This is a genomic window from Lysinibacillus sphaericus OT4b.31 (genome assembly GCF_000392615.1).
GTDB lineage: Bacteria > Bacillota > Bacilli > Bacillales_A > Planococcaceae > Lysinibacillus > Lysinibacillus sphaericus_B.
On sequence record NZ_KB933398.1, the window covers coordinates 1,032,090 to 1,147,432 of the forward strand.

Annotated in this window: 111 protein-coding genes and 1 riboswitch (2 of these 112 cut by a window edge); of the genes, 92 read left to right on the top strand and 19 right to left on the bottom strand. The window is 38.2% G+C overall.

Annotation, left to right across the window (positions count from 1 at the left end; translation table 11 throughout):
• A protein-coding gene (locus tag H131_RS04695; RefSeq protein ID WP_010857919.1) for a transglycosylase domain-containing protein crosses the window boundary here: on the bottom strand, nucleotides 1-244 show its 5' portion. The gene continues 1,817 nt to the left of window position 1, outside the view; 244 of the gene's 2,061 nt are visible here — the first part of the coding sequence; the start codon lies at nucleotides 242-244; its stop codon lies off the left edge, out of view.
• 312 nt (nucleotides 245-556) lie between these two features.
• Between H131_RS04695 and speB the strand changes: the two genes are divergently transcribed.
• Nucleotides 557-1,429, top strand: coding sequence for an agmatinase (speB, locus tag H131_RS04700; RefSeq protein WP_010857920.1), 873 nt, complete (start codon nucleotides 557-559; stop codon nucleotides 1,427-1,429).
• Nucleotides 1,430-1,477: 48 nt separating this feature from the next.
• Here the strand turns inward: speB and H131_RS25220 are convergent, their stop codons facing one another.
• Genes H131_RS25220 through H131_RS22995 form a run of 3 tightly spaced genes read right to left on the bottom strand, consistent with a single transcriptional unit; the run spans nucleotide 1,478 to nucleotide 3,412 of the window.
• Complete coding sequence (locus H131_RS25220; protein ID WP_329600443.1) at nucleotides 1,478-1,867, bottom strand: site-specific integrase; 390 nt, start codon at nucleotides 1,865-1,867, stop codon at nucleotides 1,478-1,480.
• A complete protein-coding gene (locus H131_RS04705) occupies nucleotides 1,864-2,661 on the bottom strand; it encodes a tyrosine-type recombinase/integrase (protein WP_230491822.1) in 798 nt (265 codons plus the stop codon). Before H131_RS04705 ends, H131_RS25220 begins: the two co-directional genes overlap by 4 nt.
• A gap of 58 nt (nucleotides 2,662-2,719) precedes the next feature.
• Nucleotides 2,720-3,412, bottom strand: coding sequence for a helix-turn-helix domain-containing protein (locus tag H131_RS22995; protein WP_010857921.1), 693 nt, complete (start codon nucleotides 3,410-3,412; stop codon nucleotides 2,720-2,722).
• A gap of 153 nt (nucleotides 3,413-3,565) precedes the next feature.
• On the opposite strand from H131_RS22995, the gene H131_RS04715 reads away from it, so the two are divergent.
• From H131_RS04715 to H131_RS25230, 8 genes are all read left to right on the top strand, one after another.
• Nucleotides 3,566-3,838, top strand: coding sequence for a hypothetical protein (locus tag H131_RS04715; RefSeq protein WP_010857922.1), 273 nt, complete (start codon nucleotides 3,566-3,568; stop codon nucleotides 3,836-3,838).
• A 72-nt stretch (nucleotides 3,839-3,910) separates the two neighbouring features.
• On the top strand, nucleotides 3,911-6,205 hold the full coding sequence (locus H131_RS04720) for a phage/plasmid primase, P4 family (RefSeq protein ID WP_010857923.1): 2,295 nt from the start codon (nucleotides 3,911-3,913) through the stop codon (nucleotides 6,203-6,205).
• Nucleotides 6,206-6,451: 246 nt separating this feature from the next.
• The gene (locus tag H131_RS04725) at nucleotides 6,452-7,027 is read left to right on the top strand and encodes a YozE family protein (protein WP_010857924.1); all 576 of its coding nucleotides are present in this window, start codon (nucleotides 6,452-6,454) and stop codon (nucleotides 7,025-7,027) included.
• 20 nt (nucleotides 7,028-7,047) lie between these two features.
• Nucleotides 7,048-7,677, top strand: coding sequence for a hypothetical protein (locus H131_RS04730; protein ID WP_010857925.1), 630 nt, complete (start codon nucleotides 7,048-7,050; stop codon nucleotides 7,675-7,677).
• 429 nt (nucleotides 7,678-8,106) lie between these two features.
• Nucleotides 8,107-8,688, top strand: coding sequence for a hypothetical protein (locus H131_RS04735; protein WP_010857926.1), 582 nt, complete (start codon nucleotides 8,107-8,109; stop codon nucleotides 8,686-8,688).
• A 2-nt stretch (nucleotides 8,689-8,690) separates the two neighbouring features.
• Complete coding sequence (locus H131_RS04740) at nucleotides 8,691-9,107, top strand: hypothetical protein (RefSeq protein WP_010857927.1); 417 nt, start codon at nucleotides 8,691-8,693, stop codon at nucleotides 9,105-9,107.
• Between the two features lie 12 nt (nucleotides 9,108-9,119).
• Entirely contained in the window at nucleotides 9,120-9,596 is a 477-nt protein-coding gene (locus H131_RS25225; protein WP_010857928.1) for a hypothetical protein, read from the top strand.
• 29 nt (nucleotides 9,597-9,625) lie between these two features.
• Entirely contained in the window at nucleotides 9,626-10,252 is a 627-nt protein-coding gene (locus H131_RS25230) for a hypothetical protein (RefSeq protein WP_230491823.1), read from the top strand.
• A gap of 190 nt (nucleotides 10,253-10,442) precedes the next feature.
• Here H131_RS25230 and H131_RS04750 read toward each other — a convergent pair whose 3' ends face one another.
• From H131_RS04750 to H131_RS04770, 5 genes are all read right to left on the bottom strand, one after another.
• Nucleotides 10,443-10,760, bottom strand: a complete 318-nt coding sequence (locus H131_RS04750) for a hypothetical protein (protein ID WP_010857930.1) — start codon at nucleotides 10,758-10,760, stop codon at nucleotides 10,443-10,445.
• A 171-nt stretch (nucleotides 10,761-10,931) separates the two neighbouring features.
• The gene (locus tag H131_RS04755; RefSeq protein ID WP_010857931.1) at nucleotides 10,932-11,519 is read right to left on the bottom strand and encodes a hypothetical protein; all 588 of its coding nucleotides are present in this window, start codon (nucleotides 11,517-11,519) and stop codon (nucleotides 10,932-10,934) included.
• Between the two features lie 13 nt (nucleotides 11,520-11,532).
• Nucleotides 11,533-11,901 (bottom strand): RNase A-like domain-containing protein, encoded by a 369-nt coding sequence (locus H131_RS04760; protein WP_010857932.1) that lies wholly within the window; start codon nucleotides 11,899-11,901, stop codon nucleotides 11,533-11,535.
• Between the two features lie 68 nt (nucleotides 11,902-11,969).
• Entirely contained in the window at nucleotides 11,970-13,100 is a 1,131-nt protein-coding gene (locus tag H131_RS04765) for an RNase A-like domain-containing protein (RefSeq protein ID WP_036129828.1), read from the bottom strand.
• 556 nt (nucleotides 13,101-13,656) lie between these two features.
• Nucleotides 13,657-13,869 carry a helix-turn-helix domain-containing protein gene (locus H131_RS04770; protein WP_010857934.1) on the bottom strand — a complete coding sequence of 71 codons (213 nt, stop codon included), beginning with the start codon at nucleotides 13,867-13,869 and terminating at the stop codon, nucleotides 13,657-13,659.
• 217 nt (nucleotides 13,870-14,086) lie between these two features.
• Here H131_RS04770 and H131_RS04775 point away from each other — a divergent pair, with 217 nt between their 5' ends.
• From H131_RS04775 to H131_RS04790, 4 genes are all read left to right on the top strand, one after another.
• Nucleotides 14,087-14,533: a hypothetical protein gene (locus tag H131_RS04775; protein ID WP_010857935.1), complete on the top strand. Its 447-nt coding sequence runs from the start codon at nucleotides 14,087-14,089 to the stop codon at nucleotides 14,531-14,533.
• A 103-nt stretch (nucleotides 14,534-14,636) separates the two neighbouring features.
• Nucleotides 14,637-15,005: a hypothetical protein gene (locus H131_RS04780; protein WP_010857936.1), complete on the top strand. Its 369-nt coding sequence runs from the start codon at nucleotides 14,637-14,639 to the stop codon at nucleotides 15,003-15,005.
• Nucleotides 15,006-15,194: 189 nt separating this feature from the next.
• Nucleotides 15,195-16,013 carry a hypothetical protein gene (locus tag H131_RS04785; protein ID WP_010857937.1) on the top strand — a complete coding sequence of 273 codons (819 nt, stop codon included), beginning with the start codon at nucleotides 15,195-15,197 and terminating at the stop codon, nucleotides 16,011-16,013.
• 147 nt (nucleotides 16,014-16,160) lie between these two features.
• Nucleotides 16,161-16,577, top strand: a complete 417-nt coding sequence (locus H131_RS04790) for a hypothetical protein (RefSeq protein WP_010857938.1) — start codon at nucleotides 16,161-16,163, stop codon at nucleotides 16,575-16,577.
• A gap of 472 nt (nucleotides 16,578-17,049) precedes the next feature.
• On the opposite strand, the gene H131_RS04795 is transcribed toward H131_RS04790, so the two are convergent.
• Nucleotides 17,050-17,238 (bottom strand): RidA family protein, encoded by a 189-nt coding sequence (locus tag H131_RS04795; RefSeq protein ID WP_010857939.1) that lies wholly within the window; start codon nucleotides 17,236-17,238, stop codon nucleotides 17,050-17,052.
• A gap of 11 nt (nucleotides 17,239-17,249) precedes the next feature.
• The gene (locus tag H131_RS04800) at nucleotides 17,250-18,191 is read right to left on the bottom strand and encodes a threonine ammonia-lyase (RefSeq protein WP_010857940.1); all 942 of its coding nucleotides are present in this window, start codon (nucleotides 18,189-18,191) and stop codon (nucleotides 17,250-17,252) included.
• 329 nt (nucleotides 18,192-18,520) lie between these two features.
• Here H131_RS04800 and H131_RS04805 point away from each other — a divergent pair, with 329 nt between their 5' ends.
• The 19 genes from H131_RS04805 to H131_RS23435 all read left to right on the top strand — a co-directional run bounded on the left by H131_RS04805 (nucleotide 18,521) and on the right by H131_RS23435 (nucleotide 44,110).
• On the top strand, nucleotides 18,521-18,952 hold the full coding sequence (locus tag H131_RS04805) for a YwiB family protein (RefSeq protein WP_010857941.1): 432 nt from the start codon (nucleotides 18,521-18,523) through the stop codon (nucleotides 18,950-18,952).
• Nucleotides 18,952-20,619 carry an arginine--tRNA ligase gene (gene argS / locus H131_RS04810; protein WP_010857942.1) on the top strand — a complete coding sequence of 556 codons (1,668 nt, stop codon included), beginning with the start codon at nucleotides 18,952-18,954 and terminating at the stop codon, nucleotides 20,617-20,619. The genes H131_RS04805 and argS overlap by 1 nt, the downstream gene beginning before the upstream one ends.
• 249 nt (nucleotides 20,620-20,868) lie before the next feature.
• Nucleotides 20,869-21,258: a MerR family transcriptional regulator gene (locus H131_RS04815; protein ID WP_010857943.1), complete on the top strand. Its 390-nt coding sequence runs from the start codon at nucleotides 20,869-20,871 to the stop codon at nucleotides 21,256-21,258.
• Complete coding sequence (locus H131_RS04820; protein WP_010857944.1) at nucleotides 21,251-22,753, top strand: class I adenylate-forming enzyme family protein; 1,503 nt, start codon at nucleotides 21,251-21,253, stop codon at nucleotides 22,751-22,753. Before H131_RS04815 ends, H131_RS04820 begins: the two co-directional genes overlap by 8 nt.
• A 2-nt stretch (nucleotides 22,754-22,755) precedes the next feature.
• Nucleotides 22,756-24,423 carry an acyl-CoA dehydrogenase family protein gene (locus tag H131_RS04825; RefSeq protein ID WP_036131080.1) on the top strand — a complete coding sequence of 556 codons (1,668 nt, stop codon included), beginning with the start codon at nucleotides 22,756-22,758 and terminating at the stop codon, nucleotides 24,421-24,423.
• Between the two features lie 87 nt (nucleotides 24,424-24,510).
• A riboswitch (cobalamin riboswitch) is annotated at nucleotides 24,511-24,694 on the top strand.
• A gap of 234 nt (nucleotides 24,695-24,928) precedes the next feature.
• Nucleotides 24,929-25,891, top strand: a complete 963-nt coding sequence (locus tag H131_RS04830) for a helical backbone metal receptor (RefSeq protein ID WP_010857946.1) — start codon at nucleotides 24,929-24,931, stop codon at nucleotides 25,889-25,891.
• A complete protein-coding gene (locus tag H131_RS04835) occupies nucleotides 25,888-26,889 on the top strand; it encodes a FecCD family ABC transporter permease (protein WP_010857947.1) in 1,002 nt (333 codons plus the stop codon). The genes H131_RS04830 and H131_RS04835 overlap by 4 nt, the downstream gene beginning before the upstream one ends.
• Nucleotides 26,886-28,352 (top strand): adenosylcobinamide amidohydrolase, encoded by a 1,467-nt coding sequence (locus tag H131_RS04840; RefSeq protein ID WP_010857948.1) that lies wholly within the window; start codon nucleotides 26,886-26,888, stop codon nucleotides 28,350-28,352. Before H131_RS04835 ends, H131_RS04840 begins: the two co-directional genes overlap by 4 nt.
• Nucleotides 28,353-28,357: 5 nt before the next feature.
• Complete coding sequence (locus H131_RS04845) at nucleotides 28,358-28,921, top strand: cob(I)yrinic acid a,c-diamide adenosyltransferase (protein ID WP_010857949.1); 564 nt, start codon at nucleotides 28,358-28,360, stop codon at nucleotides 28,919-28,921.
• A 299-nt stretch (nucleotides 28,922-29,220) separates the two neighbouring features.
• On the top strand, nucleotides 29,221-31,434 hold the full coding sequence (locus H131_RS04850; RefSeq protein ID WP_010857950.1) for a heterodisulfide reductase-related iron-sulfur binding cluster: 2,214 nt from the start codon (nucleotides 29,221-29,223) through the stop codon (nucleotides 31,432-31,434).
• Nucleotides 31,435-31,667: 233 nt separating this feature from the next.
• Nucleotides 31,668-32,873: an acetyl-CoA C-acetyltransferase gene (locus H131_RS04855; protein WP_010857951.1), complete on the top strand. Its 1,206-nt coding sequence runs from the start codon at nucleotides 31,668-31,670 to the stop codon at nucleotides 32,871-32,873.
• Nucleotides 32,873-33,724 (top strand): 3-hydroxybutyryl-CoA dehydrogenase, encoded by an 852-nt coding sequence (locus H131_RS04860; protein WP_010857952.1) that lies wholly within the window; start codon nucleotides 32,873-32,875, stop codon nucleotides 33,722-33,724. Before H131_RS04855 ends, H131_RS04860 begins: the two co-directional genes overlap by 1 nt.
• Nucleotides 33,725-33,793: 69 nt before the next feature.
• Entirely contained in the window at nucleotides 33,794-34,927 is a 1,134-nt protein-coding gene (locus tag H131_RS04865) for an acyl-CoA dehydrogenase (RefSeq protein ID WP_010857953.1), read from the top strand.
• 101 nt (nucleotides 34,928-35,028) lie between these two features.
• The gene (locus H131_RS04870; protein ID WP_010857954.1) at nucleotides 35,029-36,165 is read left to right on the top strand and encodes an acyl-CoA dehydrogenase; all 1,137 of its coding nucleotides are present in this window, start codon (nucleotides 35,029-35,031) and stop codon (nucleotides 36,163-36,165) included.
• A gap of 3 nt (nucleotides 36,166-36,168) precedes the next feature.
• Nucleotides 36,169-36,801 (top strand): TetR/AcrR family transcriptional regulator, encoded by a 633-nt coding sequence (locus H131_RS04875; protein WP_010857955.1) that lies wholly within the window; start codon nucleotides 36,169-36,171, stop codon nucleotides 36,799-36,801.
• Nucleotides 36,802-37,002: 201 nt separating this feature from the next.
• Nucleotides 37,003-40,251 carry a fused isobutyryl-CoA mutase/GTPase IcmF gene (gene icmF, locus H131_RS04880; RefSeq protein ID WP_010857956.1) on the top strand — a complete coding sequence of 1,083 codons (3,249 nt, stop codon included), beginning with the start codon at nucleotides 37,003-37,005 and terminating at the stop codon, nucleotides 40,249-40,251.
• A gap of 689 nt (nucleotides 40,252-40,940) precedes the next feature.
• A complete protein-coding gene (gene rpoE, locus H131_RS04885) occupies nucleotides 40,941-41,468 on the top strand; it encodes a DNA-directed RNA polymerase subunit delta (protein WP_051112178.1) in 528 nt (175 codons plus the stop codon).
• Between the two features lie 619 nt (nucleotides 41,469-42,087).
• Nucleotides 42,088-43,680, top strand: a complete 1,593-nt coding sequence (locus H131_RS04890; RefSeq protein WP_010857959.1) for a CTP synthase — start codon at nucleotides 42,088-42,090, stop codon at nucleotides 43,678-43,680.
• 178 nt (nucleotides 43,681-43,858) lie between these two features.
• Nucleotides 43,859-44,110 carry a transposase gene (locus H131_RS23435; RefSeq protein ID WP_080647621.1) on the top strand — a complete coding sequence of 84 codons (252 nt, stop codon included), beginning with the start codon at nucleotides 43,859-43,861 and terminating at the stop codon, nucleotides 44,108-44,110.
• A gap of 245 nt (nucleotides 44,111-44,355) precedes the next feature.
• Here the strand turns inward: H131_RS23435 and H131_RS04895 are convergent, their stop codons facing one another.
• Nucleotides 44,356-44,886, bottom strand: coding sequence for a DUF2529 family protein (locus H131_RS04895; RefSeq protein ID WP_010857962.1), 531 nt, complete (start codon nucleotides 44,884-44,886; stop codon nucleotides 44,356-44,358).
• 162 nt (nucleotides 44,887-45,048) lie between these two features.
• On the opposite strand from H131_RS04895, the gene H131_RS04900 reads away from it, so the two are divergent.
• The 49 genes from H131_RS04900 to H131_RS05140 all read left to right on the top strand — a co-directional run bounded on the left by H131_RS04900 (nucleotide 45,049) and on the right by H131_RS05140 (nucleotide 92,876).
• The gene (locus H131_RS04900) at nucleotides 45,049-45,423 is read left to right on the top strand and encodes a response regulator (RefSeq protein ID WP_010857963.1); all 375 of its coding nucleotides are present in this window, start codon (nucleotides 45,049-45,051) and stop codon (nucleotides 45,421-45,423) included.
• 400 nt (nucleotides 45,424-45,823) lie between these two features.
• A complete protein-coding gene (locus tag H131_RS04905) occupies nucleotides 45,824-46,678 on the top strand; it encodes a class II fructose-bisphosphate aldolase (RefSeq protein WP_010857964.1) in 855 nt (284 codons plus the stop codon).
• Between the two features lie 151 nt (nucleotides 46,679-46,829).
• Entirely contained in the window at nucleotides 46,830-47,480 is a 651-nt protein-coding gene (gene fsa, locus H131_RS04910; RefSeq protein ID WP_010857965.1) for a fructose-6-phosphate aldolase, read from the top strand.
• A gap of 60 nt (nucleotides 47,481-47,540) precedes the next feature.
• Nucleotides 47,541-48,827 (top strand): UDP-N-acetylglucosamine 1-carboxyvinyltransferase, encoded by a 1,287-nt coding sequence (locus tag H131_RS04915; RefSeq protein ID WP_010857966.1) that lies wholly within the window; start codon nucleotides 47,541-47,543, stop codon nucleotides 48,825-48,827.
• Between the two features lie 95 nt (nucleotides 48,828-48,922).
• Nucleotides 48,923-49,879 (top strand): class II fructose-bisphosphatase, encoded by a 957-nt coding sequence (gene glpX / locus H131_RS04920; protein ID WP_010857967.1) that lies wholly within the window; start codon nucleotides 48,923-48,925, stop codon nucleotides 49,877-49,879.
• Between the two features lie 334 nt (nucleotides 49,880-50,213).
• Complete coding sequence (gene rho / locus H131_RS04925; RefSeq protein ID WP_010857968.1) at nucleotides 50,214-51,497, top strand: transcription termination factor Rho; 1,284 nt, start codon at nucleotides 50,214-50,216, stop codon at nucleotides 51,495-51,497.
• Nucleotides 51,498-51,625: 128 nt separating this feature from the next.
• Nucleotides 51,626-53,524 carry an AraC family transcriptional regulator gene (locus tag H131_RS04930; protein ID WP_010857969.1) on the top strand — a complete coding sequence of 633 codons (1,899 nt, stop codon included), beginning with the start codon at nucleotides 51,626-51,628 and terminating at the stop codon, nucleotides 53,522-53,524.
• Nucleotides 53,525-53,904: 380 nt separating this feature from the next.
• Nucleotides 53,905-55,629, top strand: coding sequence for an ABC transporter ATP-binding protein (locus H131_RS04935; RefSeq protein ID WP_010857970.1), 1,725 nt, complete (start codon nucleotides 53,905-53,907; stop codon nucleotides 55,627-55,629).
• Between the two features lie 113 nt (nucleotides 55,630-55,742).
• Nucleotides 55,743-56,537 carry an ABC transporter ATP-binding protein gene (locus H131_RS04940; protein WP_010857971.1) on the top strand — a complete coding sequence of 265 codons (795 nt, stop codon included), beginning with the start codon at nucleotides 55,743-55,745 and terminating at the stop codon, nucleotides 56,535-56,537.
• 233 nt (nucleotides 56,538-56,770) lie between these two features.
• Entirely contained in the window at nucleotides 56,771-57,826 is a 1,056-nt protein-coding gene (locus tag H131_RS04945) for a FecCD family ABC transporter permease (protein ID WP_010857972.1), read from the top strand.
• Entirely contained in the window at nucleotides 57,823-58,860 is a 1,038-nt protein-coding gene (locus tag H131_RS04950) for a FecCD family ABC transporter permease (protein WP_010857973.1), read from the top strand. Before H131_RS04945 ends, H131_RS04950 begins: the two co-directional genes overlap by 4 nt.
• A gap of 69 nt (nucleotides 58,861-58,929) precedes the next feature.
• Complete coding sequence (locus H131_RS04955) at nucleotides 58,930-59,895, top strand: ABC transporter substrate-binding protein (protein WP_010857974.1); 966 nt, start codon at nucleotides 58,930-58,932, stop codon at nucleotides 59,893-59,895.
• 61 nt (nucleotides 59,896-59,956) lie between these two features.
• On the top strand, nucleotides 59,957-61,006 hold the full coding sequence (locus H131_RS04960; protein WP_010857975.1) for an NAD(P)/FAD-dependent oxidoreductase: 1,050 nt from the start codon (nucleotides 59,957-59,959) through the stop codon (nucleotides 61,004-61,006).
• Between the two features lie 175 nt (nucleotides 61,007-61,181).
• The gene (gene rpmE, locus H131_RS04965) at nucleotides 61,182-61,385 is read left to right on the top strand and encodes a 50S ribosomal protein L31 (protein WP_010857976.1); all 204 of its coding nucleotides are present in this window, start codon (nucleotides 61,182-61,184) and stop codon (nucleotides 61,383-61,385) included.
• 320 nt (nucleotides 61,386-61,705) lie between these two features.
• Nucleotides 61,706-62,278: a thymidine kinase gene (locus H131_RS04970; protein WP_010857977.1), complete on the top strand. Its 573-nt coding sequence runs from the start codon at nucleotides 61,706-61,708 to the stop codon at nucleotides 62,276-62,278.
• Nucleotides 62,279-62,692: 414 nt separating this feature from the next.
• Complete coding sequence (prfA, locus tag H131_RS04975; protein ID WP_010857978.1) at nucleotides 62,693-63,769, top strand: peptide chain release factor 1; 1,077 nt, start codon at nucleotides 62,693-62,695, stop codon at nucleotides 63,767-63,769.
• Nucleotides 63,759-64,616 (top strand): peptide chain release factor N(5)-glutamine methyltransferase, encoded by an 858-nt coding sequence (prmC, locus tag H131_RS04980; protein ID WP_010857979.1) that lies wholly within the window; start codon nucleotides 63,759-63,761, stop codon nucleotides 64,614-64,616. Before prfA ends, prmC begins: the two co-directional genes overlap by 11 nt.
• Nucleotides 64,617-64,660: 44 nt before the next feature.
• Entirely contained in the window at nucleotides 64,661-65,242 is a 582-nt protein-coding gene (locus tag H131_RS04985; protein WP_010857980.1) for a stage II sporulation protein R, read from the top strand.
• Between the two features lie 101 nt (nucleotides 65,243-65,343).
• Nucleotides 65,344-66,378, top strand: a complete 1,035-nt coding sequence (locus H131_RS04990; RefSeq protein ID WP_010857981.1) for an L-threonylcarbamoyladenylate synthase — start codon at nucleotides 65,344-65,346, stop codon at nucleotides 66,376-66,378.
• A gap of 147 nt (nucleotides 66,379-66,525) precedes the next feature.
• Nucleotides 66,526-67,023, top strand: a complete 498-nt coding sequence (locus tag H131_RS04995; RefSeq protein ID WP_010857982.1) for a manganese efflux pump MntP — start codon at nucleotides 66,526-66,528, stop codon at nucleotides 67,021-67,023.
• A gap of 25 nt (nucleotides 67,024-67,048) precedes the next feature.
• On the top strand, nucleotides 67,049-67,489 hold the full coding sequence (locus H131_RS05000) for a low molecular weight protein arginine phosphatase (protein ID WP_010857983.1): 441 nt from the start codon (nucleotides 67,049-67,051) through the stop codon (nucleotides 67,487-67,489).
• Between the two features lie 8 nt (nucleotides 67,490-67,497).
• Nucleotides 67,498-68,781, top strand: coding sequence for a methyl-accepting chemotaxis protein (locus H131_RS05005; RefSeq protein ID WP_010857984.1), 1,284 nt, complete (start codon nucleotides 67,498-67,500; stop codon nucleotides 68,779-68,781).
• A gap of 363 nt (nucleotides 68,782-69,144) precedes the next feature.
• Nucleotides 69,145-69,582 (top strand): ribose 5-phosphate isomerase B, encoded by a 438-nt coding sequence (gene rpiB / locus H131_RS05010; RefSeq protein WP_010857985.1) that lies wholly within the window; start codon nucleotides 69,145-69,147, stop codon nucleotides 69,580-69,582.
• 111 nt (nucleotides 69,583-69,693) lie between these two features.
• Complete coding sequence (locus tag H131_RS05015; protein ID WP_010857986.1) at nucleotides 69,694-70,236, top strand: TIGR01440 family protein; 543 nt, start codon at nucleotides 69,694-69,696, stop codon at nucleotides 70,234-70,236.
• A gap of 47 nt (nucleotides 70,237-70,283) precedes the next feature.
• The gene (gene glyA, locus H131_RS05020; protein WP_010857987.1) at nucleotides 70,284-71,525 is read left to right on the top strand and encodes a serine hydroxymethyltransferase; all 1,242 of its coding nucleotides are present in this window, start codon (nucleotides 70,284-70,286) and stop codon (nucleotides 71,523-71,525) included.
• A 290-nt stretch (nucleotides 71,526-71,815) separates the two neighbouring features.
• Nucleotides 71,816-73,975: a bifunctional diguanylate cyclase/phosphodiesterase gene (locus tag H131_RS05025; RefSeq protein ID WP_010857988.1), complete on the top strand. Its 2,160-nt coding sequence runs from the start codon at nucleotides 71,816-71,818 to the stop codon at nucleotides 73,973-73,975.
• A 267-nt stretch (nucleotides 73,976-74,242) separates the two neighbouring features.
• Nucleotides 74,243-74,872: a uracil phosphoribosyltransferase gene (gene upp, locus H131_RS05030; RefSeq protein ID WP_010857989.1), complete on the top strand. Its 630-nt coding sequence runs from the start codon at nucleotides 74,243-74,245 to the stop codon at nucleotides 74,870-74,872.
• A 163-nt stretch (nucleotides 74,873-75,035) separates the two neighbouring features.
• A complete protein-coding gene (gene wecB / locus H131_RS05035) occupies nucleotides 75,036-76,157 on the top strand; it encodes a non-hydrolyzing UDP-N-acetylglucosamine 2-epimerase (RefSeq protein ID WP_010857990.1) in 1,122 nt (373 codons plus the stop codon).
• A 538-nt stretch (nucleotides 76,158-76,695) separates the two neighbouring features.
• Entirely contained in the window at nucleotides 76,696-77,067 is a 372-nt protein-coding gene (locus H131_RS05040; RefSeq protein ID WP_010857991.1) for an ATP synthase subunit I, read from the top strand.
• Nucleotides 77,068-77,101: 34 nt separating this feature from the next.
• Nucleotides 77,102-77,815 carry a F0F1 ATP synthase subunit A gene (atpB, locus tag H131_RS05045; RefSeq protein WP_010857992.1) on the top strand — a complete coding sequence of 238 codons (714 nt, stop codon included), beginning with the start codon at nucleotides 77,102-77,104 and terminating at the stop codon, nucleotides 77,813-77,815.
• Nucleotides 77,816-77,878: 63 nt separating this feature from the next.
• Entirely contained in the window at nucleotides 77,879-78,091 is a 213-nt protein-coding gene (gene atpE, locus H131_RS05050; protein WP_010857993.1) for a F0F1 ATP synthase subunit C, read from the top strand.
• A 173-nt stretch (nucleotides 78,092-78,264) separates the two neighbouring features.
• On the top strand, nucleotides 78,265-78,783 hold the full coding sequence (gene atpF, locus H131_RS05055) for a F0F1 ATP synthase subunit B (RefSeq protein WP_010857994.1): 519 nt from the start codon (nucleotides 78,265-78,267) through the stop codon (nucleotides 78,781-78,783).
• On the top strand, nucleotides 78,780-79,316 hold the full coding sequence (locus H131_RS05060; protein ID WP_010857995.1) for a F0F1 ATP synthase subunit delta: 537 nt from the start codon (nucleotides 78,780-78,782) through the stop codon (nucleotides 79,314-79,316). The genes atpF and H131_RS05060 overlap by 4 nt, the downstream gene beginning before the upstream one ends.
• A 28-nt stretch (nucleotides 79,317-79,344) precedes the next feature.
• Nucleotides 79,345-80,853 (top strand): F0F1 ATP synthase subunit alpha, encoded by a 1,509-nt coding sequence (gene atpA / locus H131_RS05065; RefSeq protein ID WP_010857996.1) that lies wholly within the window; start codon nucleotides 79,345-79,347, stop codon nucleotides 80,851-80,853.
• 47 nt (nucleotides 80,854-80,900) lie between these two features.
• Nucleotides 80,901-81,758, top strand: coding sequence for an ATP synthase F1 subunit gamma (gene atpG / locus H131_RS05070; protein WP_010857997.1), 858 nt, complete (start codon nucleotides 80,901-80,903; stop codon nucleotides 81,756-81,758).
• Between the two features lie 49 nt (nucleotides 81,759-81,807).
• The gene (atpD, locus tag H131_RS05075) at nucleotides 81,808-83,223 is read left to right on the top strand and encodes a F0F1 ATP synthase subunit beta (RefSeq protein WP_010857998.1); all 1,416 of its coding nucleotides are present in this window, start codon (nucleotides 81,808-81,810) and stop codon (nucleotides 83,221-83,223) included.
• A gap of 24 nt (nucleotides 83,224-83,247) precedes the next feature.
• Nucleotides 83,248-83,655, top strand: a complete 408-nt coding sequence (locus H131_RS05080) for a F0F1 ATP synthase subunit epsilon (protein ID WP_010857999.1) — start codon at nucleotides 83,248-83,250, stop codon at nucleotides 83,653-83,655.
• Between the two features lie 58 nt (nucleotides 83,656-83,713).
• A complete protein-coding gene (locus tag H131_RS05085) occupies nucleotides 83,714-83,953 on the top strand; it encodes a DUF1146 family protein (RefSeq protein WP_010858000.1) in 240 nt (79 codons plus the stop codon).
• 403 nt (nucleotides 83,954-84,356) lie between these two features.
• The gene (gene murA / locus H131_RS05090; RefSeq protein ID WP_010858001.1) at nucleotides 84,357-85,670 is read left to right on the top strand and encodes a UDP-N-acetylglucosamine 1-carboxyvinyltransferase; all 1,314 of its coding nucleotides are present in this window, start codon (nucleotides 84,357-84,359) and stop codon (nucleotides 85,668-85,670) included.
• Between the two features lie 169 nt (nucleotides 85,671-85,839).
• Nucleotides 85,840-86,781 (top strand): stage II sporulation protein D, encoded by a 942-nt coding sequence (spoIID, locus tag H131_RS05095; protein WP_010858002.1) that lies wholly within the window; start codon nucleotides 85,840-85,842, stop codon nucleotides 86,779-86,781.
• 37 nt (nucleotides 86,782-86,818) lie between these two features.
• Entirely contained in the window at nucleotides 86,819-87,472 is a 654-nt protein-coding gene (locus tag H131_RS05100; protein WP_010858003.1) for a M23 family metallopeptidase, read from the top strand.
• A gap of 363 nt (nucleotides 87,473-87,835) precedes the next feature.
• Nucleotides 87,836-88,096 carry a sporulation transcriptional regulator SpoIIID gene (locus H131_RS05105; protein ID WP_010858004.1) on the top strand — a complete coding sequence of 87 codons (261 nt, stop codon included), beginning with the start codon at nucleotides 87,836-87,838 and terminating at the stop codon, nucleotides 88,094-88,096.
• A gap of 168 nt (nucleotides 88,097-88,264) precedes the next feature.
• Nucleotides 88,265-89,260 carry a rod shape-determining protein gene (gene mreB, locus H131_RS05110; RefSeq protein WP_010858005.1) on the top strand — a complete coding sequence of 332 codons (996 nt, stop codon included), beginning with the start codon at nucleotides 88,265-88,267 and terminating at the stop codon, nucleotides 89,258-89,260.
• 21 nt (nucleotides 89,261-89,281) lie between these two features.
• On the top strand, nucleotides 89,282-90,115 hold the full coding sequence (locus H131_RS05115) for a flagellar hook-basal body protein (protein ID WP_010858006.1): 834 nt from the start codon (nucleotides 89,282-89,284) through the stop codon (nucleotides 90,113-90,115).
• A 24-nt stretch (nucleotides 90,116-90,139) separates the two neighbouring features.
• Complete coding sequence (locus H131_RS05120; RefSeq protein ID WP_010858007.1) at nucleotides 90,140-90,979, top strand: flagellar hook-basal body protein; 840 nt, start codon at nucleotides 90,140-90,142, stop codon at nucleotides 90,977-90,979.
• Nucleotides 90,980-91,026: 47 nt separating this feature from the next.
• Complete coding sequence (locus H131_RS05125) at nucleotides 91,027-91,311, top strand: DNA-directed RNA polymerase subunit beta (RefSeq protein WP_010858008.1); 285 nt, start codon at nucleotides 91,027-91,029, stop codon at nucleotides 91,309-91,311.
• 59 nt (nucleotides 91,312-91,370) lie between these two features.
• Nucleotides 91,371-91,814 (top strand): 3-hydroxyacyl-ACP dehydratase FabZ, encoded by a 444-nt coding sequence (gene fabZ, locus H131_RS05130; RefSeq protein ID WP_010858009.1) that lies wholly within the window; start codon nucleotides 91,371-91,373, stop codon nucleotides 91,812-91,814.
• 156 nt (nucleotides 91,815-91,970) lie between these two features.
• Entirely contained in the window at nucleotides 91,971-92,354 is a 384-nt protein-coding gene (locus tag H131_RS05135; RefSeq protein WP_010858010.1) for a hypothetical protein, read from the top strand.
• Nucleotides 92,355-92,465: 111 nt separating this feature from the next.
• Nucleotides 92,466-92,876 (top strand): hypothetical protein, encoded by a 411-nt coding sequence (locus H131_RS05140; protein ID WP_010858011.1) that lies wholly within the window; start codon nucleotides 92,466-92,468, stop codon nucleotides 92,874-92,876.
• 207 nt (nucleotides 92,877-93,083) lie between these two features.
• On the opposite strand, the gene H131_RS23440 is transcribed toward H131_RS05140, so the two are convergent.
• Together H131_RS23440 and H131_RS05150 are read right to left on the bottom strand one after the other, a co-directional pair.
• Entirely contained in the window at nucleotides 93,084-94,058 is a 975-nt protein-coding gene (locus H131_RS23440) for a nuclease-related domain-containing protein (protein ID WP_010858012.1), read from the bottom strand.
• A gap of 104 nt (nucleotides 94,059-94,162) precedes the next feature.
• The gene (locus tag H131_RS05150) at nucleotides 94,163-94,588 is read right to left on the bottom strand and encodes a YwpF family protein (protein WP_010858013.1); all 426 of its coding nucleotides are present in this window, start codon (nucleotides 94,586-94,588) and stop codon (nucleotides 94,163-94,165) included.
• Nucleotides 94,589-94,894: 306 nt separating this feature from the next.
• On the opposite strand from H131_RS05150, the gene H131_RS05155 reads away from it, so the two are divergent.
• Nucleotides 94,895-95,317: a single-stranded DNA-binding protein gene (locus H131_RS05155; protein WP_010858014.1), complete on the top strand. Its 423-nt coding sequence runs from the start codon at nucleotides 94,895-94,897 to the stop codon at nucleotides 95,315-95,317.
• 261 nt (nucleotides 95,318-95,578) lie between these two features.
• On the opposite strand, the gene H131_RS05160 is transcribed toward H131_RS05155, so the two are convergent.
• Nucleotides 95,579-98,353, bottom strand: coding sequence for a DEAD/DEAH box helicase (locus H131_RS05160; RefSeq protein ID WP_080647622.1), 2,775 nt, complete (start codon nucleotides 98,351-98,353; stop codon nucleotides 95,579-95,581).
• Complete coding sequence (locus H131_RS05165; protein ID WP_010858016.1) at nucleotides 98,350-99,924, bottom strand: hypothetical protein; 1,575 nt, start codon at nucleotides 99,922-99,924, stop codon at nucleotides 98,350-98,352. Before H131_RS05165 ends, H131_RS05160 begins: the two co-directional genes overlap by 4 nt.
• 216 nt (nucleotides 99,925-100,140) lie before the next feature.
• Here H131_RS05165 and H131_RS05170 point away from each other — a divergent pair, with 216 nt between their 5' ends.
• The 8 genes from H131_RS05170 to H131_RS05200 all read left to right on the top strand — a co-directional run bounded on the left by H131_RS05170 (nucleotide 100,141) and on the right by H131_RS05200 (nucleotide 110,019).
• The gene (locus H131_RS05170) at nucleotides 100,141-100,614 is read left to right on the top strand and encodes a hypothetical protein (protein WP_010858017.1); all 474 of its coding nucleotides are present in this window, start codon (nucleotides 100,141-100,143) and stop codon (nucleotides 100,612-100,614) included.
• A gap of 205 nt (nucleotides 100,615-100,819) precedes the next feature.
• Nucleotides 100,820-101,668, top strand: coding sequence for a flagellin N-terminal helical domain-containing protein (locus H131_RS05175; RefSeq protein WP_010858018.1), 849 nt, complete (start codon nucleotides 100,820-100,822; stop codon nucleotides 101,666-101,668).
• A 330-nt stretch (nucleotides 101,669-101,998) separates the two neighbouring features.
• The gene (locus H131_RS26045; RefSeq protein ID WP_080647623.1) at nucleotides 101,999-102,226 is read left to right on the top strand and encodes a nuclease-related domain-containing protein; all 228 of its coding nucleotides are present in this window, start codon (nucleotides 101,999-102,001) and stop codon (nucleotides 102,224-102,226) included.
• Nucleotides 102,162-102,809, top strand: coding sequence for a hypothetical protein (locus H131_RS05180; protein WP_010858019.1), 648 nt, complete (start codon nucleotides 102,162-102,164; stop codon nucleotides 102,807-102,809). Before H131_RS26045 ends, H131_RS05180 begins: the two co-directional genes overlap by 65 nt.
• Before the next feature lie 298 nt (nucleotides 102,810-103,107).
• Entirely contained in the window at nucleotides 103,108-104,379 is a 1,272-nt protein-coding gene (locus tag H131_RS05185) for a nucleotide sugar dehydrogenase (protein WP_010858020.1), read from the top strand.
• Nucleotides 104,376-105,092 carry a WecB/TagA/CpsF family glycosyltransferase gene (locus tag H131_RS05190; RefSeq protein WP_010858021.1) on the top strand — a complete coding sequence of 239 codons (717 nt, stop codon included), beginning with the start codon at nucleotides 104,376-104,378 and terminating at the stop codon, nucleotides 105,090-105,092. The genes H131_RS05185 and H131_RS05190 overlap by 4 nt, the downstream gene beginning before the upstream one ends.
• Before the next feature lie 540 nt (nucleotides 105,093-105,632).
• Complete coding sequence (locus H131_RS05195; RefSeq protein ID WP_010858022.1) at nucleotides 105,633-109,328, top strand: S-layer homology domain-containing protein; 3,696 nt, start codon at nucleotides 105,633-105,635, stop codon at nucleotides 109,326-109,328.
• Nucleotides 109,329-109,788: 460 nt separating this feature from the next.
• On the top strand, nucleotides 109,789-110,019 hold the full coding sequence (locus H131_RS05200; RefSeq protein WP_036129839.1) for a hypothetical protein: 231 nt from the start codon (nucleotides 109,789-109,791) through the stop codon (nucleotides 110,017-110,019).
• Between the two features lie 1,076 nt (nucleotides 110,020-111,095).
• Here the strand turns inward: H131_RS05200 and H131_RS05205 are convergent.
• Nucleotides 111,096-112,199, bottom strand: coding sequence for a hypothetical protein (locus tag H131_RS05205; protein WP_010858024.1), 1,104 nt, complete (start codon nucleotides 112,197-112,199; stop codon nucleotides 111,096-111,098).
• Nucleotides 112,200-112,289: 90 nt separating this feature from the next.
• Between H131_RS05205 and H131_RS05210 the strand changes: the two genes are divergently transcribed.
• Nucleotides 112,290-112,790 carry a DUF1643 domain-containing protein gene (locus H131_RS05210; RefSeq protein ID WP_268891038.1) on the top strand — a complete coding sequence of 167 codons (501 nt, stop codon included), beginning with the start codon at nucleotides 112,290-112,292 and terminating at the stop codon, nucleotides 112,788-112,790.
• Nucleotides 112,791-112,904: 114 nt separating this feature from the next.
• Here the strand turns inward: H131_RS05210 and H131_RS05215 are convergent, their stop codons facing one another.
• Nucleotides 112,905-113,132, bottom strand: coding sequence for a hypothetical protein (locus H131_RS05215; protein ID WP_010858026.1), 228 nt, complete (start codon nucleotides 113,130-113,132; stop codon nucleotides 112,905-112,907).
• 170 nt (nucleotides 113,133-113,302) lie between these two features.
• Here H131_RS05215 and H131_RS05220 point away from each other — a divergent pair, with 170 nt between their 5' ends.
• Nucleotides 113,303-114,307: an acyltransferase family protein gene (locus tag H131_RS05220; protein WP_010858027.1), complete on the top strand. Its 1,005-nt coding sequence runs from the start codon at nucleotides 113,303-113,305 to the stop codon at nucleotides 114,305-114,307.
• A gap of 182 nt (nucleotides 114,308-114,489) precedes the next feature.
• Here the strand turns inward: H131_RS05220 and H131_RS05225 are convergent, their stop codons facing one another.
• On the bottom strand, nucleotides 114,490-115,343 hold the 3' portion of the coding sequence (locus H131_RS05225; protein ID WP_010858028.1) for an alginate O-acetyltransferase AlgX-related protein. The gene runs 328 nt beyond the window's last position; 854 of the gene's 1,182 nt are visible here — the last part of the coding sequence; its start codon lies beyond the right edge, outside the window; the stop codon is at nucleotides 114,490-114,492.

Consider the following 115,343-nt stretch of genomic DNA (forward strand, 5'->3'; position numbering starts at 1 on the left):
TCTCATCAAGATCGACCCAATAGCGACGCTCATTTTTAAAGTGATCCCCAATCTGGTTGTCGTTTTCGTCTAAAAATATTGAAGCTTTTGGTACGGTTAATGGCGGTGCACCAGCCACTTGCACATAGACGCGTAACGCTATGAATGCTACTACAATTGCAGATGCAAAGGCGACAAAAAGTGTAAATGCTTTGCGTGTACGTTTCACACGCTTTTGCTTACGTTGATAACTTTTTCTTTTCATCTGACTTCACCTCGTTTTCTCACAACTTAGCTTTAGTATGTGTCTGAACATTCTTATTTAATCGAAATTATAAGCAAAAACTATTGCACTTTATTCAAAAACATCTATACTTTTTTTGTACTGTTTGAAATGATAGCATTCGACAAAAGTATCACACTTTGTAGATTTTACTCGAATTTTGCTAGTCGTTCCAATAAAGTATACGAGGATGCGGGTATTGAGGTTTCATTACAAACCTGTAAGTCCATAAGTGAAGTTACGATAGTAGTGAATTTCAAAAAGTTAAGTTCAGATATTAATGGAGGGCTAGAAATGAGATTTGATGAAGCTTATTCTGGAAATGTTTTTATAAAAAGTCATCCGACGTATGAGGATGCGCAGGCGGTTATTTATGGCATGCCGATGGATTGGACAGTTAGTTATCGCCCGGGCTCTCGCTTTGGCCCACAACGTATTCGTGAAGTATCCATTGGTCTGGAAGAATACAGTCCATATTTAGACCGGGAATTAGATGAAGTCAAGTATTTTGATGCAGGAGATATTCCACTACCATTTGGGAATGCACAACGTTCACTAGATGAAATTGAAAAATTCATAGTGAAATTATTAGAAGATGGCAAAATTCCTGTCGGCATGGGTGGCGAGCATTTAGTGTCATGGCCGGTGATGAAGGCCGTTTCTGCAAAATACCAAGATTTAGCGATCATTCACTTTGATGCGCATACAGATTTACGTGTTGAATATGAGGGAGAACCACTTTCTCACTCGACACCGATACGCAAAATTGCAGAGCATATCGGGCCAAAAAATGTGTATTCATTTGGTATTCGTTCAGGCATGAAGGAAGAATTTGATTGGGCAAAAGTAAACGGAATGCACATTTCGAAGTTTGAAGTGCTAGAGCCATTAAAAGAAGTATTACCAACACTAGCAGGCCGTAATGTATACGTTACAATTGATATAGATGTGCTAGATCCAGCGCATGCACCAGGTACGGGGACAGTGGATTGTGGCGGTATTACATCAAAAGAATTACTAGCGTCGATACATGCCATTGCAGCAAGTGGTGTGAATGTAGTAGGATTTGACCTAGTTGAAGTTGCCCCAATCTATGATTCGTCTGAAATGACAGCGAACACAGCCTCGAAATTGTTGAGAGAAATGATTCTAGGTTGGGTGAAATAGATAGCGAAGTAGAAAGTCAGTAATAACAAGGGTTGAAGTGGGGGAGTGCTAAGAGCTAGCCCCACTTTTAGCCCCACTTTGTAGTAACGTCTCGCTAAAGACATTTACAGTCTTATCTTCGAGCTCCTTTAGAATATGACCATAAACAGTGTGGACCATTTCAGGAGTATTCCCTAAACGTTCGGCAATAGCTTTTACTGGTATACCATTGTTTAAGAGTATTGTGGCATGTGTATGCCGTAAACCGTGAACAGTTGTTTTTAATAATCCAGCAAGAGAGATCATACGGTTAAAGTTAGCGTTTACCCCTGTTGGTGCTAGTGGCTTACAGGAACCGATTGATAAAAATATAAATGTAAACGATTCAAGCTTTTGACCATATTTGAATAAAATCGGTTTCAGAGCCTTTTTATAAGCTTCTAATTGTGCAATAACTATTTCTCAACTTTTATCGTTCGCTCGCTATTTTTGGTCTTTGTGGAGCCCACACCGTGTGTTCCGCGATGCCTAATAATTTCGATTGAACGATTTTTAAAATCAATGTTCTTCCACTGAAGCCCTAGCGCTTCACCTTTACGCATACCTGTATAAGCGAGTAAATGAAAAAGTGTGGAATGTGTAATATCCTCATTTTCTTCCACAAAGTTTAAAAATAGACTTAGTTGATCAGGTGATAAATAGTTATCCTCACTTATACCTTCTCTTTTAGTGGGTAAAGCAGCTCCGGTAAGTTTATTCCGTATTAGAATTTCTTCTTCAATAGCAGCGTTGATTGCTGTTCTCATAATCACATGAAATGAACGTATTGTGGAGGGCTTGTATTTGCCTTCTAACTTATTCAAAAAGTATTTTTGATAGATAACTTTATCTAGTTTCTTTAATTTCACCGATCCTATAAGCGGTTTTAATTGAAGGCGAATGAATGATTCGCGTTGGATTACAGTAGCAGGCTTCCACTTTTTATGGTTGGTTTCGTACCAAATATCTAGCCATTGGCCAACAGTTAAGTTATCATTTTCAATATACTTTGTTTCACCACGCAGCGTTTGAGCCTTCACTTCGAATAAGGCTTTTATTGCTGCTTTTTCTGTTTTAAAGCCACTTTTTTTCTTCTCTTTCCGTTTACCTGTTAAGCCATCGTAATACTTGTGGCGGAACATCCACAATTTTTCACCTTTGTTATTGAGATAAGAATAGACTTCTTTTTCTTTTGTTGATTTAACTAATTCCAATTTAATTACATTCCCTTCATCGCTTTTGGTGAGCATGTGTGTAGGGATGAAATATAAATTATTTATCGAAAGTTAATTTCAAAATTTGTAACGCCTTTTGCTTTTCTTCATCGGTTAATATTTTACCATTAATTGTAATCTCTTGAGCCGAATTAAAAAAAGTTTCGAGATCTGTTTGTGATTGATTCGATACCTTTACAGGATACCCGCTTTTTTCTAGCGTGCTTTTAATTTCTTCTATTGGTATTTCTTCAAGATTACCAAAACCACCGAAATTTTTATTTAGTTCCCTACTTAAATCAAGACCATTTTCCAACGCTTCTAAAGCTCCGATATAATTTTGGGTTTCTTTAATTGCTTCATTTAATCTCTGAATTGCTAAATTAGTATTATCAGAAATTTTTTCCCCATACTTTCTATCTTCCTCGCTTAAATCACTTCTAGTTAACCCAACAGCAATTTGCGCAGAGTGTATGTTGTGTTTCATTTTTTCCTCTTGTAAAGAGAGTAATTGAGCTCTTAAATTTTCCATTCTGTCAGTTTTTCCGGTGTATCCGGCTTTTTCCATTAAATATAAATGTGGAAGATTAAAAACCTTTGCTAGCTTTTTAATAATTTCTGGGGAAGCTTTTCTATCGCCCAATTCAATTTGTGATAAATATGTTTGGGATAATCCGATTTCGTCGGCTAATTGTTTTAAAGTAAGTTTCTTTTCCTTCCTTTTTTTACGTATAAATTCCCCTATATTCATTAAATTGCACTCCTTTCATTAATAAGAGTATATATTTATTTAACGCAATTTGCAAAAAAAAGTATATAAAAATATTGCAAATTGCGTTAAGTGGTGTATAATTCAAATTAGTTACGCAATTTGCGTTATTATTATTCAGGAAGGAGAGGTTAGATGATTCCGGCAAACCTTGAATTGGTTATTGATGAAAGATTATATCGTGACCAACTAGAAAAGCGTGCAAATGAAATCGCAGATGAAGCATTGTTATTAGTCGATGTAAAAGGCCTAGCTAAAAAGCTATCAATGAGTGAGCGTTTTATAGAGGAAGAATTCTTACGTGATCCACGCATTAATTTACATGAAGTTAAGAAAAACAGAAAACGTTGGTACTTTTATAAACCAACAATAGAGGCAATTACGGAAATTTTACGTACAGAATGGTAAAAAAAATAAAATGCTTTTGGTGAGCGTGTACAGGAATAAACAACGATGTCATAGCAACAAGGCGGTGAAAAAGTGGCAATAAAAGAGAAAGAACAAATATTACTGGTTGAAGAGGAGTACATACCACAGGAATTAAAACAGCGTAGACAATTTGTTCTGTGGAAGGCAGTACTCAATAAGGAAACTCAAAATTTCGATAAGCTTCCTTTTCAATCAAATGGTTCTCCGGCAGATTCTACAGATTTAGCAACCTGGGGAGATTTTCAAACCATCATGCAAGTGTATAACGAAGGTGACTACAAAGGTGGTCAATATGATGGCATTGGATTTGTGCTCTCAGATGCAGATAAATACGCTTGTATTGATATAGATGGATTAGAGAACACTGACAATTTAGATGCATTAGCAAGTGAAATAACATCAATGTCATATGCAGAAATTTCTCCATCAGGTAAAGGAATTCATGTGTGGGTGGAATATAAACATGACAAGACAAAGCATAAAAATAAAGATGCTAAGTCTGGTTATGAAATTTATGATCAAAAAAGATATATAACAATCACAGGACAAGCACTCAACAATTTACCTATTAATAAAGGTGGTCCACAATTAGACTCTTTTCTTGATAAGGTGCTCAAACGTGAAAAGCCCGCTAATCCACAAATAAATAAAGGACAGACAGGTAAGGCAACACTTCCAGAAGGTGAAATTATTAAACACGCATTAGCTAGTAAGAAAAGCGAGCGCTTTATGAAATTTATGTTTGGGGGTTGGGAACAATCATATAGTTCTCAATCAGAAGCAGATATGGCGTTCGCAAATGATTTGGTTTTTTGGTGCAACTGTGATTTTCAAATGTGCGATTCTATTTTTCGTAAATCTAGCTTGATGCGAGAAAAATATGACCGTCCACGAAACGGAGTTACTTATGGTATCGAATTATTAAATAAAGCAATAGAAGAATGTGAAAATACTTTTACTTTAGAAGAAAAACCCCAGAAACAATTTGAATGGTTTTCGAAAAATGCTAATAATACTACAACCTTTTTACATCATTTATTAGGAAAAAAAGTAATAGGGGAATATTCAATCGTTCGTTATCCAAATATTCATGGAGATCTTTATTATTACCATAAAAAACGTGGCATATATGAGCCTGATCCAAGCGGACGAGCGATAAAAGGCGTAATTAGGCATTATGATGAAACGCTGAAAAACAATCAAATCAATGAAGTTCTACGTTATATAGAAGAAACTTGTTCAATAGTGAAGGAAGTAAATTCGGATTATATTGTAGTAGGCAATGGATTAATTAATTTCAAAGAAAAAACATTAGAACCATTCACACCAAAATATTTTGTGCTTCAAAAAGTAGCCACAAATTATAATCCAGCAGCTTATAACGAATTTATAGAAAACACTTTAACTAAAGTGACCGAGAATCATTTACCAAGTATTGAAAATATAAAAGAAATGTTTGCTTGCATTCTCTATCCAGGTATTTTAGTGCCGAAGCTTTGGTATTTGTATGGGAAATCTGCTAGCAATGGGAAAAGTTCTTTAATCAATATGATTTATCAAACATTCGATTCTGAAGGTGGTAACATCTCCGCTATAAGTCCGCATAAGTTATCAACTAACAATTTTTCGAGTGCTGCTATCTACGGAAAACTGAGTAATATCGTTGATGATAATCCTGATTTTCAAATAGAAGATAGTGGAGATCTCAAAACAATAATTACTGGCGGATTAGTACAAATTGAAAGAAAAGGTAAGGACTCCACAACTGTACGAATTACGACTACTATGATAGTCGCTTCTAATCATCTTCCTAGGTTTGCCGAGCAAGGGAACGCGATAAATCGAAGATTGTGGATTTTACCTTTCAATCATAATTTTTCAAAAGATGCAGATTGTTTATCAGACATAGAAACGCAAAGGGAAATTTCATCACAATCTGCTAGAGAATATGTGTTGAAATTGGCAATAGATACTTTGTTTAAATTGCTAAACAACAATAATCCAGATAAATTAACACCAAATGAGAAGTGTCAAGAAATACTAGATGCCTTTGTTGAACAAAACGATCCGTGGTTAGATTATTTCGCGAATTTTAGTATTAGTTATTTTGAAGAAAACACTGGAGAAAATGTTATCAAAGATTATCAAGTTTGGTGTAAAGATAACATGCTTACACCGTTGACAAATAGTAGATTCAAAGAATTAGTTTCAACTCGCTTAAATATGGAATGGAAAGATAAACGGGTTACTATTAACGGTGTTTCTAAAGTCAAAAAGGGATTCAAATTAAAAGCGCAACAAGAATCGCAACAAAAAGAAACATTTTTTAAACTCGCAAACCCTTGATAAATAAGGTTTTTCGGTATTTCGGGATAAACTTGTTGCGTGTTGCGGAAAGAAATTTGTCTATTCATAGGGTGTGTGAAGAGTAGCGTTATATAGCAATAGAACATACACCCTTATTATTTTTATATTTTTTAAGCAACAAATAATAAATAATAGGTAAACCCTTGATAATACTGATTTTCTTCCGCAACATTTCCGCAACAAAAACGCAACGTGTTGCGACAAAGTGAAAAAGGAGTTAAGCCAATGACATTTAAAAAATGGATCCTACAATATATTAACGAAGATTCGCCAATCGGGGATTTAGCAAGAGACAACAATGAAGATCCGAAGTTCCCAGATAGCAATTCATATGACGAATTGTACAGTTATTTACTTTCACAAAATGCGAGTTACTTATGTTTACAGTCATTTGAAAAATCATGGCAATTTTTTAAATCACAGCATTCAATTGTGGAGGGGAAACAGCACATGAGATTAGAAAAATTTGAAATAGAAGTACTAGAAAGCTATTGGACAAACTTTAAAGAAAATAAAAAACGTGTGCAACATCGTGAATTGGAACTATCACAATCAGGTGAAAATCCCGCTGAAGATGCTTTTATACAAAGATATACAACTATCACGAAAGCCATTGAGCAAATCTACAGTGAGCTAGACGAAGATTTAAAAACTATCGTCGATATGCGGTATTGGAACCGTAGTGGCATGAGTGAAGACTGGTTAATTATCGCGGATTGTCTGTATATGTCCAGAAGCAAAGTGTTAAAGAAACGTAAATGGTTGATTGAAAAAACAGCCGAAAGTATTTATTGGGTATAGTTGAAAGGATGGTGTACCGCATGAACAGTACCACTATTTCAGAAGAATTTGGCGAACAGTTAGCAATCGTTACAGCTGGTACACCATACGAGATAGGAGAAAATAATGAGAACTTCTTCACTGAGTTAGAACATCGTATCAGAAGAGTAATGTATTCATTGTGGATGGATGGCCAAGCGCAGAAATTAGCTAACTACCTACAAAAGAAACAAGCAGCACACATGGCCGAGCTGTACGAATTTAGTTACGGTGTGCCGATGTACGATAATGATTACTCGCTTTCAAGTAAAACAGAAACGCTCGCGCTTATGATTATCGATGAGAAGAAAGCATATGCAAAGCGCATACAACGCATACGGCTTCAATACGAGCGCTTCAAAAAGATATGCAATCAATTGAATGACCAAGACCAAACAACACTCAAAAGTTATTTTGAACATAATCAGAAGGTGGACTACGAGCTATTACGCACTACAATTCAGCGCAATTTAAAACTACTAGAGCAAGTCTATAAAGATGCAGAAGCAGAGAAGGATAATGAATTTCCTTTATACCATGTGGAGGTAGATGCTGAAGAGCAACATGAAGAAGATGAACGTAAAAGGCAAAATATTTATAAGCAGCTGATGAACGGATTAGACAACCTATAAGGAGTGGACCAAATAATGAAAGAAATTAGATGTCCTAAGTGTAATAAAATGTTAGGTGAAGCAGAAGGTAATTTCAAACTGGTGAACAATGATTGCGACATCAGGATCCAATGCGTGAAGTGTAAAACAAAAACAAATATCAAACTTGAGAGACTCTAGAAGTCCATGACTACACAGCGATGTGTAAGTTGTGGGCTTTTTATTTTTGAAAGGGGTGATTAAGATGTGACTCTGTGATGCCCCCCGGGTCATAAGGTTTGAAAATATTTTTTCATCCAGGGACCGGGGAGGGCCTTAACTCTCCAAATTTTTATTGCTATTTACGCGCGTATAGGGGGGAGGGGTAAATTTCCTCCATCTCGATGTGAAAATACAGTACAAAGCAAATAGAGCGTTTTAAGCGCTATTCCCTTGAGAGGAGGTGAAAACATGCAGCATAAGTTCAGTAAAAGCATACAAGCACTAACGAAAATCCAATCTCAAAACGACCGTAGCAAATTTGTGCGTGATTTAGAAATTAATAGAGATCGTTTAAAAATAGCGGAATCGTCATTGAAAAACGCGAAAGATCGTTGGGACTTTGAATCAATCCACCAAGATATTTTGGATTTAAAATGGTCTATCCAGCAAGCAGAAAACTTAATTGCTACACCAGGTTATATGAGCAGAATAGAAAAGTTTACAGTTGAAGAAGCAGAAACGGTTGTACAGCAGTTTAACGAGGAAATGAAGGCAGTTGTTAAGCAGTACGACGCTTCGATGGCTCGATTAAATAAGGTAGTACTAAAAGATGTGGAAGAATTACAAACAATTGCAAACGAACTGAAAATGTTAGAAAAGCAACGTTTGGACGTGGTTTTATTACGAAATTATTTACCTAAAAAACAACAAATGGAATTAATGCCATTCCCATTATTCCAAGTAACGAAATCGAATTTAGTTCGAGTAACAGCTGGTGAACAGGTTCAATCGATTATCAATCTTTTAAAAGAAATGGAGGTGTCTAAGTAAGTATGGAACGACTAAATTCGTATCAAAAACGCATTGCCATGTATGAGCAGCGTACACCAAAAATCAAATATGTAGCAGAGTGCAAAGCGTTAAAAGAAGAAACGCAACCGTTGTTCGATGCTTATGAAGCACCTACATTTAATCAGAAGAAATTTTTGAATTTCGATGGTCGAACTATGGCGCGTATTCAAGAAAAACACGAGCGTTTTAACCGCATCAAACCATTAACGATGGAATACACATTCCATTACAACTGTGAGCACGAAACGGAAGACGAGCGACTAAAAATTGTCCATGACTTCTTCCGACGCAAAATTAATGAAATCTATAGAGCTGAAGCCGAACTATTTAAAAAGTTAGGCGGACAGCTCAAAGAAAATGAAGATTATTCAATAACAATTACAAAAATTATTTTATAGGGGGATTTACTAATGGTAATTAAATTTAACAGGAAAGCTGAACCAATGGCGAATTATAACGAAAAACGTTCACAGTATGTGAATGCAATCAAAGAAGAAAAATCATTTGAATCACAAGAACAAGCGTGGAGTGAAATGCAAAATGCTTTAGTAAATGACTTACAAAGCGTTATCAAAGATGAAGTGAGTCGTTCACAGGTATACGGGGAAACTCCAGCAAGTAATATTTTAAATTCGGCGGAACGCAAATTCTTCAATACACTTACAACGGACGTTGGAACAAAAGATGAAGTATTATTACCTGAAACAACAATTGACCGTATTTTTGAGGATCTAACAACAGACCATCCTTTATTAAATGCTCTAGGAATTCGTACAACAGGAATTAAAACAAAAATCATTCAATCAGACACGACCGGAACAGCTGTGTGGGGTAAAGTGTTTGGTGAAATTAAAGGTCAATTGGATGTTCTATTCAAGAAGACCTGACACAAGGAAAATTAACAGCATTCGTTGTGGTGCCAAAGGACATTGAATCTTATGGTCCTGTATGGGTAGAGGCTTTTGTTCGAACTCAAATCGTTGAAACGTTCAATCTAGCTTTAGAGCAAGGCTTCTTACGTGGTGCTGGTCCTGAAGTAGATGAACCAATCGGTTTAATAAAAGATTTAAGTGGTGGTAATGCTCCTGGTACGGGTTACTCGGATAAAACATCCACAGGTACGTTAACGCTTGCAAATTCAACGACAATCGTTAATGAGCTTAGCAGCGTGATTAAACAGCTAGCAGTGAAGGAAAACGGTAAAAAAGTAAAAGTTAAAGGTAAAGTGTACGTTATCGCAAATCCAGTGGACGCTATCGAAATCGAAACGCGTTGCACAGTACTAACACAGGACGGTAAATATGTACAAGCCATTCCGTTTGATGTGAAAGTGCTGGAATCAGAGTTCATGAATGATGGGGAGCTATTATTCTTTGTGGAAGGTCGTAACGATGCATTCATTGGTGGCGGAATAAATGTTAAAAAATTTGATCAAACACTTGCTTTAGAAGATTGCAACCTTTATGTAGCGAAACAATTTGCATTTGGTAAAGCACGCGACAATAAAGCTGCTCTTCTATATACACTTTCAACAGGAGAATAATATAGTACATTTTAAAACACTTACTTCGGGGATGGGATCATTCAGAAATCACATTTGAAGAATTTACAGAATGGTATTATGACTACGGATCGTTTGATTGGTTTGTACATTACGATTCAACAATGACATAATAAGTAAAAAGATGACCAAGATAGCTTAATTGCCGTCTTGGTCATTTTCTAATTCATGATTAAAAATTTTTATAACCTTCATCACTGTCTGGGTCATAATATCGAAAATCTTTTATTCCGTGTTTTTCCTGTAAGTATTCTTTTACTATTTCTATATCTTTACCGAAAGTAGGAAATGGAAAGCTTCCAAATCTAATTATATGGGATTCTTCTTCAGATATAGAAGCGTATAGTATTTCTTTTTCATCGTAGTGGAAATCGACATTCCACCCTCTATAACAAATCAAATAAGTTCCGTCGTCTCTTAGTCCGCATTTATCTTCATAAGGAACGATGTTAACATTACATAATTTATCATTTATTAAAAATGAATCCATGTTGCCTTACTCCTGTATAAATTTTATTTATACATTGCATTTTGATGGGAATTTTTGATTAAGTACATAATTATTTTAATCCAGAGATTGAACCGCCGTATACGGAACCGTAAGTACGGTAGTGGGAGAGGTCAGCAGCCAAAATTAACGGCTAGCTTCATACTTGAATAGTTATGATAATTTCTCCATAACTTCTTGAATAAAAGAATCTCTATATTCAGATTCAAAAATAGAAACACCTTTTTTATTCGAAATTTGCAGTATTTTTCCAATCTTTGTTTCATCACTCTCTTTAAAGGCCTTTTCAATATATTGCAAATCCTGCTTGAAATGTTGAATAAATGTATCCCCTTCTCTTTGAATATCGATAGCAATAAAATCAAAAGATAAAAATGTTTTCGTTGGAATAATAATTGTATCAAAAATATAATTTAGAGCTTTCAAAGGAACATAAGAAATGTCTTCTTTATATTCATATTTCTCGATAATAGGTAAAACTTCATTCACTAGTCTTTGTATTTCTTTAACATCACATACTTGGGTATATTCTAAGTCATTGACATTAATAATATCTTGTATTTTATCATATTGTTTTTTAGCCAACAGTTGTTTAAGATATAGGATTTCTTCTTTGAATTTTAAGCGTTCTTTTCTAGATAGTTTCCTATGATCAATAACCGCATCTTCAAGTTGTTCCCATTCAATCAGTGGGTAAAAATGAGCTTGTAAAAAATACTTAGTTTCATCAAGGTTTTCCATTCAGATAACTCCCTTATTCATTGTATTCTATTAACGGCGCCGTGAAGATAATGTAAAATCCTTCTTCGGAAATTCCTGATTTCTCCAAAATAATATAACTTTTTGTTAGATCTGTATACTTTTGTTTTGTGCGTTGTGAAATGCCATAGCCAATCGGATATTGATGGCTAGAGTCTAATCTAATGCGTCTACGGGAATCACTGGAGTCTTCCCATAACCATTGAGCAATTTCTTCACTATGCATATTCAATATTTCATTGACAATTTCAATAGCCATATCTCTGTTATAAAAGCAAGTAATATCATTAAATGAAATTCTTATTTTTTTCTCTAGTTCTTCTTTGGGTAAATCATAAAACATTATTTCTCTATTTGATATCATTCTTTCAACTCCTTTAAAATGTATAAAAACTATGTTAATAAACAATAAACAAAACTTCAATATTTTGTTTATTTAACCAATGGATATGCTGTTTTCACGATAAAGCCATATTCATTACTAGCATTTTTCTCTAATACTACTAAACCTGTATTAAGTTTGTCAGATCTCTCATATGAATTCTTTTTATTATTATATTTAAATCCATACCCTAAAGGGCTATTTGATTTGTGGGTACCGGAAGCATAGTCACGTGTAGTATTACTTTTTAACCAAGAAGCAATCTTATCAGCATCTTTTACTAAAACAGTATTAATAAATTCATTCATTACTTTATTACTTGAAAATTTACTAGCACCTTTTTTGGCTTTGGTTTTAGATCGATTTTGTAATGCTTCATCTGTAATTTCTAGATGCGTTGTTTTTGTGTGTCCAGAGAGACCTTTACCCTCAGATGCGTTAACAAGTTTTCTCGTATCATCTATATCTATTTTTCGGATTTTTGCAGCAGATGTTTTAACTAAAGCATCCGTTAATTTTTTTGCAGTAGATTTATTTAAACTATATTTGTCTATAATTACATCCGCAAATTTTTTCAACTTGCTGACACTTGGTCCAGGAACTAAGTCAACTAAAGCCAATGCTATATCTGCAACCTTTGATTTAGGGTCTACTATTGTCTTATAGACATTATAAATGTCTTTTGCAGTACCGACCCCGGGAATAAAATCAGTTACAATATCAAAAACAGTTCCTGCAATATCCAAATATTTATTATTGGAAGATTTAGCCGCAAATAGTTGTCTTGAGTCACCCGAAATTTCAACGGTATCTAACGATGCTATTCTCACGCCGTCCATGCTATTAGTAGAATAGAGATTGTTAAGTGTTGTACTACCAATACTAGATGAATCAACATTATAAAAAATTTGATAACCAGTATCAGATCTAATGGTAGTTGAATTGTTAGAACTTGAATTAGATTTTATGTTAGTAACGTGTGACCTTACAGCATCTTCTAGTGCAGATTTTTTTGATTCAGTTATAACTCGTTTAGGAATGTGTTTACTACCTTTAGATGAATTACTAGTGCTTGAGTTTGATATTTTTTTTGCGGCCATTTTACTTAAGCCTTTTGTTAGTTTAGAACTGTTTGTGACATATGTACTAATTTGTTTAGAACCGGGAATACTTCGAACCATATACAAAACCACCTATAATTTATGTTTTCTGCATTTTTTTTGCAATAATTAGTATATGTTACCAAAGTTGTATTGGCAATTCATTTTTAGGTGTGTAATTTTGTATATTAAGTAAATTTATTCTCACTAGGAACAAATATTAAACACCAAGAATATTATTTTTTTTGCGAAAATATGGAATAATACGATAATTAGAAGGGTTATTAAGAGGTTTAAAGTAACTTATTGAGGATATTGAAAATTTTTCAATTATATTTATAATAAAATCCATTTAACTTTTAAATAAATGACCACTCCATGATGGATGGCAATAATAGTTAATTTGCTAGTAAAGTCCCACCGCAGTGTCCTACCGTTGAAATGCTGAAATCCATTGTAGGAGTAAGTATGACCCTATAAATTCTGAATCTTAATCATTTATTCTTTTAATCTTTTAAAACATGCTCTTAATAATTAATATATATATAATTTAGCAGCTGCAGAAATGTGGTTGCTTTTTATATTGGCCAAAAGAAAAACACTTTCAGCTGCATGATCAGCCGAGAGTGTTTTTCGTTTATTCTTTATTCGATTTTACATGAGAGATTATATCCTCTACCTCGCACTTTAAGTAATCGCATAATTTGTCTACCACACTCATGGAGATATTTTCTCCTTTTGCCAGCTTAGCCATTGTTGCTGGAGACAATTGAAGGTCCTTTTTTATTTGTTCTCTTGTTACTTCTTTATCGATAAGTGTCTTAAAAAACGGTTTGTAATCAAATGACATGACATAATCCCCTTTCTATATACATTATAAACTAAAAGTTCATAAAGTTAAACTTTTTATTCATAAATAGTTGACTTAATATTCATTAAGTTGTATTGTAAGTTCATGAAGTTGAACTTTAAGTTTATATAGTGTTTCGAAAGACCATCAAAGGTTAGTCGGTGAATGGACAAGAAATAGCCGACATGCTGTAACAAAGGAAAGGGGGAGATGAACCATGCGTAAACAAGCAACAAAATACATTAACGAGATTTGTCCAGAGTGTCATCCACAGTCTTTTGATAAAACACTCGCTAAATTTGCTGGCGAGGTAGAAGAGATCACAATCATTGTGGACAGCAACACAAAAGAATTTACAAACGAGTATCTTTATGAGTGCTGCAAATGCGGTGCGAAAGTGTGGGTAGACGAGCAGTGGATTAAGAATAATTCAGTAGATGAATCGCAAGTAGAACAATCGAAAACTATCCAGCAACGCAATGAGTACATCCACAATAAAATGATGCAGCTTGACCAGGTGAAAGACGCTCACAAGCATACACATCGTTTAACACGCATTATGAAATACCACAAGTTATTAACTGATGTGGAAGTAACTATTATGCGCCAGCGTTTGCAAATGGCATTTAAAGGCGTTCCATTGAAAGGAAGTGTGAGCACATGAAAGTGACAGCTAAAGAATGGTGCGTCATGTCTGACCACAATAAACAATTACTTTTAAATGCAGTATCAAACAAATAAAACATATATAGAGGGGAAATGATGACATGCAACAACAAACACAACACATATTAGAAAAAGTGGTACTAGAAAATAGCAACAATTTTTATAGTTTATCTGCACAGATGATTCAATTAGAGGTTGTACAACAGGCAGTAGCACATTTAATGGATAGAATTGATGAGATTGTTCATAAAGGTTGGGACAAAGACCGAGGAATGGCGTATTGTGCAATCAATGAAATAAAAGATACATTACGTTTAATTGATATGGCATTCTTTCCGTTATTCAAAGAAATGTCAGAAGAAATCAATACCATTAACATTCATGCACAAGAATTGTATGACACAGTAATCGAAGGCACAGAGCAAACGAGTAAGGTTACTACTGGTGAAGCAGAAATACAAAGCGTTTGAGTTTATTTAAAATGTACCAAAAAATGATTGTAGTTACTCTTTCACTTCATTTAGTAACTACGATAAATTAATCGAGGTAGAAGTGCCTGTGAAACAGTAGGTACTTCTTTTATCGAAAATATTCATAGATTATAATGTAGTTACCAAGTTAATGTATCTAGTACCTACATACAAGAAAGGATGATATGAGTGTTTTGTGTCATTCAAAAAATACAGAAGAAGAAACCAAACGAATATGGTGCTCATAAAGAATTAAAAGTACAAGTTAATAACTGGAGAGTAGGGGATGACAAACCACAAATTCACTACTCATATACCTATAGTGATGAACGTTTTGAAAGACCGATTAGGGATGCTTATAAAATTAGTATTCATCATAGCTATAGAGAAGAAGGTAAGGTTAAAAAGAAACAGTGGGCTATATGTACTGTGGATTATTATGATCTAGCTGAGTCCTGGTATGGTGATTCTATCGTAAGTAAAACTTTGAAAAAAAAGCTTGCTGATATGGAAATAGATGAAGATACTTTTCATGAAATCATTGGTACTAAAATAGATCCATTAGTTGAACAAATAGAAGCAGAGTTCCAGCAGTCAGAAGAATACAAGACTAGACAAAAATATGATGAAATCACGACCTTATATGCTACACACAAAGCGCAATTTGAATCGGAGTACGGAGCCAATACATATAATTACTGCTACGATGTTTTTGGAGAGTTACGCAATCCAGAATACCTAGAGAAACTAAAAGTGGATAAAAAAGCGCGTGACGAATATATAAATCAAAGTAAACAAGAAAGTTATAAACGATTTGAAGAACAGTTTAATAATAACAGTGGGAGTAGTTACTCAACTGTTGCATCTAGTAACTACAGCGAGGACGAAAAGAAGTTGCTACATGAAATCTATAGAATGGCATCTAAAAAGTTTCATCCAGATGTGTCAGGTGATGATGGTAGCAAAATGAAAATCTTAACTAAATTTAAAGAACAATGGGGATTGTAATAACTGAGCACTTGCTACGGCAGGTGTTTTTTTATTGTGGATTAGGAAGAATATGCAGCGTAAGCTAGCGTTATTTTTTATGTCTAAAGTTGCAGGAAATCCTTTCCTTTTGTCGAATTAAGTAAGTGAAAGGTAGGAGATAGTTTTATGAATATTGATAAAGGTTGGAGAAGTAGTGTTCAAGCAGAGTTATTACGTAGAGCACAAGAAGATAATATGAAATCAGTAGAAGTAGTGAAGGAATTGGTAGAAGCACAATTTAAAGATTTTGCTCAACCAATAGAAGAACTAACTGATATTATTGCAGATAATGATCAAATCAGATATAAAGCTTATGATAGAGCTTTAGATGTTAATTACGCATCTGATGTTATTACATTCTATAGAGTTAAGTTTTCATCAAATGGTGAACAAAAAGAAAGAAAATTTTTTGCAGAAATCAGCACTAATGACGATGGGATTTTTGTAGTGTATGATAATGATCGAGAAGAATATATAAATGAAGCTTATATTGAGAGAATATTAAAAGAAGCCTTTTTTATTGGTATTTCTTTAAGAGTATAATGTCATCAACTTTCATAACGTAAATTTGTAATATTCAACAAGATCTAAGCAATGCACTGTGCCAAACAGTGCTTTATTTATGTAAGTAAGTTATTCGTATAATTGACCAACAAAAAAGATTGAAGCAATTAGCCCCAATCTAGATATGTCATTCATACAAACATGCCCACCAAAGCGTTAATAATTAGCCCCAAATTCAGCCCCAATTAGCCCCATTCTAAAGAGTTTTAATGCAGTATTTTGCAGAATAGATAAATGTGAATAATTCTGTAAACGTTGATATATCAGTGTTTAGATATCTATTTGTGTTGTAACGTGCATCCACTCCATTTTAGGTTGGGTGAAATAAAGTAGCAGTAATGACTATAAAATTCAGCGACGAAAGCGAAGCAATAGTCGCAAACAGATAATATAAAAGGGTATTCCATATTTAGTAAAATGGAACACCCTTTTATTTATATTTATAGTTCTGCTACAGCCTCTTTAGCACAGCCTCCATTTTTTGAAGAGCCAATATCGTTTCAGCTTGAATACCATCTGTAGCAGGCTTGCCAGTAACTGGATCCGCTGAAGTTTGACCAGAAATATATAAATGACCGTTACTAATGGTTCCTGGCGTATAATGCCCTGTAGGTTCTTTATCTAAAAATATGAGCTTCATTTAACTACCTCCTACAACGTCTGTAATTGATTTAAGCCGACATTGCCACCTGTAATAAGGAAGCAAATATTGTCTTTTTTGGCAATTGGCAAAATACCCTGAAGAGCAGCCCCAATACCTATGGAGGAGGATGGTTCTGCCATAAACTTTCCTTCTAATAGCAAGGTTTTCATTCCTTTATATATAAAATCTTCATCTACACTAACAACGCTATCAACAAGTTTTTGAACAATGGGGAAATTTCGCTCACCAGGTTGTAAAGGTAAGAGAGCATCTGCCAACGATTTTTGTTCTTCTAAAAGTAACCTTTCGCCGGCCTTTAAGCTCTTTGCGTAGCGTGAAACGCCAGCAGGTTCAACCCCGATAACTTTGATGTGTGGTGCTAAAGACTTTATAGCTGTTAAAATGCCACTAATTAGTCCACCACCACCAATTGGAACAACGATCGTATTGACATGAGGCAACTGTGCTAAGATTTCTAACCCTAACGTTCCTTGTCCCGCCATAATATCATAGTCATCATATGGGTGAATGACAGCGTATCCATGTTCCAAACTTAGTTTTTCTGTTATTGCATGTCTTTCGGTAAGCTTACATTGCACAACATCTGCTCCAAGTGCACGTATACCTTCAACTTTAATGATTGGTGCTGTATCTGGTAAAACAATTGTAGCTTGAATATTTAATAACTTTGCTGCGTAAGCAACACCTTTACCGTGGTTACCGGAGGAAGCGGCAACGACACCTTGTCGTAATTGTTCAATTGGCATCGAAAGCATTTTATGGAGGGCACCACGTATTTTGAATGAATTAGTTTTTTGCATATTCTCTGCTTTTACATAAACGTTACAACCTAAAATATCGTCGAGTCCATACAAACGTACAACTGGTGTTTCAAAAATATAAGGTGCAATTTTTATTTGGGCAGCTTGAATCTTTTCAAGTGTTAACATATAGCAACCCTCGCCTCATTAGTAGATTGAATGTTCTGAATTAATAGTTTAACTGTATTCTTTAAGGGAATACCTGTCAATAACTTTAGTGGATAACTACGTAACAAATCAGTGATCAGTCCAAAGTTAATAAAGGGAAGGCGTGTGCTGGAAATCACATAATGCAAAAATGCACATATGAAGTAGCTTCTATGTTTATTGCGCATGACAAAACTTTTATCTTTTTCTGCCAAACAATGAAACATCCCTTACTTCTATCTTGAAAAAAAGGTGGCATTCATCCTATAATAAAAAGGTTATAGTAAAAAGAATAAAAGGGAGCGTCCATGATGGTGAACGAAGCAAAATCGCAGGTGAACATTAAGCTCATTTCTACGATTCGTCCGATTGATGGTGAGTCCGAAACATTTGAAATGTGGTTGAATGGGCAATTATTTGAAAAAGCAGATAGTCTGTATTTGAAATATGAAGAAGTGCAGGAAGAGAAAACAATCCGCACGACGATGAAGCTAGGTAAGGAACGGGCACTTATTATGCGTGCTGGAGCAGTAAAAATGCGCTTACCACTCAATACTGTTGAACAACAAATAGGACATTATGAAAGTGAATTCGGTTCGATGCCACTCATGACTAGAACGAAAAACATGGCGTTTACAAGACAAGCAGTAAGCGGAGATTTCTATGTGCAGTACGACTTATTAATGGGTGGGCAATCCGTCGGCAATTATACATTAGACATTACATTTACGGAGGTAAAATGATGAACGCAGTAGAACAAGTACAACAAGCCATTAAAGCGGCGATTGCACAGGCTGTAGAAAAAGCAGGCTTAGTCGAAGCTGGCACAGAATTAAATATTCACCTTGAAACACCAAAGGATAAGGCAAACGGTGACTATGCAACAAACATCGCGATGCAATTAACAAAACTAGCAAAAAAACCACCTCGTGCAATTGCAGAAGCGATTTTGGAAAACCTTGAAATAGCAGGGACGGATATCGAGAAAATAGAAATTGCAGGTCCTGGTTTCATGAACATTACTATTCGTAAAGATTTCTTAGCAGGTGTCGTAACGGCGGTACTAGAGCAAGGGGCTAACTATGGTCGTTCGAATGCTGGTGCAGGCGAGAAAGTTCAAGTAGAATTCGTATCAGCAAATCCGACGGGTGATCTTCACTTAGGTCATGCGCGTGGTGCATCTGTTGGGGATTCATTATGTAATGTACTAGATATGGCAGGCTACGCGGTATCTCGTGAATATTACATTAATGATGCCGGGAATCAAATTAATAACTTAGCTTACTCATTAGAAGCACGTTATAAACAAGCTTTAGGTATGGATGCTGACATGCCAGAGGATGGCTACCACGGTCAAGATATCATTGACATCGCTGGTAAACTGGCGAAGGAGCATGGCGACACGATTTTAGCAAATCCTGATGAACAACGTTTTGCTTTCTTCCGTCAACACGGTTTAGCATTAGAGTTAGACAAATTAAAAACGGACCTTGCGAATTTCCGTGTAAACTTTGACGTATGGTATTCTGAAACTTCATTATATGAAAACGGCAAAATTGAAGTAGCGTTAGATAAATTAAAAGGAAATGGTCATGTTTTTGAAGAAGAGGGTGCTACTTGGTTCCGTTCGACAACATTTGGCGATGACAAAGATCGAGTATTGATTAAAAACGATGGTTCTTTCACATACCTGACACCTGATATCGCATACCATGAAGATAAGATTGTGCGTGGTTTCGATAAGCTAATTAACATTTGGGGAGCAGACCATCATGGGTATATTCCACGTATGAAAGCGGCTATTCAAGCACTAGGCTATGATCGCGATACACTGGAAGTAGAAGTTATTCAAATGGTTCAGCTTTACAAAAACGGTGAGAAATTCAAAATGTCAAAACGTACAGGGAATGCAGTGACAATGCGTGAGCTTGTAGAAGAAGTCGGTTTGGATGCAGTGCGTTACTTCTTCGTGAAAACTGCAGGGGATTCTCATATGGACTTTGACCTTGACCTTGCTGTATCACAATCTAACGAAAATCCAGTGTACTATGCGCAATACGCACATGCACGTATTTCTTCCATTTTACGTTCTGCAAGTGAACAAGGCTTTGCTGCTTCAACAGACAATCTTAACTTGTTAACTGCTGAAAAAGAAATTGATTTATTGAAAAAAGTGGGTGACTTCCCGAAAGTAGTGGCTGATGCGGCTAAGCACCGTACCCCACACCGCGTCGCAAACTATATTCAAGAAACAGCAGCAGCGTTCCACAGTTTCTATAATGCTGAAAAAGTACTAGATGCTTCAAATAAACAACTAACAGAAGCTCGTTTAGCGCTTATAACAGCAGTGCGTACGACAATTGCAAATGCTCTACGTCTAATTGGTGTATCAGCGCCAGAAAAAATGTAACTATAATTTTTAGCCCTCGGCACATTAGTGTGTCGGGGGCTTTTTGCATATAAGTGGATGGTCGATACGGATAAAGTTGCGGAAGTGACGGATAAAACAGTGAAAGTGATGGATAGAACGGCCGGAATATCCGAAATGACTTATTCGTCTGCTTAAAGTAATGTTTTTTCTAAATATTACAAAAATGTTGTTGAAGTTTACGTTAACGTCAATGATATACTGAGGGTAATTGTGAAGGGGGGATTGGATGTGAAGACGATACAAGAGGTGGCAAAGGAGTTTCACGTTTCAACACGCACCATTCGTTATTATGAAGAGCTTGGATTGCTAAATCCGGATCGTTCCAATACCAATCAGCGAACCTTTTCAAAAAAGGAAATGGCAAAACTAAAGCTCATTTTCCGTGGAAAGCGTTATGGCTTTTCATTGGAAGAAATAAAGGAGATGGTGTTGCTTTTTGATTTTGACCGGACAGGTATTCAGCAATTACAACGAACAGTCGTATATGGAGAACAAAAAATGCAAGAGATTGATGATAAAATAGCTGAGCTTCAGCAAATGAAAAGGGAATTACAGCAATTGCATGGCATGTTTAATGAAAAATTAACTACTCTAAAGGGAGAGATGCACGATGAATAGTTCGACTTTGTTAGCACGGAATGCCCGAAAGTATGCAAAAAATGAAGCGGTTATTTGTCACGGACGAAGAGTGACATATCGTGAATTAGATGAGCAAGCGACACAACTTGGTCATGTTTTATTGCAACAAGGCGTAAGACAAGGCGATAAAGTAATAATTTTCATGCCGAATGTAGTAGAGTTTGTCGTCAGTTATTTTGCCATTCAACGTATTGGAGCAATTGTTGTACCTGTCAATGCGAAATTTACCTTGCCTGAGGTCGAATATGTCGCGCAACATGCGGAAGCAAAGGCGATAATTGTCCATGACGCAATTTTTACATCCGTCGAAAACATGACACGGATTCCTATTAAAATTAAAACAGGTCAAGTAATGGCTGGCTGGTTGAACTATGAAGCACTTATCCAAAATGCAAGTAAACAAACCATTGATTGCCAGCTCAATGAAGACGATGCATCGACAATTTTATATACTTCCGGTACAACAGGTAAACCTAAAGGCGTGCTCTTTAGCTACCGAAATATTTTAACAGTAGCGCAAATGATTGCTGTGGAAATGGAAGTAAAGCCGGAAAGCCGCATACTACTGATGATGCCATTAACCCATTCAGCGCCACTACACTTATTTTTAATGGCTGGTGTGCTTGTAGGGTCAACAAATGTTCTGACACCAATTTTTACGCCAGATTTATTTATCGATGCGATTGAACAGGAAAAAGCGACGCACTTTTTTGGAGCGCCAGTGGCCTATTTATTAACAGCACAACTACCAAGATTGAAATCAGCCGATTTATCTTCGATGAAGTGGTGGGTTTATGGGGGTGCTCCGCTATCTCAACAAGAAGTAAGTTTCATAGAAAAAGCATTCCGAACAGATAATTTAACTTGTGTTTACGGCTTAACAGAGGCTGGGCCAAGTGGTTCATTATTGTTCGGAAAGGAACATGTGTTGAAGGCAGGGAGTATTGGTCAGCGTGCGCCACTCGGTACAGAATTACGCATTATTAACGACAAAGGCGAGGATGTGGCTGTTGGGGAAGTAGGCGAAATTGTATTATTGGGTGAGGGAAATATGATGGGTTATTACAAGGATGAAGTGGCCACACAGGCTACATTCATAGACGGCTGGCTGAAAACAGGAGATTTAGCTCGTTTTGATGAGGATGGCTATATTTGGGTAGTTGATCGCAAGAAGGACGTTATCATATCCGGTGGTGTGAATATCTACCCGAAAGAAATTGAGGATTGTTGCTTAAGCTACGAAGGTATCTTTGAGGTTGCTGTTATCGGTGTTCCCCATCCGCAGTGGGGCGAAACTGCAAAGGCGATTTATGCCTCGAAGGTAGAAATTAATGAGGAAACACTCATTGCTTATTTGGAAGAACATCTAGCAAAATATAAAATTCCACGTCTTTTCGAACGTGTGGAAGCACTCCCACGAAATGCATCAGGTAAGATATTAAAGCAATCTTTGAAGGGACAAGAGGTGAGATAATGATGAAGGTTTTACAACAGGAAGAGACTAAGACTTCAAATTTTTTCACAGAAAATGATACGTTGCAAAAGGTATTAGAGATGATGCTAGATGAAGAGTTCTTAGAGTTTGCAAAGCGTGAACTAACAGATTTTGGTGAGCTTTGTGCTGGTGAAATTGATGTAAGAGCAAAGCATACCGACAGAGCAGGCGAACCTCGACTACAAAGATATAACGCATATGGTGACGAAGTATCAGAAATATGGGTTAATGACGGCTATAAAAGAACAATCGAAGAAACGTATAACACAGGTATAGTAGGGTATGTGCATAAGGAGATTCCACAACTAGGTAGGAAAGGTAATTATGTGTATAGCTTTGCGCAGGGTTATTTACTGTCTCATGCAGAGCCCGGTTTCTATTGTCCAGTAACTTTAACGATGGCTACAGCGTATTTACTCGACCATTATGCGAGCGATGAAGTGAAGTCACGTTTTTTACCACATGTTTGCGCGACAGGTAATACGCCGCTTTATGAGGGAGCCACATTTTTAACTGAGCGACAGGGGGGCTCTGATGTTGGAGCAAACGTTGTCAATGCAGTACTGGATGGGAATGAATATCGATTATACGGTGAGAAATACTTTGCATCGAATGCAGGGATGTGTGGCGTTGCAATGGTATTAGCACGTATGGAGGATGCACCAAAAGGATCCAAAGGTTTAACGCTCTTTGCCGTACCTTGGCATCAAGAGGATGGTTCCATCAATAATCTTCGGATTCGACGTTTGAAGGATAAGCTAGGTGTCAAGGCGGTACCATCAGGGGAAGTTGAGTTCGATGGGGCACTTGCATATGTCGTTGGTGAGCCAAATAAAGGGATTTATTATATGTTGGAAGCGCTTAATTTGTCTAGAATTTGCAATGCTGTTGCCTCGATTGGTATTATGCGCCGAGGGTATTTAGAAGCGAAGCATTATGTAACAAATCGCCATGCATTCGGGCAGCCGTTAACACAATATCCTATGATTAAAGATACATTAGGGAAATTTGCAGCAAAGTTACATGTAGAGGTTGCAACTGTCTTTGATGTCATTCAATTGTACGATAAGGTAACAAGTGGTCAGGGCAATGAGCAGGACATCATTATGAATCGTTTGAACATCGCAATCATGAAAAAAGAAACAGCTGAGCAAGCCGTGCATTATGCAAGTGAAGCGATTGAACTACATGGTGGAAATGGCTATATTGAAGATTTTGTAACGCCTCGTTTACTGAGAGATGCGCAAGTACTCACAGTGTGGGAAGGGACAGCCAATATTTTAGCATTAGAGCTTATTCGCTTAGTGGATAAGTTTCAGGCACATGAATTGTTTGTTCAAGCCATGCAAGAGCGATTGGCGAAGTTAACTGCTAGTCCATTGCTTCAAATTGTAGCTGAGCAACTTGAAAAGTTAGTAGTGACATTACAAACCTTCAGCCACTTAGATACAGCAATGAAAACATTTGAGGCAAAAAAAGTGGTAGAGAAAATGGCACATTTATATGAAAGCGTCGTAGCAGTAGAATGGGCAGAAAAATTTGGTGGCAAATATGAAATGCTCGCAGACATCTATTTAGAGGACACATGGGCATTGCGTGAAATCGGTGCCCCTATGAAAACTGTGCAGTATTTTGCGGAAATCATCTAGCTATAGTGAGCCGTCTCAAAGTCATTGAGACGGCTTTATCTGTGTAAGGTTTATCGTTATATCATTCTATTTTCATGTATAATGAAAACAACTGAATATTATAAAGGTTCTTTACTAAGTAAAGTGAAAAGGGAAATCGGTGTAATTCCGACGCGGTCCCGCCACTGTAAGTGTGAGTTTTTTCAATCTACGCCACTGAACATCTTTCGGGAAGGCATGAAAAAACGAATAGCACACGAGCCAGGAGACCTGCCTTTATAGAGCAACACGATACAGCCTACGAGGATAGGGTGGTGGAATTTTGCGTATGTATTTATGTGCAAACACGCCCCTCATCTTTTGTGATGAGGGGTGTTTTCAGTTTTATAAGGTTGTTTCGATAAATTAAAGATTGTGGGCGATAAATTCTCAAAGTGGGGCGATAAAATGCAAAAGTTTATCGATAAATCAAAAAAACAGAGCGATAAAATATGCGCACAGACAGGTTAATTAGGGAGGATTTACAGTGAAAAAGTATTGGAAAATAGGATTGTCAGCATTTCTAGCAATGGGCTTACTTGCGGCATGTAATAGCAAGGACACGAAAAACGACAATCCTGCATCAGAGCAACAGGCAACCCCGCAAGTAGAAGAAGCAACATTCCCGCTTACGATGACAGATGTTACTGGTAATGATATTACACTAGAAGCACCACCAGAGAGAATTATATCGCTGATACCAAGTAATACGGAAATTTTATTTGGACTTGGTTTAAATGATGAAATTGTTGGTGTCAATGATTATGATGATTTTCCAGCAGAGGCGGCTGACAAAGAGAAAGTAGGCAGTACGGAGTTTAATATTGAACAAATTATTGCACTTTCACCAGATATCGTTTTTGCGCATGAGTCAGGGATTGCGTCTCTAAAAGGTGCAATAGAGCAACTAGAAGCAGCTGATGTCAAGGTATATGTTGTAGCAAACGCAGATAACTTTAATGAGACATATACCACAATTGAGCAATTAGGGCGTGCAACTGGGAAATCATCAGAAGCTGAAAAAATGATAGCAAATATGAAAACAAAAACTGAAGAAGTGCAAGCGAAATTGAAGGACGTGGAGTCAAAGAAAGTCTTTGTAGAGACATCTGATGAACCAGAAATTTATACACCTGGTAAGAATACATTTATGCAGGAAATGCTAGACATGATCCATGCAGAAAATATAGCGGCTGATACGAGTGACTGGTACAAAATTGATGCTGAACAAATCATTGCAAAAAATCCAGATGTCATTGTGGTGACATATAATTATGTACCAGATATTTTAACGAAAATTCCCCAACGTGCTGGATTTGATACAATTACTGCCGTGAAAAATAATGCGATTGTGCAAGTAGATGAAAATATGACAAGTCGTCAGGGTCCACGTTTAGCTGATGGTCTTGAAGAATTAGCTAAAGCCATCTACCCAGAGGCTTTCGAGTGAGTAGAATAATTTTTGCCTATGTCACAGCGATTACGCTTCTAATCATTAGCATTTGGTGTGGTGTATCGATAGGCTCGGTTCACATTCCACTAGAAGTATTGTGGAATAAGGCGGCAAATGAAACAGCTGCCAATATTTTGTGGAAAATTCGCATGCCACGTGTCATGTTGGCAGGACTTGTAGGGGCGTCCCTTGCGATTGCAGGGGCAGCATTTCAAGGTTTATTGAAAAATCCTCTAGCAGATCCATATACATTGGGTGTTTCGTCTGGAGCGTCTGTAGGGGCAGTTATGACGTTGTTTTTTGGTATTTCTATTCCAGTTGTTGGCCTATACACATTGCCAACTTTTAGTATGATTGGTGCGGTGTTAACAATGGTAGCTGTTATGAGCTTTGCTAGGTTAGTTGACCGGTCACTAAAAATGGAAACACTCATTTTAACGGGCGTTATTTTTAGTTCGTTTTTAGGTTCTCTTATTTCGTTAATGATTGCTTTAACTGGTGAGGAGTTACGACAAATTATCGGCTGGCTACTTGGTTCGGTATCCATGCGTGGATGGCCATATGTGCAAATGATTGCACCGTTTGTTGTGATTGGCTCGACGATGCTTTGGACGCAAAGAAGAGAGTTAAATGTTCTTTTGTATGGAGAAGAGCGCGCGAAGCATTTAGGGGTTAATGTGAAACGTAGTAAATATTTGATTTTAGCTGGCGGCTCTATGCTGACGGGAGCAGCGGTTGCGGTTTCTGGAACAATTGGGTTTGTTGGTTTAGTGGTACCGCATATGACACGGATGATTTGGGGTTCAGATCACCGTCATCTATTGCCATTATCTTTTTTAAATGGAGCTACATTGCTTATTATTTGTGATTTAGTGTCACGTACGATTATCGTGCCACGTGAGTTGCCAATTGGTGTTATTACTGCGTTTATTGGCGCACCTGTTTTTTCGTATATTTTCTATAAGCAACGAAGAAGCAAGGGGGTACGCGTATGATTATTGTTGAACATTTATCAGGTGGCTATGAAAGCGTACCGATTGTCAAAGATGTAAGCTTTACAGTTGAAAAGGGGAAGATACTCGGCATTTTAGGACCAAATGGTAGTGGCAAATCGACGTTGCTGAAGGTAATCAGTGGCATCTTACCAGCAACTTCAGGCACTATTCAAATAGACGGAAAAGATATGAATTCATATAACGCCCGAGCATTGGCGAAGAAGATGGCAGTACTACCACAGCTACATGCCAATGCATTTTCAAATACAGTGCGTGAGGCAGTGTCACTTGGACGTTATCCCCATCAAACAGGATTCTTTTCGAGCTGGTCAGTGGTAGATGAGCAAGCTGTTCAATACGCGATGGAGCAAACAGGTGTCACACGTTACGAACATACCCCGATGGAAATTTTATCGGGTGGTGAGCAACAACGTGTATTTGTAGCACAGGCTTTAGCACAAACAGCGGAAATTTTACTGCTGGATGAGCCGACGAATCATTTAGATATCGCCCATCAACGACAAATTTTAGATATGGTACGAAAAGAAGCACTTGAATGTGGTTTAACGGTTATTATGGTATTGCATGACATGAATTTAGCCTCGCTTTATTGTGATGAATTATTGCTCATGGAGAGTGGGCGTATGCGTGCATTTGGTGCGCCACATGAAGTATTGATTGCCTCAAAAATCGAAGAAGTATATCAAGCGAGAGTCACGACTTACGCACATCCTGAAATTCCGAAACCCCAAATTACGATGATGCCAGCAGCGAGCGAGCATCAGCAACGAGCTGTTATCGTAAAAGAAGATTTCAAGGTAACAACAGCTTATATTCAATTAAAATCAAATATTCCTTTAAAAACAGTGTCCTCAGCAGTACATAATCCGGGTATTGGGTGGTATGACTGCCTGTTAAATCGTTCCGTTCAGGGTAATTATGACATTCATGATGTGAAGCAGGAGGTCGCTGAATTTTTACAAAGAGAACACTTTTCGTCGACAAGTACGGTGGTAATGCTAACAGCTGTTTCAACAGAGCTCGTCGCACTTCGTGAATATAAGGCTTCCTTCGGTAGTGTATTTGTCGTCGTCACTGCAGGTGTTGGCAATGCTGTGGATGTGTCACGTACGCATGAAAGACAAGATGAACCATATATTGGTACTATTAACACGTGGGTTGTGATTAATGGGTGTTTATCGGAAGAGGCATTTTTCCAAGCGATGATGACTGCCAATGAGGCGAAAACAAAAGCATTACAGTCAGAAAATATTCGTGATGAGCGCTCGAATACAGTTGCGACCGGCACCGCGACAGATAGCTTACTGATTGCCGCAACACAAAATGGTGAGGAAATGTCTTATGGTGGTCCGATTACAAAGGTAGGCAAGATTATAGGTAAAGGTGTTTTTGAGACGACGGTGCAGGCAATTCAAAATTATAATATGAAGTATAGGAGCTGAGTTGAATGAAACTTTACACAAAAACAGGCGATACAGGTAAAACAAGTCTGATCGGTGGACGTGTCGATAAAGATAGCTTACGTGTAGAAACATATGGTGCAATTGATGAACTAAATTCATTTATCGGTAAGGCAGTAAGTGAATTAGATCGTGAATTATTCAAAGACATTTTAGTGGATTTAGAAACGATTCAGCAAGAACTTTTCGATGCAGGTGGTGATCTTGCAAATGTCATGAAGGAACGTCATTATAAACTTGCAGAAGAACCGATTGTAGTATTGGAGGGGCGTATTGATGCATTATCTGATGAAGCGCCGCCACTAGAACGCTTTATTTTGCCAGGTGGAGCACCAGCAGCAGCAACACTACACATTGCGCGTACAGTTGCACGCCGAGCAGAGCGTCAAATGGTAACGCTGATGAAAGAAATCCAGGATGTACCAACAATTGTACAAAAATATTTAAATCGCTTATCTGATTATTTATTTGCGGCTGCACGTGTTGTCAATGCACGCTTAAACGTAGCAGACATTGAGTATATTCGAAGTGGAAAAGTATTTAAAAAATAGCGAATCACCTACATCTAGGCATAATTGATTCAGAATTTTGACTTGTACGTAGGCTTGCCTGAGTGCTTTCGCTACTCTATATATTTGCTACAGGGCCACCTTGAAAATTTCAGGGTGGCTTTTTTTCTTGTGAAGTGTAAGAATATAAAATTATCAGAAATATTTTTGATTTGTGTTGACTGAATGCTCACTCATTTATTAGAATATGAATATAGTAACAAAATAGCGTACATTTACGCATGAACTAGCAAATTTAACACAAAGAGAGAAATTACGACAAGCTAAGGGGGGGACCAACCATGAATCCATTACTAATTGCAAACATTGTCTTAACAGTCGTGGTTGTGCTTTATGCAGTAGGATTATTTTTCTATCTGTTAAAAACACGCTACAAGTTTGTACAACTGGGGAAAAAGGTTGAGTTTGATGAAAGTGTTCAAGAACGTATTCGTTATTTAATGGTCAATGTATTTGGTCAAAATAAGCTATTAAAAGATCCGAAAAGTGGTTTAATTCACGTCATGTTCTTTTATGGTTTCTTGATGGTACAGTTAGGTGCTGTTGATTTAATTTGGAAGGGATTAGCACCAAATTCCCATTTACCACTAGGGATTTTCTATGGTGTATTTACATTCTTCCAGGAGTTAGTAGTGTTAATGATTTTGGTAGCGGTAGTGTGGGCGTTTTATCGTCGCTACGTTGAAAAGCTAGTGCGTCTAAAACGCGGTTGGAAAAATGGTTTAGTATTAATCTTCATTGGTGGTTTAATGGTATCAACATTATTTGCAAATGGTATGGGCTTAATCTGGCATGGCGAAGGCTTAACTTATACGGAACCTGTAGCATCAGCAATCGCAGCTATCTTTGGCTTTTTACCAGCATCTGTAGCAGCAGGTGTTTTCTATGTCATGTGGTGGGCACATTTATTAATCCTATTAACATTCTTAATTTATGTACCACAATCGAAGCACTTCCACTTAATTGTGAGTCCAATTAATGTGTATATGAACCGTTTAGATCGTACGGGAACGTTAACACCAATTGACTTCGAGGCACTTGAAGAAGCGGGTGAAAATGCGGACAGTGAAGATGATATTCCAGCCATAGGTGTTGGACGTATTCAAGACTTTACGCAAAAGCAGATGCTCGATTTATATTCTTGTGTAGAATGTGGTCGTTGTACAAATATGTGTCCGGCAACAGGAACAGGAAAGATGCTGTCACCAATGGACTTAATCGTCAAGCTTCGTGATCATTTAACATTTACAGGGGCGGTTGTCACAAAGCAAAAACCGTGGGTGCCATATCAATTCTTTGCTAATACAAAGGGGAATCAGCTAGCAATGGCTGCTGGTGCTGAGGGCGCAATCATGGAAGACATTTATAGTCCTTCTTTAATAGGTGAAGTAATTACTGAAGAAGAGATTTGGGCATGTACAACTTGCCGTAACTGTGAAGACCAATGTCCAGTAATGAACGAGCATGTCGATAAAATTATTGACCTTCGTCGTTATCTAACGATGACTGAAGGAAAAGTAAATCCAGATGCACAGCGCGCGATGACAAACATCGAACGTCAAGGTAATCCTTGGGGGCTAAACCGTAAAGAAAAAGAAAATTGGCGTGACCTTGATTCAACTATCAATATCCCGACGGTGAAAGAACTGAAAAAATCGGGCGAGGACATGGAGTATCTATTGTGGGTAGGGTCTATGGGTGCATTTGATAACCGTTCACAAAAAATTGCTTTAGCCTTCTGCCGTCTATTAAATGAGGCTGGAGTGAAGTTTGCGATATTAGGAAATAAAGAGAAAAACTCAGGAGATACACCACGTCGTCTAGGGAATGAGTTTTTATTCCAAGAGTTAGCGACAGCCAATATCGATGAGTTCGAGAAAAATGATGTGAAGAAAATTGTTACGATTGACCCGCATGCATACAATATCTTCAAAAATGAATACCAAGATTTCGGCTGGAAAGGTGAAGTCTATCACCATACAGAGCTACTAAATCAATTGATAGAAGAAAATCGTCTAGCCATGAATTATGAAGTCGATGAGACAATTGTCTTCCATGATTCTTGTTACTTAGGTCGCTATAATGATGTGTATGATGCACCACGCGAGATTCTTCGAGGTATTCCAGGCGTTAAGCTTGTGGAAATGGAACGTAATCGCGAAACGGCAATGTGCTGTGGTGCAGGTGGCGGTTTAATGTGGATGGAAGAGCATGTTGGAAATCGTATTAATGTAGCAAGAACAGAGCAAGCTTTAGCAACAAATGCATCGGTGATTTCTTCTGGCTGTCCGTACTGTTTAACAATGCTAGAGGATGGAACAAAGGCAAAAGAAGTTGAAGATACAATTAGTACGTTCGATGTAGCAGAGTTATTGGAGCGTTCTGTATTCGGTGAGAAAGTGAAAGTTGTTGAAGCGCCAACTGAAGGAGTATCAGAAGAGATGTTAGAAGAGGTAGTCGCTTCAGTGGATACTATGGAAATTGACGAGAAATAACTACTTGCTAAGAAAATAGCTGATTATTGCAGAAATATTTTGGTTATCTGAAAAATATAAATTGCACAACAATTAATTGTTTTGTAGAATAAGATTAATGGAAATGGGAGTTAGTTAAGGACTCCCATTTTTCATCGAGAAGAATCGAGCGAGCGTTCAGTCAACAACGGGGTTTGGGAAAAGACACTAATCGATACCTTCATCGAGAACGTAAAACAAAAGGGGTGTTTTACTTGAATAGAGCGGTAATTTTAGCAGGAGCAAGAACGGCATTTGGTAAATTTGGAGGAGCACTATCATCACTCAACGCAAGTGATCTGGGAGCAATTGCAGTTAAAGGGGCACTAGAGAAGGCGAGTATTATGCCAAATGAAGTGGATGAAGTAATTTTAGGCACAGTCCTACAAGGTGGTCAGGGACAAATACCATCAAGACAGGCTGCACTAAAAGCAGGTTTACCAACTTCGGTGAAAACAGAAACGATTAATAAAGTTTGTGCGTCAGGGATGCGCGCAGTAACGTTAGCAGATCAGCTAATTCGGTTAGGGGACGAAGAAGTCATTATCGCTGGCGGTATGGAGTCTATGTCAAATGCACCGTACTATTTAATGAAGGGTCGCACAGGTTTACGCATGGGCGATTCCACCATGATAGACGGCATGCTATATGATGGTTTAACATGTGCCTTTAATCAGGCAAGACCGCATATGGGAAGCTATGGCAATACGACAGCGACTACGTTTTCGTTAAGTCGCGAGGAACAGGATACTTGGTCCGTACGCAGCCATGAACGTGCACTAGGGGCAATAGAAAAAGGCTACTTTGCACAGGAAATTGTACCAGTAGAAATACCACAGCGTAAGGGTGATCCGCTTCTAGTGAGTATAGACGAGGCACCAAGAGCTGGAACATCGATGGAAGCGCTTGCTAAGTTAAAGCCGGCCTTTGATAAGGACGGCACGATTACAGCGGGTAACGCACCTGGAGTAAATGATGGAGCATGTGCACTTGTAGTAATGAGTGAGGAGCGTGCAGTACGTGAAGGCAGAGAGCCACTTGCCATTATCATCGGCCATGAGGAACTCGCGATGGAGCCTGAAAACTTCCCGCAAACACCAGGACTTGTTATCAATAAACTTCTTAAAAAGACGGGGAAAACAATAGCTGACATTGATCTAATCGAAATTAATGAAGCCTTCGCTGCTGTAGCTCTTGTCAGCACTCTGCTTGCGGAACTTGATGCAGAGAAGGTCAATGTCAACGGTGGAGCAGTGGCACTAGGACATCCAATCGGAGCTTCCGGAGCACGCATTATTTTAACACTCGCACATGAATTACAACGCCGAGGTGGCGGAATTGGTATTGCTGCCATTTGCTCTGGGGGAGGGCAAGGCGATGCAATCATGATTGAGGTACCAACTACAGGGGGACATGAATGATGGGAATTCAAAAGGTTATGGTCATTGGCGCTGGTCAAATGGGTTCAGGGATTGCACAGGTTTGTGCTCAAGCTGGCTATGAAGTCAAACTAAATGACATGAAGCAAGAATTTTTTGAGCGTGGATTAGCGGTAATTACAAAAAATTTAGCGCGTGATGTGGAAAAAGATCGTAAAACAGAAGATGAGAAAACAGCAATTCTAGGTCGTATTACTATGTCACTAGATTTACAGGATGCGAGTGATGTAGATATTATTATCGAGGCGGCTGTGGAAAACATGGAAGTGAAGCAATCCATCTTCCGCCAATTAGATACTATTGCACCCGCACATGCTATTTTAGCAACGAATACATCATCTCTACCAATTACCGAAATTGCAGCAGTAACTAACCGTCCAGAGCAAGTCATTGGTATGCACTTTATGAATCCAGTACCTGTTATGAAGCTTGTTGAAATCATCAGAGGTTTAGCAACAACTGATGAGGTTTACAAAGCTGTTGAAGATATGACAGTGAAATTAGCAAAAATACCAGTGGAAGTAAATGACTTCCCAGGCTTTATTTCGAATCGTATTTTACTCCCAATGATTAATGAGGCAATCTATGCATTGTATGAAGGTGTTGCATCGAAAGAAGCTATTGATGATGTCATGAAGCTTGGGATGAATCATCCAATGGGGCCACTAACATTAGCGGACTTTATCGGTCTGGATACATGCTTGTCAATCATGGAGATTTTACATGAGGGCTTAGGGGATAGTAAATACAGACCTTGTCCATTGTTACGTAAATATGTGGCAGCAGGATGGCTGGGCAAGAAATCAGGAAGAGGCTTTTACGTTTACGAATAATCCTATGGGGATGGGATTATTCAACAAAAATGTAATGCTACGTGACAACATAGAGGGGTGACATTATAGATGCATTTACAATTTACAGATGAACAGATCATGATGCGTGATATGGTGCGAGATTTCGCGCAAGAAAAGATTGCACCGTGGGTAGATCGTATGGAGGCAGGGGAGTTTCCACGAGAGCTACTTGTGCAAATGGGTGAGCTTGGTTTAATGGGCATTACAACACCAGAAGAACTAGGTGGCTCTGCGATGGATTTTACATCTTACATACTAGCCATTAATGAATTATCTAAGGTTAGTGCAGTGATGGGTGTTATTTTATCGGTGCATACCTCAGTTGGTACAAACCCTATAATTTATTTTGGTAATGATGAACAAAAGCAACGTTATGTCCCAAAACTAGCTTCGGGAGAATATTTAGGCGCATTTTGTTTAACAGAGCCAAGCGCAGGTTCAGATGCAGGTTCATTGCAATCAAAAGCGGTGCGTGATGGTGATGAGTATGTTATTAACGGATCAAAGGTGTTTATTACAAACGGTGGTGAGGCAGATGTCTATATCGTTTTTGCATCTACCAATCAAGCCGACAAGACGCGAGGAATTTCAGCGTTTATTGTCGAAAAAGGAACGCCGGGCTTAGTGATAGGTAAGGATGAGCACAAAATGGGCTTACATGGCTCACGCACAGTACAACTGACATTCGATAACTGTCGCATACCAGCTACAAATCTTCTTGGGGAAGAAGGAGAAGGCTTTAAAATTGCGATGGCAAATTTAGATGTGGGTCGAATTGGCATTGCAGCTCAAGCCTTAGGTATTGCTGAAGCAGCACTTGAAGCAGCAACAGCTTATGCGAAAGAACGTGTCCAATTTGGTAAACCAATTTCAGCACAGCAAGGAGTTGGCTTCAAGCTAGCAGACATGGCGACTGCGGTTGAAGCGGCAAAATTGCTTGTCTATCGTGCGGCAGATTTACGGGCCAAAGGCTTACCGTGCGGAGCGGAAGCCTCGATGGCTAAACTTTTCGCTTCTCGTACAGCGGTGCAAACTGCGATTGAAGCTGTACAAATTTTCGGTGGTTATGGCTACACAGAGGATTATCCAGTAGAGCGATATTTCCGTGATGCCAAAGTGACAGAAATCTATGAGGGTACAAGTGAAATCCAAAAGTTGGTTATTAGTAAACAGTTAATTTGATGCAATAAAAGTCTCCATCTCAATAAGTGAAGAGATTGGTGTATCTACGAAATCAAATGACGTCAACGTGAAATTCATTCATATAAAAGGGGAAATGGACCATGAACTTTCAATTAACAGAAGAACACGAACAATTACGTGAAATGATTCGAGACTTTGCTATTAACGAAGTAGCACCAACTGCAGCGGAGCGCGACGAAAATGAAGCTTTTGACCGTACAATTTTCGAAAAAATGGCTGAACTAGGATTAACAGGTATTCCTTGGCCAGAAGAGTATGGTGGTGCAGGCTTTGATTATCTTGCCTATGTAATTGCTGTAGAAGAACTATCACGTGTATGTGCTTCAACAGGGGTAACATTATCGGCACATACTTCACTTGCAGGATGGCCATTATACAAATTCGGAACGGAAGAACAGAAACAAAAGTATCTTCGTCCTATGGCAGAAGGTAAACATATTGGTGCATATGGCTTAACAGAGCCAGCTTCAGGTTCAGATGCAGGCGGTATGAAAACATATGCCAAACGTGACGGCGATGATTATATTTTAAATGGTTCGAAGATTTTCATCACGAATGGTGGTGTAGCAGATACCTATATTGTATTTGCTGTAACAGACCCAGAAGCGAAAAACAGCACATCTGCTTTTATTGTTGAAGCAGGTTTTGAGGGCTTCTCAGTTGGTAAAAAAGAGAAAAAGCTAGGAATTCGTTCATCGCCAACGACTGAAATTATTTTTGACAACTGCCGTGTACCAAAAGAAAATTTGCTTGGTGCAGAGGGGGAAGGCTTTAAAATTGCGATGACTACACTGGATGGGGGACGTAACGGTATTGCGGCTCAAGCTGTAGGAATTGCTCAAGGTGCGTTAGATGCAGCTGTAGAATATGCAAAAGAGCGTGTGCAATTTGGCAAGCCAATTACTGCAAATCAAGGTGTGTCTTTTAAATTAGCGGATATGGCTACACAAATTGAAGCATCAAGACTTCTTACATACCAAGCTGCTTGGTTAGAGTCAAATAGTCTACCATATGGTAAGGCTTCTGCAATGGCGAAATTAATGGCTGGTGACACAGCAATGAGTGTAACGACTGAGGCAGTGCAGGTTTTCGGTGGCTACGGTTATACAAAAGATTATCCGGTAGAACGTTTCATGCGTGATGCGAAAATTACACAAATTTACGAAGGTACGCAGGAGATCCAACGTCTGGTGATTTCGCGTATGTTGACAAAGTAATTTATGACAGAAAAAAGTAAAAGGCCCCAAGTACAGTCAACTGTGAAAGATGAAAATCTGATCGCTATTCGCCGAGAGCAAATGATTCAAGGTGCTATTAAATTATTTAAAGAAAAAGGTTTTCATCGTGCCACGACGAGAGAAATTGCGAAAGCTGCGGGCTTTAGTATCGGTACATTATATGAATATATTCGTACGAAAGAAGATGTACTATACCTTGTATGTGACAGTATTTATCATCACGCAATGGAGCGACTAGCAAGTTTCGAAATTAAGGCAGGTACTATCGAAGAATTAAGAGAAATGATTCGTGAGTATTTCTTGCAAATTGATAGTATGGTCGATGAATTGACGATTATGTATCAAGAAACGAAATCCTTGTCGAGGGAAGCGCAGCGCTATGTATTCAGTAAGGAATTCGAAATGGTTGCCACTTTTGAGCGACTATTAAAACGCTGTGTAGAGACAGGTGAAATTTCAATGACTGACAAGCAAATTCATTTGGCTGCGAATAACTTAGTCGTTCAAGGCCAAAGTTGGGCGTTTCGTAAATGGGCGCTCCATCGTCAACATACACTTGATGAGTATATTGATATGCAGACAACATTATTCATATCAGGCATTAAGGGGTTCTAATCAGTTTAAGGGGTAATCGGTAATTGCATAGATGGATATTGCAATTACCGATTTTTATTTGAGGCAGTATGATGGTTCGTTTATATGTTTCGTATAAAGAGGTGAGTGTTTGCCACAAAACTCAACTTCGCCGCTAGCTTATAATGCGGTTCATACGTTAAGAAAGAGATTTACTAAGGGGAGAAAGTGGGGGTTTCATATATGGCAAAGGTAGAAGTATACCGTCCAAAAAATCACGTGCGTTTTGTAACAGCATCCAGTCTTTTTGATGGGCATGATGCTTCAGTCAATATTATGCGACGTATTTTGCAATCTAGTGGTGTGGAAGTAATTCACTTAGGACATAACCGCTCTGTTGAAGAAGTCGTGAATGCGGCTATTCAAGAGGATGCACAAGGCATTGCTGTATCCTCATATCAAGGCGGCCATATGGAATACTTTAAATATATGTATGATTTACTGCGTGAAAAAGGAGCGCCTCATATTAAAATTTATGGTGGCGGTGGTGGTGTTATTTTACCACGTGAAATTAAAGAGCTACATTCATATGGTATTTCTGGCATTTTCTCGCCAGAAGATGGGCGAGTGCTTGGTCTACAAGGGATGATCAACGAGCAAATTAAAGGGACAGATTTCTCAACGGCGACAGGAGACTACGATGAAAAGCTAGAAATCTTAACAACAGAAACACCAGAATTGCTGGCAAATTTAATTACTGCGGCAGAATCGAACGATGATGCCGAAACGAAAGCTATGTTAGTAGAAGCGCGCAAACGTTCGAAAGGGACGCCAATTTTAGGGATTACAGGAACGGGTGGTGCAGGGAAATCTTCATTAACGGATGAGCTTATTCGCCGCTTCCTGAAGGAATTCCCAGATAAACGTGTGGCTATTCTTTCCGTTGATCCGACAAAGCAAAAAACAGGTGGGGCATTACTTGGAGACCGTATTCGTATGAATGCCATTTTCAATAATCGTGTGTATATGCGAAGCTTGGCGACACGAGGCTCACGTACAGAATTGACCGCTTCCATTGGTGATGTCTTAGATGTTGTACGTGTTGCAGGTTATGATTTAATCATCGTGGAAACGAGTGGGATTGGTCAGGGTGATGCGGAAATTACAAAGTACACGGATCTATCCATGTATGTTATGACAAGTGAGTTTGGGGCACCAACACAGCTTGAAAAGATTGACATGATTGATTTTGCGGATGTAATTGCTATCAATAAATTTGAACGTAAAGGCTCAGAAGATGCGTTACGTCAAGTGCAAAAACAGCTTCAACGATCTCGTGAGCTTTGGGAAGAACCAATTGATAGCATGCCTGTATATGGTACAATTGCCAGTCAGTTTAATGATAAAGGAACAAATACTTTATTTGCAGTATTAGTGAACATTATTAATAATAAAACAGGTAGCAATTGGGAAACAAGTTATGAACAATTTGCGAAAACGCAAAAGCAGGATGTCATTATTCCAAACGATCGTCGTTATTATTTACGTGAAATTACTGATACAGTGCGAGGCTATCATAAAAAAACAGAGCAACAGGTAGCATTTGCACGTCGTTTATTCCAACTTGAGGGTGCCATTGCTACAGTCAAGGAAAAGGCGCCAGATGACGCACTAGTTGCATCACTTACGTCTTTAGCGGAAGGTGTCCGTGATGAATTATCAGCTGAATCCAAGCGTATTCTAGAAAATTGGCAGACTTTAAAAGAAGCGTATGCTGGTGATGTATTTGTAACCAAAGTTCGTGATAAAGAAATTCGGACGATTTTAACGACAACAAGTCTTTCTGGTACAAAAATACCAAAGGTCGTTATACCGAAGTTCGTTGATTACGGTGAAATTTTACGCTGGGTCTATGGAGAAAATGTACCAGGTGAATTCCCGTATACTGCAGGAGTGTTCCAATTTAAACGTGAAGGTGAAGATCCGAAACGACAATTTGCTGGAGAGGGCACACCGGAACGGACAAATAAACGCTTTCACTATTTATCGAAAGACGATGACGCAAAACGTTTATCCACGGCCTTTGACTCCGTAACATTATACGGTGAGGATCCTGATTATCGTCCGGATATTTACGGTAAGGTCGGAGAGTCAGGTGTGTCAATTTGTACGTTAGAAGATATGAAGAAGCTCTATGCAGGCTTTGACCTTTGCGCGCCATCAACTTCAGTATCGATGACAATTAATGGACCTGCCCCAATTATTTTAGCAATGTTTATGAATACAGCAATTGATCAGCAGGTGAGGCTGCGTGAGGAAGCATTAAATCGTACATTAACAGTTGAAGAGTTCACGGAGACACGTGAAAAAACATTGCAGGTCGTACGAGGGACAGTGCAGGCAGATATTTTAAAAGAAGACCAAGGGCAAAATACTTGTATTTTCTCAACTGAATTTGCACTGCGCATGATGGGGGATATCCAGCAATACTTTATCGACCAAAAAGTGCGTAATTATTACTCAGTATCTATCTCGGGCTATCACATTGCAGAAGCTGGAGCGAATCCAATCTCACAGCTAGCATTTACACTAGCAAATGGCTTTACGTATGTTGAATACTATTTAAGCCGTGGTATGAATATTGATGATTTTGCGCCAAATCTATCGTTCTTTTTCTCCAATGGGCTAGATCCAGAATATACAGTGATTGGCCGTGTTGCTCGTCGTATTTGGGCAGTCGTTATGCGTGATAAATATGGTGCTAACGAGCGTGCGCAAAAGCTGAAATACCATGTTCAAACATCTGGTCGAAGCTTGCATGCACAGGAGATTGACTTTAATGATATTCGTACTACATTGCAAGCATTAATGGCACTACAAGATAACTGTAATTCACTCCATACAAATGCTTACGATGAAGCGATTACAACACCAACAGAAGAATCAGTACGTCGTGCAATGGCAATTCAAATGATCATTACCAAAGAGCATGGATTAGCGAAGAATGAAAACCCATTACAAGGTGCATTTATCGTTGAAGAATTAACTGATTTGGTAGAAGAATCTGTGTTAGAAGAATTTGATCGTATTAATGATCGTGGTGGTGTGTTAGGTGCAATGGAAACGCAATATCAACGTGGTAAGATTCAAGAAGAATCCATGCACTATGAAATGCTAAAACATTCGGGTGAATTACCAATTATCGGCGTAAACACATACTTAAATCCAAACCCACCGGCAGATGACGCCATTGACAATATGGAAATTGCGCGTGCTTCAACGGAAGAAAAAGAAACACAAATACGAAACCTACAAGCCTTCTGGCAGCAGCATACAGGAGACGCAGAGGCGGCTATTGCTCGTTTACAAGAAGTTGCTGTGAACAACGGTAATATTTTTGAAGAACTAATGGAAACTGTACAAGTAGCAAGCTTAGGACAAATTACAAAAGCATTATATGAAGTAGGCGGACAGTTCCGTCGTAATATGTAGAAAGTAAGCGTGCGATAATCGCTTTCTATTTACAAATTATTCTATTTTATGCGGAATGCTGCTGTAGTTTTAAGTGTCTAGTCTTTCGATTAGGCACTTCTTTTCATTTTCGCTATAATAGAATGACAAAGGGGGCGCAGTAGAGGATGAAATCAGTTATTCACTACATTATCATTTTAGCTTTAGTGTTAGGAGTCATTTTCCTGTATAATAAGCAAATTGGCGCTATTCCTTTACTATTATTGTCTGTTTATTTGTTTTACTTTGGTTTTAAAATAATACGTGATATAAAAAACAGTAATTGAAGCTAGCAAAGAGACTAAAACTTTGTATATAATGGGTATTATGCTTATGATATAGAAAGTTACTTTTGTGCGGCCTTTTTTAGGTGCGCTCGGAAAATCAATTTCGCCTTGGCGTAATTGCGTCCGGATTTTGAATTGTACTTAGGCCTACGCGATGCAGGTCAGTTAGCCATTTGCGCAAAATGCGACGAAGTTAGGCCAACATAGACTCCTTTCAAAATCTGTGACATCCGCCGGAGGCTTTATCTACATTTAGCTAATGGTAGGAAAAAACTTGCATTCACCTCACCGCCTATAGAGGTGAGCGTTTTCTGATGAATGAAGATAGAGCACCATTTAATTTTTAATACATCCGTATGTGATGAGGGAAAGGACGTGCGCGAATTGAATTTTCGTGAAATGACAAAAGAACAATTAGCAGAAGAATCGTTAATTAACTTAACTTATGCAATTTTAACTGAAAAGCGTGCCTCAGTGTCATTTAATGACCTGCTAACAATTATTAAAGAGCTTACTGGCTTTAGTGATGCTGATATTAAATCACGCTTGCTACAATTTTACACTGATATGAATGTGGATGGTCGCTTCTTATACAACCAAGAATCAGGTTGGGGTTTACGTGAATGGTTTAAGGTCGAACAAATTGAAGAAGAAACAGCTCCATCTGTTAAAACTCATAAGAAAAAATCAAAGGCTACTCTTGATGAAGACGATGACATTGAAGAAGATTTAGATGAAGAAGACATCGACTTCGATGAAGATTATGAAGAATTTGTTGAAGAAGAAATCGATGAAGAAAAAGAAGAAATTGAATTTGAGGATGAAGAAGAAATCGAAGAAATCGATGAAGAAATCGACGAAGACTTCATCGACGAAGACGAAGTAGATGAAGAGGAAGAGGAAGAAGCGTAATTCGTAATTTTCTCTTTGAATTTTCTTACTTTTGTACAAGTAGTAAAAAATCTTGACTTCTTTCACGGTTCCGTTTAATCTTTTACTTGGGCTCCTTAAAAGAGGAGAAAGACCGTGTATGCAATACGCTCCCCCTGCAAACCTATGCAGGAGGAGCGTTTTTTTGTTTTTACCTTTTTCAGTTATTTCTTTGATGAATATAGGCAATAGATGAATATAATTGTTGTTAACTATTTATTATGTATAATAATCGGTAACTGAATAGAGCTTAATTCCCTGGTGAAAGCCTTTTGAATTTAATTTTGATGGTTATTGACCCCAGGTGAGTTTGGATAAAGGAAAGTATAAAAAGAGATAGAAACGATTACAGCTTCGAATCGACTACATTATATTTTTATGTAGGCATTCTCGGCTTTTCTTATTTTAAGGTATAAGCAAATATAAATTATTTAATCGATGTTAAGGCATTCACGCTAATCGTTAGAGGTCGCATCAAGCCCTCCAAAAAGTGAAGCATCAGCGGCACATCTTTCCCTGTACTATAGAGTTAGGTACAAAAGGGCGTGAATGCACTTTTCTTATTAGCAATTTCTAGAACAATATAAGGAGGAATTTTTTCATGACTAAGTATATTTTTGTAACAGGTGGGGTAGTGTCTTCGCTTGGTAAAGGAATTGTTGCAGCATCTTTAGGACGTTTACTTAAAAACCGTGGGTTGGAAGTAACAATACAAAAATTCGACCCATATATCAATATTGATCCAGGTACGATGAGTCCTTATCAACACGGCGAGGTATTTGTAACAGATGATGGTGCTGAAGCTGACTTAGACTTAGGTCACTATGAACGTTTCATCGACATTAATTTGGGGAAACATTCAACAGTAACTTCAGGTCGTGTCTATCAATCTGTTTTACAAAAAGAACGTCGTGGTGATTACAATGGTGGAACAGTACAAGTAATTCCTCATATTACGAATGAAATCAAAGAACGCATTCAACGTGCAGGCCGCGAAACAAATGCTGATGTTGTTATTACAGAAGTAGGCGGTACAGTAGGTGATATTGAGTCTCTACCATTCCTTGAAGCAATTCGTCAAATGAAAACGAATCTAGGACATAACAATGTCATGTATGTTCACTGTACGCTTATTCCTTACATTAAAGCAGCTGGTGAATTGAAAACTAAGCCAACTCAGCACTCTGTAAAAGAATTGCGCTCTTTAGGAATCCAACCAAATATTATTGTTGTGCGTACAGAGCAAGAAGTACCACAAGACATGAAAGAAAAATTAGCATTATTCTGTGACGTACAGCCACATGAAATAATTGAATCTCGTGATGCGGAACATTTATATGAAGTTCCTTTAAATCTTCATGCGCAAGACATCGATGATATCGTGCTTGATCATTTTGGAATTGAAGCGCCAGAAGCGGATATGGAAGAATGGCGTGATCTTGTAGCGAAAGTGAAAAGCTTACCAAACAGAAGAAAAATCGCATTAGTAGGTAAGTATGTAGAACTACAAGATGCTTACATTTCTGTTGTAGAAGCATTAAAGCATGCAGGCTATGCATTTAATTCAGATATCGATATTGATTGGATCAATGCAGAACATGTAGAAGCTGATAATGTAGCGACACTATTAAAAGAAGCAGATGCTATATTAGTACCAGGTGGCTTTGGTGATCGCGGGGTAGAAGGTAAAATTTTAGCAACGCAATATGCACGTGAAAATAATGTTCCATTCTTAGGGATTTGCTTAGGGATGCAACTAGCAACAGTAGAATTTGCACGTAACGTACTTGGTTTACAAGGTGCGCATTCTACAGAGCTTGATGCAGCAACACAGTATCCGATAATTGACTTCTTACCGGATCAAAACGATAACGTAGACCTTGGTGGTACATTACGTTTAGGCTTGTATCCATGTAAATTACAAGCTGGTTCAAAGGCAAGCACTGCCTATGGAAAAGAACTTGTGTATGAACGCCACCGTCACCGCTATGAATTTAACAATGAATACCGTGAAGCGATGGAAGCAGCAGGTCTAGTATTCTCAGGTGCAAGCCCAGATGGCAAACTAGTGGAAATTATCGAATTACCAGAGAACAATTTCTTTGTAGCTTGTCAATTCCATCCAGAATTAGTATCGCGTCCAAACAGACCACAACCATTATTCCGTGATTTTATCGGTGCAACATTTAAATAAAAACCACAAGGAGTTGACTCAAATAATTTTTGAGTCAACTCTTTTCTTTATCAAAACGAAGTACAGTATAAAATAACAGAAGTCTCTATATGAACCCGTTGATTTCCGCTACGTCGGACGCTTTTCGGGGCATAATACAGTCTCCTCGACGCTATGCTCCTGTGGGGCCTTTTCGCTCATGCTATTTTTTCAGAAGTCACCGCCTGTGCCCCAATCAACTAGAGTAACCTATTCAATGACAACGAAAGAAGATAGAAGACAGTATAAATCCAATCCACTTCGATGCGCAAGTTGTCCGTTATTGACTCCATGTACGACAAGTAAGGATTATCGAAAAATCTTTGAACGTCCTATTTGGGCGCTTCATGTGGAAGAAGCCGATCATTTACATTATCAAAGTGACATGAAACAAATCTATGCGTCGAAATGAAACGATTGTACGTGTATTTGTAGATACGAAAGAAGAGCATGGTATGTGTTGGACAGTCTTACGAGGGATTAAAAAATATTTAAAAGAAAAAAGACTGGAAACAAACTCAATTTTTTGAGTTTGTTTCCAGTCTGAAACTCCCATGTGAAGGGAGCTTTTCACGTTTAGAGCTTTAGTGTGATTTGTCCTACCATAGTGGGCAGTAAACTTAATTTGCAAGTATTCATCACCCTCGAACTAAGCACTTATAGTTCTTCTTCATTGAGTCCGAGCATTTCATCATATGCGATCTTTACAGCCTCATAGATAAAAAGAGCGGCAATTGCATGTGGAACAACAATGCGTTCACCCAAGTCGTTAGGTAGTAAGCCACCACGCATACGGGTAGAGATATATGTATACGCTAAATCCGCTAACGGATTATCAGAATTAGCTACTTCACTAGCTACTGCTGCAAATGGAATAAAACTATTATTTAATTTTTGTGCTAATGCTAAGGCATCCCGATCCTGTGCACTACGCGTAAAGATACACACACGATCAACTTCACTCACTACAGTATTATCAGTCCATGGTAACAGCTTAGAAAATTGTTCCACACCTTGGCGTGCATTTAATTCGACAACTTGCATTTCACCAAAGCAAGCAAAATAAACATGGCCTACCCCGATACCTGCTTGTGCAAGTAATCTTGCTGTTTCTTCGATAGCTTCTTCTTCGCTTTGTGTTATTCTTTGAAGAAGTCCACTTAGTTGAGTCGTTAGAATTTTTGACATGGTTCCACCTCATTCAATATTATATGTTTGAAATAAGTATAAAGCAAAAGCAATAGCAGATAATTTATAATACTAGAAGGTATTAAGATTTTAAAGGAGAATTATACATATTATAGGATGCTTTTGTACAAGCATAATAATTCAAAAAGGGCGGAATGAAATGTGAAACGATTACTAATTGTCGATGATCAGCAAGGCATTCGTTTGCTTTTAAATGAAGTGTTAAAGAAGGAAGGTTACATTACATATTTAGCAGCGAATGGTGTGGAAGCACTACGTTATGCAGAAGAAGAAGAAATAGATTGTGTATTACTAGACATGAAGATCCCTGGAATGGATGGCATTGAAATATTAAAGCATTTAAAAGAGAAATGGCCACAAACCCCGGTCTTTATGATGACTGCTTATGGTGAACTAGACGTTGTTCAGGAAGCTCTGGAATTAGGGGCTATTCGTTACTTTACAAAACCTTTTGATATTTTTGAAGTACGTGATGAGGTCAATAAAACATTAAAAGGTCAAACCAACAGGCAGTGATAAACATTGCCTGTTTTTCACTGCTGTTAAATAGCATAGACATAGAACTTCGATGTTACCGCTGCGAATATCACTTCACTTTCTTGTTGAAAAAAATTGCACCTGCTGCTTCGTGTGCACTTCGCTTTCGGTCCAGAAAACATGGGCGCTGTCGCTACGTTGTCACTTCGCTTTCGCGCAGAAAATAGAGAACGCTGAAAATACTTTTCATTTTGTACCTGCTGCTTCGTGTGCACTTCGCTTTCGGTCCAGAAAACATGGGCGCTGTCGCTACGTTGTCACTTCGCTTTTGCGCAGAAAATAGAGAACGCTGAAAATACTTTTCAGCGTTCTCTATTTTTGCTATGATTGAATAGCACATTTATGTATAAAGAATAGTCCTATAAGGAGGATTTTTACTATGGCATTGGTATCTATGAAAGAGATGTTAATTAAGGCGAAGGCAGAAGGTTATGCAGTTGGTCAATTCAACATCAACAACCTTGAATGGACGCAAGCAATTTTACAAGCAGCAGAAGAAGAGAAATCACCGGTAATCCTAGGCGTATCTGAAGGTGCGGGTAAATATATGGGCGGCTTTATCGCCGTAGTTCAAATGGTACAAGGCTTAATGGAATCATACGGTATAACTGTTCCAGTAGCTATTCATCTTGATCACGGCTCAAGTTTTGATAAATGTAAAGAAGCGATTGATGCAGGTTTCACTTCTGTTATGATTGATGCTTCACATCACTCATTTGAAGAAAACATCGACATCACTTCAAAAGTGGTTGAATACGCTCACGCTAAAAGAGTATCTGTCGAAGCGGAACTTGGAACAGTTGGTGGCGACGAAGATGGTGTAATCGGTGGTATCATGTATGCTGATCCTGAAGAATGCCGTAAAATGGTTGAGTTAACAGATATTGACTGCTTAGCTCCGGCACTTGGTTCTGTGCATGGTCCTTACAAAGGTGAACCTAACCTAGGTTTTAAAGAAATGGAAGAAATCTCTAAATTAGCAGATCTTCCGTTAGTATTACATGGTGGTACAGGTATCCCAACAAAAGATATTCAACGCTCGATTTCATTAGGTACAGCAAAAATAAACGTCAATACTGAAAATCAAATCGCTGCTACAAAAGTTATCCGTGAAATCCTTGACAATGATAAGGTTGTTTACGATCCTCGTAAATTCTTAGCACCAGCACGTGAGGCGATTAAAGCAACCGTTACTGGTAAAATTCGCGAATTCGGCAGTTCACAAAAAGCATAATTTTTGCATCTAATATGGTACAAAAGCATAGATGAATACACATAATAAGAGAAGTGTTGATGCTTGTAGTCGACCTTCTCTTGTTTTTGAAATAACAACTTTTTAACAGATATTTAATAATTTAAGAAAATAGGGTTTGGGAGGAAATTATATGAAATTTTTTATTGATACAGCTAACTTTGACGAGATTAAAGAAGCACATGCATGGGGTATTTTATCGGGCGTTACAACAAACCCTTCATTAGTTGCTAAAGAAGAAAACGTATCATTCCACGATCGACTACGTGAGATTGCAGAGCTAGTAGATGGATCAGTAAGTGGGGAAGTCATTGCACTGGATGCTGAAGGTATGATTAAAGAAGGACTGGAACTGGCTGCCATAGCACCAAATATTACTGTTAAATTACCTATGACACCAGCTGGCTTAGAAGCATGTCGTTTCTTTGCGAACAAAGGCATCAAAACCAATGTAACATTAATTTTCAGTGCAAACCAAGCGTTAATGGCCGCTCGTGCAGGTGCTACATATGTATCACCATTTATCGGTCGTTTAGATGATATTGGACTAAATGGTGTAGAGCTTATTGAAACTATCGCAGATATTTTCACAATCCATAATATCGACACGCAAATTATCGCAGCTTCTATTCGTCACCCGCAACACGTAACGGCAGCAGCACTCGCAGGTGCGCATATTTCAACAACTCCATATAAAGTATTAAAGCAGCTTTTCCATCATCCATTAACGGAAAAAGGAATTGAAGGATTTTTAGCGGATTGGAATAAGAGAAAAGGCGAATAATAAGATTATAAAGTGAGCCAGACGCAAAAATTACTTTCCAATCATGAGGGAGAACGCAAAATGGATGTATACAAAATTACAGGCGAAAATCGTCTAAGAGGTACAATTAAAGTTAGTGGTGCAAAAAATAGTGCAGTCGCCTTAATTCCAGCATCAATTTTGGCGAACTCTCCAGTGACTATTGGAGGGATACCAGAAATTTCAGATGCTTGGACTTTGAAGGCGCTATTAGAAGAAATTGGCGGAGAAGTGTCTTTTGAGGACGGTAAAATGACTATTGATCCGTCTGATATGATTGCACTTCCATTGCCGAATGGTAACGTGAAAAAACTCCGTGCTTCCTATTATCTAATGGGGGCAATGCTTGGTCGTTTTAAAAAAGCTGTGATTGGTTTACCGGGAGGCTGTTTCCTAGGACCGCGTCCAATTGATCAGCATATAAAAGGTTTTGAGGCACTTGGAGCTAAAATTACAAATGAGCATGGAGCAATCTATTTACGTGCGGATGAATTAATTGGCGCAAAAATTTATTTAGACGTTGCCAGTGTTGGAGCAACAATTAACATTATGTTGGCCGCTGTACGTGCAAAAGGGCGTACAGTTATTGAAAATGCGGCGAAAGAGCCTGAAATTATCGATGTTGCAACACTTCTTACCAACATGGGAGCCAATATTAAAGGGGCAGGTACGAGTGTAATACGTATTGACGGTGTTGAGGAGCTACACGGCACAGAGCATACGATTATCCCTGATCGAATTGAAGCAGCAACCTTTATGATTATGGCGGCTGCAGTTGGCGATGGCATTACCATAGATAACGTCATTCCACTACATTTAGAGGCAATTACAGCAAAGCTTCGTGAAATGGGTGTGAAAATTGAAATTGGTGAGGAAAGTATTTTTGTTCCGAAAACGGACCTTACTACATTGCAAGCAGTTGATGTCAAAACGTTAGTGTATCCTGGATTCCCTACGGATATTCAGCAGCCACTTTCTGTGTTGATGTCCCAGGCACTCGGTTCCTCAAAGGTAACAGACACAATATATACAGCCCGTTTTAAGCATATAGATGAACTTCGTCGTATGAATGCAAATGCACGTGTCGAAGGAAATACAGCGATTATCTCTGGCCCAAATAAATTACATGGCTCAAATGTGACAGCGACAGACCTTCGCGCTGGTGCAGCTTTAGTATTAGCTGGATTATTAGCTGAAGGTGAAACTGAAATTCACGATATCTATCACATTGAACGAGGCTATAGCTCACTTATTGAAAAATTACGTGATTTAGGCGCAGATATTCGACGTGAGACAATAATGGTCGGTGTAGCTGAGCTAAAGGAATAATGTGTGGTAAAAGTTTTGAGCCAATTATGTTACAATAGAGGTAATTTGAATGTTTCGGCGAATGAAATATGCCGTTAACGGGAGGAAAAACAACAATGGAACGTAGTTTATCGATGGAAGTAGTACGAGTAACAGAGGCAGCAGCAATCGCATCCGGGAAATGGATGGGTCGCGGTTTGAAAATTGAGGCAGATGATGCAGCAACGACAGCAATGCGCTCAATGTTCGATACAATTCCAATGCATGCTACAGTAGTAATTGGTGAAGGTGAAATGGACGAAGCGCCAATGCTTTATATTGGAGAAGAGCTTGGCCTTCGTAATGGTGGTCCTCAAGTAGATATTGCAGTTGACCCTTTAGAAGGTACGAATATTGTGGCTAAAGGTACAAATGGTGCAATGACGGTACTAGCTATTGCAGATAAAGGTAATCTATTAAATGCACCTGATATGTATATGGAGAAAATTGCAGTAGGACCAGAAGCGGCAGGGAAAGTTGATATTAATGCTTCAGTTACTTATAACTTATTACAAGTAGCAAAAGCAAAAAATAAAGATATTTCAGACGTGGTAGCTACTCTATTAGACCGTCCACGCCATCAAGCAATTGTAGATGAAATTCGTGAGGCTGGAGCTCGAATTAAATTTATCCAAGATGGCGATGTTGGGGCAGCCATTAACACCGCTTTCGATGAAACAGGCATTGATATTATGTTCGGAATGGGCGGTGCACCAGAAGGTGTAATTTCTGCTGTTGCATTAAAATGCCTAGGTGGAGACTTCCAAGCGAAACTAGTGCCAGAAGATGAGGAACAGCTAGAGCGTTGCAAAAAAATGGGCGTAGATGTTGAAAAAGTTCTTTACTTAGATGACCTAGTAAAAGGGGACGATGCAATTTTCGCAGCAACCGCTGTAACAGATTGCGAGCTATTAAAAGGAGTTCAGTATAAAGGTGCCTACGCATTAACACATTCAGTAGTTATGCGAGCGAAATCAGGTACTGTCCGTTTTGTAGAAGGTCGTCACGCTCTTGAGAAAAAACCTAGCTATTAATAATAATTTCTTCTAAAATATACCTAGCGCATCTTTTTGTGCTAGGTACCTTCTTCTTAATTTAAACCATCCCATAGTTTATAAGGCAATGTTATACTCCAATGTTTTGTATGGTTGATTGGAGAGTAGCTGTAGCTCTACTCTTAAGGGATTAGCAGTGAAGCTAAGACCTTTATATGTAGTGCAAAGCGGAGATGCGGCTTAGCCACTACCCCCTAGGAAATAGAGCGTATTACAGGTACAGATATCAACCGTTTTAACAGAGCCTTTCGTAAAAACTTCAATGATAACCCCACAAAAGCAATATATTTTGAAAAAGACTGGAGTTGTGCATATGTCTGCATTGACAATCGCTCAATTAGAAAACATGACGTTAAAAGAGCTTTACGCCCTCGCACGCCAATATAAAATTTCATATTATAGCAAGCTAACAAAAAAAGAATTAATATTTGCTATTTTGAAAACGCGTTCCGAACAAGAGGGTTATTTTTTCATGGAGGGAGTACTTGAAATTGTTTCGCAGGAGGGCTTTGGCTTCCTTCGCCCAATTAACTACTCGCCAAGTAAAGAGGATATTTATATTTCTGCTTCTCAAATTCGACGCTTTGACCTCCGTAATGGGGACAAGGTATCTGGTAAAGTACGTCCACCTAAAGAAAATGAACGCTACTACGGTCTGCTACAAGTAGACGCTGTAAATGGTGAAGACCCTGAAGTTGCAAAAGAACGTGTGCATTTCCCGGCATTAACGCCGTTATATCCTGATCGACAAATCAAGCTTGAAACAACGCAGCAAAATTTATCGACTCGTATTATGGATTTAGTGGCACCTGTAGGTTTTGGCCAACGTGGTTTAATTGTAGCGCCTCCAAAAGCAGGGAAAACATCATTATTAAAAGAAATAGCGAATGCAATTACTACGAATTATCCGGAAGCAGAGTTAATTGTATTACTTATTGATGAACGTCCTGAGGAAGTAACGGATATTGAACGGTCTGTGAATGCAGATGTAGTTAGTTCTACTTTCGATGAGGTACCAGAAAATCACGTGAAGGTTGCAGAGATCGTTTTAGAGCGTGCACGTCGTTTAGTCGAGCATAAACGTGACGTAATTATATTAATGGATTCCATTACCCGTTTAGCACGTGCTTATAACTTAGTTATTCCACCAAGTGGTCGTACACTATCAGGTGGTATTGACCCTGCTGCTTTTCATAGACCTAAACGTTTCTTCGGTTCTGCCCGTAATATAGAAGAAGGTGGTAGCTTAACAATTTTAGCTACGGCTTTAGTCGACACTGGCTCACGAATGGACGAAGTCATCTATGAAGAATTTAAAGGAACAGGGAATCTAGAACTTCACCTAGATCGCCAATTAGCAGAGCGTCGTATTTTCCCTGCGCTTGATATTCGTCGTTCAGGTACACGTAAGGAAGAGCTGCTTCTTGCACCTGAACAACTAGAAAAACTATGGGCAATTCGAAAAACATTTTCAGATGCACAAGATTTTTCAGAGCGTTTCTTGAAGAAGTTACGCACAACAAAATCAAACGAAGAATTTTTCGAGAAGCTAAATGAAGATATGAAGAAAGCAACAAAAGGTAAAGGTTTACTATAACTATAAAAAATCACCATTGACTAGAATTAGTTAGTGGTGATTTTTTTTGTTTTGAAAGATCAATTGAAATTGATAATCGTTATCAATATAATTGACATAGAACTATTTCATTTCAAAAGGAGAAAGATATGAACTATGAGGCGTATATGCTGCTTTGGGAGAACACTTATATCAAGCTGAAACAGTTTGATTATGTAGATAAAACTGATTTACGAATAGATAGGCGAGTAAATCATAGCACGCTACTTGTCATCACAGAGGGCGAGGCAGAAGTTTTAATTGGCGATCAGCCTTATCAAGTACAACACTTTAGTATTTTCCATATTGGAAAATCGCAATCACTACATATAAAAGTAAAGGAAAGTATTAGCTACTACATGATTCACTATAAAGGTGATGTTATTTATGCAGATTCTTTTTTACAACATTTACACATGCAGTATCAACCTTTTCAAACGGATTTTACCTGTGTACCCGCTAATGCTCTGGGTATACATATGTTACTGCAAGACATGTACGATAAATGGAAGACAAGCGTTATCCAGGAACATCTATCAGTCAAGGCATCTTTTTATGAACTCATCTATCGTATTTTTCAAGAGCTGAATGAGGGGCTGGGTAAGCCACATGAAATGGATAAAGTAGAAGCGGCACGTCTCTATTTAGAACAACATGTTCATGAACCAATATCTATACAGACACTTGCAGATTCGCTCAAAATCAGTACAAGACATCTTCTACGTACTTTCAAGAATCGTTTTGGTATTGGCCCACAAATCTATTTACAGCAACTTCGAATTGAAAAAGCGAAGCATTACCTATTGTCAAATCATTATGGTATCAGAGAAATAGCAATATCGCTTGGTTATGAAGATGAATATTATTTTAGCAGAGCCTTTAAAAAGGAAACAAATATGGCGCCAAGTATTTTTAGGCGGAAATATACATCTGGTATGGCCGAATTTGCTATTACAAATGAGAATCATTTTCAATACAATGAGAATCAGCTCGCGCAAGCAATACGATTTGAGAGTAGGGAAAATGATTTCATGATGAAACATATAAAGATGCCTTTTTTGTTGAGTCTGTTGGTATTACTTGCAGCATGTGGTGAAGATACAGCTCATCAAGCGGACAACAAAGAAGAGACACCTAAGACTGAAGAAGCTACAACTCGAATGATAACAGATGATAGTGGGCGAGAAGTGGAAATTCCAGTAAAGGCAAAACGAATAGTAACAGATTGGTATCTTGGTCAGATTCTAGCATTAGATATTGTGCCAGTAGGAGCCGTCACAGCTAATTTAGATTTTGCTGCGTTTTTAAAACCATATTATAAAGATGGAGAAATTAATAATATTGGAACAGACGGAAATACATCTTTGGAGAAAATTTTAGAATTAAAACCGGATTTAATTATTACGTGGAATAAAGAAGATGTAGAGAAATATGAAAAAATAGCACCAACTATCGTGTTCTCTGAAACAGTCCATAAAACGGCAACTGACGAAATCAAGGCAATGGGTGAATATCTTGGCAGACAAGCAGAGGCAACTGCATTTGTAAAAGATTTCGATAAGCGTATAGCTGATGCACAGAACAGAATCAATGCTGCCATACCAGAAGGGGCTACTTTTACTATTTTTGATCTATTTGAAAAAAATGCAACAATCGTAGCGAATAATAGCGTGTCAGGCGGTCGAGCATTATACCAAATACTGAACATGAAGCCACAAGAGAAAGTACAAGAACTCTTTGATACGAAAGAATCTGGTGGTGGGCGCTATGATATCTCCTATGAAGTAGTAGGTGACTACGTTGGTGATTATGTATTTCTCATAAATTTCTTTAATAAGGGTGGAGAACTTCCATCAACTTGGACCAATTTAGATATTGTAAAAAATAATAAAATAATTGATTTATCACCAGAGCATTATTTTGCTTCTGATCCGCTATCGGGTTTATATCAAGCAGAGGATATGGCCAATAAAATTGTAGAATTTACAGAGTCACAAAAAACTAAATAGCTAATTATAACTGTGAACAACAGTTTATAAAGCGGATATAGTAGTGACTACATAATGTGATAACGAAATTAAATATTCTTTAATCAGTTTGATTATTAACTGCAATCGATTGACAAGCATGGCTGACTAAATTGTAGAAAAGCGATTTCAAAGCAATAAACAAATATTGTGTGGGATGAGCTACCTGATATATAGTCGGGTAGCTCATTTACTAGATTATTAAATAGGTAAGAGGTTTTCAGTGTTAGTCAAAAAGATTGCAATCTTAATTGGAAGTATTGTATATTTTAATCAATAATGATAATCATTATCAATTATTGGTGTAATAAATCTATAGTAAAAATACAGAAATAGTATTAAAGAAATGGGAGGTCTCACCAATGTTATTACAACGTTTTTTTTCTTATTACAGGCCATATAAGGGATTATTTATACTAGATTTTTCTTGTGCTATTTTGGCAGCCCTCATCGAGTTAGCTTTTCCATTGGTATTAAATAAGGTGATTGACGACATCCTTCCTGATGGTGAACTAAAGTGGATTGTAATGGCGAGTTTGCTGTTGCTCTTGTTATACATATTCAATTCGATTTTAGATTTTATAGTTTCTTATTGGGGACATATGTTAGGGATTAATATTGAAACAGATATGCGTAGGGAATCGTTCAGTCATGTGCAAAAACTTTCTTTTCGTTATTTCGATAATAACAAAACAGGGCATCTTGTCTCACGCTTAACAAATGATCTAATGGATATTGGTGAGCTTGCACATCATGGTCCAGAGGATATGTTTATTGCTGCCATGACGATTATTGGCTCTTTCGGCGTGATGTTTTACATTGATCCAACCTTCACACTGCTTATATTTATTCTGGTACCAATCATTCTTTTGCTTACGATATTTTTTGGCAAGCTTATGTCAAAAGCGTTCCGTCAAATGTTTGGAGATATCGCCGATTTTAACGCACGTGTAGAAAACAATGTAAGTGGTATTCGAGTTGTACAAGCATTTACCAATGAGGAACATGAAATTAAACGCTTCAAGGTCAATAATAATCGATTCAGAACGACCAAACTATTTTCTTATAAAGTAATGGCGTGGAATGAAGCAATTTCAGGTATTTTAACAAAAATTTTATCATTATTCACACTTTTTGTAGGTGCGTACTTTGTTTTACAAGGGCAGCTAACCAATGGTGAGTTTATCGCTTTCATCCTATTATCAGGTATTCTTTTAGGACCTATTAACAAAATTAATATGTTTATAGAGACTTACCCAAGAGGGATGGCTGGTTTTAAACGTTATATTGATTTCCTTGAAACAGCACCAGAAATTGCTGATCGCCCAGAGGCGAAGAGTATTGAAGTCATAGAAGGAGACATCGCATTTAGCAATGTATCTTTTGGTTACACAGATAATGAACGCGCCTTAAATAATATTAATCTTAATGTTCGTCCGGGTGAAACGGTTGCACTTGTTGGACCTTCAGGGGCAGGTAAATCAACCATCTGTAGTCTGTTACCACGTTTTTACGAGGTAAGTGAAGGGGCTATTAAGATTGACGGAATCGATATACGAGATTTCAAGTTACAATCTCTTCGTGCACATATCGGGATTGTACAGCAAGATGTGTTCTTATTTGATGGCACAATTCGAGAAAATATTGCTTACGGTGATTTAGACGCCAGTGAAGAGGATATTTGGCATGCTGCAAAGCGTGCACAGTTAGAGGAAGTTATTAATGCCTTGCCAGAGGGCATGGATACCTTAATTGGTGAACGTGGAGTCAAGCTATCAGGAGGGCAAAAACAACGATTGTCCATAGCACGTATTTTCCTGAAAAACCCAAGAATATTAATTTTGGATGAGGCAACCTCTGCATTAGATACAGAAACAGAGAAGGCAATCCAACAGGCATTAAATGAACTATCCATTGGACGTACTACATTAGTTATTGCTCACCGTTTAGCAACCATTAAAGACGCTGATCGCATCGTTGTTGTGTCAAAAAAAGGCATTATTGAGGAAGGCACACATGATGAATTAATGAATATCCAAAATGCTTATTATGGCCTTTATACAGCGCAATTTGGTTTGCAAATTTAAATTATACTTATAAAGAGCGTTCAATCATAGTGTAGAAATGGTAGTTTTGCTTTATCATTTCTACACCTTTATCTAACAATAAATTTATTCCTAAAAGGGAAAGGAAGTTTAATATGTCAGTCCTTGAAATAGAACATGTTGCCATAGGCTACTCATCTACATTAATTGTGGAAGATTTAAGTGTAGCGATTCCAAAAGGGCAAATTTCTACAATTATCGGTCCCAATGGATGTGGGAAATCTACATTATTAAAGGCTGTGGCACGTGTACTTAGAACACAAGATGGTGCTGTATACTTGGATGGAAAAGCAATTCATCAGTTGAAAACAAAAGAGGTTGCTAAGAGAATGGCAATTCTGCCACAAACAGCAACAGCTCCAGGTGGATTGACAGTTTTTGAATTAGTATCCTACGGTCGATTTCCACATCAAACAGGCTTTGGTACGTTGCGTAAGGAGGATTTTGAATATATTCATTGGGCTATTGATGTCACAGGACTAAGGGAATTTAGTGATCGTCCAATTGAGGCATTATCGGGCGGTCAGCGTCAACGAGTATGGATTGCTATGGCGTTAGCTCAAGGTACAGATATTCTTATACTGGATGAACCAACAACCTATTTGGATTTAGCGCATCAGCTAGATATTCTTTTATTATTGCAAAAGTTAAATGAAGAAGAGGGCCGCACGATTGTTATGGTATTGCACGATTTAAATCATGCCTCTCGTTTTTCTCAATTTATGATTGCGATGAGAAGCGGGCAATTGAAAGTAAGTGGTAAACCAGATGAAGTAATGACAAAGGAAAACTTACAAGAAGTATTTAATATTGATGCGACGATGGCCCTTTGTCCGTATAGCAATAATCCAATTTGCTTATCTTACCAATTATATGAAAAAAATAAGTAATGCTGAGTAGTTAAAGTAAATTTCCCACCATTGGAGAGCTCTTAATTCTCTTAAGAAGAAAGAGCAACTAAGCTAAGACCGTCATACCAGGTTGACCTTAACAAATCGAGCTTTTACAGGAAGTGAAACGCTCTTCAAAAATGTTGATTTCACTCAAATGCTGTGGTGGTAGTTTTATAGCCCGTCAAATGTGGGATGAATTTTTAATCGGATAGATATAAAGGAGGAAAAGCATGACTACGTCAGCAGAAGCAGTAGAAGGGCTCGGAAAATTAGAAGAGCTACAAAGACGTTCTCATCCAGTACGTGCTGTCGTGGCACTAATTATAGGTCTTATTGGATTAGTATTTGCTATTGGTTTGTCCATTTCATTTGGAGCGGCTGATATTTCATTAGGCACTGTTTGGACAGCCGTTTTTCATTTTTCACCAGATTTAACGGCACATCAAATTATACGAGAAATTCGATTACCACGTGTACTTGGTGCAGCGTTGGTAGGTGGATGCTTTGCGGTGGCAGGCGCTATTATGCAAGGAATGACACGTAACCCGTTAGCAGACTCAGGTTTATTAGGTTTAAACTCGGGAGCGGCATTTATGCTTGCAGTTTGTTTTGCTTTTTTCCCTGGTTTACCATACATGTTTTTAATTTTATGGTCATTTGTTGGAGCAGGGTTAGGTGTAGCCATCGTTTATGGTATAGGTTCGTTGGCAAAAGGTGGTCTAACTCCTATGCGATTAGTACTTGCGGGGGCAGCTGTTAGTGCGCTTCTAGGCGCATTGGGAGAAGGTATTGCACTCTATTATCGTATTGGACAAGATTTAGCATTTTGGTATGCCGGTGGTGTGTCTGGGACGAAATGGTATCACCTTCAGATATTGTCACCTTGGATACTTGTCGCTATGATTGGTGCGCTTATATTGTCACGTTCCATTACGCTCCTTAGCCTAGGTGAGGAAATTGCAATTGGGCTAGGACAGCGCACAGGCGTTATTAAAGTTTGGGGTATGATTGTAGTGCTAATTTTAGCAGGAGCAGCTGTATCTGTAGTAGGAGCAGTTGGCTTTGTTGGATTAATTATTCCACATTTAACGAGATACATAGTAGGTCATGATTACCGTTGGATTATTTCTTGTTCGTTAGTGTATGGAGCTTTACTTGTTGTGTTAGCGGATCTTACTGCTCGCACCATAAATCCTCCTTACGAAGCACCGATTGGAGCAATTATTGCCTTTATCGGTGTTCCATTCTTCCTATACCTAGCGCGTAAAGGAGGAAAAGAATTGTGAGTAATAATAGTTTTTTAACAGCCAGTCAACAAAAGGCTAGAAAGAAAAATATCTTCATTTTAAGCATATTAGCAGTGTTAATTGTTATTACGTTTGTGATTAGTATGAATACAGGTGTTATTAAACTGACACCAATGGAGGTCATACGTACTCTATTTGGTCAGGGGGATGCACAGCAGCAACTAATTTTATATGAATTTAGACTTCCACGTATTATTATCGCTGTATTGGTTGGGATGGGTTTAGCTATTTCAGGCGCCATTTTACAAGGTATTTCGAAAAATGCATTAGCTGATCCTGGTATTTTAGGGATAAATGCAGGTGCTGGTTTAGCGGTAATGTTGTTTATCTCCTTCTTTCCAGCAACAACAGCGGCTCCAGTATACTTACTTCCTGTGTTAGCTTTTATAGGGGCAGGATTGACAGCCATAGTTATATATACACTTTCCTATAAACGTCATGAAGGGATTACTCCAATGCGCCTGTTATTAACAGGAATTGCTGTAGCAGCAGGTATAAGTTCAGCAATGATTGTGTTGACGCTTCGTTTGACACCTGAAAATTATCAATTTGTTGCTACTTGGTTAGCGGGTAGTATTTGGGGTTCGAATTGGAAATTCGTTTTATCTTTGCTGCCGTGGATATTGATATTATTCCCATTCGTTTATGCTAAATCACGGGTATTAAATATCTTGAATTTAGGGGATTTAACGGCCGTTGGTTTAGGTGCTTCCATTGAAAAGGAAAGACGTTGGCTATTAGCGGCATCAGTTGGTTTAGCTGGTGCAAGCGTTTCAGTAAGTGGCGGTATTGGCTTCGTTGGTTTAATTGCACCCCATTTGGCACGTCAGCTTGTTGGGGCTAAACATCAATTCTTACTGCCAGTATCAGCATTAGTGGGGGGATTACTCGTCTTATTAGCTGATACAATTGGTCGTTCGATTTTAGAACCCTCTGAAATTCCAGCAGGTATCGTAGTTGCTGTCCTAGGAGCACCATACTTCTTATATTTGTTGGCACGTATAAAGGAATAAGGAAGCAGTATTTTTTAGCAATTTTTCATTGAGAATGAATATTATTATCATACGAAGGGGAAGTTGAAAATGAAAAAACGAAATATATTTTTCCTAGGATTTCTACTTATATTTGCACTTATGCTTGTAGGTTGTGGCAGCAAAGATAACACTACTAAGGAAAGCAATGGAGATAGCAATGCTAAAGAAGAAATCGCAGCTACAACAAAAAAGGTACAAACCATGAACGGAGAAATTGAAATCCCTACTAAAGTTGAGCGTCTAGTTGTAGATGCGTATTTACCAACATCATTGTTACTAGGAGTTAAGCCAGTTGGTGCAACACAACGAGACTTAGAAAATGTCCATATTCAAAATCAGATAGGGGGCATTGCAAGTATAGGAGAAAATAGTGTTGAAGCAATTTTAGCGTTGAAACCAGATTTAATACTAACAGCATCTGGTGAACCAGAAGATTACGAAAAATTTTCGAAAATTGCTCCAACGATTGTGATTCCATACGAAACATATCGCTCGGTTGAAGAAGAAGTGGCGGGGCTTGCTGAGATTTTTGGAAAACAAGCTGAGGGAGAAGCTTGGTTAAAAATGTTTGAAGAAAAAGTAAATGAGCATAAAGAGAGATTAGCATCTGTTATGGATGAAAACGAAACAGTTTCTATTTTTGGAGCATTCGGCAAAGACTTTTACTTATACGGTGACGGTATTTATCGTGGTGGGCAAGCAATTTATAAAAAATTGCAATTGCAAGCACCAGAACGAATTCAAAAGGAATTAATTGATGCAGGTGAAACGTATAAACAAGTGTCATATGAAGTGTTACCTGAGTATGCAGGAGACTATATTTTCCTAGATGAATCAAAAGGTGCCGAGTTAAACAAAAAAGATTCTTTATGGTTATCGATAGATGCGATGAAAAATAACAATGTCTTCTATTTAGCTCCAGATAGATTTTGGCCATATGATCCGATTGCTGTTCTTGCACAAGTAGAAGAAGTGGCAAATATGTTGATCGAAAAGAAAACAAGTGAAAAATAAGAAGCGGAGGTAAGCACAAAAATCTGCTAATAAATAACATAAATGAAATGAGGTATTTAGTATGTCAGAAGAACTGTATGATGTAACAATTGTCGGCGGTGGGCCAGCGGGGCTTTATACTGCTTTTTATAGTGGCATGCGTGATCTGAAAACAAAAATTATTGAATATAGCTCACAATTAGGTGGCCGAATGTTAATCTATCCCGAAAAAATGATTTGGGATGTAGGTGGTGTAACGCCTATATTAGGTGGACAATTAATCGAGCAATTAGTGCAACAGGCCAAAACATTTGATCCAACAATTGTGTTGAACCAAAAGGTTGAAAACTTAGAAAAGCAAGCGGATGGTACATTTATCTTGACGTCATCGACAGGAGAAAAACATTATTCAAAGACAGTCATTCTAGCAGTTGGTTATGGCGTTCTTGCTATGCAAAAATTAGAGATTGAAGGCGCAGATCGTTATGAAGTAACGAATTTACATTATACTGTACAGGAGTTAGAGGTTTTCCGTAACAAACATGTTCTCATTTCTGGTGGTGGCAATTCAGCTGTTGATTGGGCAAACGAGCTAGAGCAAATAGCAGCGAGTGTAACAATTGTCCATCGTCGTGATGAATTTGGTGGTCATGAAAAGAATGTTCTAAGAATGCGTGAATCTACAGTAAATGTAAGAACACCATATGAAGTGGTCCAGTTACATGGTGATGAAGATTTAATCAAATACGTCTCGGTACAGCATAAAGAAACGGGCGAAACGGAACGTATTAAAATCGATGCAGTTATTGTTAATCATGGATTAAAATGTGATTATGGAGCACTAGAAAAATGGGGAATAAACATACAGGACGGAGTTGCCATTGTAAACGAAAAGCGTGAAACGAATATAGAAGGCCTATACGGAGCGGGCGACTTTATAGATCATCCTAGTAAAGTTAGATTAATAGCTGGAGCATTTACTGATGGTGTATTAGCATTAAATAGTGCAAAACTTTATCTAGAGCCGGATGCACCGAAAGTAGCGTATGTTTCGTCGCATAATATTCGTTTCAAGGACCGTAATAAAAAAATTGGTTTAGAAGATCATGATTATCGCGAAGTTCGCGGGTAAGTACTAGATTGAGATTAAAACTTAGCAATTTTCTTTCTTGATAAAAATAAATTATTTATGTTATAATTCTAAAGTATGTAACGTGTACATATGTAGCCGACATATTCGGGCTATGTAAGGTACAGTTCGATAATACTCTGTTCCAGATGGTTCAGGGCGAGAGGAGAAAACGAATATGAAACAAGGAATTCATCCAGACTACAAAGAAGCAACAGTAACTTGCTCTTGTGGTAACACTTTCAAAACTGGTTCAGTGAAAGAAAACATCGTTGTCGAGTTCTGCAACGACTGTCACCCATTCTACACTGGCCGTCAAAAATTCGCGTCTGCTGATGGTCGCGTGGATCGTTTCAACAAAAAATACGGTCTTAAAAACTAATGTTAGTTTAATACCTGCCAAGCATGTGCTTGGCAGGTATTTTTTTCAGTATATAGTGATTGTGTACGGTCAGCTTGGTCAATTACGTATCGGCGTAATTAGTGCTGACGCTTCGCTTTCACACAAAACATTTGGCGTTCGGATTTTGAAGCGTGCTTAGGCATCTATGAGAGACGACACTATGTCGGTCTTTTTAATAATGTCAAAGGACGTTGCATTTTACCGATGTAGGTCAATGAAGCATAGCCGCTCACCATCATGGGATAACTCTACTGAAAAAGTGACAATCCATGACGGATAGAGGAAAGGGAGAAGACAAAATGGCACAGTTATACTTTAAGCATGGCGCGATGAATAGTGGTAAATCAATCGAAATATTAAAAGTTGCGCATAACTATGAGGAACAACAAAAGCCAGTGATGATATTTACATCAGGGCTTGATACGCGAGATGAGGTTGGATATGTCTCAAGTCGAGTGGGTTTGCGACAACAAGCCATCCCTGTATACGAAGATACAAATATTTACGAACTTGTGGAAAATAATGACGTGAAGCCTTACTGTGTACTCGTCGATGAAGTACAATTTTTAAAAAAAGCACACGTGCTGCAATTAGCGAATATTGTGGACATGCTTGGTATTCCAGTAATGGGCTTTGGCTTAAAAAATGATTTTCAAAATGAGCTTTTTGAAGGCAGTCAGTATATGCTTACATATGCAGATAAAATTGAAGAAATGAAAACAATTTGTTGGTTCTGTCATAAAAAAGCGACAATGAATTTACGGGTTGATGAAAATGGATATCCTGTCTATACAGGGGACCAAATTCAAATTGGCGGTAATGATTCCTACTTTCCTGTATGTCGCAAATGTCACGCGCATCCACCACTATAAAGAAAGTGCTAAAATGCCAATTCTTTTGTACGTCGCGTCCCTATAGTAACAGTTGCCTATCGCAAAGCGTAGCGGGCTAAATTCATATTTATTTGTTGCAGCGACTTAACAGGAGTTAACGCTTTAGCCGTATAAGAAAAAGTAGCATCCATGTGAAATTTTCCTTATACTAAGTAGTGGAATTAATGAACATGTTAGGCTGTAGTTGTCTCCTAATTATGACAGTGCTTAAGCCCATATGAGGGTGTTAGTCACTTCAGTCATGTCACAAGACGTGGACATATAGTCAGAGTCTCCTGAATTCAGGTAACGATTGGCTGTCCACTAAATAGAGTTTGAAATGCAGTATTCATGTCACCAGAGTTGGAAGACTACTGCTAAATAAAGTTAAATAACTATATAGAGGTGAAATCCATGTTTGATCGACTGCAAGCCGTAGAGGATCGCTATGAAAGACTGAATGAGCTTTTAAGTGACCCCGATATCGTCAATGACAGTAAAAAATTACGTGAATATTCCAAAGAACAGTCGGATATTCAGGAAACAGTAGATGCTTATCGTGAATATAAAGAGGTAAAAGAGCAATTAGCAGATGCACGTGAAATGTTAGACAGCGAAAAAGATCCTGACATGCACGAGATGGTAAAAGAAGAGTTCAATGCATTAAAAGAGCAGCAAGAGGAACTAGAAGAACGCTTGCGTGTGTTATTAATCCCGAAAGATCCAAATGACAACAAAAACGTTATTATGGAAATTCGAGGAGCAGCTGGTGGTGACGAGGCCAATATTTTCGCAGGGGATTTATTCCGCATGTATTCTCGTTATGCAGAGACACAGGGCTGGAAAATCGACATTATGGAAGCGACGCCAAACCCAATGGGTGGCTATAAAGAAGTTATTTTTATGATTAACGGACAAGGTGCGTATTCAAAATTCAAATTTGAAAATGGTGCACACCGCGTACAACGTGTGCCAGCAACTGAATCACAAGGTCGTATTCATACGTCAACAGCGACAGTTGCGTGCTTACCTGAGGTAGAAGAAGTAGACGTTGAAATTCATGAAAAAGATATCCGTGTTGATACATTTGCATCTTCTGGTGCGGGTGGGCAGTCAGTAAATACGACGATGTCAGCTGTTCGTATGACGCATTTACCAACAGGTGTTGTCGTATCGATGCAGGATGAACGTTCTCAAATTAAAAACCGTGAAAAAGCAATGAAAATTCTTCGTGCACGTGTAGCTGATATGTATTTGCAAGAAGCACAAAAAGAAATCGATGCAACACGTAAATCAGCAGTTGGTTCTGGAGACCGCTCCGAGCGTATACGCACATACAATTATCCACAAAACCGCGTGACAGACCACCGCATTGGTTTAACGATTCAAAAGCTTGATCAAATCGTCGAGGGTAGATTGGACGAAATCATTGATGCACTTATTTTAGAAGAGCAGGCATCAAAGCTTGAGCGCTTAAACGATGATCTATAAACATGTGAAGGAGGCCCTTGATTGGGCTTCTTCTTTTTTAGTGGATAACGGTCGTGAAGAGACGGCAGCACGCATTGTCATGCAGCACATATTAGGCACTACATATGCAGGTGTCATGCTACAGTTGCAGGATATGATAAGTGCTGAACAAAGTGAACAGTTTGTAGCACTAATTGAGGAGCATGCCAATGGGCGTCCTGTGCAATATTGTGTCGGTAGTGAAGAATTTTATGGCCGTACGTTTTTAGTGGATGAATCGGTGCTTATTCCTAGACCTGAAACAGAAGAGTTAGTACTTGGCACTGTCAATCGTATTGGTAAATTATTTCACGATAAAGCGTTGAAACTCGCGGATATCGGTACTGGTAGTGGTGCAATAGCTATTACTATGAAGCTAGAATGTCCGGAGCTAGTAGTAGTAGCAACAGATTTATCGGAGGAAGCACTATCAACAGCAAAAAAAAATGCACGCTTGCTAGCGGCAGATGTTGATTTTAGACTTGGAGATTTAACGGCACCACTTGCAGAGGAGAAATTTGATATTGTGTTATCGAATCCTCCATATATAGCATTTGACGAAGCACAGGAAATGTCTACTGTAGTGTTGGAGCATGAACCGCATAGTGCACTCTTTGCTGAAGAAGATGGGCTGATATTGTACCGTAAATTGGCTGAGCAATTACCAGCACTTATGAATAAGCCATCCCTGATTGGACTTGAAATTGGTTATACACAAGGGGAACAAGTGGCGAAGTTTTTTAAGGATAGTTTTCCACAGGCTACTGTGACTGTGGAAAAAGATATTAATGGAAAACCTAGAATGATTTTTTGTGAAATTCATGTATAAAGAATCTCCTTCTTGACAACAATGTTGAGCAAGGAGGGATTTTTATGTTAAACGAATACAAGATTATTAGATTACCTAAACAAAATATCTTACTAGCTCTTGGGAGACTAGTATTAATAGCGATAGTTTTAGAACTATGTATTTTATATATTCCATCATTAATAGGTGCTGCACAGGAAACTACGAATAGTGAGCAAGAAAACGATTTTCGTATAAGAGTGATTGCTAATAGTAATACAGCTAGTGATCAATTAGCAAAAGAACAACTTGTCAAAGAGTTGAAACCTTATTTTAAGCAAGCAGCCGCTACTAATACTGTGGATAGCGAGCAATTTGTAACATTAAAACAGCAGATCGAAGAAGAATTAAAAGAAAATTATCCACAAGTGCGTACACAGGTTGTACTTGGGGATAACTTATTTCCACCAAAGAGACAAGATGCTATGTTTTATCCACAGAATGTGTACCATTCCATCGTCGTGAAAATAGGTGATGCACGTGGCGATAACTGGTGGTGTAGCATATTTCCATCCATTTGTGAACCCGAAAAAGAGGATGTAGTGGAAGAAGAACAGGAACAGACAACATTCTTTATTTGGGAATGGATTAAAGGCTTATTCGAATAAATTGTGCACAAATTCAGACAACTTATACACAATTATTAGTAAGTTATAAACAAAATGTGGATAAATCAGTAAATACGAACAATTGAAAGAAGGTATTCGTGATGAAAACCGTTTGTAAGATTGTGGACAGTAATGTGAATAGTCAGTCAAATTATGCACAGGCTGTGGATATCTTAAATGCAGGTGAGGTTGTAGCATTTCCCACTGAAACGGTTTATGGTTTGGGCGCTGTTGCTACAAATGATTGTGCAGTAAAAAAAATATTTGAGGCAAAAGGTCGCCCTTCAGATAACCCACTCATTGTCCACATTGGTACAAAAGAAGAAGTTGAGCTTTATATAGAAGATATTACAGAAGTTGCAATAAAATGCATGGATTTATTTTGGCCGGGTCCTCTTACACTTGTTATGCCAGTAAAGCCAAATGTACTGGCGAAAAGCGTGACTGCAGGATTGAACACAGTTGGCATTCGCATGCCAAATCATCCCGTTGCATTAGCATTGCTCCAACATATTAAAAAACCACTCGCTGCGCCAAGTGCAAACCGTAGTGGAAAGCCAAGTCCAACTGAAGCGATTCATGTGAATGACGATTTACAGGGCTGTATACCTTATATCTTAGACGGAGGTTCTACAGGTATTGGTCTCGAATCAACTGTTCTTGATGTTACGCATGAGCCACCAGTCATTTTACGTCCTGGTGGTATTACAAAGGAAATGCTTGAGGAAGCAATTGGTCCGGTTATTCAGCCGACAACAATAGAACAAAAGATGGAGTCTACACCGAAAGCTCCAGGCATGAAATATACTCATTATGCTCCAAATGCACCTGTATATTTAATTCAGTGTGATAATAAGAAAGTGGAACAGGCCATGCAGCACCTTCAATCACAAGGGCATAAAGTTGCGTTACTAGCGCCAGCAAGTTTTGTGGATAGCAAAGCAGATTATTATTTCTCGACTGGTGAAGCTGCTATTAAAGAAGAAATGGGTGCGGCGTTGTACCACGCTTTACGTGCTTGTGACAAAACCCAAGCCACAGTGATATTAGCAACGACAACATCTACTGAAGGTGTTGGTGCAGCCATTATGAATAGACTTGAAAAAGCTGCTGGTGGAAAATGGTATACAACATAAAATAATAAACTCATCTATTTTACAATAATAAAATAGGTGGGTTTTTTCGTTACTAATAGATTTTATAAATGTATGAGAAAAACTAATGATAATACTGTATTTTCTAGCATAAAATGATAAAATATTAGGTAGCGAGGGAGTGCGTTCTTGCAGGGAATTCTTGCAGGTGTTTTAACGTCTGTTGATGTAATTGGTTTATATGTATTGATACCAAATATCAGATATCGATTATTATTGTCTGTGTGGACGGCTGCATTGCATATGCTTTTCCCGTTGTTAGGATTTGAATTAGGAAATTATTTAGTACGTTTCTTGTTGGAATGGGGGCAATGGATTTCAAGTATTTTATTGTTTTGTATTGGCCTGCATTTACTATTATCCTCACATAAAAATGAAAAAATAACGATTTCGCCGGTCCTTTTAGCTGTGACGGCTAGCCTAGACACCTTTTCAGTAAGTGTATCTTTTGGTATGCTCAATTTAGAGAAAACGATCTTTATCATTAGTGCAGGAATGAGTGCTCTTATTTGTTCTTATGGGGCTTTAGTCATTGCACGGAGGAGTCAGGTGTTTTTTGGAAAGAATATTCAAATTATTGCGGGCGTTATTTTTATTATGATGAGCATTCTAGCTATCCAGCAATAAATTAACTAGTGGGAGGGTGATAAGTGTGAATATACTATTTGTATGTACAGGCAATACTTGTCGCAGTCCAATGGCAGAGGCAATTTTAAAGCATAAACAAATTAATGATGTTGAGGTTCGTTCAGCAGGTATTTATGCTATGCCTAATGCTGAAATGTCAGCACATGCGCAACAAATATTAGATGAAGCGAATATGCCCCATCAGCATTTAGCAACACAATTATCAGGAACTGAAATGGACTGGGCAGATTTAATTTTAACAATGACAACAGTTCATAGAGATACAATCATTGCTAATTTTCCTTATGCAGAAGGAAAGATCTTTACACTTAAAGAATTTACGAGTGTAAATAGTTTAGAAAATGTTGTAGATCCCTATGGTGGCAGTAAAGCAATCTATGAGGAAACATTCACAGAGTTAAAGGAATTGGTAGATTTTTTAGTAAAAAAACTTGAAAAGAATTGAGGAGCGCTATGAAAAAACAGTTTGGTTTACGACTTAAACTAGTATTATTTGTCAGCATTCTTGCCCTAATCACATATAGTATCAGTTTTATATTCATTGAATTTGTACAACCTACCTTCTTCCCAGAAATCAATCGTAGACTGTTTGAAGTATTTACTTATATATTAGGGATTACTTGGTCAGGAATCCTAGCAGCAATATTCAGTGTTATCTTAATCAAACCATTACAACAACTTGAATATTCGGCTTCTCGCGTAGCACAAGGAAAAATTGGACAGGATGTAAAAATGCCAAAAACGAATGACGAGATTCACTCAGTGGCAGAGGCTTTCCAACAGATGGTGTTAAATTTACGACAAATGGTGGAAAGTATCGATCAAAACTTCCAACAAACGAACCAATCGATTATCCAGCTATCCGACGAAGCTGGGATTGCCACAAAAAAAGCGGAAGGAATTGCATCTACAGTGAAGCATATTTCCTCTGGAGCAGAGGCATCAGCTACGGCGGTACAAGACACAGCTGAGGCAATTGAAGATGTCCGAGCACTTGCGACTGAAGTGAATAGCAGAGCAGTACAGTCAGCAACGCAAACAAAAGAGATTCTACATAATTTAACGACAACAACAAATGCGATTGAAACATTGGTCAATAGTATTCAACAAATTGCAGCCGGTAATAATGAGGCATTAGTAAGCATTCGTGCGCTAGAAGATAATGCAGTGCAAGTGGAACGTATTATTAGCTTAGTTGGCGACATTGCTTCTCAAACAAATTTACTAGCGTTAAATGCCTCCATTGAAGCAGCGCGTGCTGGGGAGCATGGGAAAGGCTTTGCAGTTGTCGCTGAAGAGGTTCGTGGGTTGGCTGATGAAAGCGCAAAAGCTGTGCAGGGAATAACGTCATTGATTCAAACAATGCAACAAAATGTTGAAGTTGTCGTAAAACAAATGAACCAACAGGTAACCTTTGCAACAAAAGAGGCTGCTCGCGTCTCTGAAACAACGACCGCTGTTGAGGGGATGTCCTCAAGTGTACACGAGATGGCAACGTCAATTGTGGAGATTTCTTCATTAATCGAACAACAAATGCACAATATTGAAACGACTGCTAGACAATCGCAGGAAGTAGCGGCAATCGCTCAAGAAACATCCGCAGGTGCTCAGGAAGTTTACAGCGCAGCAGAGGAACAAGCTTATGCTATGGAACAGGTTGAGCAACTTGCACAGGGGTTGAAAAAGCAATCCGAAGAGCTTCATAAAATGATCCAACAATTTGATAGACAGGCATAGCTCAGCATCGAATTCATTAGATTAACTAGTGAATTCGATGTTTTTTGCTGTCGTTACGAAGTTCACGCAGTATTTTATAGTCTTTTGTAAAAAATATTGAAATAGTATGTCCATGGTAATAGAAAATGTAGAAAAACTTCAGAAGATGGAATATTACAACAAAAGACCATAAACCGAATTTATTAACAGGATATTCACATTATCCACATTTAAATCCACTTAAAAATGAACGTTTTTCTGTTTGCATACAAGAAATGTTCGTCTTTTAGGAAAAATCAGCATAAAAATGCAAGAAAAATCGTGTTATTATTGAGAGAGAAGTGGTAAACTAGTGTTGACTATAATTCGAAATGAGGGAACCCAGTGAGAATAGCAATTTCTTCTGATCACGGAGGCAATAACTTACGTCGAGAGATTATGCAACTGTTAGATGAACTAAATATTAGCTACGAAGATTTTGGTCCGCAATCTGCGGATTCAGTAGACTATCCTGATTATGCAAAGCCAGTTTCTGAGGGTGTTGCTAACGGGGAATTTGATAAAGGTATTTTAATTTGTGGCACAGGGATTGGCATGTCCATTGCAGCAAACAAAATAAAAGGAATTCGTTGTGCTTTAGTACATGATGTATTTAGCGCAAAGGCAACGCGTTGCCATAATGATTCGAATATTTTAGCGATGGGTGAACGTGTTATTGGTCCTGGCCTTGCACGCGAAATCGCAAAAGCTTGGCTAGAAACAGATTTTGAAGGCGGTCGTCATACACGTCGCGTAGAAAAAATTGCTGAATTAGAACAGTGAGAAAGAGCATTTATGCCCGTTAACATGTGATAATCGCTGACTGAAAATGGTCAGTGCGACTTCGTGCTTGTGGCGTAAATGACTAGATATCTAAATAAGGGGCTGAGCTTAGTGGTTGTACAGCAAATACAAACGCAACTGACTCAGTTACTCAGTGAATTCGAAGAGCAGGTAACTTTACGACCAAATACTATTTTTGTCGTAGGCTGCTCTACGTCTGAAGTGATTGGTCAGAAAATTGGCACAGCAGGCGCACTTGAAACGGCAGAGGCTATTTTTGAGCCATTACTGACATTTGCAAAGAAACACCAGTTGCATTTAGCGTTCCAAGGCTGTGAGCATATTAATCGCGCTATTACTATGGAAGCAGCAATAGCAGAGCAATTTGGCTATGAACCTGTAGCTGTTGTACCTATCCGTACAGCAGGTGGATCGATGTCAGCCTATGCGTATACACAATTTGTAGAGCCTGTTGTCGTAGAGACAGTGATTGGGAATGCAGGCATCGACATTGGGCAAACACTAATTGGCATGCATTTAAAGCATGTAGCTGTCCCTGTTCGTACATCTGTCCGTACAGTGGGGGAAGCTGTTGTCACAATTGCAACAACACGTCCGAAGCGAATTGGCGGCGAACGTGCTGTATATAAGTAAGACACTCTTTATAGAAGTACATTAAATCTTAGGAGGCTTTTTCAAACATGGCATACGAAAATTTAGCAGTACAAGACAAAGCAGTATTAGATGGGATTTTAGCAGAAAAAAAACGTCAACAAGAGAATATCGAGTTAATCGCATCAGAAAACTTTGTATCTGAAGCAGTTATGGAAGCACAAGGTTCAGTTCTGACAAATAAATATGCTGAAGGCTATCCTGGTAAACGTTACTATGGTGGCTGTGAACACGTAGACGTAGTAGAAGATATCGCACGTGACCGTGTAAAAGAAATTTTCGGTGCAGAATATGCAAACGTACAACCACACTCTGGCGCACAAGCAAACATGGCCGTTTACCATACAATTTTACAACCAGGTGATACAGTCCTTGGAATGAACCTGTCTCATGGTGGTCACTTAACACATGGTTCACCAGTAAACTTCTCAGGTATTCTTTATAACTTCGTAGAATACGGCGTAACCAAAGATACACAGGTTATCGACTATGAAGATGTACGTCAAAAAGCGTTAGAACATAAACCAAAACTAATCGTTGCAGGTGCATCGGCGTATCCACGTGAAATTGACTTCTCAAAATTCCGTGAAATTGCTGATGAAGTTGGCGCATATTTCATGGTAGATATGGCGCACATTGCAGGTCTTGTAGCTGCGGGTGAGCACCAGTCACCAGTTCCATATGCTGATTTTGTTACGTCTACAACACATAAAACATTACGTGGCCCACGTGGTGGTTTAATTCTTGCTTCGAAAGAATGGGAACAAAAACTAAACAAATCTGTTTTCCCAGGTATCCAAGGTGGCCCATTAATGCACGTAATCGCTGCAAAAGCTGTAGCATTCGGCGAAATTTTACAACCAGAATTCAAGGATTACGCAAAACAGATTAAAGCAAATGCAAAAGCTTTAGCAGAAGTGTTAATTGCAGAAGGCGTTGAAATCGTTTCTAACGGCACAGATAACCACTTATTACTTCTTAATGTGAAATCTCTTGGCTTAACTGGTAAAGTAGCAGAGCACGCGCTAGATGAAGTAGGTATCACAACGAACAAAAATACGATTCCTTACGATACAGAATCTCCATTCGTTACTTCTGGTATTCGTATCGGTACACCTGCCGTTACTTCTCGTGGCTTTAAAGAAGAAGACATGAAAGAAGTAGGTGCCATCATCGCTGCAGTACTTAAAAACCCAGAAGATGAAGCAGTGAAAGCTGAAGCTAAAGTTCGCGTAATAGCATTAACTGACAGACATCCATTATACGTATAATTATAACTATCAATAACAGGCTGTTCCTAAAGTGTATTATTTCACTTTGGGTACAGTCTTTTTTTTTTGAAAAGCAGGTGAAAACTGTAAGAAGTATATTTTTTTCTATTATTTAAGTAAAATAATCTTATTTTTGACTTTTTTTACATAATATAAATAAGAAAGGATATATTATAGTGGGTTAAGGACAGATAATGTCCTAATAGAGAAGATTTTTTCATAAAAGTGACAAAATATTGAATTTTTTATGTACAATATAAATGAGATGTGTTAAAGACGGGAGGGGTTGGATGATTGCTAAATCGATGGACATACAAAATAATAGCTTATTAACTACTGTTCGTAAATTAGGAGATAACTCTAAAGAGAGCTACGTGATACTGGATGCGAAAAATAGTCATAGCATACTAGAATGTAATGATTCTTTTTGTAAGCTTACGAATTCTACAAGTTCACAACTACGAGACAAAGATTATTTTTCAATGCTTCCTAATGAAGTGCAGATGACAACGATTGAAATGATTAAGACAAAAGTACATAACGGAGCAATGGTGCAAGCAAAGCTTCATCATAATTGCTTTGAAAAGCCACCTTTTTGGTCCGAAATACAGGCCCTTCCTTTTCAAAATAATGAGGGTGAAACATTATTTGTGTTATTACTTGTGAAGGATGTTACGTATTATCATACAGCGAATTTTTTAAATCGTCTTGAGTCAGCGATGTATGAAGCAATTGAAAAGGACGATCCCTTTGATAAAAAAATGGATATTGTCTGTAGGGCCATAAATGAATTTTTCAAGCCATATGTGAATAGCATGATACTTATAAAAACGGAAGCAAATCAGTTACGCGTTTTCACGGAAAATTGTAAAGGTGAAAAACTTTCTGAGGTAATTGAATGGTATGAATATTACCGAAGAGCCATGCAGAAAGAGTCATTTATCTTAGCTGAAGATTTAGAAGTGATTGATATTCCGCAAGAACATAAAAAGTTTGCCTATTCATTCGATAAGCAATCCGCTTGGTTCATTCCAATTCGCAATCAACAACAGCGAGTAATAGGGTTGTTTGCAATATTCCATAATCAGTATCCTAGTCATCATGATTTCTTTGTTAATATGTTTCCAAAAATAGCATCACTTGTTGCGTTGGCACATACGTATGCAAAAACGCAGAAAAGAATATGGGATTTAGCCTATATGGATATTACGACAGGTTTGCCGAACCGCCATAGCTTTGTAAATAGGATTGAAAAAGAGAAAGAGCAGGGACAACATGGTTTTATCAAAGTATTGAAGCCAAGTGAATTTCATCAAGTTGTAGAATTATATGGTCGCGAAGCAGGGGACGAGCTATTAAGACAAATTGCAAAACGACTCAATGATAATAATAATGACCATAATGAATATATTGCGCGATTTACGAGCTCTAGTCTGATTATTTCCTGTATGACTCCCTATGAAGATTTGACAAATTATGATAGACGTATCAAAGAATTAATACGACAGCCGTTTATTATAAGAAGTAAGCAAATCTACATTACGTTAAAAACAGGGATTGCTACATTCGATAAGGATATTAAAATAGCTGATGCGATTCGCTTTGCAGATAACGCTTTATCCTATGCGGCCAATAAACCGGGTACCCATATGGAAGTATTTACGAAGGAACGAAATGAAGAATTAGAGCAACAAATGCTAGTTTTAAATCATTTATCGCATGCGCTCAAGAGCAAAGAAATCTCTGTCAATCTACAACCAAAGGTAGACTTACGGACAGGGGAAATTCAAAGTATTGAAGCACTCGCTCGTTGGATTTCACCGACGCTTGGCATTGTATCACCAGCTACATTTATTCCAGTTGCAGAGAATGCGGGAAAGGTACGAGAAATTGATACGCAAATTTTAGAACAGGTTCTTGCATGGCTAGAGGATCGACAGCGTTTGGGGAAAAAGTTGGTGAAGGTTGCAGTTAATATTTCACCGGATCATTTTTACCACCCTCACTTTGTGAAGGATTTATTGAAGTTAGTCCGACAATACAATATTGATCCAAGTTATATCATATTAGAAGTAACTGAAAATATTGGTTTAGTGGATTTCCAAACAGCACTAGCAATTATTCAAGAATTAAAGAGTTATGGCTATAAAACATCAGTGGATGACTTTGGAACGGGTTTCTCTTCGCTGAGCTATCTGCAAAGACTGCCATTTACTGAATTAAAAATTGACCGAAGCTTTATTAACGATATTAATGATGCAGCTACCCTCGCTATTGTCCGTTCGATTATTCAGCTTGCTTTAAATTTAGGCATGACATCAGTAGCTGAAGGGATAGAAAACGAGGAACAAGTTGAAATATTACGAGCACTCGGTTGTACAGTAGGACAAGGTTACTTCTATTATAAACCGATGTCGATTGAACAACTTGATACCATCCTAGATGTATAAATTGCTCATACATGTAGTAAACATTCTAGAAATGGGGGCGTCTTGAATTTAATTTTGAGACGCCTCCTTTTTTCTGTTATACTAGTTGAGATAAAATGAAACTTTAACCGATGGGGTATACCCTCGATTATTAGTTGAATAAATCGGGTACTTACGAATGCTTGATCCCCACTGAAACATCTTGCTTAGGCTTCATTTTGAGGTGGTGTTTTAGCACCCGTTAGTACGGGATAAAAATGAAATCCGAACCGTTAGGAGAGAACCCCTGTGAGCAAAGTATACGTATTTGATCATCCACTAATCCAACATAAGTTAACTTATATTCGTGATAAGAAAACAGGAACGAAAGAATTCCGTGAGCTAGTAGACGAGGTTGCAACATTAATGGCATTTGAAATTACACGTGATATGCCAATAGAAGAGATTGAAATTGAGACACCGGTAACAATTGCAAAAACAAAAGTACTTTCTGGTAAGAAACTTGCTATCGTTCCGATTTTACGTGCAGGAATCGGCATGGTCGACGGCGTATTAAAGCTAATTCCAGCAGCAAAAGTTGGTCATATTGGTCTGTATCGTGACCCAGAAACTTTAAAACCTGTAGAGTACTATGCAAAACTTCCAGCAGATGTAGAAGAACGTGATTTCATTATTGTAGACCCTATGCTTGCAACAGGTGGTTCAGCAGTGGAGGCCATCAACTCACTGAAAAAACGCGGTGCGAAAAGCATTAAATTCATGTGCTTAATTGCTGCGCCAGAGGGTGTGAAAGTAATTCAAGAAGAGCATCCAGATGTAGACATCTACATTGCAGCACTTGATGAAAAGTTAGATGATCACGGCTATATAGTTCCTGGCTTAGGTGATGCTGGTGACCGTCTATTCGGTACAAAATAAAAAGTAATTTGCTCAAACGACTAGCTATGTTTGACTTGTAAAGCAACTTTAAAACACTTAAAAGCGTCCTTCTATTTTGAAGGACGTTTCATATATGTCTAGACAATACACTTCCGTTCAAATTTGGAGATGTATAATATAACAAAGGACGGTGCAAATCGTTTTGACGAAAAAATGGAAAGTGATGACGATATTCGGTACGAGACCAGAGGCGATTAAAATGGCTCCACTGGTACTGGAATTACAAAAACATCCCGAGCAAGTGGAATCGATTGTGACAGTGACTGCACAACATCGCCAAATGCTCGATCAAGTATTGGAAACATTTAAAATTACACCAGACTATGATTTAAATATTATGAAGGATCGTCAAACGTTAATTGATGTGACGACTAACGCTTTACAAGGTTTGGACAAAGTCATGAAGGAAGCCAAGCCTGATATTGTTTTAGTACATGGTGATACAGCAACAACTTTTATTGCCAGCTTAGCCGCGTTTTATAACCAAATTTCAATCGGTCATGTGGAAGCGGGTCTTCGTACATGGAACAAATATTCACCTTACCCAGAAGAGATGAATCGTCAGCTAACGGGCGTTATGGCTGATCTTCACTTCGCACCAACGGAAGTATCGAAGAAAAATCTTTTGGATGAAAACAAAAATCAAGATACTATTTTTGTGACAGGTAACACAGCAATAGATGCACTAGCAACAACAGTTAGTGCGCATTATACGCATCCTGTATTAGATAAAATAGGCAATGACCGCATGATTCTATTAACAGCGCATAGACGTGAAAATTTAGGTGAACCAATGCGTCATATGTTCCGAGCGATTACTCGAATTTTATCAGAACATGAGGATGTACAGGTTGTTTACCCAGTGCATATGAACCCAGCTGTTCGAGAAATTGCGAATGAAATTTTAGGAGATAATGAGCGTGTACATTTAATTGAACCGTTAGAAGTTTTTGACTTCCATAACTTTGCGGCAAACTCGTACATGATTCTAACTGATTCCGGTGGCGTTCAAGAGGAAGCGCCGTCACTAGGTAAGCCAGTGCTAGTCCTACGAGATACGACGGAGCGCCCTGAAGGTATAGCGGCAGGGACTCTAAAGCTAGCAGGAACCGAAGAAGAAACTATTTATTCACTAGCAAAACAATTATTAGAGGATACTGCTGCATATGAAGCTATGGCAAAAGCATCAAATCCTTATGGAGATGGACATGCATCAGAACGTATAGTAAAAGCTCTCTTAGAATTTTTGCATAAAAGCAAATAATCTACTATTTTAAAGATAAGAAAATAAGTCAATTGTACCTATTTTAACTGTGAAGCTAATTTGCGAGCATATTTATGTCGTAAATTAGCTTTTTTATGCATAATTGTGAAATATATTTCACTTTCTACGATGTTTCATACACAAATTTGTCAACAATTTGACAAGAGTATAGTGGCTGTGAAGTTTTTCTCCTTTACTAATTGACTTCAAATATCACCTATTGTATGCTTACAAAGGGTAAGAATGATAAGGGTTTCTATTCGTTATTAGACGTTGAAACACTTGTTATATCAAGTTTCTACTAAATTGACAGTTAAAACAATCACTGTCGATTTGCAACGTTTTGTGCGTTTCGGTTTAACACCGAGTAAGTAAGGGGTGTAAGGCATTATTAGGAATTTACACCTGTAATTTCATGATAACGCTCCCATTACTATTCCGCTGTGAGTAGTGTTTTTCACTGCTCTTTTCTGATTTCACAAAGTGGTCAGCAAACGTTTTCTTTACTCGAAAAAATGATTCAGGAGACTACAAACCAATGCTAGATTTGCATCACATTTTTGCTGTGCAGAAGAGAGCGTTATTTTTTTTGCTCGCACTTTGCGCATTAGGCTGGGGCTTAACGTCCTATCAAACTGTTTTTGCGGGCATCGCAATAGGTGCATTTTTTGGTACGTATAATTTTTGGATTTTAGTTCGCCGTATGGAGAAGTTTGATCGTTCCATTAGTGAAGGGAAGAAAATAGGCTCGCTTGGTTCAGCGCTTCGCTTCGGATCAGGTGTGGCGGCAGTCGCTATAGCCATTTCGTTGCCAAACTATTTTCACTTAATTAGCACGGTCATAGGGCTAATGATTCCGTACGTTTTTCTCTTTGTCGAGAGAATTGTATCTCATGTAAGGAACCACTAATGTGCTTTATTAGAAAGAGAGGTGAAAAATAACAATGAATCATGAAGCTCCGTTATGGACACCAGTCAGTTTCTTAACTTTTAACTTATCAACAGTTATGATGTTACTAGTTGCCGCAACAATCGTATTCTTTATTGCTTTTTTTGCAACTAGAAGCTTAAAGTTGAAACCAACTGGTATGCAAAACTTTATGGAATGGATTATGGATTTCGTAAAGAATATCATTAAAAGCAACATGGACTGGAAAACTGGTGGGCGTTTCCATATTTTAGGTATCACACTTATTATGTTTATCGCAGTATCTAACTTAATAGGTCTGCCATTCTCTATCGCTTATGGACACACACTTTGGTGGAAATCACCAACAGCTGACCCAACTGTTACTATGACACTTGCAGCAATGATTTTAGTATTAACTCAATACTATGGTATCAAAATGAAGGGGACAGGCCATTATGTTGGTACATTCTTCAAACCGATGTCATTCATGTTCCCACTTAAAATCATTGAAGAGTTTGCAAACACTTTAACATTAGGTCTGCGTCTTTACGGTAACATTTATGCAGGTGAAATTTTACTTGCGTTAATCGCTGGTCTAGCAACATCTGGCTTTATCGGTGCAGTTGGTGCAATCGTACCAATGATGGCATGGCAAGGTTTCTCTATTTTCATCGGCTTAATCCAAGCCTTTATCTTCACAATGTTAACAATGGTTTACATGGCTCATAAAGTGAGCGATGACCATTAATATAAAGCATAATTATTATGCTTAAAACAAAAAAACATACAATTCCAAGGAGGAAATTTTCAAATGGGTTTATTAGCAGCAGCAATCGCAATCGGTTTAGGTGCACTTGGTGCAGGTATCGGTAACGGTCTTATCGTATCAAAAACAGTAGAAGGTATCGCTCGCCAACCAGAAGCACGTGGCGTTCTTCAAACTACAATGTTCATCGGGGTAGCATTAGTTGAAGCCCTTCCGATCATCGCAGTAGTAGTAGCATTCATCGTAATGAACAAATAATTCAGTTGTATACTGAATTTTAGTAGTGGCGAAGCAGGATTCTCCAGATGAAACTTCGCCCTTCATTTTGGAACAGATTAAAGCTATGTGCAAATATAGCTTTTTAAAATAGGTAAGTTTTCGAAACAAATTATTATGTTGAAGTCAAAGCTCTTGAAGGGAGTGAAACAATCGTGTTTTTAGATAATCTTGTACTTGGTGCAGGCACTGGTTTTAACGGTGGTGACATCATTGCTACATTAGGGATTTTCATAGTATTAATGCTTCTACTTAAAAAGTTCGCTTGGGGTCCACTTATGGGCATCATGCAACAACGTGAAGAATTAGTAGCTAGTGAAATCGAAGCAGCTGAAAAGGCGCGCAAAGATTCTCACAAATTTTTAGAAGAACAAAAGAGCCTTCTTAAAGAAGCTCGCACGGAAGCACAATCGATTGTTGAGGGTGCTAAGAAGCAAGGCGAAATGCAAAAAGAAGAAATTCTTACTGTAGCTCGCAACGAAGCTAACCGCTTAAAAGAATCGGCTTTACGTGAAATCGAGTCTGAAAAAGAAAAAGCTATTGCAGCTGTACGTGATGAAGTCGTTTCATTATCTGTACTTGCAGCATCTAAAGTCCTTAGCAAAGAGATTTCTGAGGCAGACAACCGTGCTCTAATAGAAGAGACGATTGCGAAGGCAGGGGAAGCTCAATGAGTAATTCAACTGTAGCAAAACGTTATGCTCAAGCGCTTTTTGAGTTAGCGCAGCAAAAAAACATTCTTGCAGAAGTTGGAACAGATTTAAGTGAGCTTACAAAAGTTATCAAAGAATCTCCGGATTTCTTAACGCTGTTAAGCGCACCTAAGTTCTCTATCGAACGTAAGAAACAAATGGTAGCTGAAATCTTTGCAGCTGCAACACCTGAGTTTGTACACACAATTCAACTTCTTGTTGAGAAAAAACGTGTAAACGAAGTGAAACTAATTGCAGACGCATATGCTGAACTTGCTGCACAAGCACAAGGTTCTGCAGACGCAACTGTATTCTCTACTCGTGAACTTTCTGGTGAAGAAAGCGCTAAAATTTCTGCAACGTTTGCAAAACTTGTTGGAAAACAATCATTAAACATTACAAACGAAATAGATCCAGCATTATTGGGTGGTATTCGTGTTCAAATCGGTAACCATATTTATGATAGCTCAGTAGTGAACAAGCTTGAGCGTCTAAAACGTGAATTAATCGGTTAATAATTTAGAAATGTGAGAGGTGACATACATGGGCATCAAGGCTGAAGAAATCAGCAGTCTGATTAAACAACAGATTGAGAATTATGAATCTGAACTTAAAGTAAGCGAAGTTGGTACAGTTATCCGTATTGGTGACGGTATCGCTCTTGCTCATGGCCTCGACAACGCCATGGCTGGGGAGCTTTTAGAGTTCTCTAACGGTGTTATGGGTATGGCTCAAAACCTAGAAGAAGGTAACGTTGGTATCGTTATCTTAGGTCCATACACAGACATCAAAGAAGGCGATGAAGTTCGTCGTACAGGTCGTATTATGGAAGTACCAGTTGGTGAAGAACTAATTGGCCGTGTTGTAAACCCACTTGGTCAACCAGTGGATGGTCAAGGTCCTATCAACACTACAAAATCTCGTCCAATCGAAAGCCCAGCTTTCGGTGTAATGGCTCGTAAATCAGTACATGAACCATTACAAACTGGTATCAAAGCGATTGACGCTTTAGTACCAATCGGTCGTGGACAACGTGAGTTAATCATTGGTGACCGCCAAGTAGGTAAAACATCTGTAGCAATCGATACAATCTTAAACCAAAATGGTGAAAATATGATTTGTATCTATGTTGCCATCGGTCAAAAAGAATCAACTGTACGTGGTGTAGTTGAAACGTTACGTAAGCACGGTGCATTAGATTACACAATCGTTGTTACTGCTGCTGCATCTCAACCAGCTCCATTACTATACTTAGCACCATTTGCTGGTGTTTCTATGGCAGAAGAATTCATGTTACAAGGTAAGCACGTATTAATCGTGTATGATGATCTTTCTAAACAAGCATCAGCTTACCGTGAACTTTCACTTCTTCTACGCCGTCCTCCAGGTCGTGAAGCATACCCTGGTGACGTATTCTACTTACACAGCCGCTTACTTGAACGTGCTGCGAAGTTAAATGAAACTTACAACTGTGGTTCTATCACAGCTCTTCCATTCGTAGAGACACAAGCTGGGGATATCTCTGCATACATCCCAACTAACGTAATCTCAATTACTGATGGTCAAATATTCTTACAATCTGACTTATTCAACTCAGGTGTACGTCCTGCGATTAACGCCGGTCTCTCTGTATCACGTGTAGGTGGATCTGCTCAAATTAAAGCGATGAAAAAAGTTGCGGGTACACTACGTCTTGACTTAGCTGCATTCCGTGAACTTGAATCATTTGCTCAATTCGGTTCTGATTTAGATAAAATCACACTGGCTAAACTTGAGCGTGGTAAACGTACGGTTGAAGTGCTTAAACAAGACCTAAACAAACCACTTAAAGTTGAAAAGCAAGTTGCTATCCTTTATGCATTAACTAAAGGTCATTTAGATGATATCCCAGTACAAGATATCGTTCGTTTCGAAGGCGAATTCTTAAGCTGGTTAGATTCAAACCACACTAACGTTTTAGATCATGTTCGTACTACAAAAGAACTTGCATCAGACGCTGAGTATGAAGCAGCATTAACTGCATTCAAAAAAACTTTCGCTAAATCTGAATAAGCTCGAGATAGTCACTTGATTAAAAAACAAAAGGTGGTGAAATACCAGTGGTAAACTTACGCGAAATAAAAGGTCGTATTAATTCTACAAAGAGTACGAAACAAATTACGAAAGCGATGCAGATGGTTTCTTCTTCAAAGTTACGTCGTGCGGAGCAAAATGCTAAAGCTTACGTTCCTTACATGGAAAAAATCCAGGACGTAGTAGGCGCGATTGCATCAGGTACAAAAGACAGTGGACATCCAATGTTAACTGCACGTCCTGTCAAGAAAACAGCTTACTTAGTCATTGGTTCTGACCGTGGTCTAGCAGGTGCTTACAACTCAAGTATCCTACGTCATGTACAACGTACAATCAACGAGCGTCATAATTCAAAAGACGAATACGTGATTTTAGCGGTAGGTCGTGTTGTTCGTGATTACTTTGTGAAACGTGATCATAATGTCATCAGCAGTGTGGTTGCTCTTCCTGACCAACCAACATTCGCTGATATTAAAGAAATCGCTCGTAATGCTGTTGGTATGTTCATTGACGGTACGTATGATGAACTTTATATGTACTACAATCACTTTGTCAGCGCAATTGCTAACGAAGTGACAGAGAAAAAACTTCTTCCATTAACAGATATTGCACCTGTAAACAGTAAAGCTTCTTATGAATTCGAACCATCTGGTGAAGCAATTCTAGAAGTACTACTTCCACAATACGCGGAAAGCTTAGTTTATGGCGCATTATTAGATGGGAAAGCAAGTGAACATGCTTCTCGTATGACTGCTATGAAAAATGCAACTGATAATGCATCTGATCTTATTGCAGATCTTTCGTTGCAATATAACCGTGCACGTCAAGCAGCAATTACACAAGAAATTACAGAAATCGTTGGTGGAGCTGCAGCCTTAGAATAGGCTCGGCTCACCAATGTCGTATAAGAATACGATAGGAGGGTACACAGTAATGAATAAAGGACATGTTATTCAAGTAATGGGTCCGGTTGTTGACGTAAAATTCGAAAACGGCCATTTACCAGCAATCTATAACTCATTAACAGTTAAGATTGAACGTCCTAATGAAGAAGCAACAATTCTTGCATTAGAAGTTGCACTTCATTTAGGTGATGATTCTGTTCGTACAATTGCAATGTCATCTACTGATGGCTTACAACGTGGAGCAGAAGTAACAGACTCAGGAAAAGCTATCTCAGTACCAGTTGGTGAAGTTACACTTGGTCGTGTATTTAACGTACTAGGAGAAGTAATCGACTTAGGTGAAGAGATTCCAGCTGACGCTCGTCGTGATTCAATTCACCGCGAAGCACCATCTTTCGATGAACTTTCAACGACAGTTGAAATTCTTGAAACAGGTATCAAAGTAGTAGACTTATTAGCACCATACATCAAAGGTGGTAAAATCGGTCTCTTCGGTGGTGCCGGTGTAGGTAAAACAGTATTAATCCAAGAATTAATCAATAATATCGCACAAGAGCACTCAGGTATCTCTGTATTCGCTGGTGTAGGTGAGCGTACTCGTGAAGGGAACGACTTATTCTTCGAGATGAGCGATTCAGGCGTTATCAAGCAAACAGCGATGGTATTTGGTCAAATGAATGAACCACCAGGTGCACGTATGCGTGTAGCTTTAACTGGTCTTACAATGGCAGAATACTTCCGTGATGAGCAAGGTGCTGACGTACTTTTATTCATCGACAATATCTTCCGTTTCACACAAGCAGGTTCTGAGGTTTCTGCCCTATTAGGTCGTATGCCTTCAGCGGTAGGTTACCAACCAACACTTGCAACTGAAATGGGTAAACTACAAGAACGTATCACATCTACTAACAAAGGATCTGTAACTTCTATTCAAGCGATCTATGTACCAGCCGATGACTATACTGACCCGGCTCCAGCTACAACTTTCGCCCACTTAGATGCAACTACTAACCTTGAGCGTAAATTATCTGAAATGGGTATCTACCCTGCGGTTGACCCATTAGCTTCGACTTCTCGTGCATTATCACCTGAAATCGTAGGCGCTGAGCACTATGCTGTGGCTACTGGTGTACAACGTACAATCCAACGTTACCGTGAATTGCAAGATATCATTGCAATCTTAGGTATGGATGAGTTATCTGATGAAGATAAACAAACAGTAGAACGTGCTCGTCGTATTCAATTCTTCTTATCTCAAAACTTCCACGTTGCGGAACAATTCACTGGTCAAAAAGGTTCTTACGTACCTGTTAAAGACACTGTTCGTTCTTTCAAGGAAATCCTTGAAGGTAAATACGATCACTTACCAGAAGATGCTTTCCGTTTAGTTGGTTCAATTGAAGAAGTAGTTGAAAAAGCGAAGAGCATGGGCGTAGAGGTTTAATACTAGGGACGAGGAGGAAAAAATATGAAGACAGTTACAGTCAATATTGTCACTCCCGACGGCCCAGTATACGATTCTGAAGTTTCAATGGTAATCGCGAAAACGACTTCAGGCGAAATTGGTGTACTAGCAGGCCATATTCCAATGGTAGCTCCACTTGCAATTGGTGCAGTGAAGCTTAAAAAAGAAAATGGTTCAACTGAGCTTGTAGCGGTAAGCGGTGGTTTCATTGAAGTTCGTCCAGAAAAGATTTCAATTTTAGCTCCTTCTGCTGAAGTAGCTGAAAGTATCGATGTTCAACGTGCTAAAGAAGCCGTTAAACGTGCTGAAGGACGTATTCAAGGTAAACAAGATAACATTGATTTCAAACGTGCTGACCTAGCATTAAAACGTGCGTTGAATCGTATCAACGTTCATGAGGGTAATATCTAATTCAATTTTTAACGGGCAGATTTAATTTCTGCCCGTTTTTTAAATGGAGGGAATCAACGTGGAAATTTATGAAGCAGTAGGACAAGAAGCTTTAATGGGTATTGTATCTCATCTATTTTTTATTGCTATTACATTTTACGCTTTGCAGGCCTTCTTGTTAGAGAAGCTGTTTAAGAAAAATAAAGTATTTCAAATACAGTTAATTTATATATTGTTGAGCATTGCAATTGGCACGGCCGTATCTAATTTCTTTTTACAAATTTCAAGCTGGTCTGGAAAACTGCCATACTTGTTTTAATTCTATTATATATAAGTGCCTAACTATATTTATGTAGGGTAATTTTATACGTACATATTTCAAAGGGTTCCATAAGATGATTTATGAGGTCCTTTGAAATATGTACAAGCATGTTTCAATAATTTCATGCAAATGTTGTTTTTTGTACACAAAACTATGGGTATGTATTAATAATTGAGGGCAGTTGTACCGTATTATTGGTCATTCACAAAAAAAAAAATAATGCGTACAATAAATAAATAGAAAAATATCAACAAATGCCTTAAAATAGTGATTTTGATGCTTGAACGAACGTGTGAAAAGTTGTACTATAGAGTTGTTTGTTTACTGATTATGACATTATACATCTTTTTTTAAAATAAATATTCGATAGGTTAAGAGATTGAATTCGGAGGGACGTAGGGTGGAGAAAATTATAGTGACTGGCGGCCAAAAGCTACAGGGAAAAGTTCGTGTAGAGGGCGCAAAAAATGCAGTGTTACCAATCCTAGCAGCAGCTTTACTTGCTTCTAAAGGAGAAAATGTAATTAAAGAAGTCCCTAACTTAGCAGATGTCTATACAATTAACGAAGTATTAAAAAGCCTAAATGCAGATGTTACATATATACCTGAAGAAAATATTGTATATATCGACACAACGAAAGAACTATCTAGCGAAGCTCAGTTTGAATATGTAAGTAAAATGCGCGCATCAATTTTAGTCATGGGTTCTTTACTTGCTCGAAATGGTTTTGCACGTGTTGCTTTACCAGGAGGTTGTGCAATTGGTTCTCGTCCAATTGAATTACATTTAAAAGGTTTTGAAGCAATGGGGGCAAAAATTTCATTTGGGCACGGTTATGTAGAAGCGAAGACTGATGGCCGTTTAAAGGGTGCAAATGTGTATTTGGACTTCCCTAGTGTTGGCGCTACAGAAAATATTATGACTGCTGCATCTTTAGCAATCGGTACGACAGTGATTGAAAATGCTGCAAAAGAACCTGAAATTGTAGATCTTGCAAACTTCATAAATAGTATGGGTGGCCGTGTCATCGGTGCAGGTACGAATACGATTCGTATTGAAGGTGTTGACACATTATATGGAACGGAACACCATATTATTCCTGACCGTATTGAGGCCGGAACATTTATGGTAGCAGCTGCAATTACTAAGGGTGACGTGACTATTGAAAACGCTGTGCCTGAGCATATGACAGCATTAATTGCAAAAATGCGTGAAATGGGTGTAGAAATTACAGAGCTAGATGAGGGGATACGCGTAAGGGTACCTAACGTCTTAAAAGCAGTAGATATTAAAACTATGCCACATCCGGGCTTCCCAACAGACATGCAATCACAAATGATGGCATTAATGTTAACAGCACAAGGTACGAGTATTATAACGGAAACGGTGTTTGAAAATCGTTTCATGCATGTTGAAGAGTTCCGTCGCATGAATGCTGGTGCTAAAATTGAAGGACGTTCTGTGTTTATCGAAGGGCCTGTAAATCTTCAGGGGGCTGAAGTGATGGCTACAGATTTACGAGCAGCGGCTGCACTAATTTTAGCAGGTCTTGTATCAGAGGGAGTTACGCGTGTTACAAAACTTCATCACTTAGACCGTGGTTACGTAGATTTCCACGATAAGCTAGCGGCACTTGGCGCAGATATTGAGCGTGTCGCAACAATGGAAGTAGTGTCAAATGAAAAATCAACTATGCATATTCCAGCCAATTAAATAGCATGAGAAACCCTTTACTAGTATGTGGGAGTAAAGGGTTTTTTGTTGTTGCTGAGTAGAAAAATGTTCAATAATGGACTGAAAGAATTTCAGTAAGTTAGGCTGTATTATGGAAATTCCATGTCCTCGTTCACATAATTAGATGAAGTCTAGCATATTATTCCTTATGAAAAAATGGATGATGAGTATAGGGGTTATTTGTTTAATTGGTGCATTATACATGCTTCCAGTGGCATTTAGTGAAAGAAGAATGACATTGGAAGATAGTTCTCCGCAAAAGACGGAGCAGGCCTGTGAAATTCTCATAGAAGTGGAGGGACAAAAGGAAAAAATCCCTTTAGAAACGTATATAACAGGTGTTGTAGCAGCAGAGATGCCTGTTTCATTTAAAAAAGAGGCTTTAAAAGCACAAGCTATTGCGGCAAGGACATATGCATTGAAAACGACAAATTACGGCAAAAAAGCAATTGCTCCAACGGTTGCTAGACAAGTTTTCTATGATAAAGATCAAAGAAAAGCCAATTGGACTAGCAATTTCCCGGGAAATGAAAAGAAAATTGTCGAGGCGATTACAGAAACGAAAGGACAAGTTCTTCTATATAATAATGAATTAATCACGGCAATGTTTCACTCTACAAGTAATGGTAAAACGGAAAGTGCTTATGGCTACAGCGGCAATGACATTCCGTACTTGCAAAGTGTTGCAAGTATGTCCGATCAATCATCTCCAAAGTTTACTGCAATGGAAGAATGGACATTAGCTGAATGGAATGCTTTATGGCCAATTAAATGGCAAGCAACTGATTTTAGTCGATTACAGCTGTTCTACAACGATTCAGGGCGTGTTGAACGATTGCAATTAGGCAATAACGTATGGACAGGGCGCGAAGTACGAACGCTTTTGCAGTTGCCATCTAGTGACTTTACTATATCTTTTGATAAGAATACGGGCAAGGTAGGCGTGACAACACAAGGATATGGGCACGGCGTAGGGATGAGCCAGTATGGTGCAGAGGCAATGGCGAGCGATGGAAAGACTGCTGCAGAAATTTTACACTACTATTATCAACAAATTGAGATAAAAAAAATAGATGCATGTTTAAAATAACTTCTAGTTGTTCACACTGCAACTAGAGGTGATGAAAATGAGAGAGGATAAAAATAGTAAAACTTCTCAAAAAGAACAGTTACAGAAGAAACCTTGGTTTTGGCCAGCAGTGTATGCGGGTGGCGCTCTAATGCTAGCAGGTATTTTATTTGGTTACAATAGTCTTGTATCAAAAGTAGAAGAGGCTCCGTTACCAGATTTAGCGCAAGTGGAACCAGGTCCAGTAGTTGAAACCAATGCACGTACAGAAACAATGAAGTACCCATTCAAGGAAACGAATCTTAGTAAAGTACAAGTTTCACAGGAATTTTATGAGCTAGAGGCCAATGAAGAATCACGTGAGAATGCCTTAATGGTATTCAATCAAACATTCACTACTTCATCTGGTATTTCGCTTTCTATGAATGGAGAAGAGTTTGAGGTAGTTGCTGCTTTGAGTGGTAAAGTACTAGAGGTAAAACTAGATGCGTTCACAGGCAATAAGATTGTACTAGAGCATTCGAATGGTAAGCAGACACAATATAGCTCTGTGAAGGACATTGCAGTGAAGGAAGGCGATGAGGTGACACAAGGTCAGGTACTAGGAAAAGCAACTGACAATGAGTGGAATCAAGCAGCTGGCGTTCACATGCATTTTGAAGTACTAGAAAACGGAAAATTTATTAATCCAAAGAAATTATTAGCGTTTTAAAAACTACATTCGCGCCCGTTCGTTGCTGTCATAGCGCTTTCGCACTGACAAAACATCCGTACGCGATAAGCGCTGATCTAAAAAAAGCCACGAACAGTGGCTTTTTTGGCGCGAGTACATAATTTATCCAAAAATATGTCAGTTGGAGAAAGAAGCCTAAAACAATCTCAACTTTGCGACAGCTGTTTCATGAGCCACATTTAAATGCTTGAGTGACAAGATATTAATAAAAAAATCAGCATATTAACAGAAAGTGCAAATCGTGTTCTGAATAGCTTTGTCCTCACATAAGGTGAAGAAATGCGCAGACGTGCATCTGATGCCAAAGCCATTTTGTGAAATTGTGTGGAAAGGACGAAGAACGTGCACGAGCACATTCGGAAGCGCTGCATTCGCCTCGGTGAATTATTGATTGAGACGCGTGAAACTGTGCGTGTCCTCGCGAAAATGACAGGTTATTCAAAAAGTACGGTGCACAAAGATTTAACAGAGCGATTACCTACAATTCATGAAGGATTAGCTGAGCAAGTGAAAGAAATACTCGCCTACCATAAGGCCGTACGTCATATTCGTGGAGGAGAGGCAACGAAAAACAAGTGGAAAGAAAGAGCGAGTCAAGAATGATTCGTTCTTTTTTTGTACCTGATTACGTCAACTTATATAATTGAAGGAAAACATACATATTCACTAAATTTAGGTGAAATTACCAATAGGGTGTGATAAAATATTCTAGATAAACAGATAAAAATGAACGTTATGTAGTTGGAACTGGCGGGAAGGAGAAATTATAGAATGTTTTCGAAAGATATTGGCATTGACTTAGGAACTGCGAACGTATTAATCCACGTAAAAGGGAAGGGAATTGTCCTGAACGAACCTTCTGTGGTGGCGATTGATAGAAAAACAAATAAGGTATTAGCGGTAGGGGAAGAAGCTCGACAAATGGTAGGGCGCACGCCGGGCAATATAACTGCAATTCGTCCATTACGAGATGGAGTAATTGCAGATTTTGATGTTACAGAAGCAATGCTTAGACATTTTATCAATAAATTAAATTTAAAGGGCTTTTTAACGAAGCCACGTATACTAATCTGCTGTCCAACAAATATTACTAGTGTTGAACAAAAGGCTATTCGTGAAGCTGCTGAAAAATCGGGCGGTAAAAAAGTATATTTAGAAGAAGAACCTAAAGTAGCAGCAATAGGTGCAGGTATGGATATCTTCCAACCAAGCGGTAATATGGTCGTTGATATTGGTGGTGGGACAACAGATATCGCTGTCCTTTCAATGGGGGATATTGTAACGAGTGAATCTATCAAGGTTGCTGGAGATGTTTTTGATAACGATATTTTGCAGTACATTAAAAAAGAATATAAGTTGCTGATTGGTGAACGTACAGCAGAGGCAATTAAAATGACGATTGGTACAGTATTTAAAGGTGGTCGTAGTGACTCAATGGATATTCGTGGTCGTGACATGGTAACAGGCTTACCGCGTACAATTGCTATCCACTCGGAAGAAATTGAACGTGCCTTACATGAATCGGTGGCGATGATTGTTCAATCGGCGAAAAATGTACTAGAAAAAACACCACCAGAGTTATCCGCTGATATTATTGATCGTGGCGTTATTATTACTGGCGGTGGTGCTTTGTTACACGGCATGGACCAGCTATTAATTGAAGAGTTAAAAGTACCTGTTTTCATTGCAGAACACCCGATGGATTGTGTTGCAATTGGTACAGGCATTATGCTTGAAAATATCGATCGAGTACCTGCTTCCCTATAATAATAGAATGAGGTGATTCCTTTGTTTAAAGGGTTTTATACTGTAGCAACAGGGATGATTACACAACAAAGACGTACAGAATTATTAACTAATAACTTATCAAATGCCAGTACTCCTGGATTTAAGGCAGACCAATCAACAATTCGTTCGTTTCCGGACATGCTTATGTCAAGCGTAGGTAAAACGAATGCACCTGCTAATCAGCAAGCTGGTTCGCAATATATGAGCCAAGTTGGTGCATTGAACACAGGGATTTACATGCAGGAAACATTGCCAAATTACATACAAGGTCAAATTTATAGCACAGATTTACCGACAGATATGGCCTTAATCGATGGGTACTTACCGCAAAATGAAGATGGTGTTACAGGCTCGATTTTCTTCCGTTTAGCTCATCCAGAAGGTGGAGAAGCGTATACGCGTAACGGGAACTTTACTTTAGATGGTCAAGGCTATTTAGTAAATCCACAAGGGCTGTATGTGCTATCTGAAGCAGGTCAGCGCATCCAGCTACAAAATGATGATTTTCGCTTAGACCAAGACGGTACAATTTATGTAGATAATCAACAGGTAGCACGAGTAGGTGTATCTTTTGCTGCAAATCCGAACATGCTACAAAAACAAGATAACGGCTTAATTCGTACACAAAATGGAGAAAATTTACCGACTGCTTATGGTGCGAATGGTGTATCCTTTACACTAAGTCAAAATTTCCTTGAGGGTTCGAACGTTGATTCTAGTCGTACCATGACAGACTTAATGACAGCATACCGCGCGTTTGAAGCAAATCAAAAAGTGTTACAAGCTTATGATCGCAGTATGGAAAAGGCTGTCAATGAAATTGGCAAAATATAATAAGCAAACAGGAGGCGTTGTCAATTGTTACGTACGATGATTACCGCAACTAATACAATGGGGCAATTGCAAAATAAATTAGATACGATTAGTAATAATATTGCTAACAGTAATACACATGGCTATAAAACACAGGAATCTACTTTTAATGAATTGCTCTATCAACAATTCAATAATGATAAGCAAGACCGCGCTGAGCGTCAAACGCCTGTTGGTATTCGCTATGGCGCTGGGGCAATGCTCGGCCAAATTCAAACGAATCATAAACAGGGCTCATTACAAACAACAAATCGTGACCTTGATTTTGCTTTTACAAAACCAAAGCAATATTTTAATATTTTGATGCCAGATGGTGAAAATGGATCAAAAACAGTGTATACTCGTCAAGGTGACTTTTATTTATCACCATTGAATAATGGAACGGCTATGGTTGTAAATGCAGATGGCTATCCACTTGCAGATGCATCAGGGCAAGCGATTACATTACCGGATAATGTGAAAAGCTTTGGTATAAGCAATGGAGGCGTTTTAGAGGCAACTGATGCGAATGGCAATATTATTCGTACAGATATAGCCGTTACAGAACTGCAAAAGCCACAGCTAATGGAGCATATTTCTGGCACATATATAGGTTTACCGAATAACTTAGCCGAATTAGGGTATAATCAAGCTGAAGTATTAACGGAATTACAAGGGGCAAATCGTCAGCAAATAGGCATGCAAGGTGGTACGCTTGAAATGTCGAATGTCAACTTATCAAAAGAGATGACAGATTTAATCCAAACACAGCGTTCTTATCAATTCAATGCAAGAGCCGTAACCTTAGCAGACCAAATGCTGGGACTGATTAATGGTATTCGATAGGTTAACGCTCTTATAAATGTCTAGTTAGAAATGAAGGAGTACAAGCTATGACAAACGATTCACGTCGCCGTTCTGTGCCGACAAAAGAAACCGAAACGCCACCAGAAGAGAAGGAACGACGCTCAAATGGAGAGCAACGAGAGGTTCGATGGGTGCAAATACGACTGATTCCGATTTGGTTACGTGTTGTACTTGTTATCGTGTTAATCGTAGTTGCAGCTATTCTAGGAACAATGGTTGGCTACAGTGTAATAGGCGAAGGTAAAGCACTGGATGTTTTTAAAACAGAGACATGGCAGCATATATTTGACATAATGAATGGTAAAGAATAATAATATTCTTTACCATCCTTTGCGTTTTACATAAATACATATTCTAAGGGGGAAAAGAAATGTTAACAGCAGAACAAATTCAAGCAATTTTACCACATCGTTATCCTTTTCTATTTGTCGATCGTATTGTGGAATTAGAAGAAGGTAAGCGTGCAGTAGGCTTAAAAAATGTTTCCATTAACGAAGACTTCTTTAATGGCCATTTTCCAGGTTATCCAGTAATGCCAGGCGTATTAATTGTAGAAGCATTAGCACAAGTGGGTGGGGTAGCATTATTAAATGCAGAGCAATTTAAAGGACGTCTAGCTTTTTTAACAGGTGTAGACAATTGTCGCTTTAAGCGTCAAGTAGTGCCGGGAGATCAGCTTCGATTAGAGGTAGAATTCGTAAAGCTACGCGGTGCTATGGGCAAAGGACACGGTATTGCTACTGTCGATGGTGAGCTAGTATGTGAGGCAGATATTTTATTTGCAATTGGACCGGAACAGCCAAAACAGCCTTAATTTGCAATTATAGGCTAAAAGTTATAAAATAATGTAGTTGAATATTTTTTTGGTTTTATAAATGATTTATGTTCTGAGAGCGCGATGGCGAATAAGCGATTGTGAATTGAAATACATGTAATTTGAGGTTTTTTAAAACGTAGGAGGATTATATAGATGTATAAGGAATTGTCTTCAGGTGTTAAAATTAGCATTACGCGTTCGATTTCAACATCTTTCGAATCATACTTGGCAAGTATTGGTTGGGATGAAGAGCGCTTTTCTATGGAAGACTTCATTGCTAGCTGGCAGTCTTATTTTCAGCAAAATGCCGCTTGGATCGAAAAAATCCCATCAGATGTTTTGATGAGTACTGAATTCCATGAAGAAATGGCTCAAAAAATCGATGAGGTAATTGCCAAAATTTTAAATGAAGAACCAACAGCTAAACAGGTCGAAACAATCGAGGCATTACAAAAAGGGCTAGATACAAACTATACTTATGACTGTAAAGCTGAGGCAGCATATATCGAACAGTTATTAAAAGAAAAACAAAAATAGTTTGTAATAAAATCGGATAGTAACCTTCTTTCCCGGGCAATCTATGTAGGATCACAAATGCACAAGATGTATTTGATGACATAGTACCTAACGGAGAAAGGAGGTTTTTTTATGTGGAAAATGTCATTTTTCACCATGATTCTTGCTACAGTATTCCTTGGAGGTTGTAACTGGGGAAACAATGCAGCTGACGAGACTCCCATGGAGGATACAAGGAACGACATTCGTGAAGGCGTCAATGATGTCGAAGATGCAATAGACCCAGACAGGAATGATGACGTCTATGATCGTGATGTTAACGGTGATCGTGGTACAGTTAATGATAATAATGTAATTCCAGATGCTACAGCACCAGGAACCAATGCTGATATGAACGGCACAAATGGTGTTGACAACGCCCCTAATGCGAATGGTGTCGATCGTAATAACAACAACATGAACGGTACAAATGGCGTCAATAATGAAGATATTATTGAAGACAATAAAGACATCAAAGACCGTGACAACTTAGATAACCGATAAATACAAAAAGAGTGATTCCCATTATACGGAATCACTTTTTTCTGTATGGAGAAGTGAGGAAGGTGCGGGTATTCCTGCGAAAGCGAAGGGAGTACGCGTGAAAGTGAAGCGATTACCCGCGGAGGTGGAGGAAATACCTGCGAAAGCGAGGCAAATACCCGCGAAAGCAGCAAGCAAATCTGCGAAGTGTGCACAAATTCATTTAAATTACTCAAAAAATGGTTTCATATATTCCTGTAAATTGTCAGGTAGCAGGTAGACTCGATTTTTAAAAGTTCCTGTATAGGAAAATTGGAATTTTTTCAATAAGCGATTAGCTGAGTCACTCGATTGAATACCAAAAAATGCACGCAATTGACTGTTGGTAATTGTTTGTCTTACTAGTAAGCGATAATCTTGCAAAGCTTCGGCAAAAATTTCTGCACTTGCATAGTTGCAAATTGAACATTTCCAAAAGCCGCGATGATAATGCATTTGGTATTTATACTGGCATTTTGGACAAAGGACACCATGGCGGAATCTTGAAGAAGCAATAAAGGGAGGTAATACTTGTGGTTGGTGGTGATCACGAAATCGCTGTACAAAACGGGATAACTGTTCATTCGTTAATAAGGATTTTGGATATTTATTAAAAAGTAGCTGAAGATGACTTTGAAGTCCTGACACATGAAAAATTGGAACCGAATTTGGGTGTGTCGCGATAATAGCAGATGGGTTAGACAAGATAATTGCACCTTCAATGGGAAGAGAATGGTTTTGAGAAAAAACTTTTAGGAATTGAATATGACGGTGAATTTGATTGATTGCATTGGGAAAGCCCTCAACTGTTCCATCAGGCTTTGTCCGTGTACATTGATGTGTATTTCCATTAAAGTCTAGACGCCCGTTAATGTTTTTTATTTCAATAATTAACATAAAACGATTACATATAAAGAGGGTATCGAGTTGATGTGTATGGTTTGCTCCATTAGTCAGTAGTAAATTATGCAATATAAAAAAAGTATTTGGACATATTATTTCATCCCATTCACGGTCTACTCTTTTTTCACCAGCAAATCCTGCATCCAATCTTCTAAATTGCTCGGCATAATAGCTAATGCGAGCATCTCCCTTCTTTAATCTTCTCTGTATAGCCTCTAGCCACAACAATTTTAATGGTTTTTCTCGTACATCAAATTTCAAATGCGTTCCCTCCTATATTTTTTACATCACATTTTCCCTGATTGTTCTCGCTTGTCCAATATAAAAAAACGATACGTAAAACTACGCATCGTTCTAGAGGTGAATTAGTCATTTTTCAGTTTTGGCCGTTCTTTCATACCATGCGCGAAGCGGTCCAGTAACTCTTCTGATGAAACGCCCTCTGCAAGAAGTTCTGCAAGCAGTTGCTCAGCATATTTTGAACGTTTTATCTTTAATGTCCCTTTTAAAAGTATGGAGATCTGTTCGCCAATTTCATGTACGGCATGTACGGCAACGCGGAAAGGGGCAGGTTCATTATCGGGAGATGAAATAACTGCACGGACATTGAAAACGGCATCATTCGCTAATAATTCATCAAATACCGAGCGGAATTGTCGGTCCATAAACAGTTCAAGAATCCAAGATTGATGGCTGTTTTCCTGGTTAATAATAATGCCATCGACTAAAGGAAAAGGTTGTATGCCATCTTTGGTAACAAGATCAAAGGAAAGCATTTTAAATGTTTTCATTATGTATCCTCCTAAGTCGGTCATTCCTTTTAGTATAACATAATCAATTAGGCATGGTGTATCACTGGCTTTTGCATACTTAATTAGTAAAGTGATAAATATGCAAAATTTAAAATTTTAAAAAACAGGGCTATTTATTACGTACATAAGCTTCATTTTGGCAAAACATTCTAACAATGAAAAATAAACATATCAATATAGCCAATTTATGCTTAAAAATCAGCATAAATTACAAAACTCGACTTTTGCCAATTTTAGAAGTGCTCTTGTATGATGAGAGCAATTAAAAGCAAAGGAGGTGAATTGATGAATCAGGTCGGACTAGTTGGAAGATTAACAAAGGATCCTATATTACGACAATTATCTGGCAATCGAGTGCAAACACATTTTTCTCTTGCCATTAGCCGCAATTACAGAAACAGTCGTGGGGAAGTGGAGGCTGACTTTATTCTTTGCACAGTATGGGGAAAACTGGCAGAGCGTATCGTTAAATATTGCGGAAAAGGTTCCTTAATTGGTGCAAATGGCCGTATCCAGTCAAGGTCATTCGTGAATGAAGAAAGTTCAAAGATTTACATTACAGAAGTAGTCGTAGAAGATGTCCGATTTTATAAGCTTAAGCCCCGAGATAGTGCGGGGGCAATTGGACCACCACAGTCAATCACTGAGCAGAATAGCTTCAAAGATTTTGTGTTGCCACAGGAAGAAGTACAATTACCGGTAGTATAACAAATTACGTTATACATACGGAGCAAGTTTGAAAATTATCTGATCCGCCATTCTCCTGATAGCACTTGCACCGTAATCATTTAATTGAAAGGGTGGATGTATTACCTTAAATGACTTAATCATTGTTGTAGACCGCACAACAATGAGCATTTCACACAACTAAATATGAAGTTGAAGTAAGTAGGAAAGTAGTAACAACATTGTTCACTGAAATTGGCAAACTAAAAGCGCGCCAAAAACATTATGTTCTTGGCGCGTATATTACGTTGGAATATTATAGTCAAGTGTCATCAAATCACGAAGTTCATGATCTGCAAGTTCCGTTAACCATTGGCTTGATTGAATGAGTTCTTCCGATAATGCAGATTTCTGCGCCAGCATTTTATCAATTTTCTCTTCAATAGTACCGATTGTGACAAACTTATGCACTTGCACAAATTGTGTTTGCCCAATACGATAAGCTCGGTCTGTGGCTTGATTTTCAACCGCAGGATTCCACCAGCGATCGGCATGCAACACATGGTTGGCAGCTGTTAAATTTAGTCCTGTGCCTCCTGCCTTTAAGGAAAGGATGAAAATAGGGAATTCTCCTGCCTGAAAAGCCTCCACCAATCGGTCACGTTGTTGCTTTGGCATAGCACCAGTTAAAAACGGAGCATCGACATTATGCAATTCACTAAAGCAATGCTGTAGCAATTGTCCCATACCAATATACTGTGTGAAAATGAGGCACTGCTCACCATTGTCCACGATTTCCGCCGCCATTTGTACAATACGTTCTAATTTGGTAGAACGAGTTAGCATTGTTGTGGCATCCTCGAAAGGTTCCTTTAAATAGAGGGCAGGATGATTACATAATTGCTTCAATTTACTGAGCATTTTTAAAACACGCCCTTTTTTCTGAAAGCCTGTTAATTGCTCTAGCTGATCAAGGGTCTCTAAAATGTAACCTTCATAAAGAGATGCTTGCTCAGTAGTTAATGGGCAATAAGCATTGGATTCCTGTTTATCTGGTAAATTAAGCTGTAAACTAGGATCGCGTTTTGTTCGACGTAGTAAAAATGGTTGTATTTTCGCACGAAGCTTTTGTTTATGTGATTCTGATTCATCGCGTTCAATTGGTAAAATAAATTCCTCATTAAAGCGACCGAAGCTACCTAAATAACCTTTATGAATAAAATCAAAAATAGCCCAAAGCTCTGATAAGCGGTTTTCAACAGGTGTACCTGTCAAGGCAATATGGTGTTTCCCTTGTAATTTACGAATTGAACGAGATTGTAATGTTTGCATATTTTTAATATTCTGTGCCTCATCCAGTACAACGGTAGTCCAGTCAATTTCCTGTAAAAACTCCGCATCCTGCGACACAGTACCATAGGTAGATAAGATAACATGTGGTTTCTCTCGCTCTACAAGTTGTACAAAAGTTTCTTCCTTCGCTCGATTTGCTTGATAATGCGTATGCACGATTAAGGAAGGAGCGAAACGAGCTAGTTCCTTTTGCCAGTTGCCGAGTACCGACGTCGGACAAATGATAATAGAGGGCTTAGGTGAATCCATGGTTTCATTAACATGCAATAGGTATGAAATAAGCTGAACGGTTTTACCAAGACCCATATCGTCAGCTAGACAAGCGCCGAAGCCTTGTTCACGCATAAAAATGAGCCATTCAAAGCCTTCCTGCTGATAAGGGCGCAACTCAGCTTGAAGTGAAGTAGGTAGTGGAACAGATGGTAATCCTTTTTTCTCTTGTAACTGCTCCATATAGGATTTTAGAGATTGCTGCAATTCAAATGCAAAGAGAGGGTCATCCCGTAGTACATCATCAGCGTCCTCTTCTTCTAGCGGAAGCGATAAATCCTCTGGTAATTCACGGAATAGTAACTCGCGAACAGTCCAGCTTTCATCTTCCGCTTGTTGCATTAATTCGCGCATTTCCTGCATCCAGTTTGCATCTACACGAAACCATTCTGTACCAATACGTATGAATTCACGTTTTTCATCTACAAGTTTTTTAAATTGCTCAGGTGAAATCGACTCACCGTTCATAGAAAACTGCCATTTAAATGTTAATATATCATCTAATCCAGCAACTTTTTTAGTGGATGCATTCCCCGTACTTACACGAACACGCATCTTCGATTGTTTTAAATCCTTTAGCCAAGCTGGTAGCACGACTTCAAAGCCAAGTGCTTGTATTCTAGCCAAATCTTCACGTAAAAATGAGCGAACTTCTAAATCCTCAAGCGTCTCATGAATAAAAATATCGCTTCGTATATCGTCAATGGACAGAAGTTCCACGATTTGTGTTTGTTGCTGCACAATATCATTTGCAAATTCCTGCCACTTTGTCGGTAAGGCATCTACGATTGGTAGTGTTTGCTTGCGGATAGCGGGTGTCCAATAATTTTTTGTCGTTGCTGTGCTAAGGACAGTTTCTAACAACCATACGTCCGAGTCTTCTTCAGGCTCACTTAAACGTAGTGACACCCTGACAGTGCCAGCCTGACGATCCTGTTCTAAAGGCCAGCCACCACGCATGAAAAATGGTAATAGTTTTGGTAAATCGGATAGCAACAACCCTGCATTTATAAGCTTTTGTTGTACTGCAGTCTCAAGTAAGTTCGTATCAATACCGTCAATTGGAAATGCTAACGATGAAAAATCATCAGCAATACTGGCATGCTTCCAAAGTGTTGGGTCTTGCCAGTACACTTGTAGTGTCGACACGGTTTCTAATAAGGAGCTACTCTCTTCATTTATCCCATGCCATTGTATAAATGGATGCTGATAGCGAGAAGAAAAAATATCAAGTAGCTCTGCAGTAGAAACTTCGATGGAAAAGTCTGAATGATTGGCCAGTAAACCATAGACATTAGTTTCATAATTAAAAAACAAAGAAGAAACAAGTGAACTTGCATCCATTGCTACACCACCAGCAGTAAAGCCCTGTAACGCAAAGTAACCTTCCTGAGCTGTCTCAATACGGAGCTGTATTTTTTTCGTAAACGGAGAGGTAGCATTTAAAGTCATCATACTAAGTTTCCTTTCTCAATCTCTTCCTGTAATGCACGTAGTCGTTTAAACTCTGTACGTATTGTTTGCATGTATGTTTCAAAATAACCAGTTTTTCCGGCTCGTTTTGCTGCATTTCGCATACTTTTCCATATACGAACCGCCTGTTTATAATTCATGCGTGATTTTTGGGTAATCTCTGCCATTGCATAGACATGATACAAAGGCAATACAGTCGCAGGAGCTACCTGTAGCACATCTTTTAATCCACACATTTCTAAATAAGAAAGGGAAGAGAGATTTAATTGATGCAAGGCTGCCCATTCACGATAGCGTTCTTTTTTTATAAGGAAGAACGAAAATGGCTGAAGCCCGTAAACACCAAAAGCACTATATAGGGAGGTTTCTTCTTCGTCAGTCAGTTGTATGTCTTCATATAATAATTGGAACTGTCGAACATATTGAGCACGCTGTACTACGGGTACAGTTTCCTGTAAAAAGGCTTCTGCAAATGGTAGCATCGCGCGCAAGATGGATGTCTGGGCTTGTGGCTCTCCTGCTCGCTTAGCAAAGGTAGCAAGCTCAAATAAGTCGTTCATATGCTCGATATTTATATGTGCAATACTTTCTTCTAATAATTGTTCTTTTTGTAATAGGACGTAAAACAATAGCTTCAATGATTGCAATGAAATCTCAGATGATGGATTTTCAAGTTCATTTAGCAATGCTAGTTCTTGCTCACGTCGAGGCTTCTCATAAAAAAGTACTGCCCATAGAAGCATGTAGATTTGTAGTCGACTGGCAAAGAGTTCACGACGTTCTAATAAAAAATCTCGTACAATTTGTTGAAGTGCATTGTAAAAAGGATCGGTTGCAAAAAGGCGTGAGCGTCCATTAAGTTCCGTCAGTGTACTTTCAAAAGATTGAATACTTTGATCAATAAAGTATTTCATATAGGGTGAATCAAGGGAATGCCCGGGTGTTTCATTTAAATGGCGCCATATTGTATTAATGATTGTCAGTTCCATAAAAAGTTTATAAAGTGGCTGCCATTCACGTTCAAAGGGCATATGTTTACGAAGACGCTCTAGTGCATCAGAGCGAATAGCAGATAGACCATAGCCTTCCAGTACACGACCAGTTGGCAGTAAACGCTTCATCACTTCGTTAGCCATTAATCCCCAGCTTTCAGGACTACGTTCATCGGCTAATGTTTTTAACTGCACGGATTTTTGCGCTCGCCATGCACTAGACCAATTTTGTACCGAATCAAAGTACTGATAGAGTGCAAGCAATGCACCAAGCTGATGGCGACACCATTTTAGCTGTGGGCAATTACAAAATAATGTTTCGTGTGCAAAATCAATTTCTACAGAAGCGGGTCTGACATCCTGTACACTTGCATATAATATAGAACTTGCGCTATTAAAACGTTCAAATGCAATAGATTTATTACGTACTGAAAAAACTGCACGACGCACAAGCTCCTCATCTTCGGTTGAGGAAGGATGTAAGTCCTGCTCAGCCTCCTTTACTTTTGCAAGTACAAATTGCTGATGTTCCTTAGCTAGTTGCGAAATAGATAAAGCCATAACTCCACTCCTCTCAATAATAACTGTGTTATTTTAAATGTTTTTTGCATGTCACTGTTTATCAGGTAAAAAAGACTGTCCTCCCATTATACGATTAAAACGGGGACATGATAAGCTGAATGATTATAAAGAAAAAAATTGGAGTAAAGATAGTTAACAAGAGGATTTATTTGTGTTAAAATCTGAATAATCAGATAACTCAGGGGGGGATGAAGGATGATGCAAGTTCAATACATGAAGCCATTTTACACAAAAATTACTGGAGATAAATTGCGTCTCGTATTTGCTTATCAATATTTCTCTATATTAAAAGAGAATGAGATTTTCCATTTCATACCCATCGAAGGAAAAGAAATGATTATCAACTTGCATACACAACAAATCGAAAATTTATCTGAGGTATTCGTTTTCCAAAAGGGAAATCGTTTCATTCGTTTACCACTTTATCAATTATTACTCATTACAAATGTCCATGAACATCTAGCACCCATTCTTGAAAGCGCTACACCGAAACCGCAAATACCGCTTGTTTCTTCGGTGACAGTGGGTGAGATAAATCAACTTATAATCGAAATCGAGCAAAAAAACTATGATTATTTAATCGACAAGGCACTGTTAGATTACAATGAGGGGCTCTTTTTTGAACTACTTCACCAAAAGAGCAATCAACTCGGAGGTTTCGAATCTTGAATACATGGCACAACAAATGAGCACCCACTTTCATTGAAAAGGAGGGGTGCTTTTAAATTTAACTTGTCATAAATAGTAGTTGAAAAATTGTAAATGTCGCCGCTAGAATATGGATAATGTTGTTAAAAAATACGAATTGCACGCTTAACAGAAATTACCCTAGACCGATATTAATAAAAATACAATATATGGAGGTGGATAAGCAATGCTTGGCAAATGGTCAGCTACGGGGATGTCGATTCTAAACAATATGAACCGGCATTACAATGCAATGAGCAAGTCAATGTTGCGAATTTCCTCAGGTTATCGCATAAATAGTGCAGCGGATGATCCAGCGGGACTCGCAATTTCCGAAAAAATGCGTGCGCAAATTCGTGGTTTGAACATGGCGTCGAAAAATATTCAGGATGGAATTTCACTTGTTCAAACAGCAGAGGGCGCACTGAATGAAACGCATGCCATGATTCAGCGGATGCGTGAGCTAGCAGTCCAGTCCGCCAATGACACAATGACAGATAGCGATCGTCAGCAACTGGATTTGGAGTTTCAGGAATTAAAAAAAGAAATTCAACGTCTCTCAAAAGATACCGAGTTTAATACAAAAACACTACTAAATGGTGACTACGCAACGAACGGCATTAAAATTCAGGCCGGTGCCAATGCTGGGCAAAGTATTGAATTGCACATCAATGATATGGGCGCAGGGGCGCTTGATCTTGATGACACAACCTCTATTGCTACAAGAGAAGACGCGGATAAAGCCATTTCTACGTTGGACGAATCTTTAAAGCGAGTATCCAATGAGCGTTCGCGCCTGGGTGCCTATCAAAACCGTCTTGAGCATGCCTATAACGCAAACATGAACACTGCTGAAAATTTAACGGCAGCCGAGTCCCGTATTCGTGATGCAGATATTGCGAAAGAAATGATGAATATGGTAAAATCACAAATTTTATTACAAGCCGGTCAATATGTATTGGCCCTGCATATGCAACAGGCTCAATCAATCTTAAAATTGTTAGATAGCGGAAAGATAAGGAATCCCAGATACTAATGGAGATTCCTTTTTTTTGATAAGCAGACCCTGAGCAAACGCCTGTAAAAGTGCAAACATCGCCGAATAATTCGCGAATTTTACCCACTTACCCTTAGAAAAAGCGACAAATTTTTAATTTGAAGCAACTAGTATTTTTCCACTCTTATTCTTGTTATAGTTTGTAGAAAAGGAGCGATGGCTTTGATTGTTAAACCGTTTATGCCTTCACCACGCACACTTGGACTGCAAGCACTCGTAGCTCGTCTACCGTCAACACATCCACAGTAGCAAAAATTACAAAAGGATCTAAAAAATAAGGAAGCGGGTGATTTTGGTGAGCAATACATTATGAACGAGCTTCAAAAATTACAACCACTCAGCGATTGTCACATATTCCACAATGTTATGCTTCCCACTATCCTTCCGATGCAAATCGATATTTTGATTATTACACCAAGCGGAATCATTATTTTAGAAATAAAAAATATTCGAGGAACTGTACATTTTAAAAGTGACCCTCGTCAGCTCATCCGTACCACGGAAAACAGGAGAAGTTCGTACCTTTACACATCCTGAAATTCAACTTGAGCAATATATACAGGCAATGCAGCATTTCTTAGATGCTCATCGCATTACTATGCCTTTATATGGCGCAATAGTTTTTCCTTTCAATAATGTAGATGTTCATCGAGAGGGAAGCGGATTGCCAATCGTCATGGGGAAAGAGTTGCCGATTTATATCCATAAGCTATTAGCAAGGAAATTGGATTTTGCTATAAACGATGTATCGCACATCATTTTGTCACAGTTGCAGCAGCAAAAGAATCCGTTTCCACTTTGCCGATACTATCATATTGAACCGTCTGTTTTGCAAAGGGGTGTTTATTGTGAAAGTTGCGGTCAGTTTGGCATGCTGAAATTAAAAGCAACATGGTTTTGTCAGAAGTGTGAACGTCGATGTAAAGAGGCACATGTGTCGGCGCTTAAGGATTTTTATATGCTTGTGGGCGATACGATGACGAACAGGGAATGTCGCGACTTTTTGAATGTTGGTAGTCCACATGTTACAAAACGCTTATTGCAAAGATTGTTTCTAACCCGTAGTGGCACTGGTAAAAACACAAAATACAACTTGTCGCTTCTAAATGGAAAAAGCTGAAGAAAAACCGAAATCGCTGATAGAAGAAATAAAACCGCTGATAGCGAATCGGAAATCGCTGATAGAAGACCCAAAATCGCTGATAATCCCGCAAAAATCGCTGATAAAACTCAAATACAACCAGCCTACACCCCAACCAAAGTAAATAGAGCACAGAAAACGCTTCAAAATGACAAATTGATTCACACTTTCCCTTGAAAGATGTATACTATAATGCAGAACAAAAATGCGATTGCATTTACACAACATATATAAATTTAATGACTACTCGTTTTTGAAACGGAAGGAAGAATAGAGAATGACTAAATCAATTTGTGTCGTTGGACTTGGCTATATCGGTTTACCAACGGCTGTAATGTTCGCCAACCACGGCATAAAAGTACATGGGGTGGACGTAAACCCAGCAGCAGTAAAAAGTATACAAGAGAAAAAACTTCATATAGAAGAGAACGGCTTGCAGGAGCGTCTGAACAAAGCAGTAGATGAAGGGTTCCTAACAGCGTCAACAACACCGCAGGAAGCAGACGTGTTCATCGTAGCTGTTCCTTCACCAATCAATGCTGACAATACAGCTAATTTAGAGTATGTGCGTCAAGCAACTGCATCCATTGTACCTTTTGTGAAAAAAGGAAATCTTGTAATTCTTGAATCGACAGTACCACCGAAAACAGTGGAGCATGTGATGTTGCCAGAGCTGATTAAAGCAAACCTTGAATTCGGTGTTGATTTATTTGTAGCACATTCACCAGAACGTGTAATTCCAGGTCGTATTTTTGAAGAATTAGTGAACAACGACCGTATCGTTGGTGGGATCGATGAAAAGTCATCACAAATGACAAAAGAGCTTTACCAAACATTTGTGAATGGCACAATTCACCTGACAGATGCAACAACGGCAGAATTAGTAAAGGTTATGGAAAACACATACCGTGATGTTAATATTGCCTTTGCGAACGAGTTAGCGAAAATGGCAGAGAAACTGGACGTAAATATTTGGGAAGCGATTAAGTTCGCGAACTATCACCCACGCGTAAATGTGCATTTCCCTGGTCCTGGTGTTGGCGGTCACTGTATCGCAGTTGACCCATGGTTCCTTGTGGAGCTTGGTGGCGAGCAAGCACAAATGATTCACCTGTCTCGTAATACAAATGACAGTATGCCAAGCTATACAGCACAAAAAACACAGGCAATCTTAAATCAAAACAAAATTGCAGGTGGCAAAGTAGCAGTACTTGGACTAGCCTTCAAAGGAAATGTTGATGATATGCGAGAAAGTCCATCAACAATTGTGATTGATGAACTACAAAATCTAGGCTTAGATGTGATTTCTTATGATCCACACATTAAAGAAAACAAACATGTTACACAAACACAAAGCTTAGAGGAAGCAACAAAAGATGCTGACATCATTGTTGTACTAACGGATCACAATGAATTCAAAGCACTAAACGCCGCAGACGTGACAGCAAAAACAAAAATCGTCTTCGATACGAAAAACTGCTTAAACCGTGAAAATTGGCAAGAAGCGAGCTTTGAGTTCCATTTACTTGGGGATGCGAAAAACCGATGAAAGAAACAGTACTTGGCATAAACGTCAATACGGAGGGCTACGATGAATTAATGGATATGGCATTTGAGCGCATTGAGAAAAAACAAAAGGCGCTCGTTGTTGCCATCAATCCTGAAAAAATTATCAAAGCTAAAGAAGACCCTGCTTTAAAGAAGCTATTGAATGAAGCGGAATTTCAAATTCCAGATGGTATTGGTGTTATTCTTGCATCTAAAATTCAAAAAGGGCAAATTCGTGAACGCGTGACGGGTGTGGATATGATGATGAAACTTTGCGAAGAAGCGGCAAAACGTGGTAAGCCTATTTTCCTTTATGGGGGCAAGCCAGGTGTAGCAGATGCGGCAAAGGCAAAACTCGAATCATTATTTCCTTCTATTAAAATAGTCGGCATACAGGACGGCTATGAAAAAGACGAGCAGAAGGTAATCGACCGCATTAACGAAGCACAGCCTGATTTACTTTTTGTAGCAATGGGCAGTCCAAAACAAGAAAACTGGATTAATGCGAATCGTGATCAATTGCACCCAACGATTTATCAAGGTGTGGGTGGTTCATTTGATGTGCTTGCAGGCACAGTGAAGCGAGCACCAGAAATTTTCCAGAAATTCGGTCTTGAATGGTTTTATCGATTATTAAAAGAACCTAAGCGTATCAAGCGTCAAGTGGCACTTCCATTATTTTTACTGGAAGTGGCTAGAAAGAAACGGCAGTAATTTTTAAAAAATGGTATTGTCGTTTTAAATTGAAAGTGTTAGACTGTAGGTGTATAGGAATTTCCTCTATGAAATAATAGAATTCCCTGCAAGGAAACAACGGTTGGTAGCCCAAGCGAAAAAAGCTCAAGCATATTATATGCTTGAGCTTTTTTCGTTTTGTTGCTTTTAAAATATAGAAACTTATGGTCATTTCGAATCATGGATGAAACAATCTACCAACACTTCTATTTGTTCAGCTCTTACCAGTACTATTGCGACAAACCCAGCATAAATCTATGAAATATGTACATTTATCCATAGAAAGAAAGATTTTGTTGGAAAAATTACGTGATTTTACTTGAAAAATAACCTTAGATAGTCGACAATGGTAAAAGAGAGTTAGACGTCCTATTTTTTCCGGAAACGAATTAGAAACTTTCCCAAAATATGATTGACAACTTTTAGGGATACAACTATACTTTTATGTGTAGTTGTTTATTTACTGCATATCTATGTGGTATAAACATAATTTTTGAACTTAGAGGAGGAAATTTTTCTATGGCTAACCAACCAAAGAAATACAAAAAATTCGTAGCTACGGCTGCAACAGCTACTTTAGTAGCTTCTGCTATCGTACCAGTGGCTTCTGCAGCAGGATTCTCAGATGTAGCAGGTAACGACCACGAGGTAGCAATCAACGCACTAGTTGAAGCAGGTATCATCAATGGATATGCTGATGGCACATTCAAACCAAACCAATCTATTAACCGCGGTCAAGTGGTAAAATTATTAGGTCGTTGGTTAGAAGCTCAAGGCCAAGAAATTCCAGCTGACTGGGAAACTAAACAACGCTTTACTGATCTACCAGTAACAGCTGAAGCAGAATTAGTTAAATATGCTGCACTTGCTAAAGATGCAGGCGTATTCGCTGGTTCAAACGGTAACTTAAACGCTTCTCAAACTATGCAACGTCAACAAATGGCAGTTGTTTTAGTACGTGCGATTAAAGAAGTTAGCGGCGTAGATTTAGTAGCTGACTACAAAAAAGCTGGTTTCGTAACAGAAATCACTGACCTTGAAGCTGCTTTCGCTGCTGAACAACGCAATGCAATCGTTGCTTTAGAATACGCTGGTATCACTAACGTATCTAAATTCAACCCAGCTAACAGCATTACTCGTGGTCAATTCGCTTCATTCTTACACCGTACAATCAACAATGTAATGGAACCTGAAGCAGGCGTTTCAACTGTTAAAGCTATTAACAACACAACTGTTGAAGTAACATTCGATACAGAAGTGGACAACGTACAAGCTCTTAACTTCTTAATCTCTGATCTTGAAGTTAAAAACGCTGCTGTTAAACAAACAAACAAAAAAGTTGTTGTTTTAACAACTGCTGCTCAAACAGCTGACAAAGAGTACACTGTATCTCTTGGCGAAGACAAAATCGGTACATTTAAAGGTATCGTAGCTGTAATCCCAACTAAAGTTGATATCGTAGAAAAATCAGTTCAAGGTAAACTTGGTCAACAAATAACTGTTAAAGCACAAGTAACTGTTGCTGAAGGCGCTTCTAAAGCAGGTATTCCAGTAACATTATTCGTACCAGGTTCAGCTGACGGCATTAAAGCTCCAGTTACTGTTGAAGCACTTACTGACGAAAATGGTGTAGCAACTCACACTTATACTCGTTATGCTGCAACAACTGACACATTAACTGTATACGCTACTGGTGACCGTTCTAAATTCTCAACTGGTTTCGTATTCTGGGGTGTTGATTCAATCCTTAAAGTTGAAGAAGTAACTACTGGTTCTACAATCAACAACAATTCTAACAAAACTTATAAAGTTACTTACAAACACCCAGAAACTGGTAAAGTGGTAGCGAATAAAGAATTAAACGTTTCATTCCTTGAAAACATCAATGTTGCTCCAAATGAAGCTAAAAACGCTACAGTAAACGGTGTAGCAGCAAAACAATTAACAAACAATACAGCTCCAAAGACTGCTGTTATTACAACTGATTCAAAAGGTGAAGCTACATTCACAGTATCAGGAGCAAATACTGAAGTAACACCAGTAGTATTCGCTTTAAATGATGATAAAGCACATGGTAAAGATTATGCATCTTACTATGAAGCTGACTTATTACAAGTAGCAGCTCCAAAGGTTAAATTCGGCGCATTACAAGCTGAATATTCAATCGAGTTAACTCGTGATGGTGGCGAAAACGCAGCATTTGGTTACGAAAACGGTCGAAAATACAAAGTATTAGTTAAAAATAAAGACGGTAAAGTTGCTAAAAACGAAGTCGTAAATGTCGCATTCAACGAAAATTTAGACCGAGTAATTAGCACAAATACTAAAGCTAAATTCGTTAAATTAAATGCTGATGGTAAACAAGTTGCTTTCTACGGTTCAACTGCAGACAATGGTAATACAGAAGATAAAATCACTGTAAAAACTAACGATAAAGGTGAAGCATCATTCGTAATTGGTAGCCCAGCTGGAAATGTAGATGACTATGCAACACCGGTAGCATGGATTGATATTAATAATTCATCTGCTAAAGATGGTCAACTTGATGAAGGTGAACCAACTACTATTGGACAAATTTCTTACTTCGAACAAGCGAAATTAACAGGTGGTAAATTAGTATCTGTTGATGCTAATGGCGATGACCAAGATAAATTCAAAGGTGATGAAGCAGCTACATTCCAATTCCAATTAACAAACCAATCTGGTAAGAAAATTGCAATTGGAGATACAAATGGTTATGATACGATTTCTGCAACATACACAGTATCAAATACTGGTGATAATGTTGTAGAAGTAACAGCTGATGGTGTAACAAAAGAAGTAGCACCAAACCGTGATTATACTGTAACAGTTGCTAATTCAGCTACACCAGCAATTAAAGTTAAACCAACAAATCCTGAAAAATCAGCAGCAGTTAAAGTAACAGCTAATGCAATTGTTAAAGATTTAAATGGTACAACTGAATTAAAACCATTTACAATTAATACAACTTCTGAAACAAAAGTATCATTCACAGGTACAAAAGAAGTTGGTAATTTAGAAAAAGGTATCATTGAATCATTCAATACAGATAAGAAAACATTCACTATTACTGGTAAAGATCCAGTTAAATATGCTGATGTAGATGGTAAAACATTCATCTATCGTGATACAGATAACCGTCCAGTATCACTTGCAAACTTCGAAAAAGCATTAAAAGATGCTTCTACAGCTGTAGAAATTACTTATGAGGTTAAAGATAACGAAATTACATTCTATCTTAAATCACTTGCTGCTGGTACAACACCTCCAACTAATACAGTTGAAGCTGGAGCAGTAGATACTTCAGTATCTTCAATTAAAGTGAAAAATGTTGCAGCAACTGGTTCAGGTACTACTTATAATGTAGTGTTCCCAGTTGGTACAGATTTAGCTGCTATAAAAGCTGAAGATGTAGTAATAACTACTAATAACTCTGGTGCAAAAGCATCAGCAGCAACAAAAAATGCTGATGGTACTATTTGGACAGTAGAAGTAACTGCAAAAGATGGTAAAACAAAAGCAACTTATACTATTAATGCGTCAGTATCAGCAACTGTATTAAATACAGCGAAAGTTACTACTGCAGCAGTACAAGGTAAACCAGCAGTAGGTACTGTAGGTGATTTAGGTAAAGCTACAGTTTCAGGTGTTACATTTACTGCAACTGCAGCTGCACCTGGTAATGGTGATGGAATTGAAGTTGAACTTGTAGTGGGTACTCCAACAGCTGAGGCTGAGGCTGCTTATAATTCAACTGATAATAAAGTAACAGTTACAATTAAAGCAACAGCAACACAAGCTGATGTAGTAAACGCGATTGATGCATTACCTACTGCTGATAAAGTAGTAACAGCAACTGCAGCAGCAGGAGGTACTACAGTGATTGCTGGTTCTGAAAGCACAACAGGTGGTTATGTAGCACCAATTACTGCTGTCGATGGAACTTTAACATTAACGTTCTCTGAAGCTGTAACTTTAGCTACTGGAAATGCTTTAAACTTAACTGTTGACGGAGCAACAATTGCTGGTTCAGTAGCTTCAGTTAGCACTGATAAAAAGGTTATTACTGTAACACATGCATATCATGCATCAGTTGTAGTAGGAAAAGCTTTAACAGCTATCGAATTCGGTGGAGCTAGCCTTAAAGATGCTGGTGGCAACGCTGTGACAATTTCTAATGTTCTTTCTAACTAATTTCAATTGAAAAATATTAGATAGATTATGAAATGGTCCTGTGGGAGAGAAATCTCCTGCAGGGCTTTTTCTATTTAGATTCCATTCGACCTGTCTATCTATCAAAAAAATTCAACTGAAAAGTGATATATAGAATGAACTCGTGATATTATTGCGTGGTAATCGATTTTAATATTGGCGAATCCATGCAGACATAAAAGGTAATAAATAAAAAGTTAAAGATATATTATTATCTTGATATAGAATGAAACAACTTCAATTTCTTTGTTAAAGGAATTGAAGTTGTTTCTAATTAGGAGGAGAAGATTATTATTATGAATCATTTTTAGAGAGTATTGCTGTGCCGAAACCATTGATGGAGGCAGGTGTAATTGTTGTTGTAGACCTGATTGACAATTTAATTCTGTTTACGTTTTCGTTTATTAAAAGAATAGCGCACATGTGGTACAGGAGGAATAAGATGATGGAGGAATTACAACGTTTTATTAAAGGCATTAAAAAGCTAATTGCTAGAACAATTTCAATTGATCAAGTCGGTTACGAGTCACTTCTTTTTGAAAAAGAAGAAATCGATGAAAGGTTAATTCCTATAACAATAATAGCACCGTTAACAAAACCGATTATAACATCGTCCGTAGATTTTACAGATGCAGAAGGTAATTTACTATCTTTATATATCTGTGTCCCGTGATGAGATCAGATTACCACGATATGAAGTTTGGTTAGTCAATGGTGAAGTGATTTCCAATGTTTTTGGAGACAGAGAAGATCTACATTAGAAGGTATGTAAAAATACAAGTGAATAGTAATACGTACCACAGAGAAAAGAATGTCATCGGCTATTAAGGTGAATTTCTATGTACACCACTAGAACCATTTGAGATTGTGGAAGAAGTAACGATAGAAGTCGATGAAATGCTTTACTTGGTCAATCGAATACAAGATGAATGTAAAACTTCGGAGTATTATCCGTCATTACATTGCTTATTTAGAAAAAATAGTTATCGCTAAAGAATGTGATTAGATGAGTTACTGAATTGAACTCACGACATTTCTAATGAAAAACTGACGACATTATTAGATGCCAATAGCATAGAAAAATAGAAGTGCATGCGAAACATAGCATGTGCTATTTTTGTGTGCCTAAAAACTGATAACATTATTATAAAACTGTCGTTAGTGAGTTTAAAAAATAATATAACCTTGAAAGGAGGGAAGTTTATTTATGTGGGAGAAAGTTATTTTAGCTGCACTAGTTACCATTTTTACAACACTTGCAGGAGAGATTGGGAAAGATATTGAAAAATGAATAATCGGATGAAGTAACGTAAAATGATGCAGGTTACTTTTTTTTGATTTGCTAGACATAAAAAAGGATACAGAGTATGAAAACGGAAAAAATAATAAAGTTTCAATCATGGTTATCAATGGTTAACTGAGGAGGGGAAAGCTATTACCACGATTGAAAGTTACGTCAACAATGTAAAGTTGTTTAATCATTATTTAGATTCGAAAGATTGTGATCCCAAAATATTGCTTACAAGATTTCTATTTGATAGGAGAAAAACTTTCCATTAATACAATCTACGATAAGATGAACTTGCCATTCTCAAAAGCTATGTTATGGATTGTTTTTGTAAGCGATGAACGATATAAAATTTTACGAAGTAACTTTAAAGTTAACATAAAGATAAATTCCTTATTAACAGGTGCTATTCATAAACCTCAAAAAAACATACTCTTAAAGAATAAGAGTACGCAAGTAGTTTAATATTCTGCTGCTGCTTTTGGATTTTGAATACTTAATTTTTGTAGCAAGGCTTCTTCGGTAGGTCCATCGAAATTGGCATGGAATAGTACATTATCGACTGTAAATGATGTGTTATATAGTATTTTGTCAATGGTATCTGTGTAATCATGAGTTTCTATTTTTATTTCTTGTTTAATAGCCTTGGAAATATCTTTTGCAGATACTTGCTTAAAATTAAATAAAAGAACATGAGTAATTGGTACTTCGTCTAAGTTTTGATTGTAAAATTCAGTGCAAATTGAGTAATCTTCATAAGTGTTGCAAAAAACACCTTCAAAAAATTCTTCTTTGGCTATAGTTTTGTCTTTCTCTCTCCCTTCTCCAAGTGTATCCATAAAGGAAATACCTGTCTTTGTGAAACTATTGTTTAAAGCTTGCATAAATGCTTCATTATGTATTATTGGTAGACCTGTTTCGAGCACTATTTTTTCATTGTTTACTAATAGATGATCGTTTTTTAAGATATAGGTTTGATTTAACTCTGTTCCTGCTAAATGGAAGGAATTTGTAGTAGGATTGATGGTTATATCTTCCCGTTGCTCTACATATTCTTTGAAGCCTAATATGACACGTGAATTATCATCAGATGCCTTGATTAGGTTCATTTCATGTGAAATGGTTTTGGCTCCTGGTTGAAAGTCACTGGCAATGAGTATTTCTTTTCCATTTTGTCCTTTTAGTATGCCATGAAATGCAACCTCGTTATAAATAGGGTATTCGTATTGCAGTTCACTCCAATACTCCCATATCTCATCTGATGTATTGTATTTTCCTACAACGTAACCGTATTGAGTTTGACTGCTGTGGCCTAGTATATATTCAGGAATTTGATCGCCATCAAAATCAACGAATTGCTCAGCTGTTACAGGAAACTCATCTTTCATTTGCTTGTACCACTCACTCTTATTTACTATGCTCTGCCATTCCTCTAGTGATTGAGGGAGAGTTGTTTGGGCGGGTTGCTTTTCTGTAGCTTCTTCTTTTTTTGTAGGTGCTGCTTCATTACTAGAACATGCTGATAATAGACATATTAGTAAGAAGAGTGACCATTTGTTTAACATTTATAAAAACCTCCTATAAATCTATTAATATATTCTCATCTAACCTTCATAATGATGAGGTAATGGAAATCCAATGAAGAAATTGAAATAATATTTGATAAAACGAAAAAACATCGATTATTTTTACGTTGCAAGTGGGAAAGAGAATTACCTTTGTGCCTTTTTATCATGTTAAATCCAAGCTTAGCGGATATGGAAGTATGTGATCGAACATTGGATAAATGTATTAAGATTGCTAGGAATAATTCTTTTGGTTCTATTGGTGTTGTTAATTTATTTTCTTTGCGAGCTAAAGATGCAGAAGATTTACTACAAGAGGAAGATCGAACTCATCCTGAAAATATTGAGTACGTTAAAAGAGCCATAAATGATGCTGAAATCATTGTGGCTGCGTGGGGTGAAAAAGGTGTTTGGTTTAATGCGCATTATCCAGTTTTAAAATATTTAGATGATACTGGTAGAGATTTATATAATCTTAATGTAAACAGGTACGGTATGCCACAACATCCACTATTTCAGAAGACAGATACTACTTTAAAAAAGTATGAATATAAGAAAGGAATTGTGGCTCATACTATTCCACCATTGTAAATATAAGGATGTAAAACATCGAAAAATATGTTTTTATTCCTATTAAAGTATGGATAAGAGCAATTAAAATATAAAGCCCACTTCACTATTTATCTTGAAGTGGGAATCCAGTTTTTATTGTATCCTTTTCAATTCTGCCTCATGTTGAATGGAGCGAGCTGATAGTAATTCGATAATGCGGTGTTGGCTTTCTTGAATGGCTTCTAGTCGGTTTACTTTTTCATTTGTTTCTAAAACAGCTTGTTTGATTTTTTGTTGTTCTGTTTCTAGCGATTCAAGACGATTTTCGATTGAATCAAGACGTTGATTAATTTGCTTTAGTTCATTTAATACCTTCTCCATTAATTTTAACACTCCTTTCTCCTTAGGGTATCTATTTTTAAAATATTTCTCTTTAATTTTAATCATTTTCATTATAGCACTGAAAAGTAGATTACAAGTATCGCCATTGCATTCATCGACAAAATATGACATGCTTACTAGAGAGAAAAAAGTACTAGGAGAATGTTGTCGTGATTAAAGAGTGGGATTACCTACGTGTAGTGGCGTGTTTATCCATTTTACTATTGCACACGTCTTCGTGGGTTATTATGGAAGTTGGTGCAGAACCGGAGCAGACGTTTTATTTGTTTTTACGTATTGCGCTGTGCTATGCAACGCCAACGTTTATTGTGTTGTCGATTTTAATATTGGCGAACCGTTATCGTGAGCAAATACCGACTAACTTTTGGTCGAGTAGAATTCAGTATATTTTTGTGCCTTTTTTAGTGTGGGCGTTTATAGATGCGTACCTTGTGGAGTCGATTTATCGCAAGGGCTTGTTGTGGGAAAAGTATGTGAACAATGTGGTTTATGGGGAATTTGTTGGCTGGTTTGTGGTTGTGATTATGCAGCTGTATGTGGTGTTTGCGCTGTTGAAGCGTTTTAAGTGGTCGAGCGCATGGTTTTTACCATTATGTGTGCTGATTACGCTTATTCATCATACGGTTATTTTGTTGCCATACCCAATTTTTGAAGACAATGCCATGGTGCTTCGTTTATTGTTTACAGGTTGGCTTGGCTATTTTGCAGTGGCCTATGCAATAGGGATATATTATTCGCAAATTGCGGAGTTGGCAAAGAAGTATCGTGGTGCGACAATTGTGTTGGTATTGTTATCTGCTGTATTTTTGTACATGCGTTTGCTACTCGGATACACGGAGGTGCATTCGAGACGACTCGATTTGGTACCACTAGTAGTGAGTATTGTGCTAGTTGTTATTGCTTGGGGGCAGTCGGAACCGCAGACGATGGTCGTTCGCATCATTAGTCAATATGCATTTATGATTTATCTCATGCATTGGGAAGTTCTACGCTTATCGACAGGATGGTTTGTAGCGCATTTTGGTAGTACACTTGTCCGCGTACCACTGTTAATGCTGTGGACGTTAGTCGTTTGCATCGTGCTGACGAAGTTGATTTCTCTACTACCATTTAGTCAATGGATCGTCGGAAAAATAAGGAAGCTTGTCTCATAAAAATGAAAAAGCAGTGATTTCTAGGTTAATAGAAATCACTGCTTTTTTGTATGGATGAAAATCGCCGCTAGAGATGCAGTTATCGCTGATAAAACAGTCAAAATCGCTGATAGAAGTGCAGTTATCGCTGATAAAACTGACATAACCGCTGATAGAAGGGCGACTTCCACTCACAATACCAATCACTCCGGCATCAATTTTAGATTTCGATCATTGTAGGCAAGTATGACATAGTCTGGCTGCATGCTTTGTAAATAAGAAATCACATCTTTTTCTAAATAACGTAAGTCTAAGATCGTTACCGTTTTAAAGTGACTCGCTACATGAAATTGGATGGTGTTAAAGTAAGAATCCTTGATGACCACGAGATGCTTGTCACTATCATAGTTTTCGTTTACGATCGTGAGTTCGGCAAAGTCCCGACTATAGGCATCAGCATAATTCACTAACGCATCAGGGCTCATTTTCTTGGCACGACCATAGACAGCTTCGTATGGAGCAGTGATGCCTTCTTCCATTGTCCCGTCGTAAATTGTGAACTGTGTCGCAAATGAATCGGGCTCATTGTAGCAAATCTGTTCATTGTTATCGACAGTCATGTACAGAATTTTATTCCACGAGCCTGCGAACTGATTAGGTAAGCAAAATGTATTGGCTTCATCGAATGGAATTGGCTTGATGGTTTCACCAAGTCGTTCACTTATTGTTTTTAATAGTGCCTCGTAACCTGAGTATGCACCGCGCATTGTCCAGTGATGATCCGTTTTAAAGAAATTTCGTTCAGCAGAAAAGTCTTCCTTCATTTCATCATAGAGACGGACATTATCTACGCCAGCAGCTGTGACAAGCTCATGTAATTTTGTATTGTTGGCGATACCTGCATCGTCGGGCATATAGCTCGGGCTTGGCTCGCGTGAGTAGGTCGCCTTAGCAGGTAGTGAATAAAACGTGAACGGTATGTTTTTTTCAGCAAGACCTTCGCTTAACTGCTGTAAATCTGTAGCGAAGGAGACAAGCTCTTCTTCAGATTTTGCTG

Bases quoted from the DNA above. Each gene is read 5' to 3' on its own strand.
- speB (WP_010857920.1), top strand. From the start codon at position 557: ATGAGATTTGATGAAGCTTATTCTGGAAATGTTTTTATAAAAAGTCAT.
- H131_RS22995 (WP_010857921.1), bottom strand. From the start codon at position 3,412: ATGAATATAGGGGAATTTATACGTAAAAAAAGGAAGGAAAAGAAACTT.
- H131_RS04715 (WP_010857922.1), top strand. From the start codon at position 3,566: ATGATTCCGGCAAACCTTGAATTGGTTATTGATGAAAGATTATATCGT.
- H131_RS04725 (WP_010857924.1), top strand. From the start codon at position 6,452: ATGACATTTAAAAAATGGATCCTACAATATATTAACGAAGATTCGCCA.
- H131_RS04730 (WP_010857925.1), top strand. From the start codon at position 7,048: ATGAACAGTACCACTATTTCAGAAGAATTTGGCGAACAGTTAGCAATC.
- H131_RS04735 (WP_010857926.1), top strand. From the start codon at position 8,107: ATGCAGCATAAGTTCAGTAAAAGCATACAAGCACTAACGAAAATCCAA.
- H131_RS04740 (WP_010857927.1), top strand. From the start codon at position 8,691: ATGGAACGACTAAATTCGTATCAAAAACGCATTGCCATGTATGAGCAG.
- H131_RS25225 (WP_010857928.1), top strand. From the start codon at position 9,120: ATGGTAATTAAATTTAACAGGAAAGCTGAACCAATGGCGAATTATAAC.
- H131_RS04750 (WP_010857930.1), bottom strand. From the start codon at position 10,760: ATGGATTCATTTTTAATAAATGATAAATTATGTAATGTTAACATCGTT.
- H131_RS04755 (WP_010857931.1), bottom strand. From the start codon at position 11,519: ATGGAAAACCTTGATGAAACTAAGTATTTTTTACAAGCTCATTTTTAC.
- H131_RS04760 (WP_010857932.1), bottom strand. From the start codon at position 11,901: ATGATATCAAATAGAGAAATAATGTTTTATGATTTACCCAAAGAAGAA.
- H131_RS04765 (WP_036129828.1), bottom strand. From the start codon at position 13,100: ATGGTTCGAAGTATTCCCGGTTCTAAACAAATTAGTACATATGTCACA.
- H131_RS04770 (WP_010857934.1), bottom strand. From the start codon at position 13,869: ATGTCATTTGATTACAAACCGTTTTTTAAGACACTTATCGATAAAGAA.
- H131_RS04775 (WP_010857935.1), top strand. From the start codon at position 14,087: ATGCGTAAACAAGCAACAAAATACATTAACGAGATTTGTCCAGAGTGT.
- H131_RS04780 (WP_010857936.1), top strand. From the start codon at position 14,637: ATGCAACAACAAACACAACACATATTAGAAAAAGTGGTACTAGAAAAT.
- H131_RS04790 (WP_010857938.1), top strand. From the start codon at position 16,161: ATGAATATTGATAAAGGTTGGAGAAGTAGTGTTCAAGCAGAGTTATTA.
- H131_RS04795 (WP_010857939.1), bottom strand. From the start codon at position 17,238: ATGAAGCTCATATTTTTAGATAAAGAACCTACAGGGCATTATACGCCA.
- H131_RS04800 (WP_010857940.1), bottom strand. From the start codon at position 18,191: ATGTTAACACTTGAAAAGATTCAAGCTGCCCAAATAAAAATTGCACCT.
- H131_RS04805 (WP_010857941.1), top strand. From the start codon at position 18,521: ATGGTGAACGAAGCAAAATCGCAGGTGAACATTAAGCTCATTTCTACG.
- argS (WP_010857942.1), top strand. From the start codon at position 18,952: ATGAACGCAGTAGAACAAGTACAACAAGCCATTAAAGCGGCGATTGCA.
- H131_RS04820 (WP_010857944.1), top strand. From the start codon at position 21,251: ATGAATAGTTCGACTTTGTTAGCACGGAATGCCCGAAAGTATGCAAAA.
- H131_RS04825 (WP_036131080.1), top strand. From the start codon at position 22,756: ATGAAGGTTTTACAACAGGAAGAGACTAAGACTTCAAATTTTTTCACA.
- H131_RS04840 (WP_010857948.1), top strand. From the start codon at position 26,886: ATGATTATTGTTGAACATTTATCAGGTGGCTATGAAAGCGTACCGATT.
- H131_RS04845 (WP_010857949.1), top strand. From the start codon at position 28,358: ATGAAACTTTACACAAAAACAGGCGATACAGGTAAAACAAGTCTGATC.
- H131_RS04850 (WP_010857950.1), top strand. From the start codon at position 29,221: ATGAATCCATTACTAATTGCAAACATTGTCTTAACAGTCGTGGTTGTG.
- H131_RS04860 (WP_010857952.1), top strand. From the start codon at position 32,873: ATGGGAATTCAAAAGGTTATGGTCATTGGCGCTGGTCAAATGGGTTCA.
- H131_RS04865 (WP_010857953.1), top strand. From the start codon at position 33,794: ATGCATTTACAATTTACAGATGAACAGATCATGATGCGTGATATGGTG.
- H131_RS04870 (WP_010857954.1), top strand. From the start codon at position 35,029: ATGAACTTTCAATTAACAGAAGAACACGAACAATTACGTGAAATGATT.
- H131_RS04875 (WP_010857955.1), top strand. From the start codon at position 36,169: ATGACAGAAAAAAGTAAAAGGCCCCAAGTACAGTCAACTGTGAAAGAT.
- icmF (WP_010857956.1), top strand. From the start codon at position 37,003: ATGGCAAAGGTAGAAGTATACCGTCCAAAAAATCACGTGCGTTTTGTA.
- H131_RS04890 (WP_010857959.1), top strand. From the start codon at position 42,088: ATGACTAAGTATATTTTTGTAACAGGTGGGGTAGTGTCTTCGCTTGGT.
- H131_RS23435 (WP_080647621.1), top strand. From the start codon at position 43,859: ATGCTATTTTTTCAGAAGTCACCGCCTGTGCCCCAATCAACTAGAGTA.
- H131_RS04895 (WP_010857962.1), bottom strand. From the start codon at position 44,886: ATGTCAAAAATTCTAACGACTCAACTAAGTGGACTTCTTCAAAGAATA.
- H131_RS04905 (WP_010857964.1), top strand. From the start codon at position 45,824: ATGGCATTGGTATCTATGAAAGAGATGTTAATTAAGGCGAAGGCAGAA.
- fsa (WP_010857965.1), top strand. From the start codon at position 46,830: ATGAAATTTTTTATTGATACAGCTAACTTTGACGAGATTAAAGAAGCA.
- H131_RS04915 (WP_010857966.1), top strand. From the start codon at position 47,541: ATGGATGTATACAAAATTACAGGCGAAAATCGTCTAAGAGGTACAATT.
- glpX (WP_010857967.1), top strand. From the start codon at position 48,923: ATGGAACGTAGTTTATCGATGGAAGTAGTACGAGTAACAGAGGCAGCA.
- rho (WP_010857968.1), top strand. From the start codon at position 50,214: ATGTCTGCATTGACAATCGCTCAATTAGAAAACATGACGTTAAAAGAG.
- H131_RS04930 (WP_010857969.1), top strand. From the start codon at position 51,626: ATGAACTATGAGGCGTATATGCTGCTTTGGGAGAACACTTATATCAAG.
- H131_RS04935 (WP_010857970.1), top strand. From the start codon at position 53,905: ATGTTATTACAACGTTTTTTTTCTTATTACAGGCCATATAAGGGATTA.
- H131_RS04940 (WP_010857971.1), top strand. From the start codon at position 55,743: ATGTCAGTCCTTGAAATAGAACATGTTGCCATAGGCTACTCATCTACA.
- H131_RS04945 (WP_010857972.1), top strand. From the start codon at position 56,771: ATGACTACGTCAGCAGAAGCAGTAGAAGGGCTCGGAAAATTAGAAGAG.
- H131_RS04955 (WP_010857974.1), top strand. From the start codon at position 58,930: ATGAAAAAACGAAATATATTTTTCCTAGGATTTCTACTTATATTTGCA.
- H131_RS04960 (WP_010857975.1), top strand. From the start codon at position 59,957: ATGTCAGAAGAACTGTATGATGTAACAATTGTCGGCGGTGGGCCAGCG.
- rpmE (WP_010857976.1), top strand. From the start codon at position 61,182: ATGAAACAAGGAATTCATCCAGACTACAAAGAAGCAACAGTAACTTGC.
- H131_RS04970 (WP_010857977.1), top strand. From the start codon at position 61,706: ATGGCACAGTTATACTTTAAGCATGGCGCGATGAATAGTGGTAAATCA.
- prfA (WP_010857978.1), top strand. From the start codon at position 62,693: ATGTTTGATCGACTGCAAGCCGTAGAGGATCGCTATGAAAGACTGAAT.
- prmC (WP_010857979.1), top strand. From the start codon at position 63,759: ATGATCTATAAACATGTGAAGGAGGCCCTTGATTGGGCTTCTTCTTTT.
- H131_RS04985 (WP_010857980.1), top strand. From the start codon at position 64,661: ATGTTAAACGAATACAAGATTATTAGATTACCTAAACAAAATATCTTA.
- H131_RS04990 (WP_010857981.1), top strand. From the start codon at position 65,344: ATGAAAACCGTTTGTAAGATTGTGGACAGTAATGTGAATAGTCAGTCA.
- H131_RS05005 (WP_010857984.1), top strand. From the start codon at position 67,498: ATGAAAAAACAGTTTGGTTTACGACTTAAACTAGTATTATTTGTCAGC.
- glyA (WP_010857987.1), top strand. From the start codon at position 70,284: ATGGCATACGAAAATTTAGCAGTACAAGACAAAGCAGTATTAGATGGG.
- H131_RS05025 (WP_010857988.1), top strand. From the start codon at position 71,816: ATGATTGCTAAATCGATGGACATACAAAATAATAGCTTATTAACTACT.
- H131_RS05040 (WP_010857991.1), top strand. From the start codon at position 76,696: ATGCTAGATTTGCATCACATTTTTGCTGTGCAGAAGAGAGCGTTATTT.
- atpB (WP_010857992.1), top strand. From the start codon at position 77,102: ATGAATCATGAAGCTCCGTTATGGACACCAGTCAGTTTCTTAACTTTT.
- atpE (WP_010857993.1), top strand. From the start codon at position 77,879: ATGGGTTTATTAGCAGCAGCAATCGCAATCGGTTTAGGTGCACTTGGT.
- H131_RS05060 (WP_010857995.1), top strand. From the start codon at position 78,780: ATGAGTAATTCAACTGTAGCAAAACGTTATGCTCAAGCGCTTTTTGAG.
- atpA (WP_010857996.1), top strand. From the start codon at position 79,345: ATGGGCATCAAGGCTGAAGAAATCAGCAGTCTGATTAAACAACAGATT.
- atpD (WP_010857998.1), top strand. From the start codon at position 81,808: ATGAATAAAGGACATGTTATTCAAGTAATGGGTCCGGTTGTTGACGTA.
- H131_RS05080 (WP_010857999.1), top strand. From the start codon at position 83,248: ATGAAGACAGTTACAGTCAATATTGTCACTCCCGACGGCCCAGTATAC.
- spoIID (WP_010858002.1), top strand. From the start codon at position 85,840: ATGAAAAAATGGATGATGAGTATAGGGGTTATTTGTTTAATTGGTGCA.
- H131_RS05100 (WP_010858003.1), top strand. From the start codon at position 86,819: ATGAGAGAGGATAAAAATAGTAAAACTTCTCAAAAAGAACAGTTACAG.
- mreB (WP_010858005.1), top strand. From the start codon at position 88,265: ATGTTTTCGAAAGATATTGGCATTGACTTAGGAACTGCGAACGTATTA.
- H131_RS05125 (WP_010858008.1), top strand. From the start codon at position 91,027: ATGACAAACGATTCACGTCGCCGTTCTGTGCCGACAAAAGAAACCGAA.
- fabZ (WP_010858009.1), top strand. From the start codon at position 91,371: ATGTTAACAGCAGAACAAATTCAAGCAATTTTACCACATCGTTATCCT.
- H131_RS05135 (WP_010858010.1), top strand. From the start codon at position 91,971: ATGTATAAGGAATTGTCTTCAGGTGTTAAAATTAGCATTACGCGTTCG.
- H131_RS05140 (WP_010858011.1), top strand. From the start codon at position 92,466: ATGTGGAAAATGTCATTTTTCACCATGATTCTTGCTACAGTATTCCTT.
- H131_RS05150 (WP_010858013.1), bottom strand. From the start codon at position 94,588: ATGAAAACATTTAAAATGCTTTCCTTTGATCTTGTTACCAAAGATGGC.
- H131_RS05155 (WP_010858014.1), top strand. From the start codon at position 94,895: ATGAATCAGGTCGGACTAGTTGGAAGATTAACAAAGGATCCTATATTA.
- H131_RS05160 (WP_080647622.1), bottom strand. From the start codon at position 98,353: ATGATGACTTTAAATGCTACCTCTCCGTTTACGAAAAAAATACAGCTC.
- H131_RS05165 (WP_010858016.1), bottom strand. From the start codon at position 99,924: ATGGCTTTATCTATTTCGCAACTAGCTAAGGAACATCAGCAATTTGTA.
- H131_RS05170 (WP_010858017.1), top strand. From the start codon at position 100,141: ATGATGCAAGTTCAATACATGAAGCCATTTTACACAAAAATTACTGGA.
- H131_RS05175 (WP_010858018.1), top strand. From the start codon at position 100,820: ATGCTTGGCAAATGGTCAGCTACGGGGATGTCGATTCTAAACAATATG.
- H131_RS26045 (WP_080647623.1), top strand. From the start codon at position 101,999: ATGAACGAGCTTCAAAAATTACAACCACTCAGCGATTGTCACATATTC.
- H131_RS05185 (WP_010858020.1), top strand. From the start codon at position 103,108: ATGACTAAATCAATTTGTGTCGTTGGACTTGGCTATATCGGTTTACCA.
- H131_RS05190 (WP_010858021.1), top strand. From the start codon at position 104,376: ATGAAAGAAACAGTACTTGGCATAAACGTCAATACGGAGGGCTACGAT.
- H131_RS05195 (WP_010858022.1), top strand. From the start codon at position 105,633: ATGGCTAACCAACCAAAGAAATACAAAAAATTCGTAGCTACGGCTGCA.
- H131_RS05200 (WP_036129839.1), top strand. From the start codon at position 109,789: ATGATGGAGGAATTACAACGTTTTATTAAAGGCATTAAAAAGCTAATT.
- H131_RS05205 (WP_010858024.1), bottom strand. From the start codon at position 112,199: ATGTTAAACAAATGGTCACTCTTCTTACTAATATGTCTATTATCAGCA.
- H131_RS05215 (WP_010858026.1), bottom strand. From the start codon at position 113,132: ATGGAGAAGGTATTAAATGAACTAAAGCAAATTAATCAACGTCTTGAT.